Source organism: Acidisarcina polymorpha, from assembly GCF_003330725.1.
GTDB classification, from domain to species: domain Bacteria; phylum Acidobacteriota; class Terriglobia; order Terriglobales; family Acidobacteriaceae; genus Acidisarcina; species Acidisarcina polymorpha.
Genome location: NZ_CP030840.1, coordinates 2,940,547 through 3,055,889 on the forward strand (window position 1 = coordinate 2,940,547; position 115,343 = coordinate 3,055,889).

Below are 115,343 nucleotides of genomic sequence, written 5' to 3' on the forward strand. Positions count from 1 at the left end.
CGTCAAAGATAAGGAAGTACCAGGGAAGTGCTCGCTCGGGAACGATCGGCATCCATCCCATGTCGCCGTAGCTGCGTTCCCAGGCATCGGCGAGCAGCTTTACATCGGCCGGTACGGGAGAATTCCAGCGCAGATGGAGGCGGACCATTGGAGTGGTGGGAGCAGTCAGCGTTAGTTCCAGGCTGGTCTCTTTTTGTCCGCAAACCAGGCTTATGTCCCGGCCGGTCCATGACGAGCCTGACCGGTCCAGTGAAATCGGAGAAAGCTCTTCGGCAAATGCTGTCGCAGTATCCGGCTGTCGGAGCAAAGGAAAAAAGCGGCTTGAAGTCTTTTCTGGCGAAGAAGCTTCGGCGAGGTGAGTGTGCCCAGCTGCTATTCCGACGATGCCGGCGGCACCAAGGTTGCGCAAGATGGTCCGCCGAGTCGGCAGCGGGAAAGCCTGTTGATCTTCCAAGCTCTATTCTCCTTTGCTGGATCTACTGCAGAGGTACCAGAATAGAGTCTCAAAGCGGCCGTGCTCCCTTCACTTCAATGATTGTCTGCAGCCATGATGCCTCGCTCGCAGCAGAACTGGCCATCAAAGGCCCGTTGGGAGCGGCGTAGTCCCTTCGTTCAGGATACGGAGGTAGGCGGTGTAGCCAAACACCCTTCCTCGCTTCTTTCCAGTCATCTCCGCCACGATGCCAAGTTTCTCGAGGTCTGCGAGTGCAACATTCACTGTGGGGGCACTCAGTCCGGTCTCTTGCCCGAGCCGGTTGGCGGTCACAAGTGGATTACGCTGGAGAAAGTCATGGAGTCGCAGAGCCGATCCAACGCGCTCGCCCCGCTCGGTGACGCGTTCCCTGTCCTGGCGGAAAAGGTCGGCTATCCTCATTGCCGCGTCAAAGGCCTGATTCGCGGTCTGCTCAACGCCCTCTAGAAAGAACTGGAGCCAAGCCTCCCACGCGCCTTCTTCACGAACGGCCTGGAGTAGTCGGTAATACTCCGCTCGGTATGTCTTCAGGTACAGGCTCAGGTAAAGCAGCGGCTTGTGGAGGACTCCCCGCGTGCAGAGATACAGCGTCACCAAAAGCCGCCCAATACGGCCGTTTCCGTCCAGAAATGGGTGGATAGTCTCGAACTGAACATGAATCAGGCCGGCTTTGATCAGTGCAGGGAGGTGCGAGGTCTCCTCGTGCAGGAATTGCTCAAGGGCAGCCAGCACCCCGTTGAGCTCGTGCACAGGCGGGGGTACGTAGAGTGCATTGCCAGGCCGCGTTCCGCCGATCCAGTTTTGAGAACGCCGGAACTCCCCAGGACTCATGGCCGCACCTCGGCCGCTCTGGAGCAGACGCTCGTGCATCTCGCGGACCAGGCGGAGCGATAGGGGTAGCTCCTTCATTCTTTCGAGTCCAAACATCATGGCATCGACGTAGTTCGACACCTCACGAACGTCATCAATAGGCTGCCCTGCCTCAGCATCGGTTTCGAAGCGGAGTAGATCCGTCAGGGTAGATTGTGTTCCCTCGATCTGCGAGGATAAAACGGCCTCTTTCCGCACGTACATGTACAGGAAAAGTTCGTGGGAGGGCAGCAGAACTGTGATGCCGTCCAGGCGTCCCAGTGCTCGCTCCGCTGCGCTCAGGCGCTCTAAAAGCGGCAAGAGGTCAATCGGGGGAGAGGGTGGAAGCGCTGGAGGAATATACGCGCGGACATTCTCGCCGCCTGTCGAGGTCTCTACATAACGACCTAAACGCGTGTTCACGGGGGCAGTCTGGTCCACGCCATCCATTGTACCGACTAATTAGGTGCTAGGCGAACGTCTTAAATAACGGCTCGTCTTAGTAAAAGTCTCCTTAATAAGGGAGGGCTCCCCAAGGGACTAGTAGAAGCTGATCGGCAAGCGCGACCATGCTCATCTGGCCCTCCTGCTCGGCTGCGGACTACGTCGTCAGGAGCTGGCCGAGCCCAAATTTGAGGACATCGTCGAGCGCGAGGGTCGGGCGGTGATCGTCGACCTGGTAGAGAAGGGAAGGCGCGTCCGCACGGTGGCCGTGCCTTTCTGGGTGAAGCAAAGCATCGACCGCTGGACAGCCGCCGCTGACATTCAGATGGGCCTGGTCGGCCGGTCTCGAAGTCCGGCAAGCCGGGCAAAGTGGCACTCGGGGATTGGTCAGTCTGGTCGGTCGTCGAACGGTGCGCCAAGGAAATAGGCATCCAGAACTTTGGGGGGCTCATGACCTGCACCGGACCTGCCCGAAGTTATGCCGGAAGTCGGGCAGCGATCTAGAGCAGATCAAGTTCCTGCTCGGCCACTCGTCAATTCAGACGACCGAACGTATCTCAGGTCCGACCAAGAGATTGCCGTCGCCGTCAATGACACGCGCAGTCTGTGAATCAAAATTAGCAGGCAGGTAGTGTTAAGCCTTAAAGTGACCCTCGCGGGGCCACACCCTAAAGCCTTTACCGAGGCCCCTCCTGCAAATATCGGTAAAATTGTGCCGAAAAGCTTGGGCTGAGAAAAATAGTGGCAAAAAAGATTAACAAGACCGCTCGCGGGCGGTGTATGTTGTTCGCAAGGACGAAACACCCGGCTTGCGACAGAAAAGCCACAAACCGGATGGTGACCGTCCTAACAATTTCAGTGCTGTGGCGCTTGGTAAACGTGGACCAGTTTGACCAGGTCACTTACGACCAGGCCGAAGACGACCAAGATCGGCATTGCTTTTGTAAACAAAGAAGTGGATCGTGGCGCTTTCATGTGGCACCTCCTTTCCTTCTTTAATCACGAGCCCGGTGTTGGCGCACCGGGTTTCGTGTTTTTAGCAGTTTTTCCAATTGGGCAAACGGCTAATATGCCCGCAGAGTAGCGCTCATGGATTGCATCGTCAACTGCTATTCGATGAATTCGTGACAAATCTGTTAATCCATTCTGTTTTTTGGAACGTTATGCTTCCGAGCCGCCACCGGTCTAGGGGTCACCACACCAAACATCAAAACCGTACCGTAAGACGTGTTGCGCACACCTGTCGCCCTAAATGCTGATACTGCTCCCGGCAAGACAGCCTTGCACAAGCGGCGCTGAGCGGGGAAGCCGGTCACAGGACCGACCGGCGGGGACTGCGCGGGAATGCAACGGAGGAGGGCCGGAGATACCCGCCGGACGCAGCGTCCAGCCCTGACCGGCCGCGGCGTCAAGCCCCTGCTCTCTTGCGTGAGGGATCATTAGGCTCTGTTGCATTAACTTCACTGGTCGCAGTTCACTCGGTGCGCCGCTCGATCAGGCAGCGACAGCGAAGATGTCGAACAGCTTGTTTACGAAACGGATCTCCTCTTTGACGCGCGGCTTACAGGTGATCACTTCAAAGCCCTTGATCGTAGCGGCCATGCTAATTTCGCCGGGTAGGTAGTGGGCGACGCTTGACCATGTCTGAGCAGACCACTCTGATGTGTGAATACCTCTTACGCCTTGCCGCGCCAGCCTGCCTACTTGTAGATGAAGGGAGTTTACAGTGGGCAAAATTGACAACATGAGGCAGGAAGTGAGGCTCATAAAGACGCAACTCAAGTTGAAGATGGAGCAGCTCCACGCCGCGCAGTCTGCTGAATTTCGCCTGAAGGTCGGAGACCTTCTACTGAAAAAGGAAGGCGAGTATGGGAATCCAACATGTAAGGTGTACATGATAAGTAAGCTGGTGTTTCACGCTGACCAAACACCCATAATTTACGGAAGACAACGCTTAAAGGATGGGATCTCATTTCACGCGACACAGACAGTTCTGTGCTTCCGCGCCGATGAAGTACCAATGGCAATTGGCCATGTGGATCATTGGCAGAACATACTCCAAGTAAAATCTAGGACTTCCCGACGTAGCTGGATCACTCCCCCGGCTGTACGCTCACCCTATCTGGTATGCAACCCTTTCAACAGATGGGTAATTCAGCTCAGCGATTAGAACACACGGCTAGGATCCTCTAAGAAGCGGAGAGGACCACATGCGGTTTGCCCCCTTTATGTCGTCTTCAACGCGTGGCCGATAGCTCGGGAGATGGTCGTCCATTGTTCCGTTTCGACTCCGAGCTGACGCTCGCCGGCTTTTGTGCGCCGGTAATATTTGGCACGTCGGTTATTTTCCGACGCGCCCCAGAAGGATTTCAGCCATCCGGCTTCTTCCATGCGATGAAGGGCGGGAAAGAGTGACCCAGGCCTGACCTTGAATGTGTCCCCGGTGATCTGCTCGACACGCCGGGCAATGCCCAGGCCGTGAAATTCTCCGTCGCCAATGGCCTTAAGGATGAGCAGGTCCAGCGTGCCCTGCAGAAGATTTCCCTGATTTCGCTCCACTCACCACGCTCCTATTGAATGACGATAGGAGTTTAGAAGACGTTCATAAAGAATGTCAATAGGAGCGATAACCAGCAACGGATCACTTCCACTTCAGAAAACGGATACCATCGTACCTTACGGCTGACGCAAAGGCCTGAATTTGCTTTTGCCGAGTCTTGCAGTGTTTCGCCACTGGTAGTCACCGGTAAGCTTGATGTGCCCCCAGCCGAGCGGAGACAAGTGCTTCCGGAGCACCGGGTCCGCGAAGCCAACCGCCGACCTAGCAATCGCGTTTTCGACCAGGGCCGCGTGGGCGGCGGCGATGGAATGTTACCTCTTGAAAACTTCCGGGCATGGCTGCATTGAGCGCAGCACTCACCGGCGCGGCTTCGTGTTTAAGGATGTTCCAATCGGTTTCTTCCAGTACGACTAGCGCCAGCTTGCGGCCCGTCAGATTTTGCTGATATGAGAGGTTCTTATCCCCCCGTCACCCACGCACTCGAAGCCATTGGCCTCGGCAGCGGCCAACAGATCGCCGTTTTGGAGCGCATCCCGGCGCAATTCACGCGAGGTCGTGATGACGTGGCCGGGCAACAGCACCCGAAGCTTTTTCGGCACGTTGTGATCGAACAAAACTTTCACGGGTGAGCATGTTTCTCATGGCTTGCCGCGTAGCTCAGAATCTCTCGGATCGTTGTTTCCGACACGTCGAAGTCCTCAGCAATTTCTTCAACGGGCGACCCGCCTTCGTAGTTTTCGAGAATCGTATCGGCGGGCAGCCGTGTTCCCTTGAGCAAGGGGACGCCGCTTACCTTACCGGGAACGACCTCGACTAGCGGATAGTCTGTCCAGTCCATGACGGTGCTTTCGGGTAAGTGGGCCATGCTCTAAGGATACTCCCGCGCAGACTGACAATCAACGTGAAAACGTCAGAACTAATTGGCCATTGTGATGGCCGATAGGTGCGCGGGCTTTCCTTTACTGAACGTCAGAGACCTTGCCGTTGGCGAAGATGACTTTCATGTCCGGATAGACGAATACCTGCTTCGCGCCCAGATCGATCGCCTTGGGGGGATCGCCCAGGGACTTCTTCACTTCGTCGGTGGTCATCCCCAGTTTCACCGTCTTGCTTTGGGCGGTCGAGACGGTCGCCGGATTGGCGACGACAGTGTCGATCGCTTTCTTTACGTCATCGGCGCTCAATGATTCGAGGCCGGGGAGCTTCACATTGAGTTCGGCCCTGTACCTGGTTCCCTGGCCGTCGCCCAACGTCGTGGTGTCCACGGTTAGTAGCTCGACCTGTACGGCGTCCTTCTTCACGAAGATCTGGGTCACGTAGACCTTTTCGTCGGGCTTGAGGGTGCGCGAATTTCCGGTGCTGCCGGAGGTGGCGGCCCAAAAGCCGCTTGCCTGGGTCACCTGTCCATCGGCGACATTGGTGTTGATGATTTCTTTTTCCGTGTTCGCCATATCGGCATAGATGCCGGGGACGCGCACGGCCAGGAGAAAGAGTGCAGCGAGCGAGGGCTTTTTCCCCTTCTTGGGCAAAGGCGACGTAGCCGCCTTGCGGGTAGTGGATCTAGGCCATGGTCCGTAGCCGGCCCAGATTCTTCGCGTAAGAGCCACTGTTCGAGGATACGCCGGCGATAGCCCGCGAGTTGCGTCTTGTGCAAGTTGTCGAGACCCAGAGACATTAGTGTCGCCATCGCATCAAGGATGCGTCGTTGCGGCTGGGTCACGCCATCGAGGGATGGCCCTTTGGTGCTATTAACGGCTTCGTCCGACTATGGTTCGCTAGCTTTGAAGCTAACGGATACGGGTTCGGCGCACCTCGCTCGATCCGATAAACAGCATGCACTTCCCCAAGGCGGCCACATGCGTGACACACGGCGTCCATCCGTTGCACCCAGCTCTTTAATTCAGAGGTCTCAGGATGCAAAGCCCAGCAGTTCGGAGTGAAAACGGGCATTCTCCGGAATTTTACGGGTGACAGCTTCAAGCATGGGAGAAAAATTCACTTCGTGAGGACCTTTGCTGTCGATCCACCAATAACCGTCAAGACAACCGCCGCCGTTTCCAGTATCTGGGTCATAGCTACCTAAGACGGCATCCGATCCCGATCCAAACACCTGCGCTGTTGTCTCGTGGATCAGCCCACCGCCGTCATAATGCAACGCGTAGATTTCGACGTACAAGCCTTCCCTCCCCGAAGATACAAGCAAATCTTGCAAGGCACAGTGCGCGCCTGGATCGAGAAGGAAGGGAGGACATTCGGTTTTCGGTTGCGAAGTGGATAGAATCGGGTTTGATTTCGGCCGACCCCGGGCGACGACGCCCGAGGTGTTTAAGGAGAATATCATTCCTTTGTCCGCACAGATCGGCTCCGACCGGGGCGCAGACGCCGTCTTGCGTGTGTTTCGCGCTGATGAGCTACGCCTTTTTGTTGCAGCGGCCTCGATTGCGCTCGGATTCGTGATTCTCGGCTTTTCGCTGGTTCGGCAACGATTCGATCGGCTACTTTCCTTTCTAGCCTGGTTCGCCGTCGTGTACGGCGCTCGCCTCTGGTTGCAGTCGGGAATTCATCACCTGATGATGCCCGCGTCCGTCGCTGCCAACAGATTGCAGATGGTGCTTAATTTCTTCGTCGCAATACCCGCGTTCCTATTCTTCGGGGAGACCGGAACTGGAGGCCGGGTAGGGCGCGTGTTGGTGAACACAGTTTGTATCTCTGCTTTGTTGCTCATGGCGGCGGTGCTGCTTGGATTCTCGTTGTTGGCACTTGATCGGGCGAACAGCTTATTGATCATTGCAGGATCAGCGTCGCTCTTGTTCTTTGCCTTCCGGCAATCTCCGGCGACCAAGGATGAGTTTGTGTTCCGCGCGGGGTTGATTGTGTTCGTCGCCCTGGTGCTGTGGACGAACGTTTCAGAGTTGCTGGGACATGCAGCCACGTTCGAGTTCTACGGTTTTGCCATACTTTTATGCTGTCTCGGCTATGTTGCCGCTCGGCGGACGCTCGACCGCGATGAACGGTGGAGTGCCATCCAGCAGGAACTCGATATCGCACGGCGGATTCAGATGTCGATCCTTCCCGCCGCTTCCCCGAACTCAGATAATTTTTGTGTCGCCACTCGATACAGGGCCATGACCTCGGTGGCCGGCGACTTCTACGAATTCCTGCTGGCCGAAGACGGAGGCTTGGGGATGCTGGTGGCCGATGTGTCAGGTCACGGTGTGCCGGCGGCCCTGATTGCTTCTATGGTCAAGGTAGCTGTTCAATCTCAGCGCCATATGCAGGGTGATCCCGCTTCGCTACTTGCTGGTGTGAATCAAGCGTTGTGCGGAAATGCCCAGAACCAGCTCGTAACTGCGGCATACGTTTACCTCGATGCGAGAAAAGCCGAGCTTCGTTATGCAGGCGCCGGGCATCCGCCAATGCTCCTGTTGCGTGACGGCGAGGTGATCTCGATTGAAGAAAACGGTCTGGTCATGGCATTGATGCCACACGCCATCTATACCTCCAGGGTGATGGGGTTACAGCGGGGTGACCGCATCCTGCTGTACACGGACGGGATACTGGAACCTATCAACGCCAACGAAGAAGAGTTCGGTTATGAGCGGCTCGTTAGCCTTGTGAAGGCAAGCGCAATCTACTCTCCGGACGAAGCGGCCGATAGCATTCTCGGCGCCGTGAGCGCCTGGTCTGCGAGTCAGCAGGATGACCTCACTATCATGATCTGCGACTACAAGCCGGCCCTGCAATCCCGAACCAGCGCGGTTCCGGGATAGTGATTCTTGCGGTCGATCCCGAGAAATCGCAATAGGCCGTGGAAATGAAAAGGCGGGAAGCGCCGACCTCAGTCCATGCTCAGCTCGCAGTGAAAGACGAGTACACCTTCGCGTTCCTTAATCTTGGAAATGAACACAGCGAGCGCGAGTTGGAGCGGGCAATCACTGACGGGTCGAAGCCTTCCTGGGCGGCATGTTTACTTTCGTCGGGAGCCAGTACAAGATCGAGGTGGGGGCGAGAGTTTTTATTGACCCCTGCTCTACCATCGTCGCTTGCGCGCCCTAGTCGCTCTTGAATTGAAAGTCGGTGAGTTTGAACCGGAATACGTTGGCAAGATGCAGTTTTATCTCTCAGTCCTAGACGACACAGTTCGTCTTCCGGAAGAGCAACCTTCCATAAGGATAATTCTCTGCAAGTCGAAGGATAAAGTGGTCGTGGAGTACGCTTTGAAGGAGAGGCTATGCGTAATGCGAACGTGCAGGGCCGCGAAGCAGCGCGGCACCACCGACTGGAATCGACACATGGCAATCAATACACCCTATGCTGATTGGTTTATCAGATTATCCATATAGCCGCATAGCTTTTCCCTCTAACTACTTGCAGTGAAGAAAATGCACTTGAAAGGTGGTCTGCCACTGAGATGAAGATGCGAAGGCTTTCGCGCTATGCTGCCCTATGTGGAAGGGGAGAGGGCGGCCTTCATGGTCTCGTTCTCCAAGAAGACCTTTAGTCCTGCTATTCTTCCGTCCCACGGAGAAACCTGGCAAGCCCGATCTTGTAATCTTGGCTGCCGGTATGCTGAGGGAAGAACAAAATATGCTGCTGAACACAGCGCGTGCGTTTTATGAGTTTTGGAACACTAACGACGCCAAAACTCTGAAATCAGTCCTCTCTCCCAAATTTCACAGACCGCGATCTGCCTCCCGGTAGGCCTCAAGGAGCTAACGGGCCTCTCTCTATGCCAACACGCAGTTCCGAAAGGCGGTTCCAGACCTCCACTGTGAAGTCACGCAGCAGATCGTTGCCGGCGATCGTGTTGTTTCAAACCTCCGCTTTACTGGGCATTTCACAGGCGTCTTCGGCGCGTTGCATGGCTCCGGACAAACAGTGGACTTCATTGCGACCGACATCCTCCGAATCCAGGCCGGAAAGATTACTGACAACTGGCACCTGGAAGACAACTTAACTTTTCAGCAGCAGATTGCGGCGATGAAGGACTAGTCTTCTTAATACCCTTGTCTCGTCAGCTGACTGGTCTCTTTGATAGGAAAATGTCGCATGGCACAGACACCTACACAGACACGCAGATTCGATCGGCAGACTACCTAAACCTGGGGGACCCCAGCGGTATGGATTATTGATCCAGGGTCAAGGACCGGGCGCCAGTGTGTCGGCTTATCCTGGATTGCCAGCGAGAGGCTCGAGGTTCCCAACACCGCGATATGGATCAGTCTTTCTAAGTTGTTCTTTGAACTGGATGATGACTAGCGCTAGGAATGAGGGGCAGGGAAGTGCCTACTGGCGTTATGCTGGGGGGCGCGAAGATCGGCGTTCACCACCTGCTGACGACCTCGTCCTGACAAGGGAAGACCAACCAATTTAGACAATGTCACCACCGACTACTCCTATGTAAAGGCCGGAGCGCCCCTTGAAGGCGTGCTCGGAGATTGGCTTCTAAGGGGACATATCTGGCGCGCAGCCTGGCGCTGCGGGGGTTGAGGATCACTGAGGAATTAACCTAACTTAACTCGAATCGTAGGCCATCCCTTCACGTCATGTCTGATCCAAAAGGAACACATTGCCGCGCGCTTGCGTTCCGTTTTGCACATGTCCGTCGGCGCTTGCACGACCCAAAGCCTACGACAAATAGCACCTCAAAGCTACGACAAGTAATTCAAAGCTACGACAAGTAATTCCTCAAACTACACTGCCGGACGTGAGAAGCAGATCGTTGTGCGCCAGGTCAAGTACCTGAACAACATCGTTCGCTGCGTCCGCATCCTCTCTCCGGCATCGAACTCATGCACATGATCAGCAAAGGGCAAATGATAACCGGCGGCAGCGGACAAACCCTGCACAGCAGTTCTACTCCTTGGCAGCATAAGCAACCCCCCATCGGCCTTTTGATCGTTCACCACCCTTACTGCGACAGAACTTCACCAAATCTGGCTGGCGATCACCTGTGGAGGACCCTGCTGGCCTTCCAGAATCTCGGTGGAGAGCACAATCTCGACGTTCTTCCCCATAGTGACCTTCGCCTGCGCCAGCCAGGTTGCCAGGTATTTGTCGTTCGTAAGGAATTCTGCTGCTGCCGCAGTACCACTTTTCCCAATGCCGGCCACGATCAGCACCTGCTGCTGGATTCGTGGGTCAAAAAGGCTCGCGACGATCGCATAATCGCGCGAGTCGCTCACCGCGCTCTGGCCATTATCAAAGCTCCAACGCTGATCAGGATGCTTGCTGTCGACGATAACGCCCAGGAGGGCTCTTGGATTTTCGAAGCGGTAGCGTAGGGTAGAGGTCAGGCGGAGCGTCCACACATTATCGAAGCCGCCAATGAGAACAACCGGGCCCCGCTGTAGTTGTTCAAAGGTAGTCTCGGATGCCCCCTGTGTTTCAAAGCTGTGGTCGCGCCTAGTGAGCAGCCTGGTCAAGTGGCTATAGCTGACAATGTCACTGACCGGCACCATCTCGGAACGAATCATCGAAGACAGCATATTTTGCTTGTCTTCGGAACCGTAGGCCACGTGCAGCGCCGGTGAGAGATCGTTGCCGCTTGAATCGAGCGAGTGAACACCGATCACGATCAACGCCGGGCCATCGGCAGCCAGGATCGGCTTCCAGAAGTAATCAATTCCCTTTTCCCCCGGATAATCCGGCTGCTGGCGGAAGATAAAGCCCGCCCCGGCAATCAGTATTCCCAAAATCAAAATAGCCATCGCGGCGTGCAGGCTCAGACTAGGCTTTTGAGTCAGGTGAGCCGGGAGAGAGTCAGAGGCATCCAAGGTCGGCTCATCGCTCGGCACCCCCGAAGAGGGATCCAACACCCGGTCGGAGATTTCAGCGGGAGCATCTTCCACATCCGCCGGAAGCACCTCGGTGGGGCTCTCGGGCAGGAGAAATTGCGGTACGTAAGATCCGATCGGCAGTTCGATCCTCAGCTCATGCCGATGTCCGGCGGCTTGATAATACTGGGCAATGCGTTTTCGGATTTCCCCCGCCGTGACGCGCACCACTGGGTCGGCGCTCGTATCGTAGTCGTTCAGGCGTCCAAAAACTTCAATCCCCAAAGTTCGCTCTTTGAGCAGGTCAGTTCGCCCAGCCAGCGTATGTTCCACCGCAAACTTGAGCAGATTTGGATAGCGCTTACTGTTACGAAAATGAGGGCTGCCGATAATCCGCTCCAGCTGCTTAAGTACCTCGATTCGGTTCGGCTCCTCCGGTTGATGGTCGGCTTTCGATAATAGGGGCGCAGCAAGAGTCGCCATGGGTTATAGGCTACCGATAGATTTGGGGCCTTGTGACCCTCCTTTAGGTGGAGGTTTCTTCAGGCCACCCGGAGAGATCTTCGCTCGATAGTTCGGATTCGGTTTCACTTGGCGTTCCTCACCCATTCTAAGCTTAGAGGTCGCGCGCGCCATATTGGTCTGGTGGGGTACTATACGTGACCGGATACGAAGCATAAACCATATTAACCTTAATAATTTAGGACGATACCTCTCTATGCTACCGTATGCGTCTTGCCAGCATCGCAGCCTAACCCCAAGGATTGCCCGACTGTTCCCCTCACTCACCACCTTTAGTTGAGTGAAAGAGGCAGCCATGTACAAGCGAATCAATGAGAAGGCAAGTCTTGGCGTATATCACTCAATTGTTCTTTCTTTAGGAGGACCACCATCATGATGTATTTCATTAGACGCGCGAACTCGCGTCCAGGAGACGATCGGCCCCGTCGGTCATTCTTCGCCCGTGCACTCAGCTTCATGCTGCTGGCATTTTCGTTCACCTTGTCCGCATCGGCTCAACTCACCACCGCAGATATTCTCGGTACCGTATCTGACGCCTCTGGGGCGGTCATTCCCGGCGCCGACGTAAAACTGACGAATCTGGGGACTAACGAGACCCATAGCGCCGTGACAAATGACACCGGCGACTATGTCTTCACACTTCTTCCCGTTGGTCACTATTCAATCTCCGTGAAGGCAAAGGGTTTCCAGGAGTCGATTGCCAAGGACCTCTCCGTAGAAGCTGGTGATCGCGCCCGCGCCGATATCCACGTGCAACTCGGGTCGGAGTCAACCGTCGTCGAAGTCACAGCCCAGACCCCCCTTCTCCAGGCCGACAGCGCTACCGTCAGCTCGACGGTAACTGCAAAAGCGGTTCAGGATCTTCCCTTGAATGGCCGCAACTTCGTCCAGTTGGTCCAACTGGTTCCCGGTGCGAATGAGGGACCTGGCAATGGATTGAGCAGCGGCGGACGTCCTGACGACCGTCGGACCAATGCGGCCGGTATCTCGGTGAACGGGCAGGACGACACCCTCAATAATTGGGTGGTCGACGGAATCGACGACAACGAACGGATCATCGGCTCGATCGGCGTCAAGCCGAACGTCGAAGGCATCCAGGAAATCACCGTTCAGACCAACAGCTACGCAGCCGAGGCTGGCCGCACGGCAGGAGGGGTCATCAATATCGTCACCCGCTCTGGGACGAACCAGTTCCATGGCTCGGTCTACGAATATTTCCGCAACGACATCTTCGACGGCCGCAACTACTTCCAGTCCACCGGCAGAAAGCCCGAACTGCGGCAAAATCAGTACGGCGCAAGCATCGGCGGACCCATCTTCCGCGATCGCACCTTCTTCTACTTCGATTTCGAAGGATTGCGCCAGGTGTCGGGCGTGACCGACACCGGCACCGTCCCCACCATGGGGGAATATGACGCCATCAACAGTATCGGCGGAAGCACGCCGCAAAGCCTTCTGTCAGTAGCAAACGGCACTGCTGGCCTGCCCATCGATCCAATCGCGCTGAACTACCTCAAGCTCTTCCCAGCACCGACCAATGGCAATCTTACCAACAACTTCACCATCAGCCCCAACAAGACCCAGAACGGCTTTACATATGACGGGCGCGTCGACCACCGCTTTAATGACAAGAACCTGTTCTTTGGTCGCTACGCGTATAACAAGGTTGATACCTTCACGCCTCCCAACTTCGGCATCGTGAATGGACTCGAGATCAGCGGCGGTCGCTACAACTTCGATGGTCCTGCGACAGATGTTGCCCAGCAATACGCCTTTGGCTACACTCACTTCTTCAATCAGAGCCTCGTGCTCGATCTGCGGGCCGCATACACCCGCATCAACAACCTCTCTTTGCCCCTGAACTATGGGCTCAACGCTGATCAAACCATCGGCTTCCCGGCGGGAATGACCTCCTTCAGCCCCTTTGCCAACTCCCTTACTCCGATCTCTATTGGGCCGTTCGGCGATATCGGCGATGGCGCATACGTGCCGCTGCAGGACATCGATGGTACCTTCCAGTACGCTGGTACGGTCAGCTGGACCAAGGGAAACCACAACTTCAAGTTCGGCGCCAGCCTGATCCGCCGCCAGGCGCGGAACGTTCAAAGCGCCTCGGCAGTCGGAGCCTACAGCTTCAACTTGCCCACTGACAGCAACGCCGATCAGCTCACGCAGCAGAACAACCAGCTCGCCTCGACTTTGGTTGGAGCTTACAACAGCGAGACTCGCAACTTTAACCTTTCCCCGCCCGACTATCGCAGCTGGGAACCGAGCGGATTCGCCCAGGATAGCTGGAAGATAAACCCGAAGTTGACCTTGCTCTACGGTCTACGCTATGACGTCTTCACGCCATTCACCGAAGCTCATGACCACATCTCCAACTTCGACTTTCCCGAAGCTCTCGGACTCACCGCTGCCAACATCGGCGATGCGTTGAAGGTCGCTGGAGTGAACGGAGTCGATAAGCAGGTCAACATCCCAACGGATTATTCCAATGTCGCCCCACGGCTTGGATTCTCATACTCTCTTATGCCCGGCACCATCCTTCGTGGCGGCTACGGACTGAGCTTCTTCCCCGGCAACTACACCTCCAACGCCGACCTGAAGAATGCTCCGTTCACCTCGATCTTCAGCCCGTCCTGCCAGTCCGACCTCGCAGTTGCCATTGAAGAAGGTCAAAACGGCGGCGCGCCTCTCCCGGGTCAAAATCCGGCCTGCTCGACTATCGGCGCGCCCGGTGTCCTGAACGAAGGCCTGCCAACGCCTACCGCGCCAAATCTCACGGCGCTGAATACCGTCACCGGATTGAGCTTTGTGGCAGAGGCCCCGCATTTCAAGTCGGCCCTCATTCAACAGTTCAATCTGCAGGTGGAGCAGCAGATCGGTCCCAACGTCTTCACCATTGGCTATGTGGGCAACATCGGTCAGCACCTGCCTGAATCCATCAACAACATCAACCAGGCTTTGCCCTACAACCCTCTCGCCCCACTTGGCAGTGCAGCAAATCCAGTCGGCGGAGCCCGCCCTCTGAATGCGCAGCTCCCGAATCTAGGCGGAGTGAGCTACATCAACAGCGGCGGCATCTCCAACTACAGCGCCTTGCAGACCTCCTTCCAGCGCCGTTTCACCAAGGGCCTGGCCTTCGACGCCAACTACACCTGGGGTAAGGCGCTCAGCGACATCACTGGCTTCTCCCAACAGGGCAGCAACCAGGGTTGGAGCAACGCCAATCCTCTCAACATCCGTGGCATCGAATATGGTGTTGCGGAAAACGACATCCAGAACCGCTTTGCCATCGGTCTGAATTACGAAATTCAGTATGGCAGAGAGTTCACCGGCATCAAGAAAACCGCCTTCTCCGGATGGCAGATCAACCTGATCTCCGCCTGGCAAAGCGGCAAACCCTTCACCGTCATCAACAGCGGCGCCGGGGTGGACAATCCTGAAGGCTTGGGCTACAGCAATCGCGCCACCCCGCAAAACAGCGGCGGTAACGATCGCCCTGACCAGCTTGGCGACGCGCGACTCGGCAACCGCAGCATCAACCACTGGTTCGACACCACCAAATTCGCCCCGCAGCCTCTGGGGACGATCGGTACCGCGCAGCGCAACTCGCTCTTCGGACCCGAGTATCGCCACGTGGATCTCTCCCTGTTCAAAACTTTTCCCGTCACGGAGCGTGTGAACCTGCAGTTCCGAGTCGAAAGCTTCAACATTGCCAACACGCCGAACTTCTATTTGCAGAACGGCCAGCCAGGCGACTCCTTCGGAAACGCAGGTTTCGGAACGATCTCCCAGACCGACCCGAACTACACACCGCGTGAATTTCAGTTCGCGCTGAAGGCGCAATTCTGACATTGAAATGACGGGCTCAGCGGCGAGTTGAAGTTAGGTCGCCGGATGAGCCCGCACAGGCGTCCGATCGAGGTAGCTTTGGCAACCTCATTTCTTGGGTTCTGTCGCAATAAGGATGTATGAACGGTGAAAGGCCGATAGGATCGGGTTGCTTATGCTTCCAAGGAGTAGAACTGCACTCAAATGGCGGAATTTTGCTCTTCGGCCTCATTTACTGCACTTAAAGACCGGAATTCGAAATGGCTTATGTACTTTAATCCCGAACGAAAGAACGTGCAGCGGAACGGTGAAGAGCGTAAACGACTGCGTTTGTGATGTCGCCGATGTCAACAGTGTGAAGATTTCCGTGGCCAACAAGGAGTAAGAAAGAAGATGTACCATTCACAGGGCGGATCTAGACACCACCTGAACCGCCGTATGTGGCTGCCATTCTGGTTGTCAAGCATATGCAGGTAACGAAAACCATTGGGGGCTCTATGAGTGGCTTCATCAAATCTACCTGTCAAAATGTCGTCATAACGATTCATGTCTTGATGGTTTTGGCTTGTTTCGGCAATATGGGCCACGCTCAGAACAGCGTGTTGACACAGCATAATGACAATCTTCGCGACGGCGTGAATGCCACGGAGAGCGTCCTGACCCCCTCGAATGTCAATGCCAATCAGTTTGGACTGCTGTTCAAGCTAGGGGTAGATGACCAGGTGTACGCACAGCCGCTGGTGGACGACAGCGTTAGCGTTAATGGCGCCACGCACAGCGTGGTCTACATCGCGACGACCAACAACAGCGTATACGCCTTCGATGCCAATACGGGCGCTCCTTACTGGCATGTAAACCTGGGCACTGCCTTGAAGGTCAGCGATATTGGGTTTGGCTGTACGGATGTTCTGAACACGACAGGCATCATGAGTACACCGGTGATCAATCCGAGCAACAACACGATGTACGTGGTGGCCGAGACCTACATCAATGGTACGGCCGCGCATAAGTTGCATGCACTTAGCCTGTCCACCGGTGCCGAACAGTCGGGTAGCCCAGTACAGATTCAGGCCAGCGGTTTTAGCTCCGAGGACGCGCTGCAGCGTCCTGGACTTTTGCTGGCCAACGGAAACATCTACTTCTCATTTGCCTCTCATTGCGATCACGGGTCATGGAAAGGCTTTACTTTTGCTTACAACGCGGCCTCTCTGGCACAAGTGGGCGTCTTCGACCCGTCGCCCGACGACAACGGCGCTGGCATTTGGCAATCTGGCAATGGCGATGCGGCGGATTCTGCCGGATACGTCTACTGGGTGACGGGGAACGGCACCTGGGATGGTGTCAACGATTTTAGCGAGAGCATGATGAAGGGAACACCGAACCTCGGCCTTGCGGATTGGTATACGCCCACCAACCCAGCCGGCCTCGACAGCGGGGACATCGACTTGACCTCTTCCGGCCCGCTGCTGCTCGCCAACACGAGCCTAATGATCGCTGGAGGCAAGCAGGGCGTGCTAAACCTGGTGAATACGGGGAATATGGGCCATCTTGGAGGAGCGGTACAAACCTGGTCGGCCAACAACTCCCACCTTCACTCGCTGGTGTACTTCAATTCCAATCTCTATGTTTGGGGTCAGGCTGATTATCTGAAAGTTTTTCACTTTAACGGCTCTACATTCGGCATCACTCCAACGTATACCGGGCCGGTTCAAGCGATCGGGCACCCCGGAGGTACACTGTCCATCTCCGCGAATGGCACGTCGAACGGCATCTTGTGGGCGGCAACCAATATGGCCGGGCCGAGCAGCCCAGACGCGTGGCACTCAACGCAGCCTGGCATCCTCTACGCCTACAGCCTGCCGAACATGACGCAACTATGGACCAACCAGCAGAATGCGACACGGGATACCTGCAACAACTACGCAAAGTTCACACCGCCAACCATCGTCAATGGCAAAGTTTACCTGGCCAGCTTCGGGACCGCACAGACGAGCAGCGGACAAGTGTGTGTTTATGGCGCTATCGCTTCTACTAGTCTGATCGCGGACGGCACCTACGTCATCACCAGCGTTCACAGCGGACAAGCCATTGATGATCCCGCATCTTCGAAGACCAATGGCACGATCATGACCCAGTACACGGTCAATAACGGCACGAACCAACAGTGGACGCTGCACAACTTGGGCAACAATGTCGTCACTCTGACCAACGTAGCGAGCGGTGAGTTGCTGGATGTCGTGGGGAACTCGACAGCCAATAGCGCCCTTGTCGATCAATGGCCCGCGAACGGCCAAACTAACCAACAGTGGAATGTCGTTTCCGTGGGTGGAGGCTCCTACGAATTGACTAGCGTCCACAGCGGCGAGGCCCTGGACGTGGATGGTGGGGGAACCACCATGGGCGAGAAACTTGACCAATTTCCGTACCAGGGTAAGCCGTGGCAACAGTGGAAGTTCACCTCCAAGTAGACCCAATGACGCGGGTCGGCAAGTCCGTCGATCCGCGTTGTAAATTCTTTTTCCAGGGAAATCGTTAATGAGCTTTAGCCGCAGGGAATTCTTGACTTCCGCGGTCCTGTCGTCGGCTGCGCTTTCGCTTGAAGCACAAGGAATCCCCGAAACGGCGACTCCCATGCAGGACCATGCAGGACACGCTCACCCCAAACCTGAACGGCCTAAGGTGGCCCGCGTTCCTGCAGTGCTCTCGCGAATCACCGGTACTGCGGGATTAGATGCCGCTTATAGTTGTTTAAAGGCCGGTCGGGATACCCTTCAAGCCGCGCTCCAGATCACGCAGGCGCAGGAAGATTACCAGGACGATGCTACGGCGGGACTAGGCGGTCTGCCCAATGCGAGCGGCGAGGTGCAACTCGATGCCTGCTGCTTTCATGGGCCGACACGTCGAACCGCCGCCGTCGGCGCGGTGCAGGGCATCAAGAACGCTTCTCTGCTAGCCCATACGCTTATGGAACGCACTGCCTACCCGATGCTGGTCGGCGAAGATGCTCAACGGTTTGCCCTAACGCGAAGTTTCGTGCAGCAGGAGCTGCTCACCCGGCGCACACGAGCGGTTTGGGAGCTTTGGAAGCAGCTCCAATTCGTCTTGAGACCGCTCGGTGCAGGCATCTATGACCCGGCTTGGCCAGAGCCGGACAGAGAGACGCATTTTCTTCCCGCGTCACAAGATGAGTTGAACCTCTTGGTGCGCAAGTTCGAACCGCTCGCAGTCAAGGCTGGAATCGGGCCGCAATGGACCTGGCGTGCGGTATATGACGCACTATTTCCCGCCGCCAATCCTCTCTACGTCTCTACGGTAAACGAGAAGCAGGAGATCTCCTGCGCGGCTACGACGAGCGGGCTGCCATGGAGAATGCCGGGGGCGACAAGCGACATCGCCAACCCTGGAACTGGCTGCTATCTCGATCCGGAAGTCGGATCGGCCGGTGCGAGTGGCAACGCCGCTGCCAATATCAAGATAGGAGGTGCGCGACTAATTGTGGAAAACATGCGACAAGGCATGACCCCGGAGGAGGCTGGGATGGATGCTTTACGCAAACTCGTGCAATGGTATCGGAATGACATAGCGGCCTTACGCTTTGTAGAGGTGCTTTACTATGTCCAGCGCAAAGATGGAGCTTATAGCTGTGTTTCGCTTTGGCACGGAGACCGCACGGGGCACGCGCAGCAGTTTGCCATCCATGACGGTGTGCGACGCACCGAGGAGTGTCTGTTCTTACTAGAAGGCAATCCCCCGAATGGCCTTTCGACCTCCCTCCATACATCAATTCGTTTCGCCAGAGCGGCCTTTGAAAGTGGGGCAGCATAAGCCGAGAGAAGCTCGCGCAGGATCTTCTGTTTGTCTTGGAGTCGCGCGATGAGCGGCGTTGCCGCGCTTGTCCTAACCAAGAAAGCCGATCCGCGTCAACAATGCGTCCAGGGATGAACGACTTTAGGCCGAGAGTAGCGGGTTCGATGTAACGTTCCTGTAGGATTTTGGGAAGCGCCCGTGGAGAAAGGGAAAGTTATGTTTGTTTAGGACGCTAGGATTCGCTTGGCTTGCGTTTTGAGATCAAGATGCAGGCTTCAGGATGGCGCGGTAGAGGGTTGATCGTGCGATGTGGAAGCGCGCCGCGATTCGGACACAGGGATCTCGGCTGACTTGAGCAATGCACGGTTGCGCACGGATTGATCGAAACGATCGAAGTGCTGCGGGAGATGAACCGCGACGGTTTGCGGAAAGTGCCGCATAACGCCCCCTTGAGCTTCATTCGGAGGCGCTGGGAAGCGTATGGGTTCTGTCGCAATAAGGGTGTGTGAACGATCAAAGGCCGATAGGATTGGGTTGCTTATGCTGCCAAGGAGTAGAACTGCTGTGCGGGGGTAAAATACACCGATTCCGCTGATCCGGGTGCGGAGTCCGCCTGGGAGTGAGAACTCCGCGACATCTCCGTCGGCCGGGGTCGATAAGTCGCCATTACGTAAATCGCGCAAAGGGAGTCTGCTTGTCAACCAGGTGGGGCATCGCATTCACGCACATGATCAGCAAAGGACAAATGAAAATCGGGGGCAGCGGACAAACCCTCCGGCCGTTGTACTGCCGACTATGATGGCATGGAGGGAGGCACGGAAGACCATAGAAGTGTATTCGGCTCGGCTTTGCGAGACCTCATCGACGAGAATGACAACCTTGCCCGCATAGTGGGGTTTAGCGGGCGTGAGGACTTCGGGCACGGCCCAATGAAAGGCACATGCTCCACACAAAGCTTAGCTGCCTCAGCAATTTGCCGCTGCCATATTCCTGCAAGGATTGGGCGAGGCCCGTATCTGGGCTAAAGCTCCAGACTCGTCGCGAAGTCCCGTTCGGCGCGATTACCGTTGCACTAGTATTAATCTGACCATTGCCGCCAGCGGCACGCTGAAATGCATGGGTGAGGCCAGTCGTATCCTCGGAAGAAGCGCGCAGCGAACGTGTCACAACTTCGCGAACGGCATTGCCATTGGCGAAAGTGGCTGTCTTATATTGCCAAGCCAGGGCAGCACCGAAAGGAAGTTGCACTTCCTCCAATTCTGAATAGGAGTTGTAAGCAAAGCTGTGCTGGTGCCCGGCTCCGTCTGTGATGCTGGCGAGGGACTGCACGGGTTTTGGTTCAGCAGCATCGCTGAAGGGTGACTCAATCTGCAACTCAAAATAGGTAAAGCTATAGTTCTCTTTAGCATTTACTCCACTAATGACAGCGAGTAATCGCGGTGAGTTGCCCGCTTCATACTGAAAGCGATAGGTGGCGCCTTCGATCGAAGAGTAGACGCTCCGTGCGTCGCTGATGCTGAAAAAGACCTCGTGAGTTGAATCGCGCGGGCTGCCCATTACTTCACGCTCGTATCCATTGTTGTTGGGACCTTACGAAAAATGCGGGTGATATCTCGTGCGCCAGGTCTACAGACTCTTCAATGGCGTTGCTGGTTGGAAGAACGCGGACATTTACTTGTTTCTCTCGCGCAAGTCGCAGTCCTGCGACGATGCAAGCTCCCAGCTTCGCGAATTTAGGTCGGTTCATGTCGTCGATAAGGATGTGGTGCTTGTTGTCCGAAAGTGGTGTGTAGTAAATATTTTCGCCTCGACGCTGGAGACGCTGCATCTCCGGGATGCGCTGGGCGATCTCCTCGGGCGTGAAGCCCTTGGTTACGCCGGTCTGCTTGTCCTTATCGAGAATGAAAATCTTGTTCTGGCCGTCGGGCAGCATCTTGATCGAGGTGACGCGGTAACGCTCGGCCTGCACGGCGTCATGGTATTTCTCGAATTGTTGGAGTTCGAGAGAGGCAGCGGTGCCTTGGAATTTGTGATTTGGGACTGCTTGGCTGGGCGTCTCAGCTGGCGCGGGCTGGGGGTGTCTTGGTGATTCCCGGACTGGGGTTTCTTGGTTCCTGACCGCTGGGCTATCAGAGATGTAGAGATTGACCTCGCGGCCTTTTCGGGAGAGCACGGCGATCTCCCCGTCGCCCGGCGCGGTGTCGTGAGTGAAGAGTACTCGCTCCGGAGCTCCGGCCTTAACGCTCTCGATTGCGTAGCCATGTTCGATGTGGCGGGCCTGGTCGGCGGTGAGCTTCGCGAGCGAACCTTTGTCGAGCCGTACTTCGAGATTGCTCGGGTCGATCGCCGTAACCGTCCCCAGTTCGCCTCTGCGGATGCCAACTCGGCGTCCGTGCGGGTGAATTGGACGCGGTCGCCTTTGGCGATTTCGCGCTGCTCTTGACGAAAGACGGCGCTCTCGGCGGTCATCGTTCTCGAAAGATGCGGATCAGGATTTCGCGTGATTCGGGACAACCTTGCTGGCGTCAACCATACGACGCGCGACCGGTTCTGTTGGCGCTTTTACTCGTCTCAGCTTTTGTTCCACTTTTTACACGCTGGCGAGGATCTCGACCAGAGATACGGAGCATAGCGCAGACCACTATGGTTGGTTGTTTTTCGCCATGACAAGAACTGTAAGCGTTGTACATAGTACTTTTCAAGTAGAGCGGCACGAGGATCGTCAGAACTCGGCGCTAGCGGCGCATACAAGTACTTCAGAAAGCGAAGGATGGAGAGGATAAAGACAAATTGAGCGGCAGCGGCTTTATGTTCCACTACCTCTCTATCCTTAAAGACGAAGGCTCAAAAAGCCCTACCTCGCCGCGGCAAGAAGCCGCGAAAAGTAGCCATTAAGACATAATCAGACTTGAGCAGACATAATCAGACGTTGGCATACTTAAACTTAGAAAAACATACTTATCTCGTTTGCCACCGTAGCCGGAGCGGAGCACAGTGGACCAGCGCTCGTCCCCTCAAGGGTTGGCACCTCAGTTGTCGGCTGTGCGCGCACTAGGCCTGACGTGGAAGGAAATCTGGATGGAACTGGTCAACTGCGGGTATCGCGGCCGATATCCCCAATTCACGAGAATGACTCACTTGCTATTCGCGCGCAGCTCGGAAAAAGTAGAAGCGAGAACCTCACTCCCCCTCCCTGTCTCTCTTGCGGCTGATTCTCAAGCAGCACCAATTGTTTCGCGAATCGAAGGGCACGTTGTGCAAGAAAGTATGGACTGGCGAGCCCAGCGGGAAAGCATTCGGGCCAACCGGTGCTTCTGTATGGCCTGCGCCACGGAAAGTCCTGAAGAAAAGATCTAAATGCCACCGCAGGTGGGCGACTCAATTATGCGGTGCGTTCATCGTTACTCACTGCTTGGCCCCCAAGCCACGAAAGGCAAGTGCAAGGATTCTCCTGACCCGCGCCTCTCCGGCTGGCGTAGGTGGGATTCGCCACAACAAACCTATGAATACCAGGAAGTCTTCAGGGTCTGTTCCGGGACGGATCTCGCCCGACACCTCGCATGCGCGCATCAGTTGGCGAACCGCGCCCAACATGGGCGTGTAGGTTTCTTGAACGTCTTGCTCCGACTGCGCGGCATGAACGATATCTGCAACACCGTACTTCATCTTTAATGATTGCGCGAACCGATCGCACCAGGTACGAAATGCCTTGAGCGGCGGCTGCTTGCTCAACAGCGTCGGAGCAAGCGCCACCAACGTGTCGATCTCTTTCCGATACACCCCAAGCACCAAGGATTCGCGGCTTGGAAAGTGCCGATAGAGCGTACCGGCTCCAACCCCGGCGGCCTTGGCGATGGAGTTGAGGGAAGCCAACGGATCAGCGGCGAGCGCGTCGCGCGCCATATCCAGGATGCGATCTCTGTTGGCCCGCGCGTCGGCGCGCAGAATTTCGTCGTCGCCCATAACCTTCCTTGACTAATCGGAGAGTTCTCCGTTAAGCTCCACGATAACCGGAGAGTTATCCATTTCTATCCGGTTTGGAGGAACAATGCAATACAGAAAGCTTGGTAACACGGGTCTGGACGTCTCTCCGATCTGCATCGGCTGTATGGGATTTGGTGAGCCCGGCCGCGCCTACCCCAGTTGGTCACTCGATGAGGAAACGAGCCGTTCGCTGATCCGCCACGCAATCGAGGCGGGAATCAACTTCTTCGACACCGCCAATATGTATTCAAACGGGGGGAGCGAGGAGATCCTGGGCAAGGCCCTGAAGGATTTCGCCAACCGCGATAGTGTCGTCATCGCCACCAAGGTAGCTTCCGCTACCCACAACGGACCCAACGCGATTGGGTTGTCACGGAAAGCGATCATGAAAGAGATCGACCACAGTCTGCAGCGGCTTGGCACCGACTATGTCGATCTATATCAAATCCATCGTCGCGATCAGCTCACACCCTGGGAAGAGACCCTGGAAGCGCTTCACGATTTGGTCAAAATGGGCAAAGTGCGCTACATCGGTGCTTCTTCCATGAAGACATGGGAGTTCAGTAAAGCGTTGCACCTCCAGAAAGCAAATGGCTGGGTACGCTTCGTATCCTTACAGGACACCTACAATCTCCTCACGCGCGAAGAAGAACGCGAGATGCTTCCGCTGTGCATCGATGAAGGCGTTCAGACTATCGTTTACAGCCCGCTTGCGCGCGGCCGCCTCCCTCGATCGTGGGGAGAAAGCTCGGCAAGGTCGGAAGCTGAAGCCGCCGCCGGTCATAGCGACGACACAAACGCGGAAAGCAATCGGAAAATCGTGGAGGCTGTGGGCGCAGTTGCAACAGAACGTGGCGTGAGCCAAGCGAGCGTTGCATTAGCCTGGCTGCGTACCAAGCCTGTAGTTGCCGCGCCTATCGTAGGCGCACTCAAGGCCAAGCACATCGACGATGCCATCGCGTCGTTTGCGGTCAACTTGACGGATGAAGAGGTAGGCCGGCTGGAGTCGCCGTATACGCCGCGTGTGGATTACCAGGGTGTATCTGACCCAGCCATGCTTGCCCATGCGATTGAGGCGACGACCGGATTCCGGGCATCCGCCGACTGAAACAGCGGTTGGCACGGGTGGTCCTGGAGCAATGTCGCCTTGGGCCCACTATCCGCCTCTCACACTCAATCAGGTCCTCTGTAAAACGTCGACTTAGAGACTTGGCTAAGGGGCTGCTCATCGCGGCAGCCCCTTCACCTCAGTTGGTTGTCGGCATCATGCCGCCATCGACGCGGAAGTTGGCACCTGTGACGAAGTCGGCAAGAGGACTGGATACAAAAGCCACCATGTTCGCGATGTCCATCGGCGAGCCAATCCTGCCAGCGGGAAGACGGGTTTGCTGGACATAGAACTGCTCGAACAGGTCGAAGTTGTACTCCTGCCCCTGCGAGGTCATCATGTCGCGAGCCCCAGCTTCCATCCCGGGTGTCCGGATGGGGCCTGGGCTGACTGTATTTGCAGTCACGCCGGTCCCGCCGAGTTCCTTTGCCAAAGACACAGCCTGGGCGATGTTGGCGGCCTTCGTTGTGCCGTAGTTCGCCACAGGCGGACCGGGCATGGGACCAAGGAAGCTGCCCAGCATGACGACCCGGCCCCACTTCCGCTCCACCATCGGCGGGACAAGCTGCGTCACCAGGCGCACGACCGAACCCACATTCGCGTTATACAAATCGAGCCACTCCGATGCAGTCGATAGCAGCCAAGGCTTCATTGGAAATGCCCCTGCGTTGTTGATGAGGATGTCGATACCGCCGAAGGCCGACAGGGACACTTTCACCACCTCGGCGGTCTCCTCATCGCTTGCAAGATCGCCGATGGCCGCCAGGGCCGTTCCTCCCGCCGCCATGATCTCCTGCACCACGCGATCGGCTTCGGCCTTTCGCCTGCCATGAACAACCACCTGAACACCTTCTGCCGCAAGCGTCCTGGCGATCTGTTCCCCAATCCCACTTGTGCTCCCTGTAACCAGCGCACGCTTCCCGTTCAACCGTAGATCCATTGACGTCCTCTTTTCATAACGAACACTATGGAAAGTGTGGGGGGGGTTGCAGACTTTGGTCAAGGGATTTCATAATAAGTGTTATGGAAACACTGGAGCCTCCGGCAGCGAAGCGTTTAGGACGGCCGCTCTCGTTCGATCGTGACAAGGCGCTGCGAGCCGCCTTGTTGCAGTTTTGGCAGACAGGTTACGAGACCACAAGCGTCGCAGAGCTCACCCACGCCATGGGCATTACCGCGCCCAGCCTGTACACCGCCTTCGGAGACAAGCAATCTCTCTTCCTCGAATGCCTGGAGAAATATGCGAACCCAGGACCGAAGACGACTCCTGAGCTAATTGCGGAGGCCCGCTCGGCCCGGGAGGCTGCACAGCAGCTCCTTGAGCTTTCCGCCCGGTGGTTTACGCAAAAGGACGCACCTGCCGGGTGCCTGGTGGCAAGCGCTGCGTCCAGCGGCTCAGTGCATGCCCAGCGGGTACGGACAGCCCTGAAGAAGATTCGCGACGCAAACCGGAAGGCTCTTCAAAGAAGAGCGGAACGGGACATCCGCGAGGGGCACCTGCCTGGAACGGCAAACGCGCACGCTCTCGCGTCCATGACGATGGCTATCGTTCAAGGCATGTCGACTTTGGCGAGGGACGGAGTTGGTCAAAAGGCTCTACTGGACTTGGCACGAACTGCAATGCGTGCGTGGCCAACGGATCAGTCCTCGTAAACGTTAGTACCCTATCAGGGCTGCCCCGCGCACGAAGCTGGACCTGCTGAGCAGATTGTCGGGGCAGTTTTGATAGGGTCGTTTGAAGGAAGCCGGTGGCGTGGCGGATGCGGTGAGTGGCTGTGGGATTTGAATCAGCGATCCCGGCCGTGACGGCGTCTTTTGCTGATCTCTGCGAACTTCTGAAAGCATGGGATGTTGAGACGTGGCCACGGCAAGGATCTGTTCGGTAGCTGAAGCGGGCCGGTTCTGAGGCTGTTTCGATAGGCATGAGCGCGAAGACGCGTTGCGTGCGTGAGCACACCTTGGGTAGACCGGGTTGAGAGCGGGCTTGGTCATGATGGTTCAGGAACTATCGAGCCGGGACTTGATCGGTGCGGTACTCGGCGGCGCAGACAAGAGACTGGAGAAGCGTTCGATCACAAGCATGAGCTCAGAGCAGAGCGGGCACTTGATCTGAGCGGCGGGCGCGGGCTGTGGTGATGCAGCGGCGGCGTTGAGCAGCAAGCGGCAACGCAGCAGCGAAGCGGACCGCTTGCGGTTGGCGAAGAGGCCGAAGTGGCGGATGCGGACCAGCCCCTTCGGCAGGACGTGGATCAGGAAGCGTCTGAGGAACTCATCCGCCGAGACGGTCAACACCTTCTGCTTGCTGGCCTGAGCGTAGTCCTTCCATCGGAAGGAGACTCGATCGTCCTTGAAGCTGACGAGGCGATGGTTGGAGATGGCGACGCGGTGGGTGTAGCGGGCAAGATAGTTGAGAACGTGTTCGGCTCCACCGAAGGGCGGCTTTGCATAGACGACCCAGTCCTTGGTGAAGAGCGCTTGCCTTCGTGAATGTGCAGCACCATGCGTTCGCTGTCGATGTCGGCGACCTTGAGCCGACACAGCTCGGCCCTGCGAACGCCGGTCGCATAGAGCGTCATCACCATCGCACGATGCATCAGGTTGCCGCTTGCGTCGATCAGCCGTGCGACCTCTTCCTGGCTGAGCACTGTCGGTAGACGCCTGGAATGCTTGGGAAACGGGAGCGCATCGGGCAGGTAAGGCCGCCGCAGCGTCTTGACGAACAGGAACCGCAACGCCGCCGTCTGCCCCGCGATGGTCCGCGCCGAAAGCTTGCGGTTGCGAAACAGATGGACCTGGTACTCGCGGACGTGATCGGGTCCAAGCTGTTCGGGTGAACGACGGAAGTGCCGGGCAAACTCCTCGACCGCATGCAGGTAAGACCGCACGGTGTTCGGAGAGTAGTTACGACGCTCGAGTTCGTCGAGCATCAACTGGCGAAGATGGGTCACAGGGGAATCCTCCTTGTGACCCAAACGCTAAACCCAGCCGCCGCCCAGACCGCCACCACTGCAGCATCCGCCGCGCCAGCGGCTTAGTTCAAACGCTCTCCTCGTCACTTGCTACAGGTCACTTCCGCCATTGCGCCTAGGAAGCGACTTCTCAGCACTCCTCCAGTTCCGCACTGCATCACGGTGCCCACCCGCTCGTGTCCTCGGTTCCGCGTCATCAGGCGGATGCAGTGAGAATCCACGGGGAGCAAAGGTTGCATGTAGCAGATCGCTTCACTGTCACTTTGAGCTAGGGATCAATAAACTCGCTCGCCAGCGAGAAGTCATTCATGAAACGTTGCATGGGCTGCAAGGTTCTAGCGAGCGGCTGAGTGAAGTCGTCCCAGTGGATAGGTATGACAAGCTCACGAAATAAGTTCCGCGCGTATACACGGTCGGTGCGCGAAGGTTAGAGTCATGCTTCCAAGCACAGCCTTGACGCCTCAAGTTCAAGATCGATAAAGGAAACGCGGCTCGCTGTTTCAGCTTTCTTGATGAACGCGTCTGCCTCATTTGGCCCTGTCGAACTGCTTTACTGCGGAGGATGCGACTTCTGGGGATCGCAGGACCTGGGAGAGAACTTTAGTTCTCCAAATACGTAAACTGCCTGGCAAGCGTGCTCGTCTTCTGAGGCCAACAATGATCTTGTCTGACTGCCCTGTTCTATTAATCGCCTTCTTTGCTCTTGCGTCGATCTATGCTCCGCGCCGGCTAGCGGCGCAAGGCCTGCAAGAGTCTCATGATGACAGCGCGGCGCGTAGCGCCCAGGTGGCCGATCTGAGGCCACCTGGCGACGCAGTGACCAAGGGCATGGTGTCGCTCCGGAGCGGACACCCCCTGCCTTTTACCGCGCATGCGGGCATTCTGGTGGTTGGCGGGACCGATGCTGAAGACCTGCAAATCTCTGCTCCAGACAAGCTGACAGGAACTGTCAGCCTACCGGATGGCAGCGCAATTGCGGCGATGTCCTATGTAGCCTACTTCGCGGATGACGCCGATCAACGCAGGCGGCCGATCGTCTTTCTCTACGATGGCGGCCCCAGCGTTTCCACCAGGACCATGCTCATGGCCAGTTTCGGTCCCGTCGTGGCAGACCTGCCCGGCCTCCACCATTTTGCGGGAGGTCCTTACAACTTCGAGAACAACGCAGACTCGCTGCTCGACGTGGCAGACCTGGTCTTCGTCGATCCTCCGGGTACCGGGTATGGTCACATTCAGGGTCGCGATGCAGCCCGAAGCTTTTACGGCATCGACGGAGATGCGGCCGCGTTCGACCGCTTCATCCGCCGATTTCTAAGTAAGTACTCCCGCTGGGAGTCGCCGAAGTACCTCTTCGGCCACAGCTACGGCACGGTGCGCAACGCCGTGCTTGCCCGCATGCTGGAGGAGAACGGCGTCGATCTGAATGGCATCATCGCTGACGGCTGCTTCCTGAACCAGGACGACTTTCCAGATGCCGCGTCGGGTATACCGGACACCGACAACCCATACATCCTGCAACTATCCACCTTTGCCGCGACCGCCTGGTTTCATCACAAGGTCGTGGGAGCGAGCGGTGACCTCGAGCCATGGTTGCGCACCGTGGAGCGGTATGCGGCAGGACCATATGCGACCGCCCTGCTGGCCGGAAGCGATCTGTCGCCAGCCGAGGAGCAGACCGTCGCAACGCAGTTAGGGCAGTTCACTGGACTGCCCGCCCAGGTCTGGGTGAGGGCACATCTGCGCCTTCAGGCGGCGGAGTTTGAAACTCTGCTCCTGAACGATCAGGCGTTAATTACCGGACGCCAAGACACGCGGTACACCGCCCCTGCATTGCATCCTCTCTCGACGAAACCCGGGTATGACGCTTCGAGCGTGAAAAGCTCCCTCATCCTTGCTGTAACCCACACGTACATGCACGGTACGCTCAAATTCGGCATGGGGCTGAACTATCAGCCGGACGCCGATGTGCCAGGCCACTGGGATAACTTCCATGCGACCGACGAGACAAAAAGCTGGTTAAGGCGGCTTCAATGTGCTCCCTGATCTCGCAGCCGTAATGACGCGAAATGCTGCGATGCGCGTTCTCGTGATGGGTGGTTACTTTGACCTTGCAACACCATACGATCTCGGCCCTTTCGAAATGAAACACCTTCCCATGGAGGCGCAACTGCAAGGGAACTTCGACTACGCGGTGTTTCCTACCGGACACGAACCCTACCTCGATCCCGACTCCCGGCGGAAGATGCATGATGCGGTCGCCCTGTTCATCAAGAAGACAAGCCAAAGCCACTGAAAGACTCCAAGCCGTCATACACCCGCCGCACTACCACGCGGAAGCCTTATTCCGTTGGAGGAACTACGAGTTTGCAAAAGTCGCGCAGATCTTTGATCAGAAGATTAGGTGCTTCGTAGAACGGAAAGTGTCCTCCACAGGGCATTTCGGTGTACTGCACCACGTTGTGCGACCGTTGCGCAACCTGATGAGGAGGCATCGGGAATACAGGATCGCGAAACGCTGCCAGCCCTGTTGGCACGTTCACCACCTGGCCGGGTGGAAGCGTCGTTATCTTATGCCGCTTTGCCGCGCCATAAATCCATATCGAAGTTGGAAAAGCATCGGTCACAAGGTAGAGCATGACCTCGGTCAGCAACTGATCCAACGTGAACAGCTCAGTGAAGCTGCGCTTTTTTCGATCGGACCACGCATGAAACGCCTCAACGATCCAGGCCGCCAAGCCGACCGGACTGTCCATCATCGCGTAGCCGAGCTTAGCTGGCTTAGTCGCGTGCAGTTGTGAGTAGGCCCCTTCCCGCTGCCAGATCGCATACTCTGTTACCACGAAAGCCCGCTCCTCGTCGCTGGCATCGCTCGGCACCTCACCCGTGAGTTGCTGAGCGCCCGCTTCGCGCAGAACCAATGCGGTGGAGTGAATGCCCATGACACGGTCGGGAAGGTGAAAGCCCAGTAGGCTGGTAATGTGGGCTCCCCAGTCGCCGCCGTGCACGAAGTAGCGGTCGTACCCAAGCCTCGCCATCAGCTTGTCGAAGAGAAAGGCGATAGCGAGCGGGTCCATGGGTTCATGGGGACGGCCCGAGAAATCGTATCCCGGATAGGATGGAATGACGACGCTGAAAGCGTCTTCGGCACGTGCTTCATGTCGCTCAGGATGAGCGAGTTGATTGACGATGCCGTCGTACGACTGAAACGAGTAGGGCCAGCCATGCGCAATGAGAAGGGGGACCGGGTTTGGACCCGACCCTCGTTCATGAATGAAGTGGATGTCAACCCCGTCGATACGAGTGATGAATTGGGGTAACGCGTTCATGGCGCGCTCCTGCCGGCGCCAATCGTAGTCGTTAAGCCAGTAGGCGCAGAGCTCACGCATGAAAGCTATAGGTGGACCATACCGCCAGTCGCCCGCGTCGGCGGGCTCACTCCAGGCGTCCCAGCGAAACGCACGAACGCGATCTCGGATGACGTCGAGTCTAGCCGTGGCGATGTCGATTCTGTACGGGAGAACGCTGGACACTATAGGGGTTCCTGATCTTGTCATGCCGATCCTGGAACTATCATTCCTGAACGGTTCTATGTTGATAGTCTCGCAAAGCGGATGCGCAAGATCTGCGTGAAGTGCTTGAGGTCGTCACGCTATCTACCCTAACTCCAGGACCGCTGCCGCGAACGCATCGGGATCTTCCTGCGGGAGATTGTGACCTACGTGATCGAGCGTCGTGAGTCGGCGGAGTGCCGTAAAGTGCGGCTTGATCTCTTCCGGAGCGACCGGTCGGTCTACGCCATCGTCTGCGCCTTGGAGAATGATAGTTGGTACAGTAATCTTCGGCTTCGCCGAAAGCTGCTGCTCCATCGCCTCCAAATGCGGGTCGCCGGGCACTGCACCAATCCTGTACCGATACGAGTGCAGGACTATTTCCGCGAAATCTGCATTGTCGAAGGAAGCCGCCGTCTGGGCATATGTCACGTCGTTGAACGCCCACGTAGGCGAGAAGTCTTGCCACAGGTAACGGCAAAAACCGGCACGGTCTTCCCTGAGCGCCGCCTGACCTCGCTCGGAGTTGAGATAAAACCAATACCAGCGCCAGCGTTCCTTTTCTGGTCTGTCAGCTTTCAGCGCTTCGCTGGAGTTTTGTAGGTTATACCCGGTGCCGCAACTCAAGAGTCCGTTGACCCTCTCTGGCCACAGCGCGGCTACCACGCAGGCGGCTCGACCGCCCCAATCATAGCCCGCAACTGTCGCCCGTTGGATCGAGAGCGCATCCAGCAGCGAAAGGAGGTCAGAGCCAAGTGCCGCTTGCTGACCCACACGCGGCGTCCCACGATGCAGGAAGTGCGTTGGACCAAATCCGCGAAGGTAAGGAACAATCACACGCCGGCCTGCCGCACTCAAGCTACGCGCGACTAGATCATAAGTACGAACGTCATACGGAAATCCATGCAGCAGCACCACCGGCGAACCGTCAGCGGGACCTGATTCTAAGTATCCAACCTGCAGAACGCCTGCATTGACTCGCTTCACCGTTCCTCCTGTCTCTCTGTCTGCGTCGGGTTCCGCTCTGAGGACCTGCCCAATCCCGGTGCAAGCCGTGACAATTGTTCCCGCCGTCAGACATACAAAGCTACGTCGGCTCTTAGGCAACTGCTCTGCGATTCGTCGATTCATGCTTAGAACTCAGTCTTGATTATCAACGTCCGAAAAGTCTGAACGAGAGAGGTTATCCGGATTCGAACCGAGGTTAGAAAGCAGCAGCGGTAAGGTTGGGGTCTGCATGTGCCTTCGAAGCACCGATGCGAGGAGCACTCCTGCATTTTTTGGTTTCCTGCCTTCTTCCGGTCAATTGCGATCTCCGAAGGTGCTTTAAACTGGGCCGGCTAAGAAAGGACATGTGCGGCTTGGGTGTTGTCGTCCGACCTGAGCTCCTTCGCGCGATTCTGCTCTTAGCAGCCAGCCGGAAGATGTCGTGGCAACCAATGGAAGATTTGTGGCAGTGCACTCGTGGCTCCAACACATACAAGCGTCTTACTAGCTATCACGTCCACGTGGCGCCGGCTGTGCGGTGACAATTACTCTCCTAAAGCAACGCATGAAAGTACATTGTGGCTAGCGTTACGCTTCGTCGGGTTTTCCGAACAATCCCTCGAAAGGCGCCTCCTTCACACGCGGATCCCGGTCTGTACCAATGATCTCTTCCACGAAGTCCGAGAAAACCTTGATCTTAGGCGCCAATGCAGCCGGACCGAAGTATAGAGCCGAGACTAACGCAGGTTTCGGATGCCACTGAGGCAATATCTGAACGAACCGCGCACAAATTGCTGGTTGTCTCACCATATAGAGCGGTAGAATAGCAATCCCGAGACCCCTTAGAACCAGATCGCACATCACGACTGGATCGCAAGTAGTAACCCGGAATGTCGGGGCTATTTCGGTGACTTGAGACGAAACGTTCGTCAATTGCCACGTCTCTGCACCGATGCAAGCATGTGCGAGCAGTTCGTGGGGATCCTCCGGCTTTCCAACACACTGAACATACTCTTTACTCGCGAACAAACCTCGCAGGGTACAGGGGAACTTTCGCATGCGCCTCACCGAATTTCTCGGCGGCACGATCTTGAAAAATACGTCCACGTCATTTTTGGGCTCTCGTTCAAAGTCATCTGTGTACGTCTCGATCGCAATACGGATTTCTGGGAACTTGCGCAAGAACTCGGGGAGTATCTGGACTAGCAGGCCGTTAGCCAAAGCGATGGGACTGCAGACCCTGATGAGACCGCGGGGATTGACGCGCCGTTCCTGTAACCTTTCGCTTCCAATCCTGATCGTCCGAAGGGCATGATTACAGCTGACAAGAAACTCCGCGCCCGCATCCGTGAGTGAAACGCCCTGTGGACTTCTCCTCAGGAGAAGCACCTCCAAATGCTTTTCCAATCTGGTTGTTGCACGTGCGACAGTCGATGTCGGAATGCGTAGCTCTCTGCCGGCGGCGCTAAACGTCCCCTTGCGCGCTACGACCGTGAACACCCGCACATCATTAAGGTCCAGCATTACAGCCTTCACTCGTCGGTTTAGGCTTAATCCGTTGTTCGCGGTGAATAAATCCTCGCTACACGGGCCATGAATACCGTATTGCAGAACGTCATCCCTCGACAAGAGTATGGCTTATCCTAGTACCGGAGGTATCTGGCAATGGACGACGACGCCCGGAAGGCCGAGTTGGCGAGATTTCTTCGTACACGACGGTCGATGATCCAGCCGGAAACAGTAGGTTTGGCAGGAGGACCGCGGCGAAGAACCCCGGGATTGAGGCGAGAGGAAGTTGCCGCCTTGGCTCAAGTTGGGCTGGCTTGGTATACATGGCTTGAACAAAGCCGGGATATTCAGGTCTCCAAGGAGGTCATAGAGCGCATAGCGAAGGCGTTGCGTCTATCGCACTCCGATACTGCTTATTTTCGGTCTCTAGCCGGTAAAGAGATCGCGAAGACTGAACAAGGTGGAAGCGAGGAACTCCGAGACGTACAGCGTTTGCTCGATGGCTTCACTGCAGGACCAGCGATGCTCTGGAACGAACGCTTCGACTGTCTGGCCTTCAATCACTTGGCCGACGTGATCTACGACTGGTCTGAGTCGCCATCACCGTTCGGACGAAATCTAGCTTGGAGGAATTTCATGGACCCCGCGAGACGCGGCTTTTATGACGAACGTACCCTGCGTAGCGGTGTGGGTTTGCTGCGGGTGCGATATGCCAAACATATCGGTGAGCCGGGATTTGAGTCGTTGGTCGCCACTTTGCTCGAAAGCAGTACTACTTTTCGACGTTTCTGGAATGAGCAACAGACAGCATCGCTTGACCCTTTGTCGTTCGACATTGCACACCCCAAATTCGGGACTCTCCGAATACGCTCAATCCGGGCACTCTACCCTGCGCTGCCGGAAAGCACGCTGGCTTTTGTCACACCTGATAACAAAGCAACCGAGGACGTATTTAGGAAGATCGACAGTTTCGGTCGGCGCAGGCGCGACTGACCCAATTCAAGTGTCCGATGCTCATCCGCTCACCTGGGAGGCGATCTGCTTGCCAGGCTCGTTGCCGGGTGCCGGAACAGCAAACGTGTTCAGCAGGGAGCACACGATCTCATAACACCCTGCAAGGAAAACCATATCGACGAGACCTCGAGTTCCGAACGCCTCCTTGGCTCGATCAAATAGTTCCTGTGTGACGGTTCGCTCCAGCGCAAGTTGTTTTGTAAACTGCTGCGCCAGTTGTTCTTCTTTCGGCAGACCTGTTGCAACCTCACCCTTCGCAAGCTCCTCAATGGTACGCTCCGGGAGCCCCACGGTTCGCGCGACAGCAGCATGAGCATACAACTCGTATGGCGCCTTCCAGACAGATCCAACAGTGAGGATCACAATTTGACGCACTCGCTCAGTCAAGCTTGTCATGTTCTGTTCTGCATTCTGGAACGATAGAAAAGCACCTCCGAGTTCCGGGCTTTCTAAAACAGTGTTGAAAGGTCCGATGAGCCGGCCGTCCTCTACCTTCGCCACAAAACCGGAGGCGTCGGCCCAAGGAACAGCAGTTTCGTCGATCACCTTGTAGAGGCTTTGCTGGCTGGCGGACAGCCCACTTGGTTCTGACAACGCAATGCGGCCACCGAGATCGTCATTCGTCTTAGACACGCGCTCTCCTTACTGATCGATACCGACAGCGTTCGATGGTACGTCGAAGGCCATCAGAGTTAGAGACACCATCGTGAACCAACCCATGAGAACCGTAACATCGACAATGCCGGCGTCGCCCAGGAGATCCTTGCATCGCTTATACAGCCCTGTTGGAACGACGCGATGATTAGCAAGCGCTAGAGCGAGTTCACAAATTGACTGCTCTCGCGGATCCGAAAACGATGTCGGCAGGCCTGCAATTAGAGCCTCGACGCTCTTTGGTTCAAGGTGGCCTTGCTTCTCGCCTATTTGTTCATGTTCATAGTTGCCGTATGCCGCCCGCCACTGACCATTGATGATGTTCGTCACGATCTCGATCTCAGCCTTAGTGAGAGTGGACTCCTTCTGGTAGTAATAGCCAGTTGGAACGATCGTCTTGGACAATGCCGGGTTTGCCAGCCAAATCTTATGAGGACCGGGCACTACACCGCGAAGCTTCATCGTGAAGTCGTAGGCATCTTTCATCTCCGGCGACATCTCACCGACCGGCGTCTCCTGAAAACGGCCGAAGGTACCAAAATCGCTAATTTCTGCCATGTATCCTCCGGTGGTTGCAGCGAGAGCGCGGATGAGGTAAATTTTTACCTCATCCGCGCCCAAACCGCCCTCTGCGTGTGAGCAAACACAGAGAATAGATGCGTTCGCGACGCCTATACCCGTTGACACAGGGGAAAACGGAGTTGCGCCTATGCTACAGTGACCGCAAAGCAGCACCACTTCTCGTCGCATCTCATCCCCGAAGCCTTCGCATTCGCTACACGGAGACGCGAGAATGCCGTCAACAAATATACGTCAAGCCAAGCTCTCAACAGTCGCCCTCTTTCCGCCCAAGTACTTTTTGGAGAATCTTGCGGTGCGCGAGGACAATTCAATTCTGGTAACCGTGGCAAACCATCATGAATTATGGTTTGTCCCATCGGCTATTAGAGGGCAAACAGTCGTACCATTGTTGTTGTTTACATTTGCTGAAGTGGCGTGCGGTATCACGGAAGTCGAGCCGGACGTTTTCTATGTTGCCACAGGAAACTTCTACACATCGCACGAGGCGTATCTTCATCGGTTGGATCTGCGCAACTGGCGCGTTGGTACGTCAATCCATCCGGAGATGGTGCTGCAACTCCCCCCTCTAGCCCGGGGATTGAATGGTAGCTGTCTGATCGCGCCTGGTGTGTTACTGATAGCAGATTCGTTCGCGAGCCTAATCTGGCGCATCGACCTGCCCCAGGAAGGGGGCACCCCCAAGGCTCGTGTTTGGACGAAACATGAAAGCATGGGCTATTACCCCGGCCAACTGAAACCCGAACAGCCAGGCGTCAATGGCGTACGTTTCGCGAAGAAGACCAATTATCTTTACTACACCGCGACTGCCAAGAAGCTGTTCATGCGTATACCCGTTGATCCGGAGACGCACGATCCGGCAGGAGAGCCCGAACTTGTGGTCGCCGGTAGGATGGGAGATGATTTCTGCATCGACGAGGATGCTGGATTCGTATACCTGACAACCCACCGCCAAAACACGATCGACCGCGTCTCGATGAATCCTGCCGAGAACAGCGGATTGACGGAGAGCGTAGCAGGGGATCCCTTCAACGAAGAACTCATTGGACCATCCAGCGGTGCCTGGAGCCGAATGCCAGGAGAGTATGGGAAGGTAGCCTTCTTCCTCTCCGATGGCGGCACGGCATCGCCTCCTCCCGACGGGATCGTGCGACCAGCTAAGCTTCTGCGTGTTGAGTTTTAGTACGTTTCTGAAGTCCTCAATACGTGAGGTATTCTTCGGACGGAAGGGCTCTGGTGCTAGCACGCACTGCCGGCCGGACAGACGCCTCCGGCCGTCATCGCTAGCATTTCCGGGGTGTTGGAAGGGGCTGCGCGATCGTGGTGCTGCTAGGCTCTGTTGCAAGGCAACGGTCGACCGTGCCCCTCGCCGCGGGCACGATGAAGCGTTCGACTCGATCCGCCTTGCCGTAGAATCTGCACTCCCCTTTGAAACTGACCACAAATTCAGATTATGAGGCTGACGTGGAACAAGCGAAGGCACCCCAATGGATCATTCACTTAGTCGACGAGATTGATTCTGTCCGGTTCGGCGAGGCCTTCCAGAGGTTCGCCCCAGATAGGGAACTATTGTTCGGAAGTCACCGCTCTGATGGGCAGAGGGAGATACAGGAGTAGTTCCGTCGAATGCATATTCCTATGGAGACAAAGCATCAGATTAGCGAAGTCTGGGCAGGCAGTCATCGAACTTATGTCCTCGGTGAAGTCAAGATGATTAAGAAGACGGAACCCCGCGAACTATCTGTCGAACCATTTCAGTGGATGTTCTATGAGGACGAGGGCGGTGGCGGACTATTGCGGAGATGGCTGGTCACGGCAGGACCGGTATGAACTAGCGGAGGCAGGGAGACACACATCTGTCCAGGGAAGGCGCTGCCGGGAGCTTCCTTGACGGCCCGGTGAAGGTCTGCGCACTTCAATCTATCGCACCGCAGGAAACAGCCATTTGTAAGCCAATGAAGTATTGCCGATCCTGGCGAGAACTGGAGGAGGGCCATGGAGATTGTTGCGACTCAATTTGGAGACCCCGATGTGCTCAAAGCTGTCAACACCGAGCCGCGAACGCCCCTGAAAGGAGAGGTTGCGATCCGACTTCGCGCGATCGGTGTGAACCATCGAGACTACAAGATCTACGCAGACCCTTCGTATACAAGATCGCGTGGTCAGAATCTGCCAACTTTTCCTTTGCGCCTTGGAGTGGAGGCAGCGGGCGTGGTGACTGCAGTGGGTCCAGAGGCAGTCGGACCAGCAGGGCCGATCATAGCCGGAGACGAGGTGATCGCGTATCGCATCGACGGAGCTTATGCGGAAGAAATCGTTGTATCAGCATCGCAGGTGGTCCCCAAGCCGGACCAGCTTTCGTGGGAACAAGCGGCGACCATGATGCTGGATGGGACGACAGCTGTGCACGCGCTTGCCGCGGTTCGTATACGGAGAGGCGAAACTGTGTTACTCCACGCGGCCGCGGGCGGCGTGGGGCTTGCGGCAGTGCAGCTTGCGGTGATGGGTGGGATTCGTGTGATCGGTACAGCTTCCGAGAAAGATTTCGAGATGCTCCGCCGATACGACGTCGAACCCGTGGAATACGGACCGGGGCTTCTTAATCGTGTCAACGCAGTTGTTCCTGGTGGCGTGGATGCCGCGCTTGATTTCGTTGGATCCGATGAGGCCCTTGATGTATCCCTGGAATTGGTCAGGGATCGCTCTCGCATCGCAACGATTGTGGCATTCGATCGGGCCAAAGACATCGGCATTCAGGCCATAGGCGGCGCGGCCGGAGAGGATCCGTCCGGCTTGGAAGTTCGCAAGTATGCTCGACTCCGCCTCACCGCGCTGGTTGATGCGGGAGCTTATGACGTGATCGTAGGGCGCGTCTACCCACTTTCTCGGGCTGCGGATGCACATTGGCTGCTATCCAAGGGCGGCTCCGGTGGGCGGATTGCTTTGGTTCCGTAGCTCGAGCTTCCCTGAGCGGCCGGCGTCTAGGACACTGGTCGCAGTGTTAATCGATGAAGATACTTGAGGTCAACGATGCAGTCACCGAAAAAAATCGAAGCTAAAACAAACCTCCCGATCGCTGAACACATAGTAATTCTCTGAGGAGGCTTTGCCGGTTGGTACGCCGCGCGGGAGCTCGCCCTTCGTCTGGCTCGCGAACACCAGATCACGCTGATTGATCGTGTAGATCATATGTTGTACACGCCGATGTTGACGGAGGTCGCTGGGGGGACACTCAGACCCGCTGATATTGCTGTTCCAGCAAAAGAGCTCCCCAAGCGAGTCGTCTTCGTGAGGGGTGAAGTCCTTTCGGTTGACGTGGCCTCCAAGCAGATAACGCTTACAGACGGAAGCGTCATGCAGGCAACGCAGCTAGTTTTCGCGTTGGGAGCTACCACGAACTATGATCACGTTCCCGGTGCATCCGAAAACAGTCTCGCGCTGAAGTCCCTCGACGACGCACAACGAGTTGTTGCGAGAATAAACGAGGTTGTTACGCTCGCCGCGAAGTGCACTGATGCAGAGGAGCGACGCAAGCTGCTGACCATTCTCGTCGCCGGTGGAGGCTACACGGGCGTGGAAACGATGGCGGCGGTCGTCGAGCATTTTCGTCGCAAAGGGAGGGCTGTACACATTGATCCCGACGAGATGAGTTTTATGCTCATCGAACCGACAGAACGGCTTATGCGCGAAACCAGCGCTACTCTAGCCGCGTACAGTCAGAAGGAACTCGAGCGAGATGGCGTCCGGGTAATGTTGAACACAGGGGTGAGTAGCGTTAATGGGAGAGCCGTGCAGCTCACCGACGGCTCGCGCTACGAAACTGGCCTACTGATTTGGGACGCGGGGATAACACCGAATCAGCTTCTGGAGAAGTTAGACCTTTCAAAAGGAAAACACCACGGAGTGCTTACAGACCAATGTCTTCGGTGCAGAACCGGCCAGGAGTTTGGGCCGTAGGAGATTGTGCGGAGATTCCAAAGGCGAATGGGAAGGAAACCTACGCTCCAACAGCCCAGAACGCTACGCGAGAGGGTACGTGGCTGGCTCGGAATGTGAATGCGGTGCTTCGAGGACGCGTTCCGAGACCCTTTCGCTACAAGATGCTCGGACAGCTGGCATTGCTGTCTCATCGGCGCGCAATCGCTGATCTGCTGGGTTTGAAGATAGAGGGTTTCATCGCATGGGCTATTTGGTGGGCCATCTACACTCTCAAGCTGCCTTAATGGAATGGCCGTATCGGAGTACTTAAGAGTTTTTTTGCAAGCAATCGTCTCTTTGAGTTGGGTTCTATCTCGGAACAACGGCCGTTTTCAAAGAGTCACAAGCGGAGCCGAGTGTAAGTTCAAGTGGAATAGGCTTAGCAGCCGAGCTTTACAGTGCGGGTATAAACAATTTAGGAACAACGGCGAGTGGTCAACATGACAAGGGCGTTAGGCGTGGGCATTATCGGGGCAAGTGCAACACGCGGTTGGGCAAAGATCTCTCATGTTCCCGCCATACAGGGGCTTGCTGGATTGGAAGTGGTTGCCGTAGCTTCGGGCACCCAATCGAAAGCGGAAGAAGCCGCAAGGGCTTTCGGTGCGAAGACCGGCTATGCGGATGCTGAGGACCTGATCAAAGATCCCGCCGTGGACATCGTGACAATTGCGGTCAAGGTGCCCGATCACCGTGAGCTCGTGTTAGCGGCGCTGGAAGCGAGCAAGCACATCTACTGTGAGTGGCCTCTCGGCCGAAGTCTTGCCGAAGCAGAGGAACTAGCTGCTGCAGCAAAGGCGACAAAGGTTCACGTCCTTACCGGTTTACAGACTCGTCTGAATCCGGTCATGCTCCGTGCTCGCGACCTGGTCTCGACGGGTACTATCGGTCGGCCGCTCGCGGCTCGCATCTTCTCGAGCACGATAGCCTTTGGGCCCAAGGTGGAGACGGCGATGAGCTTTGCCGAAGATCCGGCGAACGGCGCCACTCTGGTGACGATTCAGGGAGCACATACGCTGGACTTTCGGATCGCCGTGCTAGGTCCGCTGACGGACTTGAGTGCCTTAGCGACGACGCAATTTCGCCAGACCACCGTCGGCGACTCGGCGACACAGAAGACAAGGTTGACACATGACCACCTGCTTGTTCAGGCTCGCGTCGGTGCAGCTATTCCTTTGTCAGTGGAAGTAGCTGGAGGACGACCAATCGATTCGGTTGCCTTCCGGATGGAAATAGATGGGGAGATGGGAACGCTCCACATAGATGGGGGTGCACCGCGCGGCTTCCAGTCGGGAAAACTAATCGTTAGTTGGTGTGGCGAGCTCCAACACGTCGATGAAGGCGAGGGTGCTGCAATGCCGGCGGAAGCCGCGAACGTCGCACTTATGTATGCAGCACTGCGGAACGACTTTCTCTCAGGCACAGCCACTGTTCCCGACTTCGAACACGCAGTCCGATTGACCAAGCTGCTTAGTGACTTGACGGCATCCTCGCGAACCGGTTGCAGGAAACTGTCCGCGGATTGGCCGACCTAAGGAGCGTAGACGCATCTTTCATCTCGAATGGAAGCGAATGCCTTGGCTTGGTCCTCCCAACTCTTGGAGAAATATGCTTTGCCTCCGGTGGCTCTGCTCATACGTTCGAAAACAGCGGTAGACTCCGGCTCCTTCGCCGCCTCTTGGGTGCTGATCATGTAAATGACGGTTACGGTGGACTGTGCCAGCTCAGCTACGTCTTCTGGAGGAACGACGCTTGCGTTGTCGGGGCCATTGGAGAAGACTACGATTACCTTTCAGCCGGTGACACACGCGGCGTCCTTCACGGTCAATAAAAGGCAGTTGTAGAGAGCGGCATCGTCTCCAGCTACTGTACTTCGTACACCTTGGAGCACGCGCCCCCGATCGGGGGTAAGCAAGGCCGCACGGAAGAGATTACGGCTGTAGGAGTAAAAGGCAACCTTATTCGCCTCCTGGAGGGAGCGAACAAAACCGGCGATGGCATCCTGCGCATAAACAAAGCCGCGATACATGTAATTGCTCGTGTCAAAGAGCACAAATACACTCGCGTCTTTGAAAGGGGAGGCAGCCACTTCAAGGACCCCGCTGGAGGTAGTTCGTTTGGCCTCATTAGGCACGGAACTGGTGATCGGAGATGGCGTCGTCGATGCCTGACGAGTCTCATTGCCGTCTTCAAAGATGGCGATCTACTGCGGAATCTTATCCTCTATTATGGAGAATTCCTGCGGCGTAGGCCAATCACATAATTCCCGTCGCGATCGGTGACCGCCACGTTGAGCTGCACCAGATTGACACGCACGTGGATACGGGACTCGTCTTCTTGGCCGGAGTTCCCGCCACACCAATGAAGAATGAGCTGGCAGTGAGATAAGATAGCTTTTCATGAAATAAACCCTCCCGCGGTCGCGTCTTCATGCCGCTCAAACGCCTGGACGACTTGCCGCAGCTTAGGCAAACATGCACGGGCACAAGCTTTTTCTTCGATCCTCCTAGATCTCGGGTCGACATTTGCCCTCCAGTAAAGTAAATGGTTTGGCCACAAACAAGGGGTGGCTAATTAGCACCCACGGACCCTGACTGTATCTATCTGCAGGCACAGAGAACAAATTGGCATCAGTTTAAACACCACAACTGGTGACGTCCTGAACCAGCCTCATAGCCATAGACCTCTTCCCGTGCCGCGCATGATTGAACGCAACGATGTTAGGTGATCGACCTGCCCCCTTCGGGGGCGTGAATTCCGAAGGTGGCGTACATCTCTTCTCGTTCCATTCAGAACCGCTCATCAAGGCACCAGCTTGAAAAGCCGATCGGCATTGCTGTGCATGATCTTCTCCAAGTCTGAGCTTGTCACAGGCAACGTCCGAATGAACCGCGTTGCTCCTTCCAACGGCACGAATGGATAATCGAGTGAAGCAAGAATCCTGTCTGGGCCGAAAGTTTTCAGAACAGTCTCAAACATTGCTGGATACGCGAAGCCGCTAATCGTGACGTGCACCTGCTGCAACAGCATTTCGCGCACTGTTCTGGCGGTTCCTTCGGCGAGCCTACGCGTCAGGATCTGATCAAAGCGGGTAAGCATCTCCGCCAGTCCCTCTCCTAGATGACCGATCACAAGCTGAAGCTTTGGATGGCGATCCAAGGATCCGGAAAGAGCCATGCGCAGGACGTGGATCGCGGTGTCAGAGTGCCATCCCCAACCCGCGATAGATAAAAAGAACCCCAAGGGTTCTGGGAGGTGACTGAAGTAAGCGTCTCGCGCGGCCTTCGGAGGTATGCCAGGGTGCAGGTAAAGCGGCACTTCGAGTGCCTCGGCACGAGCGAGCAACGGCGCGTAAATAGGATCGTCAAGGAAGCGCCCCTCGGTTGCGCCACGAACCATGGCTCCTTTGAAGCCAAGTTGTCTGATGCAACGCTCAAGCTCGTCTGCGGACGCTTCCGGTGAGTTGAGAGGGAGGTGAGCAAGTCCTGCGTACCTGTCTGGATGCGTGGCAACGATAGATGCTAGACGATCGTTCACCTGTTTAGCCCATGTGACACCGGCTTCACCGTGAATGAGATCGGCCCCCGGCCCATCCCACGATAGAACCTGAACCGTAATTCCAAATTGGTCCATTGTTGCGATGCGTTTGTCACCGACTTCCAACAGTTCCTCGAGGAAGCTAAGAACTCCATAGGGTTGATCACGTGACCAGTAACCCCTCTCTTTAGCGGTCCCCGGATCGATCTCGTGCACGCATTCAGAGATCGTGAAGTGCTCTTCGAGTGTGACCAGACGCATGGGTTTATACTCCGACATCGCATAAGACTTCTTACTTTGTGGGATGCCAGGGTGCAGCGAAGCATTCGTCAGGAAGTCGGCGCGCTGGTGCAAATCTGTTTTGCGCTTTCCTCTGCAATGATCCGCAAAACCTTGAAGGTACCTTGTGCCGTACGCGCCGCCGTCCTAGTATTCACGCTTCGAGGATGAGCGTAGGTGAAGGCGGTACTTACAGGTATGCTGAAAATAAAGCTAGATCCAATTTCTTCTGCTAAGACTTCTATGGGAAACCTCGGCGCCAATTTGCTGCCGCCGTAGGGACCATGATCGAGCGTAGGGAAAACGGTTGTGCTCGACCCGACGAAGATGATGCTCCATCGCCAGCTAAATGCTTGGCGGCCTTTTGGATAGGTAAAGAAAGCACATCTTTCTTGGTGTCAAAGCCATCCTGCACGATGGTGCCGCTACAGTATCCGAAATAACTTCGCTTGCTCGAGACAAGACGGGTGATGATTGCGGATGAATTGAATGTGGGGACCACAGCCGCTAAGGTGGATACGAGAACCTGACTCTATTCATCCGCGAATAGGGGAGTATCTTTGGAATGTCCCCCTCGATGGGATTTGGTCACCCAAGATAGACTGCTTTTAGTGATCTTTTTGCGGAAGAAAAACTATTCGTAAAAAGTGCTCGACCGGCAGGTCCTCGCGGTCGCCACGACTATCAAACATCTTCGCGGAAGAATCGTAGGAGTTCATCAGTGAGACGCCCTGGTTGCTCCTCGGGCACGTAATGGCCGCAGCCCTCGATCATAACGGCTCGCATATTCTTTGCCAACGGGCGAATCTCGCCTTCCAGATCCGCACCGAAGCTTGCAGTACCGCCCACGGTGAGTACCGGCATCGAGAGTTTCGTGCTGGCGTATTCGCGATTGTGCTCGGCGTCCATTCTGTGAGCTCGGAAATAGGCGATGCCTGCGCGCAGTGCTCCGGGTGCCGCAAGCCGATCCGCATAGCCATCCAGCACGTCATCTTCAAGAGCGGCTGTGTTGTAGGCCTGCTGTCGCATGAAGTGTCGGACAAACATCTTCTCGCGGCCGGTAATCAGGGCTTCAGCCAGGCCATTTGGCGCTTCAAACAGCGGGAGGTGGTACATGCGGGGATACTTATCGGCGTCATACAGTTTCTCGAGGCCCAAGCCGGGAAGCGCTGCTTCTATCAACACCAGTCGCCTTACCTCGGCGGGATACACCGAAGCGTAGGCGTAACCGACCATCATGCCGACATCGTGACTGACGAGGTTGATCGGACCCAGCCCGAGTTGTCGAACGAGCTGGTAAACATCTTCGGCGACTGTGCGCTTGTCGTAGCCGGTGTCCGGTCGGTCGGAGTCCCCAAAGCCGCGGAGGTCGGGCGCTAGGACGGTGTAATGCGCCGCCAATGCGGGCATGACCTTGCGCCAGGCACGCGAGGTCTCTGGAAAGCCGTGCAGGAGAACGACGGGCTCGCCTGATCCGGCGATGCGATAGTAGATCCGAATGCCGTTTACCTCGGCTCTGCCGAAGGTGGCGTTAGAAGGATCCGAGTCGACATTTGCCATAAGGATTTCCTCGGCCGCCAGTACATGGGGCTCGTTTGTTGTTGTTGAATTAGTCACACAGGCCGAGCCGCGTGATCAGAGTTTTACCATCAATCTAGCCCATCTTTACGCAATCAGCTATTACCCCCAGCCAAACCCCAACCATGGCTGGCGTTCAATCACCGTCAAACTGAACGGCAAAGACATGCGGAAGTATCACATTCGCACCAGGGACGGCTATCGCCTGCAACAGATAAAGTCAGACGAGGAAGACGTGGCCCATACTCTCACATCAAACACCACCAATTAAGGAACTCGTTAGTCTTCTGTCAGCGCATTGCAAAATGGATTGACAGCGTTGTCATTTGACACTACCATGATTTCATGGCTGTCTTTTCGAAGCTGGTTATTTCACTAACCTCCCAAGAAGGGAGTCTCTTGGCTCCCTTCTTTTTTAAAATGATGGCGCGAATCGCGCAGTGTAAAAACTCAGATCTCACAGGTGCTCTCGGCGTTTGGGAATTGTCGACGTGTAATTGCCGAAAGATCATTCCCTTTTCTAGGGGCCCCGACAACGCCAGCGTCGTTCCTCCCTATAATGCAACTGAGCTGATCCACCGGAACCGTCACCACATGATCAGCACACGAAATCAGAGGCAGAAAAAGAACCGAGCTCCACCGCCATCTTCGGACGCAGGAGTGACGCTACTGGCGGCAATGCCTATTTCTCCAGAAGCTGAAAGGGCGAAGCTAAGGAATTGTTTTCTATTCGTAGTGACTTGGCCTAATCTCTATGCCGTCAGCTATTATCCCAATCTCGGCTGGCCAACGATCACGCTCAAATGCTCGGCCGCGACCTGCCGAAATAGGACATTCACACGCCCGACGGCTATCACCTCGAGCAGATAAGAGCAGTCAAGCAAAGACCTTGCCCAGGCGCTTGTCGATGAGGAATCCCGGGGGCGATATGAAGTCACAAAAAAAATGGAGATTGCGAGTTCGCGAACCCAGCAGCCGAGCTCAATTCGGTTAAGGCATCACTGTCAAGAGTATCCTCAGAAAGCATCATACTTACGTTTCCGAACAGTATTACTTGCATGTTGACGATCCCCCAAAACAGTCCAGTTTTCGGGGATTTTGCGATGTGAGCTTGGGCGGTGATGGTCCATCCCTTTCTCACAAGGACTCCGTCCAATTGAGGGATTCAAATTAATAAGCACCTAATAACGGCTACCTTCGTTGGTTCACAAGGTGGGTTTGTCTTCGGGTATGACCTCGGAGCACTGTCCTCTTCAACCCAGAGTCTCAGAGGTCATTTTGGCCTTTCTTCTGCCGCTTTTGGATTGACCATTTCGATTTCCTTATGGGGTACCATCTTCGGGTCGCTGCTCGGGGGGTGGGCTGCAGATAGGGTAAGACCACGACACTTGATTGCATGGTGCGCTATCCTCTACGCGATCACCACGTTTGGAATCAGTCTGCCGGTGTGCGACAAGTGGATTTTTCTTCTCGTTATGAGATTCCTCTGCGGAACGGCCATAGGGGGTTTTACAGTTGCTTGCCCACTCTATCTTTCTGAAGTGGCTCCAATTGGTCAGCGCGGTCGAGTTGTCAGCATGTTCCAGCTTCAGGTTGGGGCGGGAGTTTTGATCGCTTTTTGCATCGGGTCAGCGGTCGCACACTTGGTTGCTGTCGATATGGCGTGGAGTGTGCCTTGGACTGGGATCGTTGCCCGCTATACTTCTGCTCTTCCTGCTGCGTTTGAAGACACTAGAACCAATCAATGTTCCCATTCGGGACATCCAAACCGAAGTTCAACGTGTCCCTTGTTTGGGAGACGCCGTCAGACCCTCAACACGAGCAAGGTTATTTCAGCGGAGAAACATACGTCCCATCCTGCTGGCAACGAGTATCGCGATCTTTAATCAGCTCTCTGGTGTCAATATCCTCTTGCTGTATATGCTGGATATTCTTGCTAGTGCGGGAATCGGTTTGTCCTTGGAGCATACGTATTCAGTGCTGATTTCCTGCCTCAGTCTGGTAACAACCACGCTTGGTATGGCCTTCGTTGATAAATTGGGTCGCAAGCCGCTCTTGTTCATAGGAGCAGCTGGAATGGCCTTATGCCTCATCGGCTTGGGTTTTGCCATCCCGCGACATTTCGCGGCGTTGTGGTATCTGTCTATCTTTGCTCTATACAACGCCTTCTTTGCGTTTTCACAAGGAACTGTGGTGTGGGTATATCTCAGTGAGTTATTTCCGCCAGGAGTGCGCGGTGCAGGCCAAGGATACGGCTCTTCGGTGCATTGGATTGCTAACGCTCTTCTCGTTCTGGTCTACCCAATTATGCAGCATGCCTCATCGGTGCGAACCTTCTACCTATTCTCGTTGATGATGGCCCTTCAGATCGGGGTGATATGGCTGTGGTATCCGGAGACGAGGGGCACTGTTTTAGGTGCTGGAGTTTCTGTTCGAGGTAGGGAGGGGAGCGGATAGGTGCTGCCACTCGTGGCCAGCGATCAGATGATGATGCTGGCTTGAAACCGAGACTCTTCTTTTGTGCGTCAGACGGAGCAGGTCTAAGACCGAGTTATGTCGATGTATTTGTATGAGTTCCAAGAGCGTCCGGGATGGAGGTCGACTAGTGGTGTCCGCGCGGGACAGTCTCCTGATCTGCAGAAGGCCCAGTTCCAGAACGCACGATGGATTTTTCATGCATTTGACTTGAATCGGCATGGCGAGATGGAATTGCCGTGACTTTTCGTATCGAAGGCGCCTGCTTTTATTCAAGCCACATCGCGTGCTCGGAATCGATCGCGCAATGAGCCTTCGCACATAAAGAAGTTTGCGGCTTGGTAGGTTGATATGTAACTCTCAGGAGTTTTGACTTGATTTTGGAACGTTACGCGATAGGAGTGGATCTCGGCGGGACTAACCTTCGCATTGCCACTTATAAAGAGGACTCTTCTCCAAATGGAATGATTGCGGACAGCATCGGACTGCCTACTCGGGTGAAAGACGGACCGGATGCGGTCGCCGACGACATGAGCGGGGCAATCCGGAAGCTCTTAAGCAAGCATGGTCATGGAGGCTTTGCCGGTTTGGGCATCGGCACTCCCGGGCCGCTGGATCTGCCGGATGGCGTTTTGCGCAATCCTCCAAACTTGCCTGGCTTCGACGGGTACAATTTACGCCGAGCAGTCGAGCTTCGGGTTGGTGTTCCGGCGATCATCGAGTCCGATGCGAACCTAGCGGCGCTGGCCGAATTTCGTCTGGGTTCCGGAAAGACCTATGGGGCGCAATCGCTCTGCATGCTGACCTTGGGCACGGGCGTCGGGAATGGAATTATCCTTGATGGTAAGGTGTGGAACGGCCACAACGGGATGGGCGGAGAGGCAGGGCACAATACCGTGGATCCTGAAGGGGAACCTTGCCCATGCGGAAGTCGGGGCTGTCTGGAACTCTACGCGTCAGCAACGGGATTGAAGCGCATGGCCAAAGATTCGCGCGGCTCCCACGCGAATGACTCGGACGAATCAGCAATTCTGACGGCGCGGCACATCGCCGAGAGTGCAACCGCAGGAGACCATGCGGCACTCGCCGTCTTCGCCCGTGTCGGCACGGCTTTGGGAATCGGTGTTGGAGCATTGGTGAACACTTTGAACCTGCCGCTCTATGTGATCGGCGGCGGAATGTCGGCGTCCTGGGATCTGTTTGCTCTGCAGATGATGGAGGAGTTGCGCATGCGCAGCTATGTCTACCGTATGAACGCGCCGACTGAGGAAGAATCGCGCGTACGCTCTCCCCGAAAAACGCATGTGGTGCGCGCCGAACTGGGCTCGGATGCAGGTATCCTTGGGGCCTGCTTGTTGCCGTTGATGCAGGGTCGTTCTGGATGAAAGGCCGGACTTGACGATGAATCGATGCTCTGTTCGAAGATAAGGCGGTTGACAGGTTGGACCGCCGCGGTCCAATTTTGATATGGCAGTGATCGCGAGCGCGATGCAAGAACTGACTTAGGTCTACTCGCAGACTCCGTCGCAACTCTCGGCCGGGCGACCGGCACTTCGAGGGGGCCGTTATATAACTGCTTTAGCTGAGCAGTCGGGATTTGCATGAAATTTGTGTACGCTGCCTGTCGCACGATTCATTGGCGGCTTAGGGTCGAGATTTTCGGTCAGGTACTGTGTTCATCGGGGAAGCCACTTCGGCAATGACGAGATCAGCAGACTGGGCGTGTCCCAGGCGAACATCGTGCTCGGCATTTTGCTGGCCTACTTCTCGAACTTCGTCATCTCTGAATTCCATCTAGGAGCCGATCAATGGGTCGGCAACTGCGGCGGTTCGAGGGAATCTGTTCCTCATCCTGCTGTTCGGAAATCCGCGCAGTACGGACGGGGCGCAATCGCGCGGCAACATGCGCGAAACTGACCACGATCAGAAAAGGACGTTATCGTCGAGGTCTCGTGGCACGAGGTCGGCGGCCAGACAGGCTGCAACCGCAAGACTCACGTAAGATGAGCTCGGTCGACAGTACAACCGATGCGCGTTTTTCCGACGCTTGCCCATTGAGCCGATTAAACAGCAGCCTGGCGGCCTCATAACCAAATTGCGCAGCAGGTTGGCGGACAGCGGATATGGTAGGTGAGAGCATATCCGCTAAATCGAAATCATCGAAGGAGAGTATGGGAACATCGCGGCCAGGTTCCTTCCCAAGAACTCGCAGGCCGCGTAGCGTAAGCATCGTGCAAACCCAGTTCATCGGAATAATTGCGTCCGCTTTATGCTTTTTGAAGACGGAATCGGAGAGCCATTCGCTGGTCAGCGCCGTTTCATGCTCAACCGTACACATCCGCGGTTCTAGTGAAGCGACGCTGATAGCATCGCGATAACCAGCCAAACGTTCGGAGCATGTGTATAAATGCGGACGAGCCCCAATCGCAACGATTCGTTGAAAACCATGACCCAACAGATGTTGAGTCGCTTCTTTAGCGCTGCGGCGATTAGGGATGGTTACGACGTCGAAACGGGAGTGCTTGACAGGCTGGTCGAAAGTTACAACTTTCAGCTCAGGGGGAATGACATCACTGAAATTGTCAGTCCGGCCGTCGGCGGGAGCAATGATCAGACCATCGATCTGTCGGCCAACAAGGCTTTCGATCTCGGAACGCTCGACATCAGGATAGCCGCCCGAGCTTGCCAGGATAACCACATGCCCGTTGGCCCTGGAGACCTCTTGGACAGCCTTGACGGCGCTGGCAGTAAACGGATCAGACAAATTTGCGACAATCATTCCGATGGCTGCGGATTTGCGTGCTTTCAAGCCCCGGGCCAACTCATTGGGACGGTAGCCAAGACGAGTCATGGCCTCACGAACCTTGCTTGTTTTGTCCTCTTTGACGGAAGCCGCTCCATTGAGCACGCGCGAAGCGGTCTTTAGAGAAACACCTGCCTCTCGGGCAACATCAACGAGGGTAGGGGCATTTCGATTCTGCGTTGTGGTCATAAACGTTGGGTAAATATAAGCCTATCCTAGATGACCGGACCACTGGTATTAGAGTATCTTCCTGGATCGTATTTGATCCGCGGCTTCCCGCTGTTCCACTACAGGTTTTTGTCGAGTTTTGAAGACCCGCGACCCTCCGACCGTTCGCCAAACGACCTTCATGGATGGTCTCGAAGTCAACAAGCGTAGCTCTCGAACATCCCGACCGAGCTTGAGGAAAATGTCGTCGCCACCCTAAACAGATAGCCGGAATGGCTTCATCCTTTCCCCATTTCTCATTCAGTTGAACGCGTTCTTAGCTGACAGCTCCGCTGCGCTCACCAAGACATCTAAAGCTGAGCTTTGGCTGCTTGCATCGGGGGTGCCCGACGTTGCGGACCAGACTTCACCGAGGTGGTAATCCGGTGAACGCACCTGATTCCAAATGCTGTCAGCATTTGTTCTCGCGAAACGGTCATAAGCTAGTTTTGGATCCTCTTCATTGAGAGCTCGCAGATTTCGCGCGAACGCACCTTTGAACTGAGTGCCATCGCCGCCGCATTTCGGTTCGCAGACGTCGTGAAGGACACCCTGCTGGTCAGTAAGGGCCGACAACGCGGCTCGGGCGATCTTGTGGGCTTCAGACAGAAGGGCTGCATCACCCGACACAGCGTGCAAAGCGATGAGGCCACCCAAGATCACACCTTGGTTGTAGGTCCATATGGTGCGCTGATTGTTCTTACATGATTCGGTGAGTCCGTCATTTACGAGTTGTTCAGGGTTGATCATGCCCGAACCGACAAACCATTGCCACTCTCGGTTGGCCCAGGCCGAGTAGTTCGTCCGTTGCTTGGGATCTGTGGTGAGGACAGCCAGCCGTGCCGCGACCGAGAGAAACAACTCGTTTGCGATAGCGTTCTTGTACTTTCGATCTTTGCTCCACCAGATCCCACCGGAGCATGTTTGAACCCAGCCGTAGGTCATGTCCGCAAAGATCGAAGCTGCGGTAGCGAGGTAGCGCTCATCATGGGTGAGGTCGTACACATCAATCCAGGCGAGTGCCCACCAACCTTCGTCGTCGTAATACTTGTTGATAAATCCCGGGCGAGGTTTTCTGCGCGGTTGAGAGTGTGTTCGAGAAGACGAAATTGCATTCGCTTGATTTGGCAACGCGTGCATAGTCGGCAAGAACGGTGATAGCGTTTGCGGAATTCCACCAGCCTGTCGTTTTGTATAGGCCCGAGTCAAGATTATACCAGCTTTGAAGAGTACTTATCGCAAGAGATGCCCGTTCTTCGTAGGACGGGGTCTGTGCCGAGAGGACGCCGCTCGACATCACGCACAGAAGGAGAAGCGGAGCGGCAAGCCAAATGAACGGGCGACGTCTCGATTCTGGAATGTAAGTCAACATGCGTTAACCTCTTGAGTGTTCTAAATATGTCTTGATCGAATTCAAAGATTATTACGAATAGAGCAGCCCTTGCGACTCACTCGATTCCCAACTGGAGCTGCAACTGTTCGAGCGACACCCACTTGGTTTCGGGATAAGCAAAGAGCACCACAACGAACTGCAACACCATCATCGAGGCGAAGAACACAAACGGGTATGCACCCGACGACTTGGCGAGCAAGGGAAAGGAATAAGCGATGACAGCATTCATAATCCAATGGGAGCTGCTTCCTAAGCTCTGCCCTTTGGATCGCACTTTAGTAGGAAACACTTCGTTGATATATACCCAGATGACTGCACCCTGCGAAACGGCGAAAAAGGCGATGTAAGCCATCAACAACCACACCAGTAATGCCTGATGGGAGTTCACAAAGAATACGTATGCCACACCAGCCAAACAAACCGCAGTACCTACCGACCCGAAGAGAAGCAGTCTCTTTCTCCCTAACTTGTCGATCACCGTTATGGCCAGAAGGGTTGCGACCAGGTTCGTAGCACCGATCGCCACCGCCTGCAGATCCCCGGACACTCGGCCGAAACCCGCCGCGGCGAAGATGTCGTTGAGGTAATATAGGATCGCATTGATCCCCGACAATTGATTGAACATGCCGATCGTGGTGGCGAGAAAGATCGGCTTGCGATACTTCCAGGAGAAGAGCGGCTCAGATCGATGTGCGCGCTCCGTATGGATGGAATCGACAATCTCTTTTAGTTCCGCCCAGGAATTGGGCGAGCCCATAAGCTCCAGCACTTGCCTAGCTTCGTCGATTCGGTCCTGTGTAACAAGCCATCGGGAGCTGCGAGGGATACCGAAGAGCATGATGAGGAAGAGTTCTGCCGGAAGGGAAGCAATTCCGAGCTGCCAGCGCCATTCCGTCGCGCCCAAGTGGAATTGAGCTATCGCGAAGTTTGAGAAGTAAGCGAACAGAATGCCGATCACGATATTGACCTGAAACATGCCGACCATGCGGCCGCGCCACCGAGCGGGAGCAAGTTCTGCGATATACACGGGCCCGAGTACGGAGGACCCTCCGATGCCAAGGCCGCCAACGAGTCGCGCGGCCAACAACGCGTGCCAGCTCCAGGCGAGTCCCGATCCTAATGCGGAAACGACATATAGCACGGCCATCGCGCGCAGCGTGTCACGACCGCCGAACTTTTGCCCGATGGCACCGGCCGACATGGCTCCGATCACGGTGCCGATGAGCGCGATCGCGACCGTCAAACCCAGCTGCCAAGGTACCAAAGCGTAGACTCGGGTCAATTGGTGGGTCGTGCCCGCAATCACCGCCGTATCGAAGCCGAAGAGCAGTCCTCCCAGTGCGCCTACCGCTGTACCCTTGAATAGGTATCGATTCATCTTCAATGTGGCCCTGTGCTCCATCTACATCTTCATAAACGGCAATGGGTAGACACTTAGTGCGCCAGCCCCGGTCGAAGTTGAGCTGGGCCGACTTCCATCGAACTCTCAATCGGTGCGATCAGTGCGACTTGGCGTCAGCTGCAACTGCAGGGAGAACGTCATAGAGTGGTCGTACCGGCGTGACGGCCGGGCTTTCATCCGCTAGCGAGATTGCCAGGATGCGAACGCTTGGATTGATGGGCAGCTTGATGGTCTTTGCACCGGAAGGAAGGTCGAGGACATACGCGAACAAATAGGAGTAAGCATAGGCCACGTTCTTTCCGGCGGCGTCTTGGTGATGGTCGCAGTACCAGGCGAGGTCGGCCCGTTTGATAAAGCCGGGTTTCAGACCGACCATCTCTCCATACCTGTCATGGGAGACATCAGGCGGGTTCCATTGTCTGTCGTCCCATTGTCCAATGAACCCGCCCCAATCCTCGATGTTCAGTTCCGCCTTCTCAGCACCAACGTCAAAGACCACTTTCTGATCACCGTCAGCCGATGCCGCAAGCAGGTAGATGCGGTTAAAGTGTCCCGCAGGAAGACTGATGGTTTGTCCCTTGGTCGTCACCGCATTCGGTGTATTGCTCTTGGCCGGAGCCAGTTGGAAATTGACATCGTTGAATCGGATCTGGGCCGGTAGCATCCCTGCCGGATATGCATTGCCAATCAAAGCCGGTCTTGGAGGGATCGCCGTCATTGCTCGCGGTCGCGAGGTCATAGGGCAGGGTTACCGGTGTAGATTCCATGCCCTTGACACTGGAGGCGAGCGAGCCCAGATGGAGAGCGAAGGTCCGCGGCTGATAACCTCCGAAGGAAGTCATAAGTGCGCCGTCGCTTACGGTTGCCGGCCCGACCGGTTGCTCCTGTCCATTTACCTCGCGAGCATTCTTGACTGGCGCGGCGAAAGTCACCCTTACATCGGCTGGGGCTTACCATCAAGCTCAACCATGCGCACAATTACTTCATCACTCAGTTCAGCTTTCTTAACTGCTAGAACCCGTATTCGCGGATTGCTTACCTTTAGCAAGGAAAACTCCTTGCCCAATGCACCTTCGCGCTTCGGTGTTCTGAATACCAGCAGCGGGGCGTTCAGCCGCTGCGCCTGCCAGTCGGTTTGTGCAGTGCGCCAGTCGGCTGAGTGCCCGGCAATTCCATAGATGAACTCATGGTGTCCGATATCTTGTGTGGCCTGATCCGGATAGCCCCCGGCAACTCCTGGAGTTCGAATTAGTGTAAGGCGGAGCGTGTTGTCGACTGGCTTGTCTGATCCAGTTTTGTTGTCAGTCAGGATCGTTGCTCCATACGTGCCACTCATATCGGTGAGATCGATCCACTGGTGCGATGGTACTTCAAATTTCTTGGGCTGAGCCGTCGGGCGCTCGATGGTGCCGATGTCCCAGTTGTACGTCGCCATCACGTTTGACGCGGCGAGCGGAAAAGTCGCCTTGAGATTCGACTCCCGGGTCTTCCAGTCGATGACATTACCGAATTCAACCCGCCTTCCGCCATCGCCCGCGGAAAGACTGATCGTCTGCACGAAGCGTGAGCCTGCGGTTTCCCGTATAACCTCGAGAGCTACGCGCGCGGACCCATCTTCGACGACCCGAACCTGCGCCGGACCGGAAACAAATTCTTTCGGGGCGGCCTGCTCCTGTTCCCAGCCCATGTTCCAGGCCGGCCATTGGGCCGGATTGTCATAAGAGATGGCTAGCCGGGCTGGGGCCGCAAGCAACTCCTTGCCGACTTCCTTGTCGAACATACTTACAACATCGCCGTCACCGTTGAGCTGAAGGCGATAATAGTCGTTCTCCAACTTGTTTTGCGAAACGCTCAGAGTGGATGAGGAGATGACCGGCGTATTGACGGACTGAACATCGTAGACGGCATATCCCACAGACGGCATGCTGGCCAAGAAGATTACCTTACCCTCGGAGATCTGGGCCGGAACATTTTTGCCATCAGGAGCGGTCACGACGACTGCCTTTGGCGTCCCGTTCGGAAAGCTGACTGAGGCTTCGACGACGTCCTCACGGGGAATGTTGAGAGGATTGAAGACAACCAGCGGCACCCCTTTGGCGGTGGTATTCAGATTCGCCGCGACCCCTTCGACAGCGCTATTAAACACGCCGGCAAACTGGTTCAGCGCGATCACGTCGTCGTTCCATGCGAACTCATACGCGCGTGGCGTCGCGGTTCCGGCCGCCAGATCATGAAAGTGTGCACCCATCGCTAGCGTCCAGGCGCCATTGAGCCGCTCCAGCGGATACGGTCTCGCGCCTAGCAATTGAGCGGCAATGGAAGTCTTCTCCGCTGCATCCGCCAGTAGCTCCTCATGCCGGATCCAGCGCTTGTGATAGGCCTGCGACGTCAAAGATCCAGCTGAGTGGTTCGTGAGTTCCATCTCGCCGGTGTAGCGCGGCAGGCCGGCCGCCTCCTTCGGCGTGATGTTAAGGAACATCTGGTCCGCCGTGGCCGAGATTACGTGCACTGGACCATCACCCACCTTCACCATGGAGGTCTCGGCTTGATCATTGCCGTGCATTGCGGGCTGTTCCGGCGGCGGAAGCGCTACGGTGCTCTTGGTGACAATAGCCTCCAACGCCTTGACCGACGGCTCGCGCGGCGATCCGCCTATATCGCCCGTGCCGTAATAATGGTAGTCGGTGAAAACCCCACTTACTTCTCCATTGAGCTCGACACGCGCAGCCCAGTCGTTCTGGAACTTCTGCAGGTCGCGGTTTGCCTGAGACTCGACAAGAGCGGCTCGCGTCTGATGCAGGCTGTTGAGCTCCTGCATTTCCTTCTGGTCTGGCGGCTGACCATTCTTCCTAGCCTGTTGGAGTTTCTCCTGCAGTTCGCCGATCCTCTTCTCCGCGTCCGCCAGAGCCTGATTTGGCGGCGGTGGAGGGAGCGGTTCGCTGAGATCGGTAGTGATGTTACCGCCATAGCCGCCCGGATTTACACCGGCGAGCACGCTTTCCCGTCCGGTCCGACCCACACCCCCACATTAAACGGTGTACCCTCCGGCGTCCGCTCTAATGACTGAACGCCGCCGACATCGACCGACGATCCCCACGTCAGCTTCTGCGTCGAAAAGCCCTTGACGCCAGAATGGGCCAAAATAGTTGGTAACGATGACGGGAATCCGAAACAGTCCGGCAACATGTATTCAGCGCCAGCTTTGCCGAACTCGCCACGAAACCAATTGTTTCCGTAGAGAATCTGCCGAATGATCGCTTCAGCGCTGGGCGTGTTTACGTCGCCCTCCTCCATCGAAGATCCCGCCGGGAACCACCGCCCCTCATTGACATATGTCTTTACTTTCGCAAAATCGGCGGGAAAATACTCCTTCATGAAACGGTAACGATTGGCCCCGCTGAAATTAAACGTGTAATGGGGATACTTTTCGAACAGCGCAAAGTTATCTTCCATAGTTTCAGGAAGATACTCGTCGATGACTTGCGGGTATTCCCAGCGCCATTCCGTGTCCAGATGGGCGTAACCAACCACATAGAGAGTAGGTTGAGTGCTCAAATCAGGTCTCTCAGCAGACTGGGCGATTGCGCCACATGGCGACACCAGAGTGAGAAGCAGGATGCCAACCAGAGAGGTCCACAGGTGTCGCATTAATTCTCCCAAAAAAGACGGTCGAGGATAGTCGGATCTAGGCAAAGTACAAGTAGATTCCAGGCGGTGGGCAAGGAAGCAGCGTTGTCGTTGAGTATTGAATAATTAGGGCATTTGATGCGAAAGTACAAAGAGTGTTCGTTTCAAACCGATTTACCTGCGCTTAAAGCAGAATTGTTTACGGATTTGACAGCGTTGTCAACTACGCTGCTACTGCGTGTGAAATTGACCTAATTGCTTTGGTGTTTGGCGACTGCGTATCGTCCGCTTTGCGAAACCAACGTCGCTCCACCTGAATGCTAAACGTCGCGAGACTGCAAAAGTTCAAGAGACAGGCATGAGTTCCGTCCGTAATGAGTTGAAGTCGGAACGGAGCATTCTTTGAGGAACGAAAGCATGAGCCTAAAGAGCCGTGATGACAACGAAAAGCTCGCGCAAGCAAGGATCCTAACAAGACGCAGGTTTGGGTCTCATATGGGCAGGCTCATAGCCGGCGCGGGTCTGATCTCTGTCGCCCCGAGATCAGTATTTCCGCGGTCGACGGCATGGATTCCGTCGAAGCGGCCGCTCCCCGCAGACCGCAAGTTTCGGAGTAGCACTGTTGAAGCCTACATCCTTTCGACGGTCGCCAAAATTCAAGATCCTGTTTTGGCTGCTATGTTTACAAATTGTTTCCCTAACACACTCGACACCACCGTCGAGCCAGGTAGATTTGGAGGCAAGCCAGACACTGCAGTGATCACCGGAGACATTCCCGCAATGTGGTTACGAGACTCTTCGGCCCAGGTATGGCCTTATCTTCCTCTGGCCGCCGAAGATACCGCCCTTCGTGAGCTTCTCGAAGGAGTTGTTCGCAGACAGACTCGCTGCTTATTGATCGATACCTATGCAAATTGCTTTATGGCAGACCTTAACGCACCGCCTCTGGCGTGGAGCCGAACCGATAAAACCGAAATGAAACAAGGAGTGGGAGAGCGCAAATACGAGTTGGACTCCCTATGCTACCCGATTCGGCTCTCCTACGGGTACTGGAAGAGTACAGGGGATGCCCGCCCATTCGACGCAGCTTGGAAACTCGCAATGAAGAGTGTGCTTACTACCATGTATGCTCAACAGCGAAAACATGGGCCGGGACCATATTCCTTTCAACGCGACGCGGTCAACCCTACAGACACGCTTGTTAACGGCATCGGGAACCCTGTTTATCCCGTAGGCCTTATTGCTTCTTGTTTCCGGCCGTCCGACGATGCATGCATTTTCCCGTTTTTGGTCCCATCCAATTTATTCGCCGTCACTTCTCTCCGGCAGCTCGCCATGATGTCTAACTCCATTTTGGCCGACGCGGCCATGGCCAATCAAGCCTCCTCTCTAGCCGACGAAGTCCAAGCCGCCCTGTTGCAGCACGCTATCGCCTCCACAGATCTGGGATCTATTTGGTGCTACGAGATCGATGGCTTCGGGGGGTGCACTCTTATGGATGACGCCAATGTTCCAAGTTTGCTCAGTTTGCCTTATCTTGAGATTTCCCCGGATGCGGCACTTTATAGACGCACACGGGAGTTTGTCTGGAGCGCCAGAAACCCGTGGTTCTTTCGTGGAAGGGCAGGCGAGGGGATTGGCGGCCCGCACATCGGCCGCGACAGCATATGGCCGATGTCACAGATCATCTACGCTTTGACTAGCAGTTCGAGCAATGAAATTGCCCACTCAATTCAAATGTTGAAGCTGTCCGCCGCCGGTACCGGGTTCATCCATGAATCCTACAACCGGAACGACTCAGCTGTTTTTACAAGGTCATGGTTTGCCTGGGCGAATACACTGTTCGGAGAATTGATAGGAAGAACTGCGAAGTTTCGGCCGGAACTACTGGCATGACCGCTACTCTGCACTCCATGACTCGAGGAAGTTTGAAGTGAATAAAAAACCAGGTTTAGCGAGTTGCCCTTTCGGCGTTAATAAGGCTGGTTCCCGCTTAAGCACAAATCGGGTAGTTTGAACTTCCGAAAGTACAGTCGGAGTTGAAATGTCCGCATATCATTGAGCGATCGAGTTTAAAAGGGGGAATGCGGGTGATCCCAAAGTCTTCTTCCGCCGCGGCGCAAACCACACATTTACAATCTTGCTGGACGATCATGTCCTTGCTCGCTGATGGCGCAGACACAACTCGCATCATTTAATTGATCGGCGCCATGCGCCGATACGAAGGCAGGCACGGGATCGAGGACGGTCACGCTTGTCATTGATGATTGCGCAATCAAACTCAAGACGGACATTACTACTGGCTCGCGTTCTACGTTAAAAAGGCAATGACGCGGGACGGGTGATGACTAGACGTATGATTGTTGATTGTGAAGAACCTAGGAAAGCATCATGATGGCTTAAAGTTCGGGAAACGGCCGACCCTTGAAGATGTCGCGAGGGTTGCTAAGGTGGCGCCAATGACCGTCTCCCGCGTCATCACCAATCATCCCTATGTCTCGCAGAACACAGCCGAAAGAGTTCGGGCCGCGATTCTTCAATTGAATTATCAGCCGAATCGCGCAGCTCGCGTCCTAAACGGTCAACTCACTCGTTCAATTGCCTTGATTGTTCCGGATGTCGCTGACAGGTTTTTCTCTGCCATCAGCCACGCCGTTCAGGAGACAGCGCGCGCCAACGGCTATGTTGTGTTGCTTGCAGCGTCGAACAACGATCCCGAGAATGAAGCTGCTTTGATCGAGCAGATGACATATCATCCTGTCGATGGAATTCTTCTCGTTCCAGCCGACAGCAAACGCAAGCATCTCACCGTGACAGCCTCGAGTGGTATTCCTCTGGTTGCGATTGACAGGCGCATCGAAGTGGCTAAGGCCGACTCCGTTGAGGTAAATAATAGGCGCGGCGCTCGGGCCGGGGTCGAACACCTGGTACATCATGGCTGTAAAAGAATCGTGTGCGTTGCTCAAAACTCTCAGTTACCTACTATTAGAGAACGCATTGCTGGTTATCAGGAATGTTTGCGACGCGCAAAGCTGCCTCCAGCGAAAACGCTGCACGTGACCGATGAAGCTGAAGCGAAGGACGTTCTGATCACGCTACTTTTGTCGCGCCGAAGACCGGACGCCCTGTTCACAACCAACAACTCCGCTACGATCTGCACGATCGATATTCTGGATCGAACCGACATGAAAATCGGCCGGGACGTTGCCCTCGTGGGCTTTGACGACGTCGAATTCTACACTCTCTTGCATCCCTCGATCACCGCCATCCGTCAACCGACTGCTGAACTTGGCGAAACGTCTGCCCGGTTGTTATTACAGCGAATCCATGGCGATCCTCTACCGCCGCAAGTTCACTCGATCCTTCCTGTGGATCTGATAATCCGAGAATCTTGCGGATGCGAAAGGCGGGACCCCCTCCCCAATCACACATAGCCACGCGAACTCTGTTCCCTTAGAAGTAAAGTTTGTCGGCGCGAAGATCGCCGAGCAGCAAATTCAGTAAATCGGTTTTCACCTCGGTGGGTATCAAAACAAGGCCGTGCAGTTGCGACCGTTGCGATGCCTACTCAGCGCGCGGAACCTCCCTGTATTGACTCCTTCTATAAATGTGGCTTGACAGGGACCAACTTCCAGGAGTACCTGAGATTGCGGATCATAAAGTGCTGCGCGATGATGTTCTGATTCGGTTTGAAGGTTCTCATTGGAAGCACTATCGATCTAGCTCGACGGACAAATGCGTGCTGAACAAATGCTGTAGCAGAATTCTCCAGACAAAAAGACAACGCTGTCATCTCTTCCTGTCCTGATACGCAGCTGCTTATCAAATAGGGGTGGCCAACGTATTGACAACGACGTCGTGCTTACTTTAATCTTGCGCCGTTAATCAATGACAGCGTTGTCATAAGCGCAAAAGATAGTGTTGTGCATAAATTTAGGAGGCAACAGATGCAGATCAGCATGACAAGATTGCGGGTTATTATGCTCGTAATCGCCCTTGGCCTAGTCAACTCCGCGTCCTTGATCTTCGCGCAAGGTACGAACGGAAGCTTAACTGGACAGGTTACCGATCCTGCCGGGGCGGCCGTTTCGGGGGTATCCGTTACGCTCACCAACGTTGACACCAGCTATCCGCAGGTCGGGACAACGGACAGCAGCGGCGTTTACTTCTTCAAGCTCGTGCCGCCCGGCAATTACGCGCTGAGGATTGCTGCCACGGGATTCGCACAGTATATGCAGACCGGCATCGTCATCCAGGCCAATGCGAACGCAACGCAGAATGTGCAGTTGAAGGTGGGGAGCACCGGCGCGATGGTAAGCGTGGATGCCGACGCCGAGTTGATCAACACCACTACATCGGAACTCGGTATAACGATCAACCAGCAGTCGGTAACTGAGTTACCGCTGAACGGGCGCGATCCCTCAACATTGGCGCTATTAGCGCCAGGTATCGTTGATGCCGGCAAGGCGGGCGTTTATTCGAGCCAGAACGGGGTCTCGTTTCCCAATGAATCTGCGGCATCGACCAATGGCGGGCGCAATGGCAGCACCTACTACATGCTTGACGGCGTCTCCAACATGGACACTTATCTGGGCTCCAATTCGCCTACGCCCAATCCCGACGCCATTCAGGAATTCCGGCTGATCTCCAACAACTTCAGCTCCGTTTATGGTTTCTCGACCGGGGGTGTAGTTTCGATCGCCACCAGAAGCGGCACCAACGACTGGCATGGCGGCCTCTTCGAATTTCTGCGTAATCAGGGTTTCAACGCCAGAAACTGGAGTAATCATCAACTCGATCCGCTCAAGCAAAACCAGTTCGGCGGCTATGTTGGCGGACCCGTCCTTAAGAATAAGCTTTTCTTTTTCTTCAACTACCAAGGAACCCGGGCTAATTTCGGAGCCGGCGCGTCAAATAACCAGACTACAACCCCCACAGTGCAGATGCTGAATGGGGATTTCAGCGGATTGGTCGATTACGCAGTGGCGAACAATAGCAGTTGCGGTCCCGGTTATGCGGGCCCGCGGACACTCAGCTGCGGCTGGTTGAATGGGCCGTTTCAGTTCGCCAATGGAAAGCCTAACCAACTCATTGGTTCGCTTGATCCAGTGGCTGTGGCGTTTACGAACGACGGTCTGCCGGGGCACACGAGTCCTGCAATGGGGACTGCACCTCCTTCGGGTCCTGTTCAGAACTTAGCCGGGCAGATGTTTTATTCCTCAGCCGGGGTCAAGAACAACCTGAACCAGTACACGGCCAGGGGTGACTACGATCTCTCGAAAAGTCAGCGCCTCACGGTGCGGTCGTTTATAGACAGATTCGTTCAGCCCTCGAGCGTAACACCAGGCAATGTTCTCTCCGTGTTGAACTTGACCAATTGGTCCGAGACTTACGGTGAGCATATGTGGTACTTCAATGAGATCGCGCAGCACACCTGGACAGTCAACCCGTCTACCGTCAATACCATAACGGTTCTGTGGACCCAGCAGAGCGCCCATAATGGCGCGCAGGTAACGGATCATAGCGGCAAGCCACTATGTTGGTCGGAATTCATCAAAATTAATGAACCCTCTTGCTACATGGAGGGCGCAGTTTTCGGCGGTGCCAACGGCGGATGGACGAACCCCGGCGACGAGGTCCGCACCACGGTAGGCTTCACCGACACGCTGATCAAGACGGTCGGACGACACAACATCTCTGTGGGTATGGAGTTAAAGCACCAGCGAGCGGTTGAAGATGCTCAAAGCTACCCGGCCAACCCGATCATCGGATTCGGCGGCGGCTACACGGGCAATGGCGAAGCAGACTGGCTGTTGGGTTACATGAGCAGCTTCGAACAGGGCGCAGGCGAACTGGCCGACATCCAGGGATGGCAAATCGAGCCCTACGTAAACGACGAATTTCGCGTGAAGCCTGGTCTTACCCTAACGCTCGGCTTGCGCTGGGCTCCCGACATCGCGCCAGTTTCTGTAGGCGGACGCGGGGCGGCCTTTGTGCCCGACCAGCAAAGCACTCGGTTCGCCGCGGCCCCACTGGGCCTGGTGTTTCCCGGCGACCGCGGCGTGAATAACGCGCTTCGCCCCAGCGACTACAATTTCTTTGAGCCACGCATCGGAGTGGCCTTTCAGCCAGCGTTTTTGCCGCACACCGTTCTCCATGCAGCATTCGGGCTGTTCAGCGGCCCGGTAAACTACTCCAACTACAATCATGCCGTGGATATAGCACCCTTTGCGCCCGCATTTGCGCCGGCCCCGCCGTCGAATGTGCCGATCTGCTCGTCTGGAGGAGTTACGGCGGCTTGCACTCCAAACACGGGTCAGGTAATTTCGGGCTACAATAACTTTCACGATCCATGGGCGACGTCGTCATTCGGGACCAACGGCGTAAGTCCATTTCCGCCGTTCGCCACCATCGGCTACGTGCCGCCCGCTAACTCGCCGATTGCCACCCCCGTCTATTTGCAGGCTTCTTTTTCTCGAAACTTTAAAGGATCGATGACCGAGGCCTGGAATGCCTCAGTGGAGCAGCAACTCAGCAATGTGATGACCATGCGCGTGGCCTATGTGGGCAGCGAATCCTATCATCAGAGCTACGTGCAGGATAACAACTTCGCCGGCTACAGCTACTGCACGTCTTACACAAATCCCACATGCCCGCCACCGGCCTCGGCGCCCCGACCTGTTGCCCCATACGCTAGTTACACCGGCATTCTGGAGTACGACAGCAATGCCACAGCCAATTACAACTCTCTGCAATTATTTGTTGAACGCCGTATGGCCCATGGCCTTCAGGCACAGTCAAGCTTTACCTGGCAGAAGACAATGGACGTGGCCAGTTTCGCCGACCTCGCCGTCACCCAGAGTGGCTTAAACAATCCTAGAAACCTTCGCTATAGCCACGGCATCTCCAACGCAAGCATTCCCCTCAACTGGGTGTTCAACTTTATATACCGAACTCCGGATTTGCGCGGGCAAACCCTACTCTTGCGAGAAGCGCTCGGAGGCTGGCAGATCAGTCCGATTGGCACTTGGCAGTCGGGCTCGCCGTTCAGCATCGGCTCCGGTAGCAGCCAAGCTGCATATGGCGAGCCCGGCTACGGTGGCGGCTGCCTGCAGTTTTGCAGCGGCGATCGCGCCGACCGCGTCCCAGGAGTACCGCTCAATGTCCGTCGGGGCGGCCGTGCGAATTGGATTAATCAGTACTTCAACCCGGCTGCATTTGTTACTCGCCACGACGGTACATTCGGCAATAGTCAGCGAAATATTATGTACAACCCCCCGGGCTTCAACGTCGATGCAGCGCTGTCGAAGAACTGGTCCATCCAGGAACGATATCAACTGCAATTCCGCTTCGAGTTTTTCAACGCCTTTAACCATCCAATCATGGGCGGTCCGGACACCTCTCCGACTGACTCCACGTATACCCAAGTCAACAGCGGCCAAGGCTCGGTGGTAAACGTATCGCGTGTTGGCCAAGCTGGTCTCAAATTCAGCTTCTAACCTTTACCTATACCCGGGCGGTGATCTGATCGCCCGGGTATGACTTTCCTGATTAAAAGAGTCCACGGTCACAGTTAGCGCGTGAACTCTGGAGGTTCAACCGTTGGCCGATTCAACACCGCGGCGATTTCGCTTGTACCCGCACTTGGTTGTTGCGGGCCCAAGTATTCTAGCCATGCTCGTCGTCTTCTCGATTCTTGCACCCCCACGCAACAAAGTCTTCGGCCGTGCACATGCAGACGATCCCAAAGCCGTGCTTTGGCCGCTGTCCATTGACTATCCTCTCGATGGTTCCATTTTTCCTCCGGGAATTACGCCGCCAACGTTTATTTGGCGCGATGCCTCAGCCAACTCGTGGCAAATCGAGTTTGTATTTGCTGATAACTCGGCTCCAGTTCAAGTTGAAACATCAGGACAAAGAATGCAGATCGGGCCTATCGATCCGGACTGCGTAAGCAGTACGAATGAGCTGCCTCAGCTGACGCCAAAGCAAGCTGCTTCCCGGACATGGTCTCCCGACGTAGCCACCTGGGCAAAAATTCAGCAGCGCTCTGCTACTCAACCTGTCATATTGACCATAACGGGATATAACTCTGCGCATCAGGCCACTTCGCAGTCGCGTATCGCTCTTTCTACTTCGCTTGATCCAGTAGGTGCGCCAATCTTCTATCGTGATGTGCCGCTGATGCCAAGCCAGGGTGCAAACGGTACTGTGCAGCCGCTTTCCCCAACATCAATTCATCTGATCAAGTGGCGTCTCAGGGATGTGCGTCAATCCGAGAGCCACACAGTCTTGAAGGATATGCCCACATGCGCTAACTGCCATTCATTCTCCGGCGATGGGAAGACCATGGGAATCGATGTGGACGGACCTGCCAATGACAAGGGTCTTTACGCGGTCGTTCCTGTCGAACGTCACATTTCCATTCAGAATAAAGATGTGGTGCAGTGGAATACAGACGGCCAAGCCGGAAAGGTCAGGGTCGGCTTCATGTCTCAGGTTTCTCCGGATGGACGCTACGTCGTGAGCACCTTCGCCGGCTCGGCACTGGACATCTCCAATACGTATTACGTCACAAATTTTAAGGACTATCGATTCCTCCAGGTCTTCTATCCAACACGAGGCATTCTAGAGTGGTACGACAGAGCTTCAGCCACACGCCAGCCGCTCCCCGGCGCAGACAATCCGCGCTACGTGCAAACTGATGGAGTCTGGAGTCCTGACGGAAAATACATCGTCTTCGCTCGGGCTGAGGCAAAGGATCCCTACCCCGAGGGCCAGCCGAAGGCGATACACGCCAACGATCCCAATGAAACCCAAATTCAATACGATCTTTATCGGGTGCCGTTCAATGATGGCCGCGGCGGGGTGGCCGAGCCCATCAGCGGCGCTTCACACAACGGGATGAGCAACAACTTTCCCAAGGTATCTCCGGATGGTCGGTGGATCGTATTCGTGCAATGCCAAAATGGGCAATTGATGCGACCGGATAGCCAGCTCTACATCGTTCCCTTCGGCGGCGGTGAGGCACGGCGTCTAGCTGCCAATACATCTCTGATGAATTCTTGGCACAGCTTTTCGCCGAACGGACGTTGGCTTGTGTTTTCCTCCAAAGCCCGATCGTTCTATACGCAAATGTATCTAACCCATATCGACGAGCAGGGGAACTCCAGTCCCGCAATTTTGATCGAAAACGCCACCGCAGCAAACCGGGCCGTGAATCTGCCTGAATTTGTAAACACATCTGGAGATGGGATTGAAGAAATCCAGGTGCCGGCGGTAAATCAATACAAGATGATTGACGAAGCTAGGCAACTGGAAGAAAAGGGAAAAGCCGACCAAGCGCTCGAGACATGGAAGAAAGCACTAGCGCTCGATCCCAGCAATGGAAGGGTTCAAAGCGGACTGGGCGCGTCGCTCTATTTTCATAGCAATGTTGAGGAGTCCTTTCAGCATCTGCGCGAAGCTATCCGCATTAACCCTCTATCGGCTCAGGACCACTTCTTGCTTGGCAAGTTCATGCTGGAACAAACTCACGCGGAGCAAGCCCTACCAGAGCTTGAGGCAGCTATCACGATCAGACCGCACTTCGAATTGTGCGAAGAGGCTCTGGGCAAAACTTTTGAGGCTTTGGGCAAAGATTCCGAAGCCCTGTCTCATTGGCGAAAAGCGCGGCTTATCGATCCGACTAGCGTTAGTGCGACGATCGGTACCGCCTGGCTCCTTGCTACCTCACCTGATGCTTCATTGCGCGACGGTGCTGAAGCCGTGCGCTTGGCTGAAAGCGCTGTAAATCTTCAGCCGGACAATGCTGAAGTGCTGGATACGCTGGCGGTTTCCTGCGCCGAAGAACGCTTGTTCTCTCGCGCCTCTTCTATAGAGACGCACGCTCTTGAACTGGCGGAAGCGCAAGCAAACAACTCCTTAACAGCGGCCATCCGTGTTCACGAAGCATTGTTTGCGAAGCAAAAGCCGTTCCATGAAGGCCGGGAATCTGTCGTCGCAGATCAAACCAGATGGAGCCCACGCTCCATGTGACCCATGAGCGGCATATTGGCTGTTCGATGGCGCATGTCATACAAAAAATCCTGAAACGAATGAATTGTGCGGTCTCGATCATGGCGAACGGGATAACTCATCAGCCGAATTCGCGAAGTGAAGTTCGCTTGCACACAGCAAAAGAAACATTGCCCGTAGTTGAGTTTGTCACGAAATTAGACCTTTATTTCCAATGAGGTATTTCATGCTTATCGGATTTACGCGCCGCGACTTTTTGAGCAGTGCGGCGAAGGCAGTGGTCGCTTCGAGGTTGCCTGTCAATGTCGATTCAGAAAGCGCTACAGAAATCATTCTGCCGCTCCGCCGAACTAACTTCGATGACAATTGGACATTCTTAAAGGGAGACGTACAAGGGGCCCACCTACCCGAGTTTAATGACGAGAACTGGAACAAGACCAATTTGCCTCACGACTGGAGCATCGAAGGTCCCTTCAGCAAAGATGCTCCAGGGGGCGCCACATGTGCTTATCTGCCGACGGGGATCGGCTGGTATCGGAAGCAATTCACACTGCCACGTGCCTCAGCCGGGCGAAAAATAGCCATTCAGTTCGATGGCGTTTACCAGCGAAGTGAGGTCTGGATCAACGGTCACTGGCTGGGAATGCGTCCTTATGGCTTCATCAGTTTCGTTTACGATCTCACGCCGTATCTGCGGGTGGGTCACCAGCCGAATGTTCTCGCTGTTCGCGTCGATAATTCTTTGCAGCCAAATGTGAGATGGTATTCCGGCTCAGGCATATACCGGCATACTTGGTTGATCAACACGACGCCCGTCCATATTGCGCACTGGGGAACCTGCGTCCGCACTCCTCAAATCGACGGCAAGAGCGCAATCGTAGAAGTCACAACCCGCGTGCAGAATGGTCTTCTGCAAGCGGCTCCATCTTCGCTTCGTACTTTCATTCAAGACAATGATGGTAAGACGATACAAGAGGCTACAACGAATGCTGAAATTGACGCAGATGGCGATTTTGTCTTTACCCAACGTATCGAGATACTGTCCCCGACACTTTGGTCGACAGATGTGCCTTATCTTTATTCCGTTGTTCAGGAGCTGGAGCACAACGGGCACGGTGTGGACACGACAACGACACCTTTCGGTGTACGCTCCATCTGTTTTGACGTTGATAAAGGATTTCTGCTGAACAATGAGCGCGTCAAGTTGAATGGAGTTTGTCTTCACGGAGACGCCGGCGCGGTGGGGACGGCCGTTCCCGAGCGGATGTGGCAACGGCGGCTTAGTCTGCTCAAAGAGATGGGATGCAATGCGATTCGCTGCAGCCATAATCCTCCGGCGCCAGAGTTTCTCGATCTATGCGACACGATGGGTTTCATGGTCATGTTTGATGCCTTTGACGAATGGCGTGTGGGTAAGTCACAAACACCGCTATATGGCTATCACAAGTATTTTGATGAATGGTCGCATCGTGATTTGAAGTGTATGATCCTGCGCGATCGCAATCACCCATCTATTGTTATCTGGACGGCTGGGAACGAGGTGCCCGACCAGGGTTCGCTGAGGGGAGTCGCAACTCTGCGCGGATTGAAGAAAATTTTGCAGACGGAAGATCCGACGCGCCCAGTCACCGTGGCTTGTGACGGGATCGCTGCCGATCCCGCCGGGGCGTTGCCAGAGTTTTTAGCCGAGCAAGATGTGGTGGGATACAACTATGTAGACCGCTGGCGTGACAGACGGGAGAAGTTCTATAGCATTGATCGGCATCAGTTTCCTGATCGACGGTTTATTGGAACGGAAAGCGTCGCGTTAAGAGGCGCGCGCGGGAACTATAGGATTGGTGCAGAAGCAGCCCTATATGTTGACAAAAGCACCAACCTGCTTGTCGAGGTCGAGCAGCTACAGAAGTTCATCCAAACATACGACTACGTGAGCGGCGATTTCATGTGGACAGGAATCGATTACTTAGGCGAGGCGTTATGGCCCGCAAAAGCTACGTCAAGCGGGGTGCTCGATACTTGCGGTTTCCGGAAGGACAGCTACTACTTCTATCAAAGCCTGTGGGCAAAGACGCCAGTGCTTCATCTTTCTCCGCATTGGAATTGGAAGGGGCATGAAGGCTTAGTCATTTCGATTATCTGCTACACCAACTGCGATACGGTTGAGCTCTTTGTGAATGGAAAGAGCTGGGGAGTAAAGGGTTATGCATTTCCAAGACCAGGGATGGAAAAACGATACGGAAATTATCCGGCGCGCGCGAAGGTATTGCAAACCACGGCAGACCTCCATTTGTCGTGGGATGTTCCGTACGAAGCCGGAACTCTGAAGGCCATAGGCGTCAAAGAGGGAAAGGTCGTCAGCACTGTAGAAGTTTCGACAACTGGAGAACCGTCACGTCTACTTCTATCCGCAGATCGGCAGACGCTTGACGCTGATCGCCGCGATGTGGTTCACGTTACAGTGGAAATTCAGGACAGTGATGGGCGCCGCGTGCCTACCGCTAATAGTGTCGTGACCTTACAGGTCCATGGAGGAGGCCGGCTTCTCGGCATGGATAACGGTGATCCAGAAAGCCATGAAGATTACAGAGCCGCGCAGCATAGGGCGTTCAATGGCCTGTGCCTTGCCCTCATCGGTCCGACGGATCGCGCGGGCGATATTGAAATTGCGGCATCTTCCCCAGGTTTAGCGCAAACAACTCTTAGGTTGACGACCCGACGCTTGAAGTCGTCGTCGACGGTCGGCTAACGATGTTTACGCCGATCTCAGAGTTCGCTAAGAGTTCAGTACGGCACTTCGCAGGGCACGGTAAGCCGTAGCGCGGTGCAAAGTCGGAGTTCGGTTGAGTGTGCAGTCAGTGGCGAGCAGAAGTGACAACAAGAGCAAGTTCGGCCGCCAATATCCACATCTGGCGGTAACCAATGGGGGTTTAGATGCAACGGATTGCCGTTCGCGTCCTTTCAAGTCTTCTTGTAATTATTCTTTCTGCTCCGGTCATGGCCGAAGATATGTTTGTATACTTCGGATCGCACGGAAGTGGGCCGCATATAGGGTTCTCGCTTGCGCACTTTGATACCGAGACGGGGAAGCTGACCGAACCTGTCTTTCTCGAAGAAGCAGTGGCGCCTGCGTATTTTATTATTCGACCGGACGGCAGACGTCTTTATACCTGCAACTCGTTTCCGGGCAGTTCGGTGAGCGCGTACGCGATCGATCCTGCCACTGCCAAACTGACGCTTCTAAACCGGCAACCGAGTGGAGGGGGCGACCCTAGCTACGTAAGCTTGGACCCAAGCGGACGGTATTTGATGGTTGCTAATTATCTCGGGGGGAGTGCCGCGGTATTCGCGCTGCGCCACGACGGCAGCATTGGCAGGCGTACGGCGTTTGTTCAGCATGTTGGAGCCAGCCTGGATCCCAATGATCCAAGGCATGCCCATGCGCACTCGATTCGCTTCGATCCTAGTCATCGATTTGTGCTGTTGGCCGATCTCGGACTGGATAAAATTTTCGTTTATCGTCTGAACCCGAAGACGGGCGCGCTGACGCCGAACGATCCGCCATTCGCGACCGTTGCACCCGGTTCGGGCCCGCGCCACATCGCGTTCGATCCGCGCGACCGCTATGTGTATGCAATCAACCAGACAGCCAATAGCATTGTTGGTTTCGGATGGGATTCAAATCGCGGTATCCTGACCCGATTCGAGACTGTATCCACGCTCCCGAAAGGCTTTAAGGGTGAGAATACGGGATCTGAAATCCTCATGCATCCAAGCGGTAAATTTCTCTACGCCACCAACCGTGGGAATAACAGTGTCGCGGTGTTTTCCGTCCAAGCGGATACGGGGCGCCTTACACCTGTACAGTACATCTCAACCCAGGGCAAAACGCCACGAAATGCCGACTTCGACCCCACGGGCAAATGGCTGTTGGTGACCAATAAGGACAGCAACAATGCCGTGGTTTTCCGGATTGATCAATCAACTGGTCAACTGACTCAGAACGGAGACCCAATTTCGGTCCCGGCTCCGTTTTGCGAGAGATTTCTTCCGGCAGGGAAGTGATTTCGGGAGGAAACGGTACGCCAAAAGAAAAGTGGGATAGCTCTCGCTCACTGAATCTGATCGTTGATGGAATATCCATCTCGATCAGCATTGCAGGTAGCTCCCTGAAGTCTGACTTTTCTACTTCGGCCTCCCGACAAAACGTTGGTTGCGACGATCAAAGGACTTACTCACAGAGCTCCAGAAACAGAGTAACAACGGGGAAGGAATAAGGAGGGACGATCATGAATGAATCAACCAATTTACTTGAAACGCTTGCTCACACTCCCGTGGAGAAGCGTGCCATTACCAATCACGGCGTGCTCAACGAAGCGTACGCGTATGCCAAACCCAGTTCGTTCTCGCGAGGCATGCGCATCGAGCTGAATGGGTTCACAATCCTGCTGATCTCGGGGACGGCATCGATCGACGAAAATGGCAAGAGCGTGCACGTTGGCGATTTTCGCGCGCAGATGCGGCGCACCCTGGAAAATATTAGGGGCCTACTGGAGAGCGAAGGCTGCACCTGGCACGATATCGTGCGCACTACATGCTACCTGCGCGACATTGAACGAGATTACGAAGCATTCAATGAAGAACGCACTGCTTACTTCGCGGAGCGGGGGCTTGACCCGCTGCCTGCCTCGACCGGGATTCAGGCAATACTCTGCCGGCCGGAACTCCTGGTGGAGATTGAAGCCATCGCCATGTTCAAGACAGTGAACAGTGCCTCATGATTCGTGATTCAAGATGGGATGCTGAACTAGGTTGAAGTCTGCCAAACATTCCTACCGATCGCGCCTCGACGTGCCGGCGCTCCGCCTCACTCGCGAATCCGAAAGCCCACAGGTCTAAAAACAAACCCAACACGATGGATAGGGAGCCATACCCGCAATGAATGCGTTCAAAGGCAAGTTAGAGCGTAAGTACGGAATTCTGAGGAGGGTGTCGCGTTGGCAACGATAAGCATATCGAAAGGCAACTGCCTGTCAGCTGTTTTGATCTCAATTATGGTCGTTCCGCATGCACTCTCTCAGCGACAGCCGGTCGACTATGTAAACTCGCTCATCGGTACAGCTCCGATGACCGATAAGGAGTACTTGGGCAATAATCCCGCTCCGGGTGAGGAACTATATTCCGGAACCGTAAACCCGTGTGCCATGGTTCCAGACCCAGGCGGATATCTATGTGTTGGCCCTGTAACCGGCTTTGACGGCGCGTATCATGTGCGCGGGTCGGGGTATCGCTTTGATGATGCAACAATAATGGGCTTCACTCAAATGAATGGCGAGTATAGCAATGAAAACAGGCTATTATTCATGCCGACCATTGGCCCAATAAAGACGAGCCCTGGCAGCCGAAAAGATCCCTCTTCGGGCTATCGGTCGACCAGAGATACGCAAAGCGAGAAGGGATCGGCTGGATATTATTCCGTACTCCTTACAACTTATGGCATAAAAGTGGAGCTTACTGCTACGGCGCATTGTGGTTTTCATCGCTACACGTTTCCCGTTTCCCGGCAAGCCAATATTCTCATCGACATGGCCAACTCGCGGCCGGCGGTTTCGAATGCCTCCCTGTCCGTAATAGATAAGCACACTATCGAAGGTTTTCAAACGGGCGGAACTAGCACTGTTTACTTTCGTGCGGAGTTTAATAGGGACTTCACGTCTTCGGGGACCTGGAAGAGCGGCGTCTTGGCCCCGAATTCTTCTCAGGTGAGTGGAACTCCCGTGGGAGCTTATGCCAGCTTCAACACCTCGCCGAGCGAGCCGGTCCTTGTCAAAGTAGGCACATCCACCATTAGTCTTGCCGACGCCGCAGCCAATCTTAAGGAAGAAATACCATCGGGTACGAGGTTTGAGGCGATTACGAGCCAAGCTAGGACCCTTTGGAGCCAGATATTAGATCGAATGCTAGTTGAAGGCGGCTCCGAAGGGGACCGAACAAACTTTTACACGGCTGTATATCGCATGGCAGCAGGTCCCAAATATTCCTGGTTCCCGTTCTACGATGCCAACGGAATGCTTCTTGCTCGAGGTGAAGATTGGGCATCGCAGCGAGTTGCCAATAAGGGGGGATTTTGGGGGTGGCATTGGGGCGGGGGCTATTGGGGACCTGGAAATGTCTCGAGTCTGCTGGGGTTGTACAAAATGGGAGTCTATGGCATCGACCTCGATGCGGCGTATAAGGAGCTACGCAATCAGGCGTTGAACGGAGGCGGCGCCGCGGGCGAAGCCTATCGACGTTACGGGTATATACCTGCCGACTCTGGGGTGAACGACTACGTCAATCGCTCTATAGGGTTATCTCTCGATGATCGTGCTCTTTCAGAACTAGCTAAACTGACTGGCAATGAGACTGATTCCGAGTTCTTCTTTAAGCGTTCGCAGAGCTATAAGGCGCTTTACGACGCATCGTTGGGGTTTTTCGCGCCACGTCGCGCGGACGGGTCGTGGATTCTTCCGCTGGATCCGGCGGAGCCTCACGCAGAGGACATGTATCGGGAGGGAAATGCGTGGAATTACTTGTGGTTCAATACGGGGGACATACCTGGACTTATCGAGTTGCTGGGTGGTCCTCAGAAGTTTGCTGCAAGGCTAGACACATTCTTCACCGAACGCTACAACCCCAGAGTGCCTCTTCGCGACCTGACGGGAGTAGTCGGCTTATATTTTCATGGAAACGAGCAGTATAGGCACATCCCATATCTTTACGACTATGTTGGACAACCTTGGAAAACTCAGGCACTTGTTCGAAGAATCCAGAGCGATCTGTACCGGCCTATACCCGCCGGACTATGCGGCATGGACGATTTCGGAGATCTGGAGGGTTGGTATGTAACTAGCGCGCTTGGTTACGTCCAAGTCGATCTCGCAAGTAAATATTATCAGATAGGAAGTCCACTGTTCCCAAAAGTGACAATCCAGCTGCCAGGTGAGCATCCCGGCACCTTTACTATTCTGGCAAATCACGTATCGAACTCGAACAAGTACATTCAGTCTGCCAGGTTGAATGGTAGACCGCTTAACGTTCCGCGCTTTACGCAACTCGATATGGGCCCCGGAGGCAGCCTCGTCTTCGAGATGGGATCAACACCTAACTTTAATTGGGGAGCGGAAGAGCCTTAGATGTTTAGTCCCGGCGTGCGATACTGTATTCTTATCCAAAGCTAGACGGAGGCACTGTGGGCTGGTTCTAGCAGGGCGATACAACATAGTCAAGATGACCTGAGAACGCTAGCTTGCCGGCATCGGAGCAGCCCAGAGATATCGGCCATTTTGAGCAAACACTGGATAGCAGAGGTCTCTACAGGGGCAAAGCGCCTCCTCTTGCCAGTGTGCTCACAGTCTGGCAGAATGCATTTGTGTCCCTTTCGAAAGCAAACCCTGCGGTCTCTCGGGGGTCTCTTCGATTCTGGCGAGCTCGCCATCGACCCCGTAAATCGGTGCAGGCGCGGGCATGCGGGGTATGTTCGAGAGTCTATTCAATTCCGCTACGAGGAGTAGTAGGTAATCGACCTGCGTTCGATATTTGAGCGCTCAAACTCAGACTCTGATCCAGATCGGAATGACACGATCCGCTCAGTCCAGTCCCCATGGCCGTCGTGAACATACTCAAGCCGGTTATGCTGAACGTTCAGCCGGTCCGAGGTGTAGTGCAAAGTGCCAGTCTCATCGTAGCTGGCCTCTCGACTTCTATGTTCGGCCGTTTCCTCACTGGGGTCATCATTGGCATTATAACGATAGGTCGTTGAGCTTCCGCCGAGGTTACCCATTCTATGGTCGCGTGTTAACAAGCGACCATAGGCATCGTATCTGTATATAGTCCTAGAAATTGCGTCACCTAACACAGCCTCGAACATGGCAGCTAATCTTTCGCGTTCCTCCGGCGCAGCCTGATCCAGATGGCTCTGGAATAGGAGTTTGTCACCCTGCTGCATCTCTTCACTCAGGAGTTTTCCCGTTCTATCGCGCCTCAAGTTCACATAACTGAGCAGGCGATGGTCTGCATCCTGAAAGGACACTTTGACTGGTAGAGTTCTTTCATCGTAAACGACAGTCATGGTCGTGGCCCCCGGAGCGTTATATGCCGATTCTGTGCCTTCGACTGCATACCCGGTGCAAGCTCCACAGACATCTGCGGAGCTGCACTCCAAGGCCACTACCCCAGTAGACAGAAATCTTACTTTGGTCTTGCTACCGCCGACCTCGTAGCTGCAGACCTCTACGTCGGTTTGGGTTCCGTCATGATCTACATGCGTGGTTCGAATATGCCTTCCGCCCTCATCGTAAACGTAGGCGGTCCTGTCGAGAGGTCCCTCATTCATCGAAGAGTTCGACTCTGCCAGCCGGCCGCCGTCGTCGTAGAGCCATTGTGAATGTGCGATGGTTCCATCCGGGTTCTTGGCATCAAGCCTCAGGATCATACCGTCTAGACGGAATGTCCCCACGGTGAAGTGCTGAATTGGCTGCCAATCTTGTCGGTCGAGATCCCAGGTGGCAAACTCTGACCTGAGCGTTTTAACAGGACCCCGAACTTTCCATCGAGCAACGTCGCTCACGAGAATGCCTCCTTCGTTTGCGTTTGGGATTTGAATATGATCCCGTCCATCGGGACATTCGATAGGCTCAAGTGGCCCAGCCACCTAAAAGTAGGTGCAATCGAGTGCAATTCAAACGCGGGTCGAGGGTCGAAGCCAGGTTCACTCGGCCACCGCTCAAAGCTTTTCAGCGTGAAAGGATGCACAGCCTTCGCGGAATGTGACCAACTGATTCGAATCCATGGCCTTGTGAATCTCAATTGCGCCCAACGGCCATCGAATCTCGACGTCTACTTTGTCTGCTCGTCCGAGGCCGAAGTGCAGGCGTGGGTCGTTCGAAGATACGTAACTGGATTGGCTGAGCAGCTCTTGGACCTGCAATTTCCCATTACTGCGGATAAATACTTTAGCTCCAATCGCGCTGCGATTGCTCTTTGTCCCTTGCAGCCGGATCTTGATCCAATGATTTCCGGTTGGGGCGTCATTCCTTAATAGCGACGGTGGTTCATTTTGATTCATGATTATAATGTCGAGGTCACCGTCGTTGTCGAAATCGCCGAAGGCGCAGCCACGACTGACATGACGCGAAGCGAGCGCTGGCATGCTTTTCTCATCAAGCTCCTGAAAGGTGCCGTCTCCTAGATTGCGGAATAACAAGCGCGGGCCACGACGTGGATACTTGAGGTACTTTGCTTCGAGCTCCGGATAGACCTGGCCGGTAACAAGGAAGATGTCAGGGTAACCGTCGTTGTCGAGGTCGACGAGTCCGACGCCCCAACTTACGAAGCGTTGTTCGTGCATCAATCCAGACTTCGCAGTAAGATCCTCGAACTCGCCTTTGCCCAGAGAATGGTAGAGGCCAGTGGGTTGATTTGTAAAATGCGTGCGGACAATATCGAGATGGCCATCGCAGCGGTAGTCGCCCACTCCGACACCCATGCCCGCCATTTCAATGCCTTGGTCATTGAGAGCAAGTCCGCGCAAGAGAGCTTCCTCACGAAATGTGCCGTCGTGATTGTTCATCAGCAGCAGGCTGGGTGTGGAGTCGCAGGCAACGAAAATGTCGGGCCATCCGTCCTCGTCCGCATCGAAGGCCACCGCGGTGAGGCCGTACGAACCACGCATCGCCGCAATACCAGACTCCTTCGAAACATCCGTGAAGGTGCCGTCTCCATTGTTGCGGTACAACGAATGCGTTGGGACAGGGAGGCCTGAGGGTCCGCAGTTGACCGGTACTCCTTCGAAGTTGCAATTAGGTTGTTCCAGCGATGGCTTGGGCAACTTCGCCAGATCGACATCAGCATAGTTCGCGACGAATAGATCAAGCCAGCCGTCTCGGTTGTAATCCACAAAAGTGCATCCAGATCCAAAGCGGACTGAAGCGCTATTCAGTCCTGCCTCCTTTGTGACGTCGGTGAATGTGCCATTGCCATTATTGCGATAGAGACGGTTCTGACCAAAATACGTCACATAGAGATCCTCGAAGCCATCATTGTTGTAATCACCCACGCAGACCCCCACGGCCCAGCCGGCGTCCTGCAGACCAGCTTCCTTCGTCACGTCGGTGAACGTCCCGTTGCGATTGTTGTGGTAGAGACGATTGCTGGCTCCTGGCGGGATTTCTGACAGTCTGCGCCCCCCAAGAATAAAAATGTCCATCCAGCCGTCGTTGTCGTAGTCAAAGAAGGCGCAGCCCCCCCCCATAATCTCGATGATGTAAGTGGCGTGATCTCCTTCTCCGTAGAACTGGATCTCGTTGAGACCCGCGGATTTAGTTACATCCACAAAGTGTGAGAACGGAGCCGCACGCTTAATAACCGGTTCGCCGTTGAGATGTCCGACCGGGAACGCTGCGGATGCTGCAAAGGTCGAAATCATCTTCAAGAGATAGCGACGCGACCATGTCGAAGCCTTTGACCATTGCAAAATAGGTACCATCATCCTTCGTTATTTTTCTCCGTTCGATATCTGATTCTCGTATCTGATAAATATTGATCATGCGACCCTCAGCATGGGTTGCATTCGGCCCAAGCGGACCATGCGACGAGGTTTTCGACATGGATTTCGTAACGTGTAGCTAATCGGCGAAACCCATTGCAGCACGCGAAGAACAGCTACTCGCCCGTTGCGCTCGGAGCGGTGCAAGACTGACACCACTATGGGCCTGAATGGGCGTCATTCAGAGCCTGTTCCAGCCGCCGTGCCTGGCCATTGTTCGGATCGATTTCGATCGCGTGCCTCAATGCCTGCTTGGCATCCTGCCACTTCTCCTCGCTGGCCAAAGTGGCGGCAAGGTTAATCCATGCGACGACGTACGAAGGGGAAACACGCACCGCGACGCGAAAGTAGTCTTCGGCCTGCGTCAAGTCGCCTGTTCGATCGGCAAGATAGCCCATCTGATTTTGGGCCTCTACAAGATTGGGGTTCAGTTGAATGGCCTTCTGGAGAGCGATTTTCTCGCCTGCGAAATCCTTCGTCTTGTCTAATGCTTGAGAAAGTTTGTAATACAGCAGCGGCTCATTGGGGTTAATCTCAAGCGCTTCCCGGAAGAGTGACACCGCCTCCGATGGATTGCCAGCTGCAATCGCTTGATCGCCCATCTCTGCCTTCCCCGCTCCTTGGGTTGCATCCAATCGTGCTTTTCTCAATTGCTGGTAGATGCGCAACTTCTCCTGCGCCTGTGCGGTGTCACCGAGTCGCTGAAGAACCTTGGCCAGTTCGTACTCGACCTCCTGCTGGTTGTCGCCCAGGGCAATGGCTTTCTCCAAATGTCGCTTGGCGGCGAGCAAGTTGCCCAATTCGAACAAAACATTGCCCAACTCCTGCTGCGACTGATAGTAGCCCGAGTTTAGAGAAACAGAATGTTCAAGGTGCGCGCGTGCTTGCTCGTATTCTGCTTTCCGCGACTCAAGCAGTCCTGCGAGATAAAGCACCTCCCATTGATCCGGGTAAGCTGCAAGCAGTTTGTTGCAGTAATTGTGCGCCCTGTCTGACTTGCTGGTGACCATAGAGTGCAAGTAGAGAATTTGCGTTGGTTGATCGCCAGGATGTTTGGAGAGGGCAAGATCGAAGATACTATATGCTTCTTCATTGTTCCCGAGCAGCATTAATACCACCGCCAATTCATCGGCGATCGGAAGCGAGTCCTGGTGGTCGTTGAGTCCCTCGCGGAGCACGCTTGCGGCCTTGTCGAGCTGCGCCCTGCCTGCGTAGGCCATTCCAAGGTTTAGGCTCTGCACTTCTGTCCAGTTCGATTCCGCGCCCGGCTCGTCAAGCAAGGCGATCACGGACGAATAGTCCTTTTTATCGACAAGGTGTTGGGAAAGTGAATCGAGAGCGATCGTTGACTGGGGGTCAATGGCAAGAGCCGCACGCCATTCGGCCTCTCCTTCGGCAGTCTTTTTCATACGATCCAGTGCAGCCGCCAGAACCAAGTGAGGGCGGATGTCATTTGGGTCCAGCCGTATAGACTGTTCCAAGGGCGCAATTGCCTGCTCATCTCGTCCGGCGGAGGACAGGCTTAATCCCCAAAGATACGCCGCGGCTGCCGACGTTGGCTGTAGACGGAAAGCTGACGCAAACGCACTGGCAGCGCAGTCAAAACGCTTGCGGCTAGCAAACCAGTTGCCTAGGCTTGTATAGGTATCCGTGGTGCGTCTGCTTCTTAGGAGGCTCTGCAACTCTGGTGATGCAAGGCAAGGCGCGTCAGCAAGCGCAAAAGGTTCTGAAACAAACAGAATCGCCGCCAGAATGCAACGGAGCCTTATCCCAAACCCAAGTCGCGCCAACCCCTCCAGGATTATTGTCCATGACGATTTCATTGGCACCTCTCCGCACCTCACCAGGACAGCCGACTTCCAGTGTTGGCACCCTAGTTCAGCGCACAGCCTTCGAGAGAATATTGTCTAAGGCTCTCGATCAGGTGGAATACTTGGCCAAAGGCTACTATCAAGCGGTTTTGCGCTAGCTACGTTGGTCGATCGATGCTTTTACCGTCCTTCTTATGGCAGCGACCGCCTGTCTCAAAAACATTCTCAACGAACTATCAGATACCCGGTCGCCCCCCGTTCTCGTCGATCACCTCTTTCACGCATGTCGAATAGGAGCGTCGGTGACGGCTGTGGGCTTATCGACGGATCCATCGGCCGTGCCGCTTACCGTAACGATCCTATTGCGCACATTCAAACTTATCGCGTTGAACGCAGTAGTCCCATAGCCGAGGAGACTATAGGAAATCTTCTTCATCAGCATGGCTTGAAGTTCTTGATCAGAGATGTTCTCCGAAACTCACCTGAATGTCGCTGCGGACTTCGGCAACGTCCTTGATCGTTGATTTCCCACTACCTTGGCCGAGTGATTATTGTTCCTTGGAAGTGACAGCGTTGTCAAGACCAGCGATACGTTATGAATTTACACCGCTCTTTGCGCGCTGAAGATTCAAGCATCGACTACATCGAGCGTCGGCCCTCTCCGGGCATTAAGTGGTCGAAATGCTATCCCGGACTCATCCCCCAATTCTGAGCGCTCCATAACGGGTTGGAAAGTGTGGCACTTCCGAGAGGACGCTCATGTTCAGGCCGCTACCGTGTACAAGGTGGACAACGCTGCCATGGCTCGTCCTCGGAGCCGCTGCTTTCTTCACCGTCTACCACCCGCTCCTGGCGTGGCTGCCAGTCTTTTGCCTCGGAGTCGCGAACTGCCTCCTCTTTAAAAGAACGCGTCGGCTTCTCCCTTGTATCCTCCTCCACATGACATACAATGCCACCGTTCTGATGCGATGAAGCTGCGATCAGAGATTCACGGGGCAATGGCACATCCAGACGCACCGATGGAAGCACCATTCTTATTTCGCCTGGAATGAGAACGACGAAGGCGATTGGCTTGTACCTACAGTGAACGAAGGCCCTTGGCGCCTGCGAGCTCTGCAAAGCGCGCTGCGGAACGCGCGCTGGTTCGAACTCCGATGGTTCTGTTGACGGACTAGGATGTATCATTGGCCATCTGACAACCGGCCACTCTTCAGTTACCAGTTGATTAACATGGCCGCACTCCTTGGGTACGGATGATACTGCGCATCACCGGATGACGTTTACTTTGCGGCTGACGACATCAATGTTCGGTTTGGGCCTACGCGAAAATGGTGGAGTTTTATAGGGAATCTTTGACAAATGAGTAGTAAAACTGCAAGCGGATTGTGGAACCGAGAATTGGCGGAGGCCTGCCTGCCGAAAGGCTATGAAAGCCGTCGAAATTCTCTCGTGGTGTTGAGCGGCACGGCGGACGAGGTTGATCAAAAGTGGGAGTGGGGCAGTATCTCTGCGGAGCGGCCGCTGTTTGAACTCGGTTCCCTGACCAAGGTCTTTACCGCCGCGCTCCTGCTGCGAATGGTCAACGCAGGCTTTTTATGCCTAAGGGACCGGGTATCCCAACATTTGCCCGACGTGGTCGCGGCGGGCTCCAATGTCACCGTGATCGATCTGGCTAGCCATCGATCGGGTTTGCCCAGGCTGCCTCCGGACCTGAGCTCGCTGAGCCGCGATCCATATGCCGAGTACACCGCGGAGCGGCTTAAACGCTACCTGGCCGTGTATCCATGGCGGTCGACGGGCCAGTCGGAATTTCTATATAGCAACCTCGGCTATGCGATTCTTGGAATGGTGTTAGAGCGGGTTGGCGGTGAGAACTTTGCTGCGCTGCTGGAACGATATGTGCTGCGGCGGTACGGAGTGACGGACATCTCAGTAGCGACCGCCGATAAAGCCGCCGATCAGCGGTTAATGTCCGGGTATGGTGAGTCAGGGTTCCGGGCTCGGCCATGGCGGTGGTTGGTCTTCGCGCCGTGCGGAGGGCTATTGGGAACAGCGGAGGATGTCGGGCGGTTTGCGGTGGGGCTGATGGCCGACCGCTCGATGACACGTCTATTCGAACCAGTGGCGGCGGCGGGCGCAGGGCATGTAGGGCTAGCCTGGCTGCTGCACGGAGGAAGGCCAGTGGCTTGGCATAACGGAGCGACGGCCGGATTCAGCGGATATTTAAGCTTGGAATTGCGGTCGCAACGCTGGATGTTGGTGTTGACCAACCGGCTGAGTCCAGAATTGACAACGGTGGGTCGGCAGTTGGAGGATGCTTATTTCTTTGGAAAATACCAGGGCAAGCGGCCGCGCCGTAACATGCTGGGCGGACTAATCCGCGACTCGGTTACGGCCTTTACCCGTATTCCCTGGTGGCTGCAAATTCCTCTGGCCGGGGCAGTGGCCTGGGCGTTGAGCTGGTTTGTGGGATGGATCAGGTACGGGCGGATTTGAGTTCTCCGTCTCACCAGACCCCTTTGTGGTGACGGTCGCGCCTCAAGGCGAGCTTGGCGGCGTTGTAGCCGCCCATTCCGTGAACTCCGCCCCCCCCCCCGGCGGGGTGTAAGAACTACACAGAAAGATTGTCGGATCGCTTGTCGCGTAAGTTGGGGTCACGACACCAAACGTCAAAAATCGTACGCTAACGATCTAATTCAATGAGCGCGTTGGCCTGTTCTCGACGATGAAAGTGGGTGTCTAACTTCCGCGATGTCGGCTTCACGTTACCTGTTCCCGCGAATATAACAATAAATAAAGCACATAAGTTTCTATAATGCTCCATACAAAGTCTGCACAGCCACCAAGACTCAATGGCTTGCACGAGAAATCTACACGGAAACTGCACAGAACGGAATAAACAGCAGGAGGCAACATGGCGTTTATTACCGCAAAAAGAGGAATTTAAGCCCGGCCTGATTCTCTTCCGGCGCGGCGACGTAGACCATCGGATGTGGTACTGCCGCATGAAGATGCCGAGGGCCGACCGCTATAAGACGGTTTCGCTTAAAACAACCGACATCAGCGCAGCCCGCGAACCGGCCTTCGACCAGGACGCGGACGTACGGTTGCATTAAGCATGACGTTCCGGTGTTCAACCGTCCCTTCCGCGACGTGGCGCGAGAATATCTGTTGACGCAGGAAGCACGGGCGAAGCGCGGAGAGATCAGCGCCGCGCGGCCCAAGAAACTCCGCGCCGTCATCGAGGGCGCGTTAGACAGGTATGCAGGTTCAACGCAGGTCCATCTTGTCGGTGACGAACGATGGGGCGGCTATCCGGCATGGCGGCGGGAGAATGGCGCGGGACGGCACCACCGCAACGGTGTTCGGGAAGTTACCGCCGACGCAGCTCAATCCTCGCGGACCATGAGGCCGAGCGCCGCACCAAGGTTCCCCAAACCTTGGGCATCAGAGTATTGAAGCCGATTGAAGTCAAACCTTCCGACGAACGGGTGGTTCCTTTCGTCAGTGATTCAACCATCCGCTTCGAGATGTCCATCTTCGGTGCGGTGATGAACTACGCGATGAAGAAACGCTATGTTCCCGCAAGCCAGCGTTTCGACGAGCGCCCGAAGCTCAAGACGATGCGGCGTGACGAGTTTACGCTGGAGGAGTATCGCAAACTCCACACCGTAGATCGCAAGTGGATTGCCGAGGCTGATAAGCCGTCAAGCGTTTGGTATCGCACCGTCACTTACAACTTGATTCTGATTGCCTGCAATACCGGCATGAGGCCAGCGGAGATGAAGAATCTCCGCTGGCGCGACATCATGCCCGCAAAAAAGCCGCGAGGCCGCGAGATTGTTGTCTTGTTCGTGCAGGGCAAGGGCAAGTCGCGCAAGCTGGTGGCTCCCAAGAGCGTAGGAGATTATTTGGAACGTATTCGCGCAATCTCCAAAGCCACGGCACAGGACGACAGAGTATTTACCAACATCACAGGCAAGCCCGCAAAGACTCTTTACAGCAGTCTGATTGCTGATCTTCTGAACGAAGCGAATCTGCGCGAAGGCACGCAGGGCGTGCCGCGCTCGACCTATTGCTTCCGGCACACGTATGCCGCGCTTTGCTTGCAGGAAGGCGTGGACGTCTATTTCCTTGCCGAGCAGATGGGAACCTCCGTCCACATGATTGAAGGCCACTATGGGCACGTAAATACCATCAAGCTCGCCGACCGCGTGTTGTAGGGGATGGCGGGATAGGAGCTGCCACAACCGGAGGATACCAAAGCCAAGGCGTCGAAGGCGGCGGACGCACGATAAGGGCAAACGAGGTCAGCGTCACAGGCCGCGCTGACCCTGAACCTCCCAAAGCTGTCTTTTGCCGGAGCCGCTGGCGGAGGCTGGCGTAGGAGTTAATCGTCTCAATGCCCGGCCCGGACGTTCCTTGCTGAGATGGTTTTGATTTGCCGCTGCCCTGCCGGGGCGTTCTTAGCGGCAAATCTTCGCGCGCGAGCCGCCGCTGGTCATGGCGTCATGCTGAATGGCCACTCCGCCCCGCACATCGCGAACATAGTTGTACATGTTGCCGCTGGGGTGACTGTGATTGTCGGCGGAACCGTGGCAATCGTGAGCAGGAAGGGTGGAAGTATCCACGTCAGGGCTGGTTGGATTTTCATATCCGCCTACGTCACCATCGCGCTCACTGCAGTGATCGGGGTTGTAGTCTTTGAATTCCGGTCATTTCTAGCCATCGCAACAATCGCAAGTTCCTACGAGGTATTTGCCGGCTATCGCTCTCTGCGTCTTCGAGGGCGTCGCCCCCTGCCTGGCGATCTAGTGCTGAGCGTAGTTGCCCTGCTAGCTCCCTTGGCTTTTGTCATCGCTATCCGTGCATTACACAAGCCTTGGTCTCCCGCACTCACTTGGTCGGTCCTGGGAGGGCTCATGGCCCTGGCTGCATACGATCTCGCCCGTGCCATTCTGCCGCAATCCTGGCTTCGTCGGTTTGGCTGCAGGAGCATCTTTATAAAATGATGGCCGCCTTCATCGCAGCCGCAGCAACAGGAGCAGCGACAATCTTTCCCCGCTGGGCGCCACGGTCTGCGCTCGTTCCGGTGATCGCTGGAGAAGTCTTGACGATATATTTCCTGTTTGCCTACAAGCCATCAAAGGTGCGCAATGAAGCTTCTTCATCACCGGTCATTCCAAGGTGATCATTTCCCGTTCAGTACGACAGACGTTACGTGCCTGCGAATAGAGCCGACAGCGGCAGCATCGTTTCCCGCAGGAAGAGTGAACAACTTCTCAGCAAGGATCAGGTAGAGGGTTCTCGTTTCAAATGTTCTCTGCCCCACGAACAGAGAACGTCCAATACTGGGACCAGCGTCCGTCCGTACGGCGTTAGCGAGTACCAAACTCGCAGAGGCATGCCTCGCTCCTGGTGACGTACCAGAATCCCAGCCCCTGTCATATCTCGCAGATGACGGAGAAGCATCCTCTCTGTGATTTCAGGAATACTCTTCCGCAATTCGTTCGTCCTCATCGGCCCGTCCAACAACCGCCAGAGGATGGTGCACTTCCATCGTCCGTCGATGACGCTGAGCGCCGCATCGACGGGGCATGGTGAGATCTCCTTCTTTGAGACGCCCATAGACTGCTCCGGCTGACAACTTTGTCAGTGCTACTTTTTGCATCAGTGCTCCATTCGAGAGCGTCTTTAGCGAGGAGTCAATAGGAGCCCCTCTATGCATGCGTTCAACATGGCGACCCTCTTCGTCATTCTTACCCTGCTAGGCGTCGAGTTTTCTGTATCTGCCTTCATCAACGCTGCCGTGTCGCGGCTTGAACCCGAGTGGCAATTGAAGATGCTAAGCCGTTTTGCTCTCGTGCTTGGAAAGGTGATGCCGGTCTGGTACTCGGCCTCTACCTTGCTTCTCAGTGTCGAGACCTGGCTTTGTTGGCGCACGCCGGGGCATTCCATCCTGCTTGCGGCGGATGCGATCATGGTTCTCATTGCGTTGGCCTCGATCTTTCTCCTGGTCCCGCTCGCCCGTCGTGTGGCGGAGGGTGCTGCGGACTGGCAGCGGATCAATCGAATCTGGGACCAGAGAAATCGAGTGCGCATAGCCGCTCTGGCTAGCGCAGCGATCCTGCTCGCAGACGTAGTCGTCCGCTGAGGGGTGCTCGACCCAGATCAGTACCGGGAAACGTTAGGACCCTATCGGGGCTGCCCCGAGGAGAAACTCGGAGCCCCAGCATTGCCGGTGGGGCAGTCCCGATAGGGCCGTTTGAAGTGAGCCGTTGGCGTTTGCGGTGGACGCGGTGATCTGCCTATGGGATTTCAATGGGCGCCAGATAGCTTGTCAGGAAGCTAGCGGCGCGGAGAGTGACGGTGCGGCGGCGCGGATGCCGGCTCCAGAGTGAAAGGCGGGCTTGTTCTGCATCGTCGGAGGCGCGTCATGAGGGCTGGCATCGGGATTCGAACGCACTTTTGCGTTGCGTGCTGGTGCACGACGTCGGGATGGGTGAATAGGGGCCGGACGAGCGTTGAGGCGCTCAAGAGCTGTCATCGGCGCTCCTCCTTGGCGGGGACGTAGTCCGGCTTGCACGGAAGTGAAGCTGGCCGCGGGTTAGCCATTCAACGACCAGCATGATGCCGGAGCAGGCTGGACAGCGCAAGCTGAGTGGCTCGGGCCGATCGACGCAGCCCTCCATGCCGAGCAGAGCGCGGCAGCGTTCGAGCGCTACTCCGTTTGCGGTTGGCAAAGAGTCCGAAGTGTCGGATGCGAACCAGACCGCCGGGCAGCACGTGAAGCAGGAATCGGCGCAGCAACTCATGGGCGGAAACGGTCATGACCTTCTGCTTGCCGCCGTGGGCATAGTCTCGCCAGCAGAATGAGACGCGATCGCTCTCAAAGGCCACGAGACGATGGTTGGAGATGGCGACGCGGTGGGTATAGCGGGCCAAGTAGTTGAGAACATGTTCGGGGCCACCGAAGGGTGGCTTCGCGTAGACCACCCAGTCCTTCTGGCCGAGTTCGGAGAGGAAGTGGCTGAATGCGCCAGGCAAGGCAAGTTGCTGCAGCGAGCCATGCAACTGGAGCCTGTTGTGTTCGAACAGTTCACCAAGCCCCGCCCTGAACTTGCGGCGGAAGCTGCGGCTAAGTGCCTTGACGGGCAGGAAGAAGCGTGGCGAAGAATCGATCCATCTGGAACCATCGAGAGCCAGGCAGCCGGCGGGAACGATGTAGTGGACATGGGGATGATGCTCAAGGTTCTGCCCCCAGGTATGGAGCACGCCGAGGAATCCGATGTCGGCTCCCAGGTGTTTCGGATCGCGAGCCAGTTCGAGCATATTTATAAAATCTGGCTCAGGCAAGCCCTCAGTGACCTGGGCCGATTGTGTCGTCGAAGCAATCCGCTATGGGTGGATCGATGGCCAGAAGAAAGCCCTTGACGAAAGTTCATTTTTGCAGAGGTTATCGCCACGCAACCCCGGATCCAACTGGTCCAGCAAGAATCGCGAGCATGCAAAGAAGCTGATGCAAGAGGGGCGCATGGCCCCAGCGGGCCTGGCGCATGTTGAAGCGGCCCAAAAAGACGGGCGCTGGGAGAAGGCTTACGCCGGCTCACAAGCTCCCAAGGGCAAAGAAATTCTTTGTCACCCTGAACAGGCAAAATCTGTTCTCGATTTATTACCGGCTTCATTCTGCCAAAAAGCCGGAAACGCGGGCAAAACGCATGACCCAAATTCTGTCCATGTTGGACAACGAGACGAAACTGCACTGAAATCGTTTACGCTGAGATCCCTCTGATTTCCTCGCAGACGAGAAGAGCGTTTCCCGGTATCAATCGGGTCGACAACGGATGAACCGAGGTTGATGAGTGTGTTAGCCACTTATCGTCAGCTGAGGGCTCCTGGTATGCTGCCCGGCGGGAGGGGCTTGATGCGCTCCGGGGTTGCCGTACGACCAACGCTTGCCATCTCAAGAGCAGCTCGGTGAAACCGTATGTCCTGGTTTGCTGTCTAAGTAGCCATGCGTATTCCGATCATCATCCTCCTCGGCGTGCTCGTGCTCTCCTCTATCCATGTTCGCTCGCAAACACCTCCCCAGTCGCCGCCTTCCGTTCACCAGATATTCGTCGAAGACCAGACGGACCAGCCCACCCATACGCCTCGAATCGATCCTTCTCCGGAACTTCTCCAAGCGTTCGATGACCGCGCGGCAGCGCGTCGTGCCGTGTTGCACCCATGCTCTCCCGCGGTGAAATAACGACGGGCAGTGATCTTTACGAAGGGGCGTTTGTATTCCAACACGGGGAGACCGCCCCCGACTACCTGCTCGCGCATGTACTCGCATTGGACGCCTTGACCAAGGGCTTTGTTCGCGCAAAATGGCTTTCCGCAGCAACGCTCGACCGTTATCTCCAACTCATCGGGCAGCCTCAGGTTTTCGGCACCCAATATCCGTTCGACCCTAAGCTCCCGCACCCGATAACGAATGGCGGCCGCTTTAGTGGACGGACGCGATCGCCCTTTGACGATTCGTTTCTGCCGACCTACCTTCGTAGCGACTTCTGCGTTCCTGACCTTGAGCAGCAGAAGAAGAATCTACAAACCCTCAACTCCGGAAGCTATCCGCGCGCGACGATGACGCTCCCCGGCTGCGAGCGTTGAGCCAGAACGCGGTACAAGGTTAGGGAGGACGTCATGAGTCGTCTAATAGCTTTCTTTGGTCTGCTGGCATTGGCTGTAACGAGCGCACGTACTATCACGGCGCAGGCAACGACATAGCCTTGTAAAACCACTGTCACCGGAACGCTTGATGTGCTTCCGTTAGAGAGCAAGGTGTACGGCGATAAGCGTCTTCTGCGGGTTTGGCTGCCCGATGGCTATTCTGTTGCTACCGCTTCCTCGAAGCGATATCCAGTGCTCTACCTTTTTGACGGACAATTTCTTTTTAACCGCTGCACCTCTCAGCCGTTCCCAGATGAGTTGCACATCGACGAAACCCTGACGCAGTTGATCGCCAAGAAGGCAGTGCAGCCGCTCATCGTGGTTGGAATCGATAACTCAGGCCCGGGCCGGCGCGAGGATGAATACTCTAGGTATGGTGCGATGCCGGACGCACCGCAGAGGCTGTCAGCGTTTATGACGAGAGAAGTCTTGCCTCTCATCGATGGGCGTTACAGGACTATTGCAGATCGCACTCATCGGGGCGTGGGTCCCTCATCGCTCGGTTCGCTGGCCGCATTGAGTCTTCTGCTGGACCAGCCGGATACATTCGGCTTGGGTTGGCTTGAAAGCACTTCGTTACAAAATGGAAATGGCAGGGTGCTCCAAGAAACCTCAACAATAGTCCAAGTGCCGTTTCGCGTCGCCATTGGAGTAGGCACGACGGAGGTACCGACTGCAGAAGCTGCCGCGCATGGCTTTCCTGATTTCGATGCAGCCTTAGTGGCGATGAGCCGGACGCTTGCAGAGAACATAAAGAAAAGCTTAATGAAGCATCCGGAGGTCAGGTTCACAATCGAGCCGGGAGGTCAGCATCAGTTCAGGTATTGGGGAGAGCGTTTTGGTCCCGCGGTGACGTTCCTCTTCCCCCTGGAGTCAGTCGCGTCGAAGTAACCGAATAACTCCCACATGCCATCGCTTTTCCTTGTTCAGATTATTCGTCTTCGTTGTGCCTCTTGAGGCATGCAAACCGCCAAGTCACGCGCCGCATTTACTGCCGAGAAGTCCTAGGGCTGTATCTGGACCGCACGTTTGAGATGGCTGGACCTAGAACAGTCCTGTTGGGGTGCGGTTCGGATACAGCGACTTGAAGGAAGCCGCTTTGTCCGGGGCCTCTGGTCTATGGGAGTTGGATAGGCTTGAGGCGCTTGTGGCAGGGATGAACCTGGTGGTCCTGGTGTTTTGGAAGCTCTTGAGGTGGGAGTGGATGGCCACCGAAGAGAGTCGGACGGTGAGTGCATCTGTCTGTTGTCCTCGAAGAGTGTCCTTGAGTGTTCGTTGTGGCGTAGGACAGGCAGGGATGGTGAGGCACCAAGCCGATTCGAGGATGAGGTTGGAGGTTCATGCGGCTTGCCTGCGCGGGAGCGGTGGAGGGCGAACCATCAGTTGAGCCAAGGTGAGCCGTTCGACGACGTGCATGATTGCGCCGCAGTGTGGACACTTCGGAAGAGCGGTGGATCGTGCAGGTTCTTGAGGGGCATGCGCTGGCAGTCCTGATGAGCGCTCGAGCAGGCTGAAGCAGAGCGGCAGCAACGTAGCACGTTGTCGGTTCGCAAGGAAGCCGAAGTTGCGGATGCGGACGAAGCCGCGAGGCAGCAGGTGCAACAGGAAGCGACGCAGAAACTCGTCTACAGGAAGGCTCATGACTCGCTTCCTGTTGTTGTGCGCGGAGTCTCTCCAGCGGAAGCTGACCTGGCCATCGGATAGAGCGACCAGTCTGCTGTTGGAGATGCCGACGCGATGGGTGTAAGCGCCGAGATAGCGCAGGGCATGTTCCGGTCCGCCGAAGGGACGCTTGGAGTAGACGACCCAGTCGTGACGAAACAGGATTCTGAGCCTGGCGGCGAAGCTGCGTGGCTGGGCAAGCGATGCGAGTTGGCCGTGGAACTCGAGCTTGCCTTCTTGGAATGCGGCCTTCAGGCCGGCGACGAACTTGCCTCGGAAGACACGCCCGAGCACCTTGACTGGCAGGAAGAAGGATCGTTGGGAGGAGACCCAACCGGCGTGATCCGGTGCGAGACCGCCGGCGGCGATGACGCAGTGGACATGCGGATGATGCTGCAATCTTTGGTCCCAAGTGTGCAGCACGCTGAAGAAGCCGATCTCGGCTCCAAGGTGTCGCGGATCGCGAGCGACCTCCAGCAGCGTGGCGGCACTGGCGCGAAACAGCAGTCCATAGATCAACCGCTTGTTCTGGAGTGCGAGTGGTGCCAGTTCGCGCGGCATCGTGAACACGGCATGGACGTAGCGCGTGGGCAGCAGCTCGCGTTCGCGCTGCTGGAGCCAGCGGATGCGGGCGTTGCCCTGGCACCTGGGGCAGTGTCGGTTCCGGCACGAGTTGTAGGAGATGGCCGTGTGCCCGCAGCCGGAGCACTGGTCGCGATGGCCCCCGAGAGCGGCAGTGCGGCACCGGGTGATCGCGGTCAGCACCTTCTCATGCTGGCCGTTGATCCACCTGCGGCTGCGTTCGACGAAGCCCTGCCCAGCGTAGCGAACGATGTCGGCCATCTCCACAGAGGAGCGGCTCAGGCGCTTCGTAAGGCTTCTCCTGGTGTTCCAAGCTGAAGGGTGTCGAGCGGGCTGGAGGTTGCACTCAGATGCTTGCTGGAGAGGTGAAGATAGATCGTGGTCTCTTCGAGATCGCGATGACCGAGCAGGACCTGGATCGTGCGTAGGTCGGCTCCAGCTTCGAGCAGGTGCGTCGCAAAGCAGTGACGCAGGGTATGCGGATGGATGTGCTTGTGCTCCAAACCGGCGCGGAGCGCGGCCTGCTGGCACGCTGTCCACAGCACCTTGGTGGTAACCGGCCGGCTCGACGTATGCCACCGGTTGCCGGGAAACAGCCACTCGCTCGGCTTGTGCCGAAGTCCGCGCCAGTAGGTGCGCAGCGCTTCGAGCAGCGCCGGGCTCAGCATCACGTCGCGGTCCTTGCGTCCCTTGCCGCCGCGGATGTGCACCACCATCCGCCGGCTGTCGATGTCGGTCACCTTCAGCCGAGCCACCTCTGCCCGTCGCGCTCCTGTGGCATAGAGCGTCATGACTAGAATGCGTTGGAACGGGGTCTCGGTCGCATCGATCAGGCGAGCCACTTCCTGCTGGCTGAGGATCTCCGGAAGATGCAGCACCTTCTTCGGATAGGGCGTCTCGGCGGCGCTCCAACCGCGCTTCAGTACCTGGATGTAGAGGAAGCGCAACGCAGCCAGCCGTTGCGTGACCGTGTTGGGAGCCAGCTTCCAGGTACGGAACATGGCTGCCTGATACTCCCGGATGTGATCCAGGCCGAGCTGATCGGGTGGACGGTGAAAGTGCCGCGAGTAGTGCTCGACGGTGCGGATGTAAGCGCGAATCGTGGACGGAGCGTAGTTGCGGCGCTCCAACTCTTCCAGCATGATCTGACGTAGATGGGTCACAGAAATTCCTCCTTCTCTGCGACAAACGCTAGATCATCACCCCAACTGCTGGCCCAGCGCACGCGAATGCGTCCGCCGCACAGCGGCTTAGTTCAAGTCGGCTTCTCGTCAGCGCTTTGCCGACGAGAAGCAGTTGCACATTCGATCACGCCTCCGGCTGGAATGTTGCGATGAATTCCCAGGCTTTGAGTGCGGCTTTACGGTGTGGTTCAGCTTTTTCAAAGTAGAGGGAGCTCTCGGTGATCTTTCGAAGGGCAGAGAAGTTTGCGTAGCGGACGACCGCTACTGCATCCCATTTCGGTTCGGCTGGTCCTAGGATCGTCGCAGCTACGGATCCAACGTACACGACCTCGATCCCTTCTATGCCGAGTTCCTGAGCAACATGGTTGAATGCAGGAGCGTACCGCTGAATGTAGGCTTCCATGCCGGAACATGGCTTCTCACTGGGATCGTCATACTGCGCTTCTCGGAAGAATTCCACGAGGTTGATCATGGTTACTGGTGTTCCGCTCGGGATCTTAGCTTCTGCGGCAAGGACGTTCTTGAGATCGAGTTTTAATGATGGCATTGATAGGCTCCTTTAATTCGACAACTGCTTATTAGCTGATTTCCAATGAGCTTCCAAGGCTTCAGCCACCTGTACACTCCGCTCCACGATGGGCCAGTGACCTGCATCGAGTCTCACCTCACGGTCGGCGCCGGCGTTCGATGCCAATTCGTCGGCGTACTCAGCGGGGCACGCTGTATCCTGCGCACCCCAAAAGACCAAGCCCGGTGAGCGCAGCTTTGAGAGATCTGGTTGCCATTCCTTTCCAACCTGAAGCGCTGAGCGATAAAGATGGAGAATGCACTCCCCCATCGTCTGGTCGATGTGACTGACGGCCTCCTCTGCAGAGTCGATTGGCAGCCCTGCTTCTACCATGAGCGCGGCTACGCTTGCAGGGTCGAGTTCTTTGAACCACTTTTCTCCCTCCCCAGACGTTTGCCATATTTTTGCGAGAGGATGCCACTCGTATTTCGCGCTGACCGGGCCACTGCCTGCCGCCCAGGAACGAATTAGGTCGGGTCGGCGCGTGGCCACGCGCATCGTCAAGATGCAACCCCAGTCGTGACCGACAAGGTCGACTGGCTCGCCGATCTCTTCCAGTTGGCGAATGATCCAATTCGCGTATTCTTCCTTTGTAGCTGTGAAATTTGTAGGGAGGGGCGCGTTGAAGCCTGGGAGAGCCAACGCAACAACGTCCTGTCGCGATAGATGCTTGCGGAGCGGATCCCACACCCGAAAGGTGTCGGGTACTCCATGGACGAATACAGCTGGCATGACTATTCTCCTCGCAAATGCCCTTAGCCTAGGCACCTACGACATTTAGACATTATGATGCAAAGTGTCGGAACTATGACTCACTAAATGCCGAAAAAGATCACCCAAATCGGAGCGGAGGCGCGAAGAGCTGCCGCAGTCGAGGCGGCATCTGTGGTATTCCTGCGTTATGGATACGCTCGTACCACAATGGCCGAACTCGCAGCTGCAGCAAATTTGTCACGACCGACGCTGTATGAACTATTTGCAAGCAAGGACGATCTTTTTGCAGCAGTGATCAATCAGCTAAGCCAACAGACCATTCAGCAGTACCGTGACATGCAGCCTAAGCTCAGAACGTTGCGAACGAAGCTACAGCATTTCTGTGGGGACTGGGCAACACACGGTCTTAAGCTGATCGAACGGCACCCGGATGCCAAAGATCTGTTCGATCTCAGATTTCCGGCCGTCCGACAGATGTATGAGGACTTCATACGTTTTCTTATTGAAGTCATATCGGATGAGAATCGCTCAACAAGTTTTCCAACAGAAAAAGTCGCACGAAATCTGGTCTTCTCGCTCCGTGGGCTGAAGGATGCAGCGTCAGACGTTAAGCACATGGAAGAATTAGTCAGATTACAGGTCGATGTCTTCCTCACGACACTAGCACCCCGGGAATAGCTAGCGACACGAGCACATACAAAGCGGCTAATTCTTCATACGTCCCCGTGAGGTGTAAGCTTGAGTTGGACGTGCGAAAGCCACGGCCCGGTAGGTAGTCCGGGCGACGCGAGAGCGTTCGTACAGGCATCGCTCCCTAAAAGGGTGCGGTCACCGGTACGTCCCTTCCTCTGAGAGGAGAAGGGACGTTTATGCCTCAAATCAAAGTACTCATCGTTGGAGCTGGACTTGGCGGTCTCTGCCTTGCCCAGTCGCTCCGCAAAGCCCACATTGATGTAGACATCTTCGAACGGGACTCGAGCCAGTGGGATCGTCCGCAAGGATACCGTTTGCACTTGGAAGCAGACGCGTTGAATGCGCTCCGCGAAGTGCTGCCCCCGAGTCTCCACCAACTCTTCGAAGCAACGGCTATGCGCACCGAGCCGTTCACTACCATTCTCAGGACAGACCTGAGCGTTGCCAAGCGCATTCCAACCGACGACGGACAGGATCCGCAGTACTGGCCGGAGTTCGTTTCGGACGAAAAGATTCACTGCAACGTGGATCGCGGAACCCTCCGCGGAATTGCGCTGATCGGGCTTGAGAGCTGCTGTCACTTCAACAAGCAGCTCACCAGCTATGAGTCCACGGCAGATGGTGTGGTAGCGACTTTCGCCGACGGCACCAGTGCGACCGGACACGTATTGATCGGTGCAGACGGTATTCATTCCGCCGTTCGTCCGCAGCGCGCACCCCAACTCAATACCATGGATGCAGGAGTGCAGGCCATCTACGGTCGCGTGCCTTATGAGCTCGCGGAGAAGCTGCTGCCTCCTGAGGCGTTGGAGGACATCTTCGGCATTGCAATTGGCGAGCGTAAGCTGTTCCTCGGCACGGGTGCGGTCAGATTTCCCACAAAACCAGATGTTGCCGCAAAGGAGATTCTCCGCTCGGCGACGCTTGAGCCGCGTGACAACTACGTGGTGTGCATCGTTGGTGGGCGGCATGAACTCTTTCCGCAGAGCCACCCCGAACTTCGCAGCGCTACGCCCAAGTATCTGCAGGCGGTCGCTGTCAAAATGCTTGAGGGCTGGCCGGAAAAGGCGCGAGACTTCGTCGGCGGTGGAGATAGCGAATCGTTCTTCATCGTTGGCATGTCCACGAGCGTGCCTGGAGTGCTGGACTCACCCACTAATGTGACCTTGCTAGGCGACGCAGTGCACGCCATGACCCCGACGCTGGGCCGGGGAGCGAACCTCGCGATGCGCGACGCGGCGTTTCTCGGACGGCAGCTCAAGACGGTTGCTAGAGGAGAGAAGGCGTTGGCGGAGGCACTCGGAACCTACGAACAGGAACTCTTGCGGTATGGCTTCGACGTTGTGCGCGAGTCGGTTGCGATGGGCCAGCAGCGAATGGGACAAAACCCGCTTCCATAAACGATCAGTGGTGTCCTGACTGCGGGCGTCATTCACTCGCCTGCAGTCAAATGGGCCATTACGGACCAATAGATCTAATCCTCAGGGGCTGGCGTTCACCGTTTTTCACGTCAGCCCCTGCCACATCTCACGGCCGACTTCGTGCTTCAGGCTCATTCAAAGCTAAAGATAGGATCACGATAGACTTGGAATCAACGACTCCACCGCAATCGCAAGGTCTGACCAGAGTGCTCGTTTCGGTATTCCTGATCGTAATGCCGGCTTCATCGGCTTCGGCATCATGGCTCCGTTGCTGCCCGGAAACGGTGTCTGGCGAACTTCACCCAAGGAGAAAATCTGTGGCCGTTGACAACTTCATCTTCTCCAAGCGCCAAGGCTAGCGAAGCTATAGGTGCGATCAGTAAAGGACGAAAGCACACGCCAAGTGCGCAATTGCACCAGCAGCAGCTCCCCCTATCATTCTTAGATTCTTTCTCTGGACAGCAATGAAGATGTCCGCAATTTGAACGAAGGCAGCAGCTATGAGTATTGACATGACAGCGACTCCGCCTCCCCAGAATGGCAACGCCCCGATTGCAAGCCCGAATGGAAGCGCGCGGGCCGCGTACATCCGTACGTAGAACTCTTCCCCTGCGGTTACCTGTCGCGAATTGGAGAGAGTGGCCGGACGAAACAGCGTGACTGCGGCCCACGCAGCCGAAGCGAGAGAAGCGATGAGATTGAACCATACGATTGTAGTTGTCATAAGGCCTCAGATCAGAGATATGCGTTGAACTACCGACTGGCTCGCTCTTGCCTCGGGCGGGCGATTCGACAGAAATTGACCACATTGGCGGTGATGGGTTTCCAACAACACTCGAAGAATTCGGGTGGACGCGATCAGGTTAGTCCTCAGAAACGCGCCTCGCGCCAGTCAGCGAGTCGGCGCGCCTACAGGGGCTCTTGAGCGGAAACTTCCGCTATCGCGACTTGCGAATAGCGGCCTCATTACACCTTAGTCCAGTTGGCGATTGTCGAGTACCAAGCCGGGATGCGCTCGATCCTCAGATCGGCAATCATTTTTTCAAAATCTGCGCGATAAGGCTTGCTCAGTTGTTCCTTCATGAAGGACTCTGGACTTTCGTTCCAGACTTCGTAGTTCAGAACGCTCTCGGGATCGCTTATGTCCTGCACTACGGAAGCCTCCACAAAGGTATCTTCCTTCACAATATTAGTGAAAATATCTTGAAGCTTTGCAAGAAACTCTTCACGTGCGGATGCCCCGATGCGGAAACGAACAACAAGCGTGATTCTGTCTTTCATAAAGCTCTCCTAGGTGCAAACGTCTGGCCGACTAGACCGGCCATTCTGAGCACTGATGTTCCAAAAGCGCTCCACTCTTCATTGCTTGGGAAACGACTCATTGTTTGGGAAACGACTACCATCCGCAGCGTAGATGGTTCGAACCGAGAACGCCGTTATGGTCAGTTGATACCGCCCAGCGGTCCAACGGGCAGCTCGGAGGCCGATCTCTTCCGCTACTGCGACTTGAACTAAGCCGCTGTGCGGCGGACGCATTCGCGTGCGCTGGGCCAGCAGTTGGGGTGATGATCTAGCGTTTGTCGCAGAGAAGGAGGAATTTCTGTGACCCATCTACGTCAGATCATGCTGGAAGAGTTGGAGCGCCGCAACTACGCTCCGTCCACGATTCGCGCTTACATCCGCACCGTCGAGCACTACTCGCGGCACTTTCACCGTCCACCCGATCAGCTCGGCCTGGATCACATCCGGGAGTATCAGGCAGCCATGTTCCGTACCTGGAAGCTGGCTCCCAACACGGTCACGCAACGGCTGGCTGCGTTGCGCTTCCTCTACATCCAGGTACTGAAGCGCGGTTGGAGCGCCGCCGAGACGCCCTATCCGAAGAAGGTGCTGCATCTTCCGGAGATCCTCAGCCAGCAGGAAGTGGCTCGCCTGATCGATGCGACCGAGACCCCGTTCCAACGCATTCTAGTCATGACGCTCTATGCCACAGGAGCGCGACGGGCAGAGGTGGCTCGGCTGAAGGTGACCGACATCGACAGCCGGCGGATGGTGGTGCACATCCGCGGCGGCAAGGGACGCAAGGACCGCGACGTGATGCTGAGCCCGGCGCTGCTCGAAGCGCTGCGCACCTACTGGCGCGGACTTCGGCACAAGCCGAGCGAGTGGCTGTTTCCCGGCAACCGGTGGCATACGTCGAGCCGGCCGGTTACCACCAAGGTGCTGTGGACAGCGTGCCAGCAGGCCGCGCTCCGCGCCGGTTTGGAGCACAAGCACATCCATCCGCATACCCTGCGTCACTGCTTTGCGACGCACCTGCTCGAAGCTGGAGCCGACCTACGCACGATCCAGGTCCTGCTCGGTCATCGCGATCTCGAAGAGACCACGATCTATCTTCACCTCTCCAGCAAGCATCTGAGTGCAACCTCCAGCCCGCTCGACACCCTTCAGCTTGGAACACCAGGAGAAGCCTTACGAAGCGCCTGAGCCGCTCCTCTGTGGAGATGGCCGACATCGTTCGCTACGCTGGGCAGGGCTTCGTCGAACGCAGCCGCAGGTGGATCAACGGCCAGCATGAGAAGGTGCTGACCGCGATCACCCGGTGCCGCACTGCCGCTCTCGGGGGCCATCGCGACCAGTGCTCCGGCTGCGGGCACACGGCCATCTCCTACAACTCGTGCCGGAACCGACACTGCCCCAGGTGCCAGGGCAACGCCCGCATCCGCTGGCTCCAGCAGCGCGAACGCGAGCTGCTGCCCACGCGCTACGTCCATGCCGTGTTCACGATGCCGCGCGAACTGGCACCACTCGCACTCCAGAACAAGCGGTTGATCTATGGACTGCTGTTTCGCGCCAGTGCCGCCACGCTGCTGGAGGTCGCTCGCGATCCGCGACACCTTGGAGCCGAGATCGGCTTCTTCAGCGTGCTGCACACTTGGGACCAAAGATTGCAGCATCATCCGCATGTCCACTGCGTCATCGCCGCCGGCGGTCTCGCACCGGATCACGCCGGTTGGGTCTCCTCCCAACGATCCTTCTTCCTGCCAGTCAAGGTGCTCGGGCGTGTCTTCCGAGGCAAGTTCGTCGCCGGCCTGAAGGCCGCATTCCAAGAAGGCAAGCTCGAGTTCCACGGCCAACTCGCATCGCTTGCCCAGCCACGCAGCTTCGCCGCCAGGCTCAGAATCCTGTTTCGTCACGACTGGGTCGTCTACTCCAAGCGTCCCTTCGGCGGACCGGAACATGCCCTGCGCTATCTCGGCGCTTACACCCATCGCGTCGGCATCTCCAACAGCAGACTGGTCGCTCTATCCGATGGCCAGGTCAGCTTCCGCTGGAGAGACTCCGCGCACAACAACAGGAAGCGAGTCATGAGCCTTCCTGTAGACGAGTTTCTGCGTCGCTTCCTGTTGCACCTGCTGCCTCGCGGCTTCGTCCGCATCCGCAACTTCGGCTTCCTTGCGAACCGACAACGTGCTACGTTGCTGCCGCTCTGCTTCAGCCTGCTCGAGCGCTCATCAGGACTGCCAGCGCATGCCCCTCAAGAACCTGCACGATCCACCGCTCTTCCGAAGTGTCCACACTGCGGCGCAATCATGCACGTCGTCGAACGGCTCACCTTGGCTCAACTGATGGTTCGCCCTCCACCGCTCCCGCGCAGGCAAGCCGCATGAACCTCCAACCTCATCCTCGAATCGGCTTGGTGCCTCACCATCCCTGCCTGTCCTACGCCACAACGAACACTCAAGGACACTCTTCGAGGACAACAGACAGATGCACTCACCGTCCGACTCTCTTCGGTGGCCATCCACTCCCACCTCAAGAGCTTCCAAAACACCAGGACCACCAGGTTCATCCCTGCCACAAGCGCCTCAAGCCTATCCAACTCCCATAGACCAGAGGCCCCGGACAAAGCGGCTTCCTTCAAGTCGCTGTATCCGAACCGCACCCCAACAGGACTGTTCTAGGTCCAGCCATCTCAAACGTGCGGTCCAGATACAGCCCTAGGACTTCTCGGGCTCAACGTCCGTTCTGCTGGCCAGAAGGCACTGACTTAATTGCAGCTTTCCCTTCGATCCCCGGAATCACCTGCGCTGAGGCTCAGAGCAGGTAAATGGACTCTTCTTTTGGCTGCAGCCGGGGTGAGCATTTTTGAATCATTCCAGAGTTTGAGCGCTCGCTGTTCGTCAAAGGACAGTTTAGAAGACCGCTCCCTGTTTCGGCCGCCGGTGTGATTCAAGTGAGGACTCACTCGATGAGCGAGTCTGTTCGTTTAGTAAGAACTTCTGGTCGCGCTAAACGGATTCTACGACCATAAGAAGAATGCGCGGATCCAGTTCCTTCCGGGGCGCGTTTCTGACCAGACCACCGAGGTTTACGGCGATACACAGGGGGTGCCAGACCGCGCACCGCGTTCACAGCTGCTCGTGGGGAGGTTTCAGGTCGCGGACGATTTGAAGCCAGTCGCGGCCTCTACGGCACGGGCCAACATCACCGGATCAGAAACTCCCTGATAGTCCATGCGTGGCGTATAAGGCAGTTCCAGCCGGGCAATTTGGTCGTCGGTCAGGTTCACTGAGAGCGCAGCGATGGCGTCGTCGATATGTTTCGCCTTAAGCGCGCCAACAATCGGCGCAGCCACGACGGGCTTGCTTCGCAGCCATGCCAAGGCGATGCTCGCCTGACCGACGCCGCACTCCTTTGCGATTGCCGTCAGCGCGTTAACGATCTCCTGGTCACTTTTTGCGTTGGTCTCATCCTTGTGGCCAGCAGCAGCTTCACTCTCTGATCGGAGCGTTGTCTCCCCCCAAGGTCGGGCAAGTATCCCTCGTGCGAGCGGACTGTACACGATCGTCTGGACGCCTTCGTCTGTGCAAAGCGGGAGCATCTCGCGTTCTTCTTCGCGCCCAAGGAGATTGTAGGTGTCCTGCAAGGAAACGAAACGCGCCCAGGCGTTCGCCTTCTGAAGGTGCAGCGCTTTACTGAACTCCCAAGCCTTCATCGAAGAAGCACCCAGATATCTGACTTTACCCATTTTCACTAAGTCGTGAAGTGCTTCCAACGTCTCCTCCCACGGAGTCAATTGATCCCGACGATGAATCTGGTATAGGTCCACGTAATCGGTTCCAAGCCTTCTTAGGCTGTGATCGATCTCCGTCATGATCGCCTTCCGTGAAAGCCCGATGGCGTTTGGACCATCATGGGTGGCAGCGGCAAGTTTCGTAGCGATCACCAGACTGTCACGGTTGGTGAACTCCTTCAGTGCTCTGCCTATGATTTCCTCGCTCCCTCCGTTCGAGTACATGTTGGCCGTGTCAAAGAAGTTAATGCCTGCTTCTATGGCGTGGCGGATGAGTGAGCGGCTGGCTTCCTCGTCGAGTGACCAGCTTGGATAAGCGTGAAGGCTCACCGAACCCCATGCAGCCGATACAGATTGGCGAGATGTCGAGACCGGTGCGCCCTAACTTTTTGTATTGCATAGATCCTCAGAACCGGCTACAAAGGGATAACTCTCCGGTTAGATTAGGAGCTTAGCGGAGAACTCTCCGCTTAGTCAAGGGCGATGGCAGACAAAGAGACATTACGTGCAGACGCGCAAGCAAACCGGGATCGCATCTTGGATGTGGCGCGCGATGCGCTAGCCGCCGATCCGGCTGCCTCCCTCAATTCGATAGCGAATACGGCGGGTGTTGGCGCAGGCACGCTATATCGTCACTTTCCAAGCCGTGAGTCTTTAGTACTCGGCGTGTATCGCAAGGAGATCGATACCCTCGTGGCGCTTGCTCCGGTACTCCTTAGCAAGCAGCCACCTTTACGCGCGTTCCGCAGTTGGTGTGATCGTCTCGCCAAATTCGGACGAATGAAATATGGGGTTGCAGACATCGTCCACGCCGCTACATCGGAGCAGGAAAACCAGGAAATCTACGGGCCTATGTTGGGTGCGGTCCATCAGTTGATGGAGGCCTGTGAGGGTTCAGGTGAGATCCGTCCCGGAGCGGATCCCGAAGACTTCCTTGTGCTTGTCGGACTACTGTGGCGAATCCCGCCAAACGCAGCCGGAGAGGCGCGTGTGAAAAGACTTCTAGCAGTTGCGTTCCGGGGGCTGGGAGCGAAAGACTAGCCCCGATACGGCTTGCCGGAAACTGGCGGTGCTCAACACAGCGCCTTAGCCTACAATTTCTGAAGTTTGGTGTAGGGACCCGTAAAGGGGGAGGTGCGTCCGACTATCCTGTCCCACCTGGCGCGATCTCGCGCACGTTGCCGTAGCAATGTGGAGGATCAGCGAGAGACTACGGTGCGAGGCTAGGCTCGCCTTTAAGCGGCAGATACTCGTGGATCAAGGAAATTGACATGCTGCCTTCGCCAACGCCGCTGGCGACGCGTTTGATGGAGCCGTGGCGAACGTCGCCGGCGCAAAATACTCCGGCCGCGCCGTCCTGAAAACCATGCATCTGCAGTTTTCGAAAATTTCTTTTCTTAGCTAAGTGGCACTCCAGACGGCTCATCACCATGAGTTTTCATGTGTTTGAGCACTCCGCTGAGCAGTAGCTTGACTGAAGCGTTCGAATTTTCGGAACGAAATGCGGCATCAATCGACGTCCGGGCTTGTGAGATCACCGGGATGAATACAACTCCAGGTACAGGAATAGCAGCAACACTTCTGGGAGCGAGTGAAACTCCCAATCCGGCCCCGATAAGCATTGCCATGGTGGTCCACTGAGGAGCTTCCTGGACAATATTTGGTTTGAATCCATGTGAAATGCACATGTCAATGGTCCGCTCATATGCGAGTTTAGCTAGGGTTGGAGGGAAGAAGACGAATGGTTCCTTCGCAAGCGACTCAGGCCTAATGCGTTTCTCCGCAGCAAGTGGATGCTGCTTCGAGAGGATGGCAACATAGGGCTCTCGAAGAAGCGTCTTCATGCTCAGGCCATCCATACCTTCCCCGTCGCGCATAAAGCAGATGTCCAGCATGCCTTCCGCCAGCTGACTTCTCTGCTGATTGACATGAAGCTCGCGAAGTTCCAGAGCGACATCAGGGTAGGCCCTTCGGAAATCCCCTATAGGAGTCGAGATGCGGTTCATCATGGCAGAACCGCAGAATCCAATCACAAGATTGCCTGCTTCTCCTCTCCCGATCTTCCGTGCAGTTTCAATAGTTGCGCTGAGATTCTGCTCAAGGCTCGCTGCTCGGCGCTGGAGGAAGACACCGGTCAAAGTCAGTTGCACTCCTTTGGGGTGCCGCTTGAAAAGAGGATGACCGACCATCCGTTCGATTCGCCCGATCTGTTGGCTTAGGTTTGGCTGGGCCACGCCCAGCTTGTTTGCGGCGCGTCCCACATGAAGCGTTTCGGCAACGGCCAGAAAGAGGCGAAGATGTCGCATTTCTAGTTGGTTGTTCATCACTCCCATCATATCGGAATGCCGGAAACGCATATTGGACGCATACTTGCGATTTAGTTAGCTTAGTAAAAGAGTCAACCACGGAGCGGCATCCTGGTCTTCGAGCCGCTGAACGCCAAAGCTAGAGACCACAAGGCAAGGGCGAGGGATTCGATATGGCAGAACCGTTAGGGGTAGGAATTATCGGCGCAAGCGCAGACCGCGGATGGGCGAAAATCTCCCACATACCCGCGGTACAGGGCCTTGCCGGATTGGATTTGGTAGCCGTAGCTTCAGGCAGCCAATCAAAAGCCGATGCCGCTGCGAAAGCCTTCGGGGCCACAAAGGGCTATGCAGACGGCAAAGACTTGATCAAGGACCCGGCCGTCGACATCGTAACGATTGCGGTAAAGGTTCCGGATCATCGGGGTTTGGTGCTCGCGGCGCTCAACGCCGGCAAGCACATCTATTGCGAATGGCCTCTGGGCCGCAACCTTGCCGAAACAAAGGAACTGGCGGCCGCAGCGAAGGCAGCAAAGGTTCATGCGCTCATAGGGCTGCAGAGTCGGCTGAATCCGGCAATGCTTCGTGCTCGTGCCTTGCTCTCGTCAGGGGCGATCGGCCGCCCGCTCGCCGCTCGAGTCTTATCGACCACGGCGGCCTTTGGGCCGAAGGTGGAAGCGGGAATGGGCTTTAGCGAGGAGGCCGCAAATGGTGTCACGCTGCTGACCATCCAGGGCGCGCATACCCTGGACTTTGCCATTGCCGTACTGGGCCCCTTTGAGGACCTTACCGCCTTGGCGACGACGCAATTTCCGCAGGTTGCGGTCGGCGAGTCGAAGACCGAACAGGCCAGGTCAACGCCCGACCACCTGCTTACACAGGCTCGTTTCGGTGCCGGGGCTGCACTGTCTCTGGAAGTAGCTGGTGGCCGGCAACCCAAGGCGGTCACACTGCGCTTGGAAGTAGATGGGGAGGACGGTTCGCTGAGTCTGGACGGCGGCGCGGTGCGCGGATTCCAGTCGGGAAGGCTCACGGTCAGCTTGCGAGGCGAGCCCGAATCGGTCGATGAAGGCGAGGTCAGTGCAATGTCGGCACAAGCTGCTAATGTCGCTGGTATGTACGTCGCGTTGCGGAACGACATTTTCTCAGGGACTTGGACTGCTCCTGACTTTCAACACGCGGTGCGGCTGGCCAAGCTGCTCGATGACGTAACGGCGTCGTCCCAAAGCGGTTCTCGCAAACCGGCTCTCGATTGGCCAAGTTAGAGGCGAAGGGCCCTTACAGATCCCCGGGAACGTCAACAACGCCGTTCGGAACGCCTGCTTTGTGTCTTCTAGATAAACCCATCCTACTGAGCGAAGGAAGTGATTATGGCAAACATTCAGTCGGACTCTTGCCCGATGACTTTCGGTAGGGCCGATGTCAATGGCATCCGGATATATTACCGGATGGCCGGCTCCGGCGAACCTGTCGTGCTTCTGCATGGCTTTCCCGAGACATCAAACGCCTGGCGCAAAACCATGCCCGCGTTGGCGGAACACTACACCGTCCTCGCGCCCGACCTTCGAGGGTTCGGCGCCTCCGACCGGCCGGATACTGGCTACGACAAGCGAACGGTAGCCGAGGATGTGCACCAGCTCGTTCATCAACTCGGGCTTGGTCCGATCAACCTCGTCAGTCACGACGTCGGGATGATGGTTGGCTATGCCTATGCTTCCGCGTTTCCGTCCGAGGTGAAGCGCCTAGTCTTGATGGAGGCCGCCCTTCCGGGTCTCGGTCTCGAAAAATTGTATGACGCCGACAAGTACCCGCGCATGTATCACCTGCCGCTCTTTGAGGCGCCGAACGGGCTTGCCGAAGCATTGATTACCGGGCGCGAGAAGATGTTCGTCTGCCATTTCATGCGGCAGCAGGCCTACAACGCCGCCGCTCTTGAGGATGACGTGCTGGACGGTTATGCAGACCGGCTTGCGGCACCCGGTGCGTTGCACGCAGGCATCGCTTACTTCCGCGCGCACAAGATCGACGCAGAGCACAACCGCGTGAACGCCAAGACAAAGCTGCCGATGCCGGTGCTGACGGTCGGCGGTACCGCGAGCTTCGGTGCGGATCTTGAGGGCGAAATCCGTCCCTTAGTGAAACGCATGCGAGCCGTGATGATCAAAGATTGCGGCCACTACCTGGCCGAAGAGCAGCCGGAGCGCCTCGTCGAGGAACTTCTGCGCTTCTTCCGCGAAGAAGCCTAAGGATCGCAATGCTGTTCATTGATTGAAACGGAGAACATCATGTTGGACAGTATTGGATTCTTGGCTGCGGCCATGATCGGTACACAGAAGCTCTCGAATCAGGACATCCTTAACGACGAACTTGCGAGATCGCGCCACGCGCTTACTTATCTGAAGCAGAAGATCGGCAACGACGCTATGCGAGAACTCCTAAGAGATGATCTATTGACGATGACCGCCCGCGTGCGAGATTGGGTCAAAGCATCCGCAGGCGCGTGGCAAACGGGTGCGGTCGAGCTGCTTGTGCCTGGTCCTAGCGCGTCTGGTTTTCGGCAATGGTATGCCAATGCCATGTCGGAGAGTTGGGAGGTTGAACTGCGTGCCGGCCATCCCGAACACTTCATCAATCATCCCGTGAGCGACAGCATTGAGGTGATCGAAAACGTTGGCGAAACCGAACTGCCGTGGCACATTTTCTATCGCCGTCTAGCGGAAGAAGCGGAGGTTCCATCCGCGTGGGATCAGCGATTCCCGGTCCACTTTGCTGCGGAGATCGTAGATGCGGAAGGAACGCGGGTCGGTTATTCCATGCGGGAATTCCATGACGACAAGGACGGCCTGCACATGAAACTCACGAGTCATCTGCCGCCGCAGCGCCGCCTGAACTGCTGCAACGGCACCTGCACCACTTCAGCATTGAATACCGTAACTGGGCGAGCTTCGCCCACAAAAAAGTACAGCTGCCCGTTCGTACGCCAACAACAACCGACTAGCGAGCGAGGGTGATCCCCATGGCCTATGAGAGCGTCAATCCATTCACCGAACAGCTTCTGAAGTCCATCCCGGAACACTCAGAAGCTAAACATCGAGCAAATCCAGGATCTGGCCTATCGGGACACCTAACGCGGGTTCTCGTTTGACCAATCGCCAATGACTCGCCTTCGGCATTAAAGACGGAAAGCAGCCAATAACAGAGCTCCCGCATGGACGGATGGATAGAGAATAGGTACAGCGCTCGGTGTATCGACCAGACGAAGCAAGGGGTCACCCTTTCCAGATCCGCGGGCAGCGTCTGGACGCGGATGTGCAGTATCCCGAGAATCGGTTGGCTCTTCGATACTCCCGGTTAGACCCAAGAGACACTCCAGAGGTCGAAGTCAGCCTGAGAAAGCCATTTGTCTCCGCGACGGTAGAGTTCTTCAACCTCCGCCCCTTTGAGGCCAGGCATGGATTTCTTAACGTCATAACCGACGCGAGTCTGGAGATAGGCTAGATAACGATAGCCCTCTGGAAAGCTCATGAGCAGATCCTGATCGAGATGTAAGGGGGTGCCTGGGTCTACGGGGTCCATTCGATCCTTCTCATAGATGGGCTGGCGAAGGACAAAACCCCAACGACCGCTGCGCCGCTCGAAAAAATCGTAGAAACGCCCCGTACAGACAACGTCGCAGAGTACACCGTCGACAAGTCCTCTTTGCGAGATAGTCATCTTGGTCTGTGCGACGGCGCGGTCACCCGCGAGATCGATTGTCGAGCCGCCAAGGAAGTGGAGAATCACAACTCCTTTGCTCCAACCCTCCTTGTTAGCTTCGATGAACTCGTCCGCAGTGCCTTGGAACCACGTGGCCATCATGCGGCCATCATTATGCCACACAGTGCGGAAGCGCTCCCAGCGGCCAGCATCGCGCCAGAGAGCCCAGTTCTGTATCAACTCAGTCAGTTGCTGTGTATTGTCAGCTTGATTTTGGGTCATGTGTTCCTCTCGCTCGCGTTGAAGCAGTGCTTCGTTTGTGGGTTGCGCGATCTACGAAACCATTCGCAAGATCTGCTTCTTCTGTTTGGCCTTGCTTACAACGGCCGTATAGACGCTGACCGCATCTGAAAACGGGGACTCGTCGAACTCAGGAGGCATCAAGGCACCTGACTCGAAACCGGGACGCATTGCTTCTAGCATGCCGGCAATCTGCGAATCACTCAGCTTCATAGTGTCAATGCCTATGAGCTTCTTGAGTTCGTGGTAGAAGTCCGTCAAGTTGAAACTCACACGGCCATCGCCAGCGGCTGTCAACGCAATCTGTCGACCTCCTCTTTTAAGCGACTCAGCACATTCTTCGAATAAGGATCCGACGCAGTCGATGGATATATCGACCCCCTTGCCGCCTGTCAGTTCCTTGATCTGAGCGCTCAGGCTGTCGCCCTGTTGAATCACAGCCTGGTCTGCTTCCGTTTTCTGATCCGGACGAACGAGGCCAAATACGCGAGCTTTCTTCCAGCGCGCAATCTGAATGACAGCCCGACCGACCGAGCCCGCCGCACCTGTAACAAAGACTGTTTCTCCCGGAAGCACTTGAGCCGCTTCGAGGCCCATCCAAGCCGCCAAGAAAGGGATACCGATGGCTGCCGCCTCGCTCATGGAAAGATGCCCGGGTTTCAGTGCCAACGCGTCCATCCGAACGGCAACATATTCTGCATGGGTTCCGTCGCGTACCACCCCGAATCCAGCGCCACTACCCCATACGTGCTCACCGAGATGCTTTGGGCCCTCGACTACCACGCCCGCAAAATCCCGGCCCGGAATCCGTGGCAAGGTTGCGTGGAAGACTCCGGCAACGTTCTTGATATCACTGGGATTGATAGCCGAGGCATGGACTTGCACCAGCACCTCATCTGATTTCAATTGAGGCTTCGGTAGATCAATCGATTGAAGAACGGACGGCTCGCCGTAGCTGTTGAAACGGATGGCTTTCATCGTTACTCTCACGACCCTTTCTGGTTGCAGAAGTCAGTTATCCGGGCTACTGAGAAACAGTTCCGGGTTTCATGGAGATGTGTTTGTACTCGATGAAATCGTCGAGCACGGCCACGCCGCGCATACGACCCTGGCCGCTCTGCTTAAAGCCGCCTTCTTCGAACTGGTCGTATAGGACTGCCCAATCGTTCACCCAACGGTGCCCGAATCGAGTTCGCGTGCGACGCGCAGAGGGCGATCAACGTCGCGTGACCAGACACTTGCGCAGAGCCCAAACTCACTGTCGTTGGCAAGGCCGATCGCTTCCTCTTCCGTGTCGAAGACCTGCATGGTAAGTACAGGACCGAAAACTTCTTTCTGCACGATTTCCAACGCCGAGGTGGTGACCTCGAGTAAGGTTGGCTTGTAGAACGCACCCTTCGCCAACGCACCATCACGAATCGGGCCGCCGCGCAAAATCACTTTGGCTCCCGCCGCGATGGCATCCTCGACCATTTTGTCGATGCGTTCGACGTTCGGCTTGTCGATGATAGGGCCCATTTGGCTGGTTGGGTCAGTGGCCGGCCCGACGATTACGGCGTCAAGCTGTTTGGCAAGCTCGACGCGCACACGGTCTGCGATCTTACGATCGACCAGAACTCTACTGATCGTCATGCAGAACTGACCGGTGAACACGGTGAGGGCGGTGACCAACGCGGGGATCGCTGCATCGAGGTCTGCATCGGCAAACAGGAGCATGGGTGACTTCCCGCCGAGTTCCAGACCAAGACGCTTCAGGTCTGCGGAGGCATCGGCGGATATGGCGCGGCCCGTCTTGCTACTGCCGGTGAAGCTGATGACCGGCACGTCCGGCGAGATGATGATGGCGTGACTGACATCCTGACCGCCCGTGATGATATTCACGACGCCCTTGGGCAGACCTTCCACTTCAGAAATGACCTGAGCCAGCAACGAGTTCACCTGCGCGGTCTGCCGCGGCAGCATCATGACCACCGTTGCACCCGCGGCAAGCGCCGGCGCAAGCGAGCGTACGGAAAGAGCCACCGGCGAGTTCCATGGGGCGATGATGCCCGCCACACCCGCGGCTTGCCGAATGACCATGTCGAGCGAACCCGGCTGAATCTCGGCGACTCGGCCGTGGTCCGTCAGCGCAAGTGCCGCATTGAAGCGAAGCGTGTGAGGGACGATGCCGGTTTCAAAGCGTGCGTGTGCCGTAACTTTGCCGACCTCCGCTGAAACGGCCGTAACAATTTCCTCCGCGTGGCGCTCAAACGCGTCGGCCATGGAGTTCAGCACCCTGGCACGCGCAGAACGATCTGACTTCCACGAGGTCTTTTTGAAAACCTCCTTGGCGACCTTGATCGCCTGGTTGGCGGTTTCGACTCCGCCCGAGGAGTAGGTTCCGATAATCTCCATCGTTGCGGGATCGACACTGTCCCGATGATTGCCAGCGTCGACCCACTCTCCGTTGATCCAGTGCAGCGCGATCTTCTTTTCGGTCAGTCGGGGACCTTTCTTCGATGGCCGGACCAGTCATCAGCGCTGGGCCGCCCCGTTCATCCTGTTCGCGACGCTTGAGCGGCGAGCTTAGAAATAGAATTTTGGCGGATGGATGTTGCCACGTTTGACATAGCCGTTGTGGTGACGCTCCAGCCGCGTTTTCTCGACCACGTAGAAGGCGTTGTGCTTGGTCATCACGTCCGCACCGTTCAGCCGCTCCGTCCACTTTTTGCCGTTGGATGTGACCTTGTCCAATATCTTCTTGGTGACAAAATTGGCGCAGGCATTGAAGTAGTTTTCTTCGATAGCACGGAAGGCTGCGCGATACTTGCCGGTTCCTAACTGCTTGACGAAGTACTCGAAATCGATGGTCTCGAGCGCCTCTCGCGAGTAGTCCACCAGATCGTGCATGTATTCACGGCCTTCGACCACAGCGTCACGTCCACCAATCTTGGAGACATGGCCGGAGATGACGGTGTCAAAGTCGTACGCAAGCACCTGGTCGAATGCATCGACATAGCCGCTCATATTTTCTGAGGAGTCGCAATCGCGAAAGGTGATCCAGCCCGGACTGGCGATATCGATGGCTGCAAGGACCTTCGGTTTAGGGACGTAGATGAAGATGTTTCCTTCGCAGTGGTTCTGTCCCTTGTAGGAAAGCTCGATTTTCACTCCATTGATATCCAACGTCGCGTCTTTCGAGAAAGTCTCGTTCGGCACAGGACGGTTTGGATCGGGAAATCGTTCGAGGAGATCTCGCGTCTTTTCATGGCCGATCCGCTTCACCTTATCGCCAAAGATGACCGCAGCACCTACATGATCCGCGTGCCAATGACTGTAGATGAAATGAGTAACAGGTTCATCCGTAGTCTCCTCAATGGCGGCGAGGAGATTTTCTCCTAGGGCGGGCGGCGCGTCCATAACAACTACCCCAGCACCTGTTCGGATGAACATGCAGTCGTACCAGCCCGATGTGACCCAGTAAAGACCATCCTTGACTTCTTCTACGTGATAGCCTTTTTTGATTCTATCTTGCATAAACAAAGCGCCGTGCGATGATTCCGGTGGCGGTGCGAAATCTTCCACCTTGTTGTACCCAACACCCAAATGTCTTAGATCTTCAACCAGCCAAGAAGGCTTAATCTCATTCGCCATTTCATTTCTCCTTGTCCTATCCCCCACATGCAGGACGGATTCTGTTTCGCATTATCAGAAGGCCGTACTGCGGCCTAAATGGGTTGAGTTCACTAAGTATGTGCCGCGAGTCCGGGCGGTGCCTTGGGTTCACTTCACAGATCTTGCCGTTACGACGCTCGCACTTCCTCTTAGCGGTTTCATTCCCGCTGTTCGCGGATTAGCGCACAGGCGCGTTCAGCGATAAAAACCACGGGTGCCATCGTATGACCGCGAATCGTAGATGGCATGGCGGACGCGTCGACGACCCGTAGACCCCCCGTGCCCATTACCCGCAATTCAGAATCCAGCACGGCGTCGGGGTCATCCTTGTGTCCCATTCGCGCCGTGCCGACTGGGTGAAACATGGAAGCCGCATGGTTTTCAATTCTGGAAATAATCTCTTGGTCAGTCGCATCCACCGAGAGTTCGCAACTGGCCGTATAAGGTGCGAGAGAGGAAGACTTCGCCAAGCTCAACGCACGGCGGACGCCGCCAATCAGTGCTGGAAGGTCATGAGGATTACTCAGGTAGGCGGGGTCGACCAGGGGCAAATCGTGTGGATCATTGGACGCTAGCCGGACATACCCGCGACTTCTTGGATCCACATGGGACACGAGGAATTCGAATCCGCTCACGTCCTTGCCGGCTCTCAGGCTCTCGGGAGGGTTGACGTGAAAGAGAAGCTCAATATCCGCAAGCGGCATGGCCTTGTTGGAGCGCACAAAGGCTATGCAGGGATTGGGATTGTCGGCAAGCGGTCCATACCCCGTGTGCCGCCAAGACTCGCACTGTTTTGGATCGCCGGCGTCGGGATAAACCGGCGCGATTCCGCCGGGCTTGAAGGCAGCCCATCCAAACTTAGTAGCAAGGTGATCGATTAGATTCGCCCCGACCCCTGGAGAATCTACGATGGGTACGATACCGTGGCTGCGGAGATGCTCACCTGGCCCAATCCCTGATGTCATGAGGATGCGGGGTGAAAGGAAAGCACCGGCGCAAAGGATAACCTCTGCGGAAGCTCCGACCGACTCAGTGACGCCGTCGCGTTCAAACACCACGCCTGTTGCGCGCTTGTCTTGCATGGTGACATGCGTCACTGTTGCAGAAGTAATAAGTTTAAGATTCGAGCGCACGCGCGCAGGTGCAAGATAAGCTTCGGCGCTATTCCGACGCCGCCCCCGAGGGAAGATAGTCTCCCAGCGATCGAAGCCCTCCAAATGGACGCCGTTGTGATCCTCGGTCTGACCGATGCCCGTTTCGAGACACGCCTGCCGGAAGGCCTCCGTCATCCCGCTGACAAGAGGTGTGTCCTCGAAGACCATCGGGCCGTGACGGCCACGACCGCCCGACTCTGGCCGCCCGCTCGTTTCGATGGAGATGTATGTCGCGCTCGCGGTTGCCCAGTCCCAACCCGTTGCGCCTGCTGCGGCCCACCGGTCATAATCTGCAGCGATTCCGCGCGACCAGGAGCCCACATTGATTGCTGCCGATCCTCCGATTACTCGACCGCGCGGCTGATCCACCCTTTGGCCTTGCAGGTTTCTCTGCGGGGTGGTCTTGAAGCCCCAATTCGTATCTTTCGCCCACATCGCGTGAGCCCCTGTAGCGAAGTACGATTCCTCGTAGTCGTTGTCACGTCCAGCTTCGATGAGTACGACCCCCACGCGGGGATCTTCGCTGAGCCGTGCCGCGACAACGCAGCCGGCCAGCCCTCCGCCAACAACAACATAATTAAAGGTCTCACCGCTAATATGGGTCATGGTCGCACATCAATTCGTGTCTTCGACATATGTTTCTCTCGGGCGGGTGAATTTTGCTAAATCATTTGCTGTAATGAGTCCGGATGCCGAACTGGCACGATGTTCGTCGGAAGTCGAATCCGTTACTGAGCAATGCGGCACAGTTTCATCGGCAAACTGCACTATGGCCGTACGCCATCTATGACAACGCCGTCCTCGACCCATAACCGACCCACACATCAGTAGTGCTCTGGACCGCCTTCATGCCCTCGCCCGCCGCGAGTTTCCAAGACTTCTAGCCCACTTCGCATTTGAGGTCGTGAAGGTCTCCTGCAAAAATTTGGGGAGCCGTTGCCGGCTCCCCATTGGGTCTACGCTGCAATTTTCCTTCTTGCAGGGCGTCGCCTTCTTCGCGGTAGTCTTCGGCCCCTTAATGACTGTGGATCTTTAATCCAGTTCCAACGCTAAGGTTGGGCAGCATATGAGACTCTAACCTAGCCGTTGAAGATTCAATGCTCTGGGAGGGTCTGGCCGAGGGTCCAGCCGTAAACAAAGCGGCTCGCACGGCTCCCTATCAGCGCACGGTTGCGATCTTTGCCGAAGCCCAACGGGACGGCACACTGAATGACGATCTTCACCCGGCAAAGCTGGTCTTTCTACTGATTGGACTGGCTGCATGGTGGGTTGCCGTACCTTAGTTGCCGCGCATGGTCACAGGCTCGGATGGCAGTGCTCCAACCGTACCAAGCCTACGCCGGGCCTCTGTTGTGAACGTCGCCCAGCATCTGGCCTCCGCACAAGCGTAAGGAGCCGCCGCCTGATACTGGAGGGAAGTCATTTGCAGTTACCGCCCTTAAACTGAAGATGAGAGAAGTGTCGGCGACTCCGATCACACTTACTGGCAGCATAGTTTCCATGGGCCAGCTTTTTCAAAGCTGAGCACAATTGGTCACATTCAAAACGAAGGGCTCGTTACCATCGGATTGCAGCCGTATGCAACTCACAGGAGCCGAGGATGTCCGAAACAAAAGTGGTGAATACACCTCAGAAGATTGCCATCGTAACCGGCGGAAGCCGAGGACTCGGGCGTAATACAGTGTTGAACCTGGCTCGGCGCGGCGTACATTCAATCTTTACCTACAACTCCAATCGTGCAGAAGCCGAAAGCCTTATTCACGAGGTGAGCGAAGCCGGAACAAAGGCCATTGCATTGCAGCTCGACGCCGGGAAGATCACCACCTTTGACCCGTTCGTGCAAAGCGTCTCAGCAGCCCTGAGGGAGATGGGAGCCGAGCGCTTCGATTATCTCGTCAATAACGCTGGCACTTCGCATCACGCGCCATTCGACAAGGTGACTGAAGAAGACCTTGATAGCCTGTACAACGTTCACTTCAAGGGGGTGTTCTTTCTCACGCAGAAGCTGTTGCCGCTGATGAACGACGGCGGAAGAATCGTCATGATCTCTTCCGGACTGACCCGATTCGCGTTTCCAGGAAGTGCTGCCTATGCCTCGATGAAAGGCGCTGTCGAGGTGCTCACAAGATACCTCGCAAAAGAACTCGGTCCACGCGGCATTGCGGTAAACACCGTGGCTCCCGGCGCTATCGCGACGGATTTCAGCGGTGGCATGGTGCGTGACAACCCCGCGGTCAACAAGCAGATCGCCGGGCTGACGGCATTGGGACGTGTCGGGCATCCCGACGACATCGGGCCCATGATCGCTTCGCTTCTTTCCGAGGAGAATCGCTGGGTGAACGCTCAGCGCATCGAGGTATCGGGTGGAACGCTGATTTAGCAAATCGCTAGGACCTTTGCTCGTCTCTGCCACCAGGCTGAAGGGAGCTGCGGCAGATTTAGTTTCCCCTTGACCACATGTCCCTCGAAAAACGTAGTGTTAACTTGGTTGCAAGCAACGGCTACAGAATGTGGTCAACGACCACATCGGGCTGAAACCGGAGCCTCGTTTCCATCTCGCTCCTCCCGGAACTACTTACTGGTCCGGGTTATGCGTGAGCTGCTGCGACGAGCACAGCTTCAAAGGGAGCAAGAAACTCCTCACGTGATTGCTGACCCATATCAACGACTTTGCTGCCGCCAGCCGCAACAAACGTCACATCATCGATCCCGATGACCTTGAGGATCAGCCGCAAATACATGGTCACGATATCGCGATCGCGGATCGGCGAACCTTCCGCGTATACACCGCCCGAAGCCAGCAGGACAGTACACTTCTTACCCTGCACCAGACCTTCGCCGGTGGCACCGAGAGTGCGGCCTTTGCGGACGATATGGTCAACGTAGGATTTCAAATTTGCCGGAATGTTGTAGTTGTACACCGGCGTGCTGATTGCGATGTAGTCCGCCGCGAGCAGTTCGTCGACGAGTTCATTCGAAACCGTCAGCACTTCTTTCATCTCAAGCGTGTGCGCTTCAATGGGGGTCAGACTCGCGCTAAGCCAGGGCAGGTTCACATAAGGCACATTCATCTTGGCGAGATCACGTTCGACGACCTCTCCTTCGGGATGTGCGGTCTTCCAATCTGCAACGAACCTCGCGGCTAGATTCCGGGAGATGGAGTATTCCCCACGTGGGCTTGCTTGGACGATCAGGAGCTTCAGCATGTTTTCTGTCCTTTCGGCTGTCTTGCTGAGAGCGAAACTAGCTCTCTGTCGCGTTCGTGTTTTACGTGCCGCTGCCTTTTCTGCCGCGGATTAGAGTTCTGCCACGATTGCGTTTACGCGCGCACATTGCCCTGCTCAAACGGCAGAGGTGTCGCAGCCGTCTTATGCCACAAGAGGTAGGCAATTATGAGGACGATGAAAAATGAGAGTGGGAACAAGGCGTAGACGCGGTCACCTGTGATGACGTGCGCTGCCGTCGCACCTAGAAACTCGATGGAGAAGCCCGCGTAGGCCCATTCCTTCATCCGGGGCAGCCTGCCCGTCAGGATCGCAATGCCCCCGAAAATTTTGAATACGCCCAAAATCTTCATCAGGTACACCGGAAAGCCGAGCGCGAGCATGATCTTCACGATGCTTGCCGGACCATTGGTGAAGGCTTCAGCGAAGGCTCCCAGAGTGCCGGGAATGAACATCAGCAGCGTTAAAGTCCAGTAGATGATCTTGTTCCGCCGCAGCGCCTTGGCAGCGGAGTTCCGCGTCAGGGCTTGCGTTGGTTGGTGTATGGCGGTGCTAGCTGTCGTCTGCATTTGCGTTTCCTCTCATGTGCTCGCGGAATTTCTTATGAGCGTTCGCGAGTACGAACAACCTGTTCGTAGGGCTATTATGGAGTGCATGCAAAATCCTCACAAGAAGGCACTTTCTTGAGCGAAACGAACAAATTTGTTCCTACGGAAGCGCTTGGTCCCGCAGACTGCAAAGGACTTGCCGAAGTCCTGATGAGCGTCGGCGACAAGTGGACCATCCTGGTCGTGGGCGCGCTTTCCAAAGGGCAGTTGCGCTACAACGAAATCCAGCGGCGCGTGAGCGGTATCTCCCAACGAATGCTGACGCTGACCCTGAAGCGGTTGGAAGCGGACGGGATCGTAACCCGCACTCTCTTCCCGAGTGTCCCACCGCGCGTGGACTATGAGCTGACGGAATTGGGAATGACGCTCCGGGGTGCGCTCGTTCCACTTCATCGCTGGGCGGCAGGAAATAGGCAGGCCATCCTTCAGAACCGTGCTAAAGCCGGTTCATGACACTTTCTCTAGTCTTTGCAAGTCCAGAGA

The 115,343-nt window shown here is 55.9% G+C and carries 96 protein-coding genes and 7 pseudogenes (1 of these 103 running past the window's edge); 49 read left to right on the forward strand and 54 right to left on the reverse strand.

The features are described from left to right. The 7 genes from ACPOL_RS12490 to ACPOL_RS12530 all read right to left on the reverse strand — a co-directional run. Nucleotides 1-454: the 5' end (the start) of an alpha-amylase family protein gene (locus ACPOL_RS12490; RefSeq protein WP_114207359.1), read on the reverse strand. 1,259 nt of this gene lie to the left of the window's left edge; the window shows 454 of its 1,713 coding nt (coding positions 1-454); it begins with the start codon at nt 452-454; its stop codon lies off the left edge, out of view. A 123-nt stretch (nt 455-577) separates the two neighbouring features. Further along, nucleotides 578-1,762, reverse strand: a complete 1,185-nt coding sequence (locus ACPOL_RS12495) for a Fic family protein (RefSeq protein ID WP_236657436.1) — start codon at nt 1,760-1,762, stop codon at nt 578-580. Between the two features lie 2,229 nt (nt 1,763-3,991). Next, on the reverse strand, nt 3,992-4,324 hold the full coding sequence (locus ACPOL_RS12510) for a PadR family transcriptional regulator (RefSeq protein WP_114207362.1): 333 nt from the start codon (nt 4,322-4,324) through the stop codon (nt 3,992-3,994). Between the two features lie 432 nt (nt 4,325-4,756). After that, a complete protein-coding gene (locus ACPOL_RS12515; RefSeq protein WP_114207363.1) occupies nt 4,757-4,948 on the reverse strand; it encodes a hypothetical protein in 192 nt (63 codons plus the stop codon). Next, on the reverse strand, nt 4,945-5,190 hold the full coding sequence (locus tag ACPOL_RS12520; protein WP_114207364.1) for a DUF433 domain-containing protein: 246 nt from the start codon (nt 5,188-5,190) through the stop codon (nt 4,945-4,947). Before ACPOL_RS12520 ends, ACPOL_RS12515 begins: the two co-directional genes overlap by 4 nt. 94 nt (nt 5,191-5,284) lie before the next feature. Continuing rightward, complete coding sequence (locus ACPOL_RS12525; protein ID WP_114207365.1) at nt 5,285-5,854, reverse strand: hypothetical protein; 570 nt, start codon at nt 5,852-5,854, stop codon at nt 5,285-5,287. Nucleotides 5,855-6,234: 380 nt separating this feature from the next. Continuing rightward, on the reverse strand, nt 6,235-6,501 hold the full coding sequence (locus ACPOL_RS12530; RefSeq protein WP_114207366.1) for a hypothetical protein: 267 nt from the start codon (nt 6,499-6,501) through the stop codon (nt 6,235-6,237). A gap of 169 nt (nt 6,502-6,670) precedes the next feature. Here ACPOL_RS12530 and ACPOL_RS12535 point away from each other — a divergent pair, with 169 nt between their 5' ends. From ACPOL_RS12535 to ACPOL_RS12545, 3 genes and pseudogenes are all read left to right on the forward strand, one after another. Next, nucleotides 6,671-8,095, forward strand: a complete 1,425-nt coding sequence (locus ACPOL_RS12535; protein WP_236657437.1) for a PP2C family protein-serine/threonine phosphatase — start codon at nt 6,671-6,673, stop codon at nt 8,093-8,095. 297 nt (nt 8,096-8,392) lie between these two features. After that, the gene (locus tag ACPOL_RS36180; RefSeq protein WP_414633370.1) at nt 8,393-8,668 is read left to right on the forward strand and encodes a PDDEXK nuclease domain-containing protein; all 276 of its coding nucleotides are present in this window, start codon (nt 8,393-8,395) and stop codon (nt 8,666-8,668) included. 403 nt (nt 8,669-9,071) lie between these two features. Then, a pseudogene (locus tag ACPOL_RS12545) lies at nt 9,072-9,317 on the forward strand (ester cyclase); the annotation flags it as partial. 935 nt (nt 9,318-10,252) lie between these two features. Here the strand turns inward: ACPOL_RS12545 and ACPOL_RS12550 are convergent. Then, the gene (locus ACPOL_RS12550; RefSeq protein ID WP_114207367.1) at nt 10,253-11,584 is read right to left on the reverse strand and encodes a hypothetical protein; all 1,332 of its coding nucleotides are present in this window, start codon (nt 11,582-11,584) and stop codon (nt 10,253-10,255) included. A gap of 411 nt (nt 11,585-11,995) precedes the next feature. Here ACPOL_RS12550 and ACPOL_RS12555 point away from each other — a divergent pair, with 411 nt between their 5' ends. The 3 genes from ACPOL_RS12555 (at nt 11,996) to ACPOL_RS12565 (ending at nt 19,282) form a co-directional block, all read left to right on the forward strand. Continuing rightward, on the forward strand, nt 11,996-15,478 hold the full coding sequence (locus ACPOL_RS12555; RefSeq protein ID WP_114207368.1) for a TonB-dependent receptor: 3,483 nt from the start codon (nt 11,996-11,998) through the stop codon (nt 15,476-15,478). A 476-nt stretch (nt 15,479-15,954) separates the two neighbouring features. Further along, nucleotides 15,955-17,925, forward strand: a complete 1,971-nt coding sequence (locus tag ACPOL_RS12560; RefSeq protein WP_161557322.1) for an RICIN domain-containing protein — start codon at nt 15,955-15,957, stop codon at nt 17,923-17,925. Between the two features lie 67 nt (nt 17,926-17,992). After that, entirely contained in the window at nt 17,993-19,282 is a 1,290-nt protein-coding gene (locus ACPOL_RS12565) for an isoaspartyl peptidase/L-asparaginase (protein WP_114207370.1), read from the forward strand. A gap of 713 nt (nt 19,283-19,995) precedes the next feature. Here ACPOL_RS12565 and ACPOL_RS36185 read toward each other — a convergent pair. Genes ACPOL_RS36185 through ACPOL_RS12580 form a run of 3 tightly spaced genes read right to left on the reverse strand, consistent with a single transcriptional unit; the run spans nt 19,996 to nt 21,437 of the window. Continuing rightward, complete coding sequence (locus ACPOL_RS36185; RefSeq protein ID WP_201759182.1) at nt 19,996-20,187, reverse strand: S41 family peptidase; 192 nt, start codon at nt 20,185-20,187, stop codon at nt 19,996-19,998. Further along, nucleotides 20,162-20,821 carry a hypothetical protein gene (locus tag ACPOL_RS12575; protein ID WP_114207372.1) on the reverse strand — a complete coding sequence of 220 codons (660 nt, stop codon included), beginning with the start codon at nt 20,819-20,821 and terminating at the stop codon, nt 20,162-20,164. The genes ACPOL_RS36185 and ACPOL_RS12575 overlap by 26 nt, the downstream gene beginning before the upstream one ends. Nucleotides 20,822-20,825: 4 nt before the next feature. Continuing rightward, nucleotides 20,826-21,437 carry a DNA-primase RepB domain-containing protein gene (locus ACPOL_RS12580; RefSeq protein WP_201759183.1) on the reverse strand — a complete coding sequence of 204 codons (612 nt, stop codon included), beginning with the start codon at nt 21,435-21,437 and terminating at the stop codon, nt 20,826-20,828. A 30-nt stretch (nt 21,438-21,467) separates the two neighbouring features. Between ACPOL_RS12580 and ACPOL_RS34075 the strand changes: the two genes are divergently transcribed. Then, the gene (locus ACPOL_RS34075; RefSeq protein WP_201759184.1) at nt 21,468-21,707 is read left to right on the forward strand and encodes a hypothetical protein; all 240 of its coding nucleotides are present in this window, start codon (nt 21,468-21,470) and stop codon (nt 21,705-21,707) included. A gap of 962 nt (nt 21,708-22,669) precedes the next feature. Here ACPOL_RS34075 and ACPOL_RS12590 read toward each other — a convergent pair. Next, nucleotides 22,670-23,227, reverse strand: a complete 558-nt coding sequence (locus tag ACPOL_RS12590; protein WP_114207375.1) for a TetR/AcrR family transcriptional regulator — start codon at nt 23,225-23,227, stop codon at nt 22,670-22,672. Nucleotides 23,228-23,312: 85 nt separating this feature from the next. Between ACPOL_RS12590 and ACPOL_RS12595 the strand changes: the two genes are divergently transcribed. Next, the gene (locus tag ACPOL_RS12595; RefSeq protein ID WP_114207376.1) at nt 23,313-24,356 is read left to right on the forward strand and encodes an aldo/keto reductase; all 1,044 of its coding nucleotides are present in this window, start codon (nt 23,313-23,315) and stop codon (nt 24,354-24,356) included. 139 nt (nt 24,357-24,495) lie between these two features. On the opposite strand, the gene ACPOL_RS12600 is transcribed toward ACPOL_RS12595, so the two are convergent. Beyond that, a complete protein-coding gene (locus ACPOL_RS12600; protein ID WP_114207377.1) occupies nt 24,496-25,296 on the reverse strand; it encodes an SDR family NAD(P)-dependent oxidoreductase in 801 nt (266 codons plus the stop codon). Between the two features lie 83 nt (nt 25,297-25,379). Between ACPOL_RS12600 and ACPOL_RS12605 the strand changes: the two genes are divergently transcribed. Further along, a complete protein-coding gene (locus ACPOL_RS12605; protein WP_114207378.1) occupies nt 25,380-26,009 on the forward strand; it encodes a TetR/AcrR family transcriptional regulator in 630 nt (209 codons plus the stop codon). A gap of 345 nt (nt 26,010-26,354) precedes the next feature. Here ACPOL_RS12605 and ACPOL_RS34715 read toward each other — a convergent pair. Next, nucleotides 26,355-26,828, reverse strand: a pseudogene (locus ACPOL_RS34715) (IS91 family transposase); the annotation flags it as partial. Nucleotides 26,829-26,875: 47 nt separating this feature from the next. After that, a pseudogene (locus tag ACPOL_RS34720) lies at nt 26,876-27,283 on the reverse strand (tyrosine-type recombinase/integrase); the annotation flags it as partial. Between the two features lie 699 nt (nt 27,284-27,982). On the opposite strand from ACPOL_RS34720, the gene ACPOL_RS12620 reads away from it, so the two are divergent. Together ACPOL_RS12620 and ACPOL_RS12625 are read left to right on the forward strand one after the other, a co-directional pair. Next, complete coding sequence (locus tag ACPOL_RS12620; protein WP_114207381.1) at nt 27,983-29,368, forward strand: S10 family serine carboxypeptidase-like protein; 1,386 nt, start codon at nt 27,983-27,985, stop codon at nt 29,366-29,368. 13 nt (nt 29,369-29,381) lie between these two features. Beyond that, the gene (locus ACPOL_RS12625; protein ID WP_150132982.1) at nt 29,382-29,618 is read left to right on the forward strand and encodes a hypothetical protein; all 237 of its coding nucleotides are present in this window, start codon (nt 29,382-29,384) and stop codon (nt 29,616-29,618) included. A 46-nt stretch (nt 29,619-29,664) separates the two neighbouring features. Here the strand turns inward: ACPOL_RS12625 and ACPOL_RS12630 are convergent, their stop codons facing one another. The 3 genes from ACPOL_RS12630 to ACPOL_RS36190 form a co-directional block, all read right to left on the reverse strand. Further along, entirely contained in the window at nt 29,665-30,855 is a 1,191-nt protein-coding gene (locus ACPOL_RS12630) for an epoxide hydrolase family protein (RefSeq protein WP_161557323.1), read from the reverse strand. Between the two features lie 123 nt (nt 30,856-30,978). Continuing rightward, on the reverse strand, nt 30,979-31,860 hold the full coding sequence (locus tag ACPOL_RS12635) for an alpha/beta fold hydrolase (RefSeq protein ID WP_114207384.1): 882 nt from the start codon (nt 31,858-31,860) through the stop codon (nt 30,979-30,981). A gap of 588 nt (nt 31,861-32,448) precedes the next feature. Continuing rightward, nucleotides 32,449-33,384, reverse strand: coding sequence for a LysR family transcriptional regulator (locus tag ACPOL_RS36190; RefSeq protein WP_114207385.1), 936 nt, complete (start codon nt 33,382-33,384; stop codon nt 32,449-32,451). Nucleotides 33,385-33,525: 141 nt separating this feature from the next. On the opposite strand from ACPOL_RS36190, the gene ACPOL_RS12645 reads away from it, so the two are divergent. Beyond that, nucleotides 33,526-34,362, forward strand: a complete 837-nt coding sequence (locus ACPOL_RS12645) for a helix-turn-helix transcriptional regulator (protein WP_114207386.1) — start codon at nt 33,526-33,528, stop codon at nt 34,360-34,362. Nucleotides 34,363-34,383: 21 nt separating this feature from the next. Here ACPOL_RS12645 and ACPOL_RS12650 read toward each other — a convergent pair whose 3' ends face one another. Together ACPOL_RS12650 and ACPOL_RS12655 are read right to left on the reverse strand one after the other, a co-directional pair. After that, nucleotides 34,384-35,016 carry a carboxymuconolactone decarboxylase family protein gene (locus ACPOL_RS12650; RefSeq protein ID WP_114207387.1) on the reverse strand — a complete coding sequence of 211 codons (633 nt, stop codon included), beginning with the start codon at nt 35,014-35,016 and terminating at the stop codon, nt 34,384-34,386. Nucleotides 35,017-35,025: 9 nt separating this feature from the next. Then, nucleotides 35,026-35,595, reverse strand: a complete 570-nt coding sequence (locus ACPOL_RS12655; protein WP_114210803.1) for a carboxymuconolactone decarboxylase family protein — start codon at nt 35,593-35,595, stop codon at nt 35,026-35,028. A gap of 235 nt (nt 35,596-35,830) precedes the next feature. On the opposite strand from ACPOL_RS12655, the gene ACPOL_RS12660 reads away from it, so the two are divergent. From ACPOL_RS12660 to ACPOL_RS12685, 5 genes and pseudogenes are all read left to right on the forward strand, one after another. Then, nucleotides 35,831-36,799, forward strand: coding sequence for an SMP-30/gluconolactonase/LRE family protein (locus ACPOL_RS12660; protein ID WP_114207388.1), 969 nt, complete (start codon nt 35,831-35,833; stop codon nt 36,797-36,799). A 443-nt stretch (nt 36,800-37,242) separates the two neighbouring features. Then, nucleotides 37,243-37,446: a hypothetical protein gene (locus ACPOL_RS12665; RefSeq protein ID WP_150132983.1), complete on the forward strand. Its 204-nt coding sequence runs from the start codon at nt 37,243-37,245 to the stop codon at nt 37,444-37,446. Nucleotides 37,447-37,611: 165 nt separating this feature from the next. Then, nucleotides 37,612-38,571: an NADP-dependent oxidoreductase gene (locus tag ACPOL_RS12670; protein ID WP_114207390.1), complete on the forward strand. Its 960-nt coding sequence runs from the start codon at nt 37,612-37,614 to the stop codon at nt 38,569-38,571. Between the two features lie 156 nt (nt 38,572-38,727). Next, nucleotides 38,728-39,573, forward strand: a pseudogene (locus ACPOL_RS12675) (NAD(P)/FAD-dependent oxidoreductase); the annotation flags it as partial. A gap of 461 nt (nt 39,574-40,034) precedes the next feature. Beyond that, nucleotides 40,035-41,126, forward strand: coding sequence for a Gfo/Idh/MocA family protein (locus tag ACPOL_RS12685; protein ID WP_150132984.1), 1,092 nt, complete (start codon nt 40,035-40,037; stop codon nt 41,124-41,126). A gap of 257 nt (nt 41,127-41,383) precedes the next feature. On the opposite strand, the gene ACPOL_RS12690 is transcribed toward ACPOL_RS12685, so the two are convergent. The 3 genes from ACPOL_RS12690 to ACPOL_RS12700 form a co-directional block, all read right to left on the reverse strand. After that, on the reverse strand, nt 41,384-41,725 hold the full coding sequence (locus tag ACPOL_RS12690) for a hypothetical protein (protein WP_236657439.1): 342 nt from the start codon (nt 41,723-41,725) through the stop codon (nt 41,384-41,386). A 668-nt stretch (nt 41,726-42,393) separates the two neighbouring features. Next, on the reverse strand, nt 42,394-43,407 hold the full coding sequence (locus ACPOL_RS12695) for an amidohydrolase family protein (RefSeq protein WP_150132985.1): 1,014 nt from the start codon (nt 43,405-43,407) through the stop codon (nt 42,394-42,396). Nucleotides 43,408-44,091: 684 nt separating this feature from the next. Then, complete coding sequence (locus ACPOL_RS12700) at nt 44,092-44,967, reverse strand: alpha/beta fold hydrolase (RefSeq protein WP_114207396.1); 876 nt, start codon at nt 44,965-44,967, stop codon at nt 44,092-44,094. A 1,202-nt stretch (nt 44,968-46,169) separates the two neighbouring features. Between ACPOL_RS12700 and ACPOL_RS36195 the strand changes: the two are divergent. The 4 genes and pseudogenes from ACPOL_RS36195 to ACPOL_RS12730 form a co-directional block, all read left to right on the forward strand. Next, nucleotides 46,170-46,649, forward strand: a pseudogene (locus ACPOL_RS36195) (MFS transporter); the annotation flags it as partial. Nucleotides 46,650-46,653: 4 nt separating this feature from the next. Continuing rightward, on the forward strand, nt 46,654-47,442 hold the full coding sequence (locus tag ACPOL_RS35720) for an MFS transporter (protein ID WP_338026790.1): 789 nt from the start codon (nt 46,654-46,656) through the stop codon (nt 47,440-47,442). Between the two features lie 392 nt (nt 47,443-47,834). Then, nucleotides 47,835-48,845: an ROK family protein gene (locus ACPOL_RS12725; protein ID WP_236657440.1), complete on the forward strand. Its 1,011-nt coding sequence runs from the start codon at nt 47,835-47,837 to the stop codon at nt 48,843-48,845. Nucleotides 48,846-49,182: 337 nt separating this feature from the next. Continuing rightward, nucleotides 49,183-49,377, forward strand: a complete 195-nt coding sequence (locus ACPOL_RS12730) for a hypothetical protein (RefSeq protein ID WP_114207400.1) — start codon at nt 49,183-49,185, stop codon at nt 49,375-49,377. 19 nt (nt 49,378-49,396) lie between these two features. On the opposite strand, the gene ACPOL_RS12735 is transcribed toward ACPOL_RS12730, so the two are convergent. The 6 genes from ACPOL_RS12735 to ACPOL_RS35735 all read right to left on the reverse strand — a co-directional run bounded on the left by ACPOL_RS12735 (nt 49,397) and on the right by ACPOL_RS35735 (nt 56,913). After that, nucleotides 49,397-50,452, reverse strand: a complete 1,056-nt coding sequence (locus ACPOL_RS12735; RefSeq protein ID WP_114207401.1) for a LacI family DNA-binding transcriptional regulator — start codon at nt 50,450-50,452, stop codon at nt 49,397-49,399. Between the two features lie 279 nt (nt 50,453-50,731). Beyond that, the gene (locus tag ACPOL_RS12740) at nt 50,732-51,610 is read right to left on the reverse strand and encodes a glycoside hydrolase family 76 protein (RefSeq protein WP_114207402.1); all 879 of its coding nucleotides are present in this window, start codon (nt 51,608-51,610) and stop codon (nt 50,732-50,734) included. Between the two features lie 308 nt (nt 51,611-51,918). Further along, the gene (locus ACPOL_RS12745) at nt 51,919-53,247 is read right to left on the reverse strand and encodes a sugar porter family MFS transporter (RefSeq protein WP_114210805.1); all 1,329 of its coding nucleotides are present in this window, start codon (nt 53,245-53,247) and stop codon (nt 51,919-51,921) included. A gap of 115 nt (nt 53,248-53,362) precedes the next feature. Further along, nucleotides 53,363-53,983 (reverse strand): hypothetical protein, encoded by a 621-nt coding sequence (locus ACPOL_RS35725; RefSeq protein ID WP_150132986.1) that lies wholly within the window; start codon nt 53,981-53,983, stop codon nt 53,363-53,365. 216 nt (nt 53,984-54,199) lie between these two features. Further along, nucleotides 54,200-56,260, reverse strand: coding sequence for a glycoside hydrolase family 38 C-terminal domain-containing protein (locus ACPOL_RS35730; RefSeq protein WP_338026791.1), 2,061 nt, complete (start codon nt 56,258-56,260; stop codon nt 54,200-54,202). Then, a complete protein-coding gene (locus ACPOL_RS35735) occupies nt 56,245-56,913 on the reverse strand; it encodes a glycoside hydrolase family 38 N-terminal domain-containing protein (RefSeq protein WP_338026792.1) in 669 nt (222 codons plus the stop codon). Before ACPOL_RS35735 ends, ACPOL_RS35730 begins: the two co-directional genes overlap by 16 nt. Nucleotides 56,914-57,309: 396 nt before the next feature. Between ACPOL_RS35735 and ACPOL_RS12760 the strand changes: the two genes are divergently transcribed. From ACPOL_RS12760 to ACPOL_RS12795, 8 genes are all read left to right on the forward strand, one after another. After that, a complete protein-coding gene (locus tag ACPOL_RS12760; protein ID WP_236657442.1) occupies nt 57,310-58,788 on the forward strand; it encodes a glycoside hydrolase family 125 protein in 1,479 nt (492 codons plus the stop codon). A 473-nt stretch (nt 58,789-59,261) separates the two neighbouring features. Next, on the forward strand, nt 59,262-60,326 hold the full coding sequence (locus ACPOL_RS12765) for a LacI family DNA-binding transcriptional regulator (RefSeq protein ID WP_150132987.1): 1,065 nt from the start codon (nt 59,262-59,264) through the stop codon (nt 60,324-60,326). A gap of 513 nt (nt 60,327-60,839) precedes the next feature. Next, entirely contained in the window at nt 60,840-64,391 is a 3,552-nt protein-coding gene (locus ACPOL_RS12770) for a TonB-dependent receptor (protein WP_114207405.1), read from the forward strand. A 103-nt stretch (nt 64,392-64,494) separates the two neighbouring features. After that, a complete protein-coding gene (locus ACPOL_RS12775; protein WP_114207406.1) occupies nt 64,495-66,930 on the forward strand; it encodes a PD40 domain-containing protein in 2,436 nt (811 codons plus the stop codon). A 205-nt stretch (nt 66,931-67,135) separates the two neighbouring features. Then, nucleotides 67,136-69,655: a glycoside hydrolase family 2 TIM barrel-domain containing protein gene (locus tag ACPOL_RS12780; RefSeq protein ID WP_161557324.1), complete on the forward strand. Its 2,520-nt coding sequence runs from the start codon at nt 67,136-67,138 to the stop codon at nt 69,653-69,655. Nucleotides 69,656-69,840: 185 nt separating this feature from the next. After that, nucleotides 69,841-70,971: a lactonase family protein gene (locus ACPOL_RS12785; RefSeq protein ID WP_114207408.1), complete on the forward strand. Its 1,131-nt coding sequence runs from the start codon at nt 69,841-69,843 to the stop codon at nt 70,969-70,971. Between the two features lie 224 nt (nt 70,972-71,195). Continuing rightward, the gene (locus ACPOL_RS12790; protein WP_114207409.1) at nt 71,196-71,687 is read left to right on the forward strand and encodes a Rid family hydrolase; all 492 of its coding nucleotides are present in this window, start codon (nt 71,196-71,198) and stop codon (nt 71,685-71,687) included. A 216-nt stretch (nt 71,688-71,903) separates the two neighbouring features. After that, entirely contained in the window at nt 71,904-74,081 is a 2,178-nt protein-coding gene (locus tag ACPOL_RS12795) for a GH92 family glycosyl hydrolase (RefSeq protein WP_150132988.1), read from the forward strand. A 365-nt stretch (nt 74,082-74,446) separates the two neighbouring features. On the opposite strand, the gene ACPOL_RS12800 is transcribed toward ACPOL_RS12795, so the two are convergent. From ACPOL_RS12800 to ACPOL_RS33530, 5 genes and pseudogenes are all read right to left on the reverse strand, one after another. After that, nucleotides 74,447-75,379, reverse strand: coding sequence for a hypothetical protein (locus tag ACPOL_RS12800; RefSeq protein WP_236657444.1), 933 nt, complete (start codon nt 75,377-75,379; stop codon nt 74,447-74,449). Between the two features lie 291 nt (nt 75,380-75,670). After that, on the reverse strand, nt 75,671-77,434 hold the full coding sequence (locus ACPOL_RS12805; RefSeq protein WP_201759185.1) for a CRTAC1 family protein: 1,764 nt from the start codon (nt 77,432-77,434) through the stop codon (nt 75,671-75,673). A 215-nt stretch (nt 77,435-77,649) separates the two neighbouring features. Further along, nucleotides 77,650-78,900 carry a tetratricopeptide repeat protein gene (locus ACPOL_RS12810; protein WP_236657445.1) on the reverse strand — a complete coding sequence of 417 codons (1,251 nt, stop codon included), beginning with the start codon at nt 78,898-78,900 and terminating at the stop codon, nt 77,650-77,652. Between the two features lie 51 nt (nt 78,901-78,951). After that, a pseudogene (locus tag ACPOL_RS36200) lies at nt 78,952-79,314 on the reverse strand (hypothetical protein); the annotation flags it as partial. A 265-nt stretch (nt 79,315-79,579) separates the two neighbouring features. Then, nucleotides 79,580-79,738 carry a hypothetical protein gene (locus ACPOL_RS33530; RefSeq protein ID WP_236657446.1) on the reverse strand — a complete coding sequence of 53 codons (159 nt, stop codon included), beginning with the start codon at nt 79,736-79,738 and terminating at the stop codon, nt 79,580-79,582. 323 nt (nt 79,739-80,061) lie between these two features. Between ACPOL_RS33530 and ACPOL_RS36205 the strand changes: the two genes are divergently transcribed. The 4 genes from ACPOL_RS36205 (at nt 80,062) to ACPOL_RS12835 (ending at nt 84,314) form a co-directional block, all read left to right on the forward strand. Further along, nucleotides 80,062-80,274: a CPBP family glutamic-type intramembrane protease gene (locus ACPOL_RS36205; protein WP_114207413.1), complete on the forward strand. Its 213-nt coding sequence runs from the start codon at nt 80,062-80,064 to the stop codon at nt 80,272-80,274. 387 nt (nt 80,275-80,661) lie between these two features. Then, a complete protein-coding gene (locus ACPOL_RS12820; RefSeq protein ID WP_114207414.1) occupies nt 80,662-81,798 on the forward strand; it encodes a serine hydrolase domain-containing protein in 1,137 nt (378 codons plus the stop codon). Nucleotides 81,799-82,604: 806 nt separating this feature from the next. Next, nucleotides 82,605-83,525 carry a tyrosine-type recombinase/integrase gene (locus tag ACPOL_RS34730; RefSeq protein WP_236657447.1) on the forward strand — a complete coding sequence of 307 codons (921 nt, stop codon included), beginning with the start codon at nt 82,605-82,607 and terminating at the stop codon, nt 83,523-83,525. A 213-nt stretch (nt 83,526-83,738) separates the two neighbouring features. Continuing rightward, nucleotides 83,739-84,314 carry a DUF2306 domain-containing protein gene (locus tag ACPOL_RS12835; RefSeq protein ID WP_114207416.1) on the forward strand — a complete coding sequence of 192 codons (576 nt, stop codon included), beginning with the start codon at nt 83,739-83,741 and terminating at the stop codon, nt 84,312-84,314. 280 nt (nt 84,315-84,594) lie between these two features. Here ACPOL_RS12835 and ACPOL_RS36210 read toward each other — a convergent pair whose 3' ends face one another. Together ACPOL_RS36210 and ACPOL_RS34735 are read right to left on the reverse strand one after the other, a co-directional pair. Further along, a complete protein-coding gene (locus tag ACPOL_RS36210) occupies nt 84,595-84,822 on the reverse strand; it encodes a winged helix-turn-helix transcriptional regulator (protein ID WP_414633371.1) in 228 nt (75 codons plus the stop codon). After that, nucleotides 84,788-84,973: a hypothetical protein gene (locus tag ACPOL_RS34735; RefSeq protein ID WP_236657448.1), complete on the reverse strand. Its 186-nt coding sequence runs from the start codon at nt 84,971-84,973 to the stop codon at nt 84,788-84,790. Before ACPOL_RS34735 ends, ACPOL_RS36210 begins: the two co-directional genes overlap by 35 nt. Before the next feature lie 51 nt (nt 84,974-85,024). On the opposite strand from ACPOL_RS34735, the gene ACPOL_RS12850 reads away from it, so the two are divergent. Continuing rightward, entirely contained in the window at nt 85,025-85,456 is a 432-nt protein-coding gene (locus ACPOL_RS12850) for a DUF1772 domain-containing protein (protein WP_114207419.1), read from the forward strand. Between the two features lie 186 nt (nt 85,457-85,642). Here the strand turns inward: ACPOL_RS12850 and ACPOL_RS33140 are convergent, their stop codons facing one another. Both ACPOL_RS33140 and ACPOL_RS12855 read right to left on the reverse strand, forming a co-directional pair. Continuing rightward, a complete protein-coding gene (locus ACPOL_RS33140) occupies nt 85,643-85,849 on the reverse strand; it encodes a hypothetical protein (protein WP_150132989.1) in 207 nt (68 codons plus the stop codon). A gap of 68 nt (nt 85,850-85,917) precedes the next feature. Next, the gene (locus ACPOL_RS12855; protein ID WP_114207420.1) at nt 85,918-86,634 is read right to left on the reverse strand and encodes an IS91 family transposase; all 717 of its coding nucleotides are present in this window, start codon (nt 86,632-86,634) and stop codon (nt 85,918-85,920) included. Between the two features lie 31 nt (nt 86,635-86,665). Between ACPOL_RS12855 and ACPOL_RS36785 the strand changes: the two genes are divergently transcribed. The 4 genes from ACPOL_RS36785 (at nt 86,666) to ACPOL_RS12870 (ending at nt 88,908) form a co-directional block, all read left to right on the forward strand. Next, on the forward strand, nt 86,666-87,094 hold the full coding sequence (locus ACPOL_RS36785; protein WP_236657449.1) for a YdeI/OmpD-associated family protein: 429 nt from the start codon (nt 86,666-86,668) through the stop codon (nt 87,092-87,094). Nucleotides 87,095-87,316: 222 nt separating this feature from the next. After that, the gene (locus tag ACPOL_RS33145) at nt 87,317-87,553 is read left to right on the forward strand and encodes a hypothetical protein (protein WP_150132990.1); all 237 of its coding nucleotides are present in this window, start codon (nt 87,317-87,319) and stop codon (nt 87,551-87,553) included. After that, on the forward strand, nt 87,532-87,957 hold the full coding sequence (locus ACPOL_RS12865) for a hypothetical protein (protein ID WP_114207421.1): 426 nt from the start codon (nt 87,532-87,534) through the stop codon (nt 87,955-87,957). Before ACPOL_RS33145 ends, ACPOL_RS12865 begins: the two co-directional genes overlap by 22 nt. 150 nt (nt 87,958-88,107) lie before the next feature. Continuing rightward, nucleotides 88,108-88,908, forward strand: coding sequence for an alpha/beta hydrolase (locus ACPOL_RS12870; RefSeq protein WP_114207422.1), 801 nt, complete (start codon nt 88,108-88,110; stop codon nt 88,906-88,908). A gap of 447 nt (nt 88,909-89,355) precedes the next feature. Here the strand turns inward: ACPOL_RS12870 and ACPOL_RS12875 are convergent, their stop codons facing one another. From ACPOL_RS12875 to ACPOL_RS12890, 4 genes are all read right to left on the reverse strand, one after another. Next, nucleotides 89,356-90,543 (reverse strand): IS91 family transposase, encoded by a 1,188-nt coding sequence (locus tag ACPOL_RS12875; RefSeq protein WP_114210808.1) that lies wholly within the window; start codon nt 90,541-90,543, stop codon nt 89,356-89,358. Beyond that, nucleotides 90,540-91,424, reverse strand: coding sequence for a tyrosine-type recombinase/integrase (locus ACPOL_RS12880; RefSeq protein WP_114207423.1), 885 nt, complete (start codon nt 91,422-91,424; stop codon nt 90,540-90,542). Before ACPOL_RS12880 ends, ACPOL_RS12875 begins: the two co-directional genes overlap by 4 nt. A gap of 145 nt (nt 91,425-91,569) precedes the next feature. Further along, on the reverse strand, nt 91,570-91,992 hold the full coding sequence (locus ACPOL_RS12885; protein ID WP_114207424.1) for a hypothetical protein: 423 nt from the start codon (nt 91,990-91,992) through the stop codon (nt 91,570-91,572). Nucleotides 91,993-92,004: 12 nt separating this feature from the next. Further along, nucleotides 92,005-92,745, reverse strand: coding sequence for an alpha/beta fold hydrolase (locus tag ACPOL_RS12890; RefSeq protein WP_114207425.1), 741 nt, complete (start codon nt 92,743-92,745; stop codon nt 92,005-92,007). A gap of 87 nt (nt 92,746-92,832) precedes the next feature. Here ACPOL_RS12890 and ACPOL_RS12895 point away from each other — a divergent pair, with 87 nt between their 5' ends. Both ACPOL_RS12895 and ACPOL_RS12900 read left to right on the forward strand, forming a co-directional pair. Beyond that, entirely contained in the window at nt 92,833-93,405 is a 573-nt protein-coding gene (locus ACPOL_RS12895) for a TetR/AcrR family transcriptional regulator (RefSeq protein ID WP_114207426.1), read from the forward strand. A gap of 191 nt (nt 93,406-93,596) precedes the next feature. Continuing rightward, the gene (locus ACPOL_RS12900) at nt 93,597-94,820 is read left to right on the forward strand and encodes an FAD-dependent oxidoreductase (protein ID WP_114207427.1); all 1,224 of its coding nucleotides are present in this window, start codon (nt 93,597-93,599) and stop codon (nt 94,818-94,820) included. A gap of 397 nt (nt 94,821-95,217) precedes the next feature. On the opposite strand, the gene ACPOL_RS12905 is transcribed toward ACPOL_RS12900, so the two are convergent. Together ACPOL_RS12905 and ACPOL_RS12910 are read right to left on the reverse strand one after the other, a co-directional pair. Further along, on the reverse strand, nt 95,218-95,565 hold the full coding sequence (locus ACPOL_RS12905; RefSeq protein WP_114207428.1) for a hypothetical protein: 348 nt from the start codon (nt 95,563-95,565) through the stop codon (nt 95,218-95,220). A 242-nt stretch (nt 95,566-95,807) separates the two neighbouring features. Next, nucleotides 95,808-96,122: a putative quinol monooxygenase gene (locus ACPOL_RS12910; RefSeq protein WP_114207429.1), complete on the reverse strand. Its 315-nt coding sequence runs from the start codon at nt 96,120-96,122 to the stop codon at nt 95,808-95,810. A gap of 321 nt (nt 96,123-96,443) precedes the next feature. Here ACPOL_RS12910 and ACPOL_RS12915 point away from each other — a divergent pair, with 321 nt between their 5' ends. Both ACPOL_RS12915 and ACPOL_RS12920 read left to right on the forward strand, forming a co-directional pair. Next, nucleotides 96,444-97,328, forward strand: coding sequence for a tyrosine-type recombinase/integrase (locus ACPOL_RS12915; protein ID WP_114207423.1), 885 nt, complete (start codon nt 96,444-96,446; stop codon nt 97,326-97,328). Continuing rightward, the gene (locus ACPOL_RS12920; RefSeq protein ID WP_114210808.1) at nt 97,325-98,512 is read left to right on the forward strand and encodes an IS91 family transposase; all 1,188 of its coding nucleotides are present in this window, start codon (nt 97,325-97,327) and stop codon (nt 98,510-98,512) included. Before ACPOL_RS12915 ends, ACPOL_RS12920 begins: the two co-directional genes overlap by 4 nt. Nucleotides 98,513-99,276: 764 nt before the next feature. Here the strand turns inward: ACPOL_RS12920 and ACPOL_RS12925 are convergent. Beyond that, on the reverse strand, nt 99,277-100,248 hold the full coding sequence (locus ACPOL_RS12925) for an aldo/keto reductase (protein WP_236657450.1): 972 nt from the start codon (nt 100,246-100,248) through the stop codon (nt 99,277-99,279). Between the two features lie 153 nt (nt 100,249-100,401). Between ACPOL_RS12925 and ACPOL_RS12930 the strand changes: the two genes are divergently transcribed. Next, the gene (locus ACPOL_RS12930) at nt 100,402-100,959 is read left to right on the forward strand and encodes a TetR/AcrR family transcriptional regulator (protein ID WP_114207430.1); all 558 of its coding nucleotides are present in this window, start codon (nt 100,402-100,404) and stop codon (nt 100,957-100,959) included. A gap of 169 nt (nt 100,960-101,128) precedes the next feature. On the opposite strand, the gene ACPOL_RS33150 is transcribed toward ACPOL_RS12930, so the two are convergent. Together ACPOL_RS33150 and ACPOL_RS12935 are read right to left on the reverse strand one after the other, a co-directional pair. Next, nucleotides 101,129-101,290 (reverse strand): hypothetical protein, encoded by a 162-nt coding sequence (locus ACPOL_RS33150; protein WP_161557326.1) that lies wholly within the window; start codon nt 101,288-101,290, stop codon nt 101,129-101,131. 25 nt (nt 101,291-101,315) lie between these two features. Next, nucleotides 101,316-102,242 (reverse strand): LysR family transcriptional regulator, encoded by a 927-nt coding sequence (locus ACPOL_RS12935; RefSeq protein WP_114210809.1) that lies wholly within the window; start codon nt 102,240-102,242, stop codon nt 101,316-101,318. A gap of 155 nt (nt 102,243-102,397) precedes the next feature. On the opposite strand from ACPOL_RS12935, the gene ACPOL_RS12940 reads away from it, so the two are divergent. From ACPOL_RS12940 to ACPOL_RS12950, 3 genes are all read left to right on the forward strand, one after another. Continuing rightward, nucleotides 102,398-103,489: a Gfo/Idh/MocA family protein gene (locus ACPOL_RS12940; protein WP_114207431.1), complete on the forward strand. Its 1,092-nt coding sequence runs from the start codon at nt 102,398-102,400 to the stop codon at nt 103,487-103,489. 105 nt (nt 103,490-103,594) lie between these two features. Beyond that, on the forward strand, nt 103,595-104,470 hold the full coding sequence (locus ACPOL_RS12945) for an alpha/beta fold hydrolase (protein ID WP_201759188.1): 876 nt from the start codon (nt 103,595-103,597) through the stop codon (nt 104,468-104,470). Between the two features lie 39 nt (nt 104,471-104,509). Further along, complete coding sequence (locus ACPOL_RS12950) at nt 104,510-105,235, forward strand: hypothetical protein (protein WP_114207432.1); 726 nt, start codon at nt 104,510-104,512, stop codon at nt 105,233-105,235. 340 nt (nt 105,236-105,575) lie between these two features. On the opposite strand, the gene ACPOL_RS12955 is transcribed toward ACPOL_RS12950, so the two are convergent. From ACPOL_RS12955 to ACPOL_RS12975, 5 genes and pseudogenes are all read right to left on the reverse strand, one after another. After that, the gene (locus ACPOL_RS12955; RefSeq protein ID WP_114207433.1) at nt 105,576-106,202 is read right to left on the reverse strand and encodes a nuclear transport factor 2 family protein; all 627 of its coding nucleotides are present in this window, start codon (nt 106,200-106,202) and stop codon (nt 105,576-105,578) included. Nucleotides 106,203-106,253: 51 nt separating this feature from the next. Next, the gene (locus ACPOL_RS12960) at nt 106,254-107,198 is read right to left on the reverse strand and encodes a quinone oxidoreductase family protein (RefSeq protein WP_114207434.1); all 945 of its coding nucleotides are present in this window, start codon (nt 107,196-107,198) and stop codon (nt 106,254-106,256) included. Nucleotides 107,199-107,244: 46 nt separating this feature from the next. After that, nucleotides 107,245-108,614: pseudogene (locus ACPOL_RS12965) on the reverse strand (aldehyde dehydrogenase family protein). A gap of 171 nt (nt 108,615-108,785) precedes the next feature. Next, entirely contained in the window at nt 108,786-109,853 is a 1,068-nt protein-coding gene (locus tag ACPOL_RS12970) for an MBL fold metallo-hydrolase (RefSeq protein WP_201759192.1), read from the reverse strand. A gap of 179 nt (nt 109,854-110,032) precedes the next feature. Next, nucleotides 110,033-111,634: a GMC family oxidoreductase gene (locus tag ACPOL_RS12975; RefSeq protein WP_114207435.1), complete on the reverse strand. Its 1,602-nt coding sequence runs from the start codon at nt 111,632-111,634 to the stop codon at nt 110,033-110,035. Between the two features lie 491 nt (nt 111,635-112,125). On the opposite strand from ACPOL_RS12975, the gene ACPOL_RS12980 reads away from it, so the two are divergent. Next, nucleotides 112,126-112,311 (forward strand): hypothetical protein, encoded by a 186-nt coding sequence (locus ACPOL_RS12980; RefSeq protein ID WP_114207436.1) that lies wholly within the window; start codon nt 112,126-112,128, stop codon nt 112,309-112,311. A gap of 317 nt (nt 112,312-112,628) precedes the next feature. Beyond that, complete coding sequence (locus ACPOL_RS12985; RefSeq protein ID WP_114207437.1) at nt 112,629-113,408, forward strand: SDR family NAD(P)-dependent oxidoreductase; 780 nt, start codon at nt 112,629-112,631, stop codon at nt 113,406-113,408. A gap of 208 nt (nt 113,409-113,616) precedes the next feature. On the opposite strand, the gene ACPOL_RS12990 is transcribed toward ACPOL_RS12985, so the two are convergent. Together ACPOL_RS12990 and ACPOL_RS12995 are read right to left on the reverse strand one after the other, a co-directional pair. Next, the gene (locus ACPOL_RS12990; protein ID WP_114207438.1) at nt 113,617-114,234 is read right to left on the reverse strand and encodes an FMN-dependent NADH-azoreductase; all 618 of its coding nucleotides are present in this window, start codon (nt 114,232-114,234) and stop codon (nt 113,617-113,619) included. Nucleotides 114,235-114,347: 113 nt separating this feature from the next. Beyond that, nucleotides 114,348-114,821, reverse strand: a complete 474-nt coding sequence (locus ACPOL_RS12995) for a DoxX family protein (RefSeq protein WP_114207439.1) — start codon at nt 114,819-114,821, stop codon at nt 114,348-114,350. Nucleotides 114,822-114,935: 114 nt separating this feature from the next. On the opposite strand from ACPOL_RS12995, the gene ACPOL_RS13000 reads away from it, so the two are divergent. After that, complete coding sequence (locus ACPOL_RS13000) at nt 114,936-115,313, forward strand: winged helix-turn-helix transcriptional regulator (RefSeq protein ID WP_114207440.1); 378 nt, start codon at nt 114,936-114,938, stop codon at nt 115,311-115,313. Nucleotides 115,314-115,343 lie beyond the last annotated feature (30 nt).

What these genes read in the sequence shown, in the direction of transcription:
- ACPOL_RS12940 (WP_114207431.1), top strand. Translation starts at nt 102,398, where the DNA reads ATGGCAGAACCGTTAGGGGTAGGAATTATCGGCGCAAGCGCAGACCGC.
- ACPOL_RS12955 (WP_114207433.1), bottom strand. Translation starts at nt 106,202, where the DNA reads ATGACCCAAAATCAAGCTGACAATACACAGCAACTGACTGAGTTGATA.
- ACPOL_RS12850 (WP_114207419.1), top strand. Translation starts at nt 85,025, where the DNA reads ATGCATGCGTTCAACATGGCGACCCTCTTCGTCATTCTTACCCTGCTA.
- ACPOL_RS12780 (WP_161557324.1), top strand. Translation starts at nt 67,136, where the DNA reads ATGCTTATCGGATTTACGCGCCGCGACTTTTTGAGCAGTGCGGCGAAG.
- ACPOL_RS12865 (WP_114207421.1), top strand. Translation starts at nt 87,532, where the DNA reads ATGCTCTCCCGCGGTGAAATAACGACGGGCAGTGATCTTTACGAAGGG.
- ACPOL_RS12665 (WP_150132983.1), top strand. Translation starts at nt 37,243, where the DNA reads ATGCATATTCCTATGGAGACAAAGCATCAGATTAGCGAAGTCTGGGCA.
- ACPOL_RS12590 (WP_114207375.1), bottom strand. Translation starts at nt 23,227, where the DNA reads ATGGGCGACGACGAAATTCTGCGCGCCGACGCGCGGGCCAACAGAGAT.
- ACPOL_RS12930 (WP_114207430.1), top strand. Translation starts at nt 100,402, where the DNA reads ATGGCAGACAAAGAGACATTACGTGCAGACGCGCAAGCAAACCGGGAT.
- ACPOL_RS33140 (WP_150132989.1), bottom strand. Translation starts at nt 85,849, where the DNA reads ATGACAGCTCTTGAGCGCCTCAACGCTCGTCCGGCCCCTATTCACCCA.
- ACPOL_RS36190 (WP_114207385.1), bottom strand. Translation starts at nt 33,384, where the DNA reads ATGCTGGACCTTAATGATGTGCGGGTGTTCACGGTCGTAGCGCGCAAG.
- ACPOL_RS12790 (WP_114207409.1), top strand. Translation starts at nt 71,196, where the DNA reads ATGAATGAATCAACCAATTTACTTGAAACGCTTGCTCACACTCCCGTG.
- ACPOL_RS12600 (WP_114207377.1), bottom strand. Translation starts at nt 25,296, where the DNA reads ATGGATCTACGGTTGAACGGGAAGCGTGCGCTGGTTACAGGGAGCACA.
- ACPOL_RS12625 (WP_150132982.1), top strand. Translation starts at nt 29,382, where the DNA reads ATGACGCGAAATGCTGCGATGCGCGTTCTCGTGATGGGTGGTTACTTT.
- ACPOL_RS35725 (WP_150132986.1), bottom strand. Translation starts at nt 53,983, where the DNA reads ATGACGGCGATCCCTCCAAGACCGGCTTTGATTGGCAATGCATATCCG.
- ACPOL_RS36205 (WP_114207413.1), top strand. Translation starts at nt 80,062, where the DNA reads ATGTTCAGGCCGCTACCGTGTACAAGGTGGACAACGCTGCCATGGCTC.
- ACPOL_RS12885 (WP_114207424.1), bottom strand. Translation starts at nt 91,992, where the DNA reads ATGCCATCATTAAAACTCGATCTCAAGAACGTCCTTGCCGCAGAAGCT.
- ACPOL_RS12735 (WP_114207401.1), bottom strand. Translation starts at nt 50,452, where the DNA reads ATGACCACAACGCAGAATCGAAATGCCCCTACCCTCGTTGATGTTGCC.
- ACPOL_RS12975 (WP_114207435.1), bottom strand. Translation starts at nt 111,634, where the DNA reads ATGACCCATATTAGCGGTGAGACCTTTAATTATGTTGTTGTTGGCGGA.
- ACPOL_RS12895 (WP_114207426.1), top strand. Translation starts at nt 92,833, where the DNA reads ATGCCGAAAAAGATCACCCAAATCGGAGCGGAGGCGCGAAGAGCTGCC.
- ACPOL_RS12575 (WP_114207372.1), bottom strand. Translation starts at nt 20,821, where the DNA reads ATGGGCAGCCCGCGCGATTCAACTCACGAGGTCTTTTTCAGCATCAGC.
- ACPOL_RS12760 (WP_236657442.1), top strand. Translation starts at nt 57,310, where the DNA reads ATGAGCCTAAAGAGCCGTGATGACAACGAAAAGCTCGCGCAAGCAAGG.
- ACPOL_RS34735 (WP_236657448.1), bottom strand. Translation starts at nt 84,973, where the DNA reads ATGCAAAAAGTAGCACTGACAAAGTTGTCAGCCGGAGCAGTCTATGGG.
- ACPOL_RS12645 (WP_114207386.1), top strand. Translation starts at nt 33,526, where the DNA reads ATGGACGACGACGCCCGGAAGGCCGAGTTGGCGAGATTTCTTCGTACA.
- ACPOL_RS12595 (WP_114207376.1), top strand. Translation starts at nt 23,313, where the DNA reads ATGCAATACAGAAAGCTTGGTAACACGGGTCTGGACGTCTCTCCGATC.
- ACPOL_RS12740 (WP_114207402.1), bottom strand. Translation starts at nt 51,610, where the DNA reads ATGCACGCGTTGCCAAATCAAGCGAATGCAATTTCGTCTTCTCGAACA.
- ACPOL_RS12820 (WP_114207414.1), top strand. Translation starts at nt 80,662, where the DNA reads ATGAGTAGTAAAACTGCAAGCGGATTGTGGAACCGAGAATTGGCGGAG.
- ACPOL_RS12945 (WP_201759188.1), top strand. Translation starts at nt 103,595, where the DNA reads ATGGCAAACATTCAGTCGGACTCTTGCCCGATGACTTTCGGTAGGGCC.
- ACPOL_RS12990 (WP_114207438.1), bottom strand. Translation starts at nt 114,234, where the DNA reads ATGCTGAAGCTCCTGATCGTCCAAGCAAGCCCACGTGGGGAATACTCC.
- ACPOL_RS12995 (WP_114207439.1), bottom strand. Translation starts at nt 114,821, where the DNA reads ATGCAGACGACAGCTAGCACCGCCATACACCAACCAACGCAAGCCCTG.
- ACPOL_RS12890 (WP_114207425.1), bottom strand. Translation starts at nt 92,745, where the DNA reads ATGCCAGCTGTATTCGTCCATGGAGTACCCGACACCTTTCGGGTGTGG.
- ACPOL_RS12605 (WP_114207378.1), top strand. Translation starts at nt 25,380, where the DNA reads ATGGAAACACTGGAGCCTCCGGCAGCGAAGCGTTTAGGACGGCCGCTC.
- ACPOL_RS12810 (WP_236657445.1), bottom strand. Translation starts at nt 78,900, where the DNA reads ATGAAAAAGACTGCCGAAGGAGAGGCCGAATGGCGTGCGGCTCTTGCC.
- ACPOL_RS12770 (WP_114207405.1), top strand. Translation starts at nt 60,840, where the DNA reads ATGCAGATCAGCATGACAAGATTGCGGGTTATTATGCTCGTAATCGCC.
- ACPOL_RS12565 (WP_114207370.1), top strand. Translation starts at nt 17,993, where the DNA reads ATGAGCTTTAGCCGCAGGGAATTCTTGACTTCCGCGGTCCTGTCGTCG.
- ACPOL_RS36210 (WP_414633371.1), bottom strand. Translation starts at nt 84,822, where the DNA reads ATGAGGACGAACGAATTGCGGAAGAGTATTCCTGAAATCACAGAGAGG.
- ACPOL_RS12950 (WP_114207432.1), top strand. Translation starts at nt 104,510, where the DNA reads ATGTTGGACAGTATTGGATTCTTGGCTGCGGCCATGATCGGTACACAG.
- ACPOL_RS12555 (WP_114207368.1), top strand. Translation starts at nt 11,996, where the DNA reads ATGATGTATTTCATTAGACGCGCGAACTCGCGTCCAGGAGACGATCGG.
- ACPOL_RS12520 (WP_114207364.1), bottom strand. Translation starts at nt 5,190, where the DNA reads ATGGCCCACTTACCCGAAAGCACCGTCATGGACTGGACAGACTATCCG.
- ACPOL_RS12670 (WP_114207390.1), top strand. Translation starts at nt 37,612, where the DNA reads ATGGAGATTGTTGCGACTCAATTTGGAGACCCCGATGTGCTCAAAGCT.
- ACPOL_RS12550 (WP_114207367.1), bottom strand. Translation starts at nt 11,584, where the DNA reads ATGGCGACTCTTGCTGCGCCCCTATTATCGAAAGCCGACCATCAACCG.
- ACPOL_RS12910 (WP_114207429.1), bottom strand. Translation starts at nt 96,122, where the DNA reads ATGAAAGACAGAATCACGCTTGTTGTTCGTTTCCGCATCGGGGCATCC.
- ACPOL_RS33530 (WP_236657446.1), bottom strand. Translation starts at nt 79,738, where the DNA reads ATGAAGAAGATTTCCTATAGTCTCCTCGGCTATGGGACTACTGCGTTC.
- ACPOL_RS12655 (WP_114210803.1), bottom strand. Translation starts at nt 35,595, where the DNA reads ATGGCAGAAATTAGCGATTTTGGTACCTTCGGCCGTTTTCAGGAGACG.
- ACPOL_RS12970 (WP_201759192.1), bottom strand. Translation starts at nt 109,853, where the DNA reads ATGGCGAATGAGATTAAGCCTTCTTGGCTGGTTGAAGATCTAAGACAT.
- ACPOL_RS12985 (WP_114207437.1), top strand. Translation starts at nt 112,629, where the DNA reads ATGTCCGAAACAAAAGTGGTGAATACACCTCAGAAGATTGCCATCGTA.
- ACPOL_RS12700 (WP_114207396.1), bottom strand. Translation starts at nt 44,967, where the DNA reads ATGGCAAATGTCGACTCGGATCCTTCTAACGCCACCTTCGGCAGAGCC.
- ACPOL_RS12805 (WP_201759185.1), bottom strand. Translation starts at nt 77,434, where the DNA reads ATGATGGTACCTATTTTGCAATGGTCAAAGGCTTCGACATGGTCGCGT.
- ACPOL_RS12660 (WP_114207388.1), top strand. Translation starts at nt 35,831, where the DNA reads ATGCCGTCAACAAATATACGTCAAGCCAAGCTCTCAACAGTCGCCCTC.
- ACPOL_RS33150 (WP_161557326.1), bottom strand. Translation starts at nt 101,290, where the DNA reads ATGCATGGTTTTCAGGACGGCGCGGCCGGAGTATTTTGCGCCGGCGAC.
- ACPOL_RS12785 (WP_114207408.1), top strand. Translation starts at nt 69,841, where the DNA reads ATGCAACGGATTGCCGTTCGCGTCCTTTCAAGTCTTCTTGTAATTATT.
- ACPOL_RS12900 (WP_114207427.1), top strand. Translation starts at nt 93,597, where the DNA reads ATGCCTCAAATCAAAGTACTCATCGTTGGAGCTGGACTTGGCGGTCTC.
- ACPOL_RS12695 (WP_150132985.1), bottom strand. Translation starts at nt 43,407, where the DNA reads ATGTCGGAGTATAAACCCATGCGTCTGGTCACACTCGAAGAGCACTTC.
- ACPOL_RS12905 (WP_114207428.1), bottom strand. Translation starts at nt 95,565, where the DNA reads ATGACAACTACAATCGTATGGTTCAATCTCATCGCTTCTCTCGCTTCG.
- ACPOL_RS12685 (WP_150132984.1), top strand. Translation starts at nt 40,035, where the DNA reads ATGACAAGGGCGTTAGGCGTGGGCATTATCGGGGCAAGTGCAACACGC.
- ACPOL_RS12800 (WP_236657444.1), bottom strand. Translation starts at nt 75,379, where the DNA reads ATGATCCTGAGGCTTGATGCCAAGAACCCGGATGGAACCATCGCACAT.
- ACPOL_RS12560 (WP_161557322.1), top strand. Translation starts at nt 15,955, where the DNA reads ATGAGTGGCTTCATCAAATCTACCTGTCAAAATGTCGTCATAACGATT.
- ACPOL_RS34730 (WP_236657447.1), top strand. Translation starts at nt 82,605, where the DNA reads ATGGGGCGGCTATCCGGCATGGCGGCGGGAGAATGGCGCGGGACGGCA.
- ACPOL_RS33145 (WP_150132990.1), top strand. Translation starts at nt 87,317, where the DNA reads ATGCGTATTCCGATCATCATCCTCCTCGGCGTGCTCGTGCTCTCCTCT.
- ACPOL_RS12980 (WP_114207436.1), top strand. Translation starts at nt 112,126, where the DNA reads ATGCTCTGGGAGGGTCTGGCCGAGGGTCCAGCCGTAAACAAAGCGGCT.
- ACPOL_RS12855 (WP_114207420.1), bottom strand. Translation starts at nt 86,634, where the DNA reads ATGCTCGAACTGGCTCGCGATCCGAAACACCTGGGAGCCGACATCGGA.
- ACPOL_RS12960 (WP_114207434.1), bottom strand. Translation starts at nt 107,198, where the DNA reads ATGAAAGCCATCCGTTTCAACAGCTACGGCGAGCCGTCCGTTCTTCAA.
- ACPOL_RS12935 (WP_114210809.1), bottom strand. Translation starts at nt 102,242, where the DNA reads ATGAACAACCAACTAGAAATGCGACATCTTCGCCTCTTTCTGGCCGTT.
- ACPOL_RS35735 (WP_338026792.1), bottom strand. Translation starts at nt 56,913, where the DNA reads ATGCGACACCTGTGGACCTCTCTGGTTGGCATCCTGCTTCTCACTCTG.
- ACPOL_RS12620 (WP_114207381.1), top strand. Translation starts at nt 27,983, where the DNA reads ATGATCTTGTCTGACTGCCCTGTTCTATTAATCGCCTTCTTTGCTCTT.